At 33.8% G+C, this 115,343-nt stretch carries 128 protein-coding genes and 10 pseudogenes (2 of these 138 running past the window's edge); 33 read left to right on the top strand and 105 right to left on the bottom strand.

Annotated elements, in window-relative coordinates; translation table 11 throughout:
• On the bottom strand, nucleotides 1-1,113 hold the 5' portion of the coding sequence (locus DN389_RS14945) for a bifunctional metallophosphatase/5'-nucleotidase (protein ID WP_098190815.1). 834 nt of this gene lie to the left of the window's left edge; only the first 1,113 of its 1,947 coding nucleotides appear in the window; the start codon lies at nucleotides 1,111-1,113; its stop codon lies off the left edge, out of view.
• 553 nt (nucleotides 1,114-1,666) lie between these two features.
• The gene (locus tag DN389_RS14940) at nucleotides 1,667-2,182 is read right to left on the bottom strand and encodes a DinB family protein (protein WP_060486760.1); all 516 of its coding nucleotides are present in this window, start codon (nucleotides 2,180-2,182) and stop codon (nucleotides 1,667-1,669) included.
• A gap of 505 nt (nucleotides 2,183-2,687) precedes the next feature.
• Between DN389_RS14940 and secY the strand changes: the two genes are divergently transcribed.
• Nucleotides 2,688-3,992 carry a preprotein translocase subunit SecY gene (gene secY / locus DN389_RS14935; protein ID WP_048547274.1) on the top strand — a complete coding sequence of 435 codons (1,305 nt, stop codon included), beginning with the start codon at nucleotides 2,688-2,690 and terminating at the stop codon, nucleotides 3,990-3,992.
• Between the two features lie 17 nt (nucleotides 3,993-4,009).
• On the opposite strand, the gene DN389_RS14930 is transcribed toward secY, so the two are convergent.
• Both DN389_RS14930 and DN389_RS14925 read right to left on the bottom strand, forming a co-directional pair.
• The gene (locus DN389_RS14930; RefSeq protein ID WP_098190814.1) at nucleotides 4,010-5,047 is read right to left on the bottom strand and encodes a DnaA N-terminal domain-containing protein; all 1,038 of its coding nucleotides are present in this window, start codon (nucleotides 5,045-5,047) and stop codon (nucleotides 4,010-4,012) included.
• Nucleotides 5,048-5,181: 134 nt separating this feature from the next.
• The gene (locus tag DN389_RS14925; protein ID WP_098190813.1) at nucleotides 5,182-6,099 is read right to left on the bottom strand and encodes a DMT family transporter; all 918 of its coding nucleotides are present in this window, start codon (nucleotides 6,097-6,099) and stop codon (nucleotides 5,182-5,184) included.
• Between the two features lie 146 nt (nucleotides 6,100-6,245).
• Between DN389_RS14925 and pdxR the strand changes: the two genes are divergently transcribed.
• Nucleotides 6,246-7,679, top strand: a complete 1,434-nt coding sequence (gene pdxR, locus DN389_RS14920; RefSeq protein ID WP_098190812.1) for a MocR-like pyridoxine biosynthesis transcription factor PdxR — start codon at nucleotides 6,246-6,248, stop codon at nucleotides 7,677-7,679.
• Between the two features lie 121 nt (nucleotides 7,680-7,800).
• On the opposite strand, the gene DN389_RS14910 is transcribed toward pdxR, so the two are convergent.
• On the bottom strand, nucleotides 7,801-8,730 hold the full coding sequence (locus DN389_RS14910; protein ID WP_098190811.1) for an NADP-dependent oxidoreductase: 930 nt from the start codon (nucleotides 8,728-8,730) through the stop codon (nucleotides 7,801-7,803).
• 194 nt (nucleotides 8,731-8,924) lie between these two features.
• Between DN389_RS14910 and mle the strand changes: the two genes are divergently transcribed.
• Nucleotides 8,925-9,779 carry a BCA family alpha/beta fold macrolide esterase gene (gene mle / locus DN389_RS14905; RefSeq protein WP_149237315.1) on the top strand — a complete coding sequence of 285 codons (855 nt, stop codon included), beginning with the start codon at nucleotides 8,925-8,927 and terminating at the stop codon, nucleotides 9,777-9,779.
• A gap of 118 nt (nucleotides 9,780-9,897) precedes the next feature.
• On the opposite strand, the gene DN389_RS14900 is transcribed toward mle, so the two are convergent.
• Complete coding sequence (locus tag DN389_RS14900; RefSeq protein ID WP_001257747.1) at nucleotides 9,898-10,233, bottom strand: hypothetical protein; 336 nt, start codon at nucleotides 10,231-10,233, stop codon at nucleotides 9,898-9,900.
• A gap of 11 nt (nucleotides 10,234-10,244) precedes the next feature.
• A complete protein-coding gene (locus DN389_RS14895; RefSeq protein WP_046954076.1) occupies nucleotides 10,245-11,414 on the bottom strand; it encodes a ParM/StbA family protein in 1,170 nt (389 codons plus the stop codon).
• A gap of 210 nt (nucleotides 11,415-11,624) precedes the next feature.
• Between DN389_RS14895 and DN389_RS14890 the strand changes: the two genes are divergently transcribed.
• Nucleotides 11,625-12,026 (top strand): hypothetical protein, encoded by a 402-nt coding sequence (locus tag DN389_RS14890; RefSeq protein WP_001080451.1) that lies wholly within the window; start codon nucleotides 11,625-11,627, stop codon nucleotides 12,024-12,026.
• Between the two features lie 139 nt (nucleotides 12,027-12,165).
• Here DN389_RS14890 and DN389_RS14885 read toward each other — a convergent pair whose 3' ends face one another.
• The 9 genes from DN389_RS14885 to sleB form a co-directional block, all read right to left on the bottom strand.
• A complete protein-coding gene (locus tag DN389_RS14885; protein WP_088122300.1) occupies nucleotides 12,166-12,750 on the bottom strand; it encodes an SMI1/KNR4 family protein in 585 nt (194 codons plus the stop codon).
• Nucleotides 12,751-12,841: 91 nt separating this feature from the next.
• The gene (locus tag DN389_RS14880) at nucleotides 12,842-13,270 is read right to left on the bottom strand and encodes a hypothetical protein (RefSeq protein ID WP_097916915.1); all 429 of its coding nucleotides are present in this window, start codon (nucleotides 13,268-13,270) and stop codon (nucleotides 12,842-12,844) included.
• Nucleotides 13,271-13,359: 89 nt separating this feature from the next.
• Entirely contained in the window at nucleotides 13,360-13,896 is a 537-nt protein-coding gene (locus DN389_RS14875; protein ID WP_149237314.1) for a DUF1697 domain-containing protein, read from the bottom strand.
• A gap of 1 nt (nucleotide 13,897) precedes the next feature.
• Nucleotides 13,898-14,980: an aromatic acid exporter family protein gene (locus tag DN389_RS14870; RefSeq protein ID WP_149237313.1), complete on the bottom strand. Its 1,083-nt coding sequence runs from the start codon at nucleotides 14,978-14,980 to the stop codon at nucleotides 13,898-13,900.
• Nucleotides 14,981-15,089: 109 nt separating this feature from the next.
• Entirely contained in the window at nucleotides 15,090-15,587 is a 498-nt protein-coding gene (locus DN389_RS14865; RefSeq protein WP_088608806.1) for a GNAT family N-acetyltransferase, read from the bottom strand.
• A 26-nt stretch (nucleotides 15,588-15,613) separates the two neighbouring features.
• A complete protein-coding gene (locus DN389_RS14860; protein WP_098190809.1) occupies nucleotides 15,614-15,970 on the bottom strand; it encodes a hypothetical protein in 357 nt (118 codons plus the stop codon).
• Between the two features lie 107 nt (nucleotides 15,971-16,077).
• Nucleotides 16,078-16,674: a YhcN/YlaJ family sporulation lipoprotein gene (locus tag DN389_RS14855; protein ID WP_098190808.1), complete on the bottom strand. Its 597-nt coding sequence runs from the start codon at nucleotides 16,672-16,674 to the stop codon at nucleotides 16,078-16,080.
• Between the two features lie 26 nt (nucleotides 16,675-16,700).
• Entirely contained in the window at nucleotides 16,701-18,041 is a 1,341-nt protein-coding gene (ypeB, locus tag DN389_RS14850; protein ID WP_149237312.1) for a germination protein YpeB, read from the bottom strand.
• A 15-nt stretch (nucleotides 18,042-18,056) separates the two neighbouring features.
• Nucleotides 18,057-18,836, bottom strand: a complete 780-nt coding sequence (gene sleB, locus DN389_RS14845) for a spore cortex-lytic enzyme (RefSeq protein ID WP_046954084.1) — start codon at nucleotides 18,834-18,836, stop codon at nucleotides 18,057-18,059.
• 144 nt (nucleotides 18,837-18,980) lie between these two features.
• On the opposite strand from sleB, the gene DN389_RS14840 reads away from it, so the two are divergent.
• A complete protein-coding gene (locus DN389_RS14840; protein ID WP_048547304.1) occupies nucleotides 18,981-19,313 on the top strand; it encodes a DUF3889 domain-containing protein in 333 nt (110 codons plus the stop codon).
• 191 nt (nucleotides 19,314-19,504) lie between these two features.
• Here the strand turns inward: DN389_RS14840 and DN389_RS14835 are convergent, their stop codons facing one another.
• The 4 genes from DN389_RS14835 to kynU form a co-directional block, all read right to left on the bottom strand.
• Nucleotides 19,505-20,422 (bottom strand): serine hydrolase domain-containing protein, encoded by a 918-nt coding sequence (locus DN389_RS14835; protein WP_088063661.1) that lies wholly within the window; start codon nucleotides 20,420-20,422, stop codon nucleotides 19,505-19,507.
• 118 nt (nucleotides 20,423-20,540) lie between these two features.
• Entirely contained in the window at nucleotides 20,541-21,380 is an 840-nt protein-coding gene (kynA, locus tag DN389_RS14830; RefSeq protein WP_087983895.1) for a tryptophan 2,3-dioxygenase, read from the bottom strand.
• Between the two features lie 32 nt (nucleotides 21,381-21,412).
• Nucleotides 21,413-22,042, bottom strand: coding sequence for an arylformamidase (gene kynB, locus DN389_RS14825; protein WP_098190806.1), 630 nt, complete (start codon nucleotides 22,040-22,042; stop codon nucleotides 21,413-21,415).
• Between the two features lie 2 nt (nucleotides 22,043-22,044).
• Complete coding sequence (gene kynU / locus DN389_RS14820; RefSeq protein ID WP_149237311.1) at nucleotides 22,045-23,331, bottom strand: kynureninase; 1,287 nt, start codon at nucleotides 23,329-23,331, stop codon at nucleotides 22,045-22,047.
• A 159-nt stretch (nucleotides 23,332-23,490) separates the two neighbouring features.
• Here kynU and DN389_RS14815 point away from each other — a divergent pair, with 159 nt between their 5' ends.
• Nucleotides 23,491-24,102 carry a TetR/AcrR family transcriptional regulator gene (locus tag DN389_RS14815; protein ID WP_088608812.1) on the top strand — a complete coding sequence of 204 codons (612 nt, stop codon included), beginning with the start codon at nucleotides 23,491-23,493 and terminating at the stop codon, nucleotides 24,100-24,102.
• 271 nt (nucleotides 24,103-24,373) lie between these two features.
• Here the strand turns inward: DN389_RS14815 and DN389_RS14810 are convergent, their stop codons facing one another.
• The 6 genes from DN389_RS14810 to DN389_RS14785 form a co-directional block, all read right to left on the bottom strand.
• On the bottom strand, nucleotides 24,374-24,613 hold the full coding sequence (locus DN389_RS14810; RefSeq protein WP_098190804.1) for a DUF3953 domain-containing protein: 240 nt from the start codon (nucleotides 24,611-24,613) through the stop codon (nucleotides 24,374-24,376).
• A gap of 21 nt (nucleotides 24,614-24,634) precedes the next feature.
• Nucleotides 24,635-24,880: a DUF3977 family protein gene (locus DN389_RS14805; RefSeq protein ID WP_088063667.1), complete on the bottom strand. Its 246-nt coding sequence runs from the start codon at nucleotides 24,878-24,880 to the stop codon at nucleotides 24,635-24,637.
• A gap of 112 nt (nucleotides 24,881-24,992) precedes the next feature.
• Nucleotides 24,993-26,843 carry a sigma-54-dependent Fis family transcriptional regulator gene (locus DN389_RS14800; RefSeq protein WP_098190803.1) on the bottom strand — a complete coding sequence of 617 codons (1,851 nt, stop codon included), beginning with the start codon at nucleotides 26,841-26,843 and terminating at the stop codon, nucleotides 24,993-24,995.
• A 314-nt stretch (nucleotides 26,844-27,157) separates the two neighbouring features.
• Entirely contained in the window at nucleotides 27,158-27,496 is a 339-nt protein-coding gene (locus DN389_RS14795; RefSeq protein ID WP_088063669.1) for an NIPSNAP family protein, read from the bottom strand.
• Between the two features lie 4 nt (nucleotides 27,497-27,500).
• Nucleotides 27,501-28,052 (bottom strand): GNAT family N-acetyltransferase, encoded by a 552-nt coding sequence (locus DN389_RS14790; protein ID WP_088063670.1) that lies wholly within the window; start codon nucleotides 28,050-28,052, stop codon nucleotides 27,501-27,503.
• A 12-nt stretch (nucleotides 28,053-28,064) separates the two neighbouring features.
• Nucleotides 28,065-28,835: a DeoR/GlpR family DNA-binding transcription regulator gene (locus DN389_RS14785; RefSeq protein WP_149237310.1), complete on the bottom strand. Its 771-nt coding sequence runs from the start codon at nucleotides 28,833-28,835 to the stop codon at nucleotides 28,065-28,067.
• Nucleotides 28,836-29,085: 250 nt separating this feature from the next.
• On the opposite strand from DN389_RS14785, the pseudogene DN389_RS14780 reads away from it, so the two are divergent.
• A pseudogene (locus DN389_RS14780) lies at nucleotides 29,086-29,577 on the top strand (hypothetical protein).
• A gap of 49 nt (nucleotides 29,578-29,626) precedes the next feature.
• Here DN389_RS14780 and DN389_RS14775 read toward each other — a convergent pair.
• Entirely contained in the window at nucleotides 29,627-30,253 is a 627-nt protein-coding gene (locus DN389_RS14775; protein ID WP_098190800.1) for a DUF4085 family protein, read from the bottom strand.
• Nucleotides 30,254-30,473: 220 nt separating this feature from the next.
• On the opposite strand from DN389_RS14775, the gene DN389_RS14770 reads away from it, so the two are divergent.
• Nucleotides 30,474-31,067 carry a hypothetical protein gene (locus tag DN389_RS14770; protein WP_088107288.1) on the top strand — a complete coding sequence of 198 codons (594 nt, stop codon included), beginning with the start codon at nucleotides 30,474-30,476 and terminating at the stop codon, nucleotides 31,065-31,067.
• A gap of 82 nt (nucleotides 31,068-31,149) precedes the next feature.
• Here DN389_RS14770 and lpdA read toward each other — a convergent pair whose 3' ends face one another.
• From lpdA to DN389_RS14745, 5 genes are all read right to left on the bottom strand, one after another.
• Complete coding sequence (gene lpdA, locus DN389_RS14765; protein WP_098190799.1) at nucleotides 31,150-32,529, bottom strand: dihydrolipoyl dehydrogenase; 1,380 nt, start codon at nucleotides 32,527-32,529, stop codon at nucleotides 31,150-31,152.
• A gap of 15 nt (nucleotides 32,530-32,544) precedes the next feature.
• Nucleotides 32,545-33,744 carry a dihydrolipoamide acetyltransferase family protein gene (locus tag DN389_RS14760; protein WP_098190798.1) on the bottom strand — a complete coding sequence of 400 codons (1,200 nt, stop codon included), beginning with the start codon at nucleotides 33,742-33,744 and terminating at the stop codon, nucleotides 32,545-32,547.
• 27 nt (nucleotides 33,745-33,771) lie between these two features.
• Nucleotides 33,772-34,806 (bottom strand): acetoin:2,6-dichlorophenolindophenol oxidoreductase subunit beta, encoded by a 1,035-nt coding sequence (gene acoB, locus DN389_RS14755; protein WP_149237309.1) that lies wholly within the window; start codon nucleotides 34,804-34,806, stop codon nucleotides 33,772-33,774.
• 17 nt (nucleotides 34,807-34,823) lie between these two features.
• Nucleotides 34,824-35,822: an acetoin:2,6-dichlorophenolindophenol oxidoreductase subunit alpha gene (gene acoA / locus DN389_RS14750; RefSeq protein ID WP_149237308.1), complete on the bottom strand. Its 999-nt coding sequence runs from the start codon at nucleotides 35,820-35,822 to the stop codon at nucleotides 34,824-34,826.
• Between the two features lie 169 nt (nucleotides 35,823-35,991).
• On the bottom strand, nucleotides 35,992-36,471 hold the full coding sequence (locus tag DN389_RS14745) for a DinB family protein (RefSeq protein ID WP_149237307.1): 480 nt from the start codon (nucleotides 36,469-36,471) through the stop codon (nucleotides 35,992-35,994).
• Nucleotides 36,472-36,658: 187 nt separating this feature from the next.
• Here DN389_RS14745 and DN389_RS14740 point away from each other — a divergent pair, with 187 nt between their 5' ends.
• Together DN389_RS14740 and DN389_RS14735 are read left to right on the top strand one after the other, a co-directional pair.
• Entirely contained in the window at nucleotides 36,659-37,504 is an 846-nt protein-coding gene (locus tag DN389_RS14740) for an oxidoreductase (protein ID WP_218943858.1), read from the top strand.
• Between the two features lie 41 nt (nucleotides 37,505-37,545).
• The gene (locus tag DN389_RS14735; RefSeq protein WP_149237306.1) at nucleotides 37,546-38,064 is read left to right on the top strand and encodes a GrpB family protein; all 519 of its coding nucleotides are present in this window, start codon (nucleotides 37,546-37,548) and stop codon (nucleotides 38,062-38,064) included.
• 72 nt (nucleotides 38,065-38,136) lie between these two features.
• On the opposite strand, the gene DN389_RS14730 is transcribed toward DN389_RS14735, so the two are convergent.
• The 6 genes and pseudogenes from DN389_RS14730 to DN389_RS14705 form a co-directional block, all read right to left on the bottom strand.
• Entirely contained in the window at nucleotides 38,137-38,517 is a 381-nt protein-coding gene (locus tag DN389_RS14730; RefSeq protein WP_060486726.1) for a DUF4181 domain-containing protein, read from the bottom strand.
• Nucleotides 38,518-38,540: 23 nt separating this feature from the next.
• Nucleotides 38,541-38,981: pseudogene (locus tag DN389_RS14725) on the bottom strand (NUDIX domain-containing protein).
• Between the two features lie 61 nt (nucleotides 38,982-39,042).
• A complete protein-coding gene (locus DN389_RS14720) occupies nucleotides 39,043-39,405 on the bottom strand; it encodes a DUF4181 domain-containing protein (protein ID WP_000558206.1) in 363 nt (120 codons plus the stop codon).
• A gap of 17 nt (nucleotides 39,406-39,422) precedes the next feature.
• Entirely contained in the window at nucleotides 39,423-40,265 is an 843-nt protein-coding gene (locus tag DN389_RS14715) for a PP2C family serine/threonine-protein phosphatase (protein ID WP_149237305.1), read from the bottom strand.
• Nucleotides 40,243-40,722, bottom strand: coding sequence for an HIT family protein (locus DN389_RS14710; protein WP_149237304.1), 480 nt, complete (start codon nucleotides 40,720-40,722; stop codon nucleotides 40,243-40,245). The genes DN389_RS14715 and DN389_RS14710 overlap by 23 nt, the downstream gene beginning before the upstream one ends.
• A gap of 112 nt (nucleotides 40,723-40,834) precedes the next feature.
• Complete coding sequence (locus tag DN389_RS14705) at nucleotides 40,835-41,002, bottom strand: glycine zipper domain-containing protein (protein ID WP_000509286.1); 168 nt, start codon at nucleotides 41,000-41,002, stop codon at nucleotides 40,835-40,837.
• 217 nt (nucleotides 41,003-41,219) lie between these two features.
• Between DN389_RS14705 and DN389_RS14700 the strand changes: the two genes are divergently transcribed.
• Nucleotides 41,220-41,456, top strand: coding sequence for a hypothetical protein (locus DN389_RS14700; RefSeq protein WP_000553814.1), 237 nt, complete (start codon nucleotides 41,220-41,222; stop codon nucleotides 41,454-41,456).
• Between the two features lie 48 nt (nucleotides 41,457-41,504).
• On the opposite strand, the gene DN389_RS14695 is transcribed toward DN389_RS14700, so the two are convergent.
• Nucleotides 41,505-42,341 (bottom strand): ABC transporter permease, encoded by an 837-nt coding sequence (locus DN389_RS14695; protein WP_000095064.1) that lies wholly within the window; start codon nucleotides 42,339-42,341, stop codon nucleotides 41,505-41,507.
• The gene (locus DN389_RS14690; protein WP_000370614.1) at nucleotides 42,334-43,539 is read right to left on the bottom strand and encodes a quaternary amine ABC transporter ATP-binding protein; all 1,206 of its coding nucleotides are present in this window, start codon (nucleotides 43,537-43,539) and stop codon (nucleotides 42,334-42,336) included. The genes DN389_RS14695 and DN389_RS14690 overlap by 8 nt, the downstream gene beginning before the upstream one ends.
• A gap of 171 nt (nucleotides 43,540-43,710) precedes the next feature.
• Here DN389_RS14690 and DN389_RS14685 point away from each other — a divergent pair, with 171 nt between their 5' ends.
• Nucleotides 43,711-44,568: a glycine betaine ABC transporter substrate-binding protein gene (locus tag DN389_RS14685; protein WP_048547352.1), complete on the top strand. Its 858-nt coding sequence runs from the start codon at nucleotides 43,711-43,713 to the stop codon at nucleotides 44,566-44,568.
• Nucleotides 44,569-44,612: 44 nt separating this feature from the next.
• Here the strand turns inward: DN389_RS14685 and clpP are convergent, their stop codons facing one another.
• Nucleotides 44,613-45,194 (bottom strand): ATP-dependent Clp endopeptidase proteolytic subunit ClpP, encoded by a 582-nt coding sequence (gene clpP, locus DN389_RS14680; RefSeq protein WP_000991621.1) that lies wholly within the window; start codon nucleotides 45,192-45,194, stop codon nucleotides 44,613-44,615.
• Between the two features lie 21 nt (nucleotides 45,195-45,215).
• The gene (locus tag DN389_RS14675; protein WP_060486724.1) at nucleotides 45,216-45,902 is read right to left on the bottom strand and encodes an RNA polymerase subunit sigma-70; all 687 of its coding nucleotides are present in this window, start codon (nucleotides 45,900-45,902) and stop codon (nucleotides 45,216-45,218) included.
• Nucleotides 45,903-46,045: 143 nt separating this feature from the next.
• On the opposite strand from DN389_RS14675, the gene DN389_RS14670 reads away from it, so the two are divergent.
• The 3 genes from DN389_RS14670 (at nucleotide 46,046) to DN389_RS14660 (ending at nucleotide 47,574) form a co-directional block, all read left to right on the top strand.
• A complete protein-coding gene (locus tag DN389_RS14670) occupies nucleotides 46,046-46,366 on the top strand; it encodes a 2Fe-2S iron-sulfur cluster-binding protein (RefSeq protein ID WP_001125375.1) in 321 nt (106 codons plus the stop codon).
• 4 nt (nucleotides 46,367-46,370) lie between these two features.
• A complete protein-coding gene (rpiA, locus tag DN389_RS14665) occupies nucleotides 46,371-47,033 on the top strand; it encodes a ribose 5-phosphate isomerase A (RefSeq protein WP_046959936.1) in 663 nt (220 codons plus the stop codon).
• A gap of 106 nt (nucleotides 47,034-47,139) precedes the next feature.
• Nucleotides 47,140-47,574 (top strand): GNAT family N-acetyltransferase, encoded by a 435-nt coding sequence (locus DN389_RS14660; RefSeq protein ID WP_060486723.1) that lies wholly within the window; start codon nucleotides 47,140-47,142, stop codon nucleotides 47,572-47,574.
• A gap of 117 nt (nucleotides 47,575-47,691) precedes the next feature.
• Here DN389_RS14660 and DN389_RS14655 read toward each other — a convergent pair whose 3' ends face one another.
• The 21 genes and pseudogenes from DN389_RS14655 to recQ form a co-directional block, all read right to left on the bottom strand.
• Nucleotides 47,692-49,059, bottom strand: coding sequence for a lytic polysaccharide monooxygenase (locus DN389_RS14655; RefSeq protein ID WP_098190789.1), 1,368 nt, complete (start codon nucleotides 49,057-49,059; stop codon nucleotides 47,692-47,694).
• Between the two features lie 357 nt (nucleotides 49,060-49,416).
• Nucleotides 49,417-50,611: pseudogene (locus DN389_RS14650) on the bottom strand (macrolide family glycosyltransferase).
• 69 nt (nucleotides 50,612-50,680) lie between these two features.
• Nucleotides 50,681-51,358, bottom strand: a complete 678-nt coding sequence (locus DN389_RS14645; RefSeq protein ID WP_179874322.1) for a formylglycine-generating enzyme family protein — start codon at nucleotides 51,356-51,358, stop codon at nucleotides 50,681-50,683.
• A 32-nt stretch (nucleotides 51,359-51,390) separates the two neighbouring features.
• Nucleotides 51,391-51,909, bottom strand: a complete 519-nt coding sequence (locus DN389_RS14640) for a DNA topology modulation protein (protein WP_088081340.1) — start codon at nucleotides 51,907-51,909, stop codon at nucleotides 51,391-51,393.
• 21 nt (nucleotides 51,910-51,930) lie between these two features.
• Nucleotides 51,931-52,317 (bottom strand): ribosomal maturation YjgA family protein, encoded by a 387-nt coding sequence (locus DN389_RS14635; RefSeq protein ID WP_097857672.1) that lies wholly within the window; start codon nucleotides 52,315-52,317, stop codon nucleotides 51,931-51,933.
• Between the two features lie 65 nt (nucleotides 52,318-52,382).
• Entirely contained in the window at nucleotides 52,383-53,090 is a 708-nt protein-coding gene (locus DN389_RS14630; RefSeq protein ID WP_060486720.1) for a class I SAM-dependent methyltransferase, read from the bottom strand.
• A gap of 21 nt (nucleotides 53,091-53,111) precedes the next feature.
• Nucleotides 53,112-53,465 carry an MmcQ/YjbR family DNA-binding protein gene (locus DN389_RS14625; protein WP_033658841.1) on the bottom strand — a complete coding sequence of 118 codons (354 nt, stop codon included), beginning with the start codon at nucleotides 53,463-53,465 and terminating at the stop codon, nucleotides 53,112-53,114.
• Nucleotides 53,466-53,480: 15 nt separating this feature from the next.
• The gene (locus tag DN389_RS14620; RefSeq protein WP_060486719.1) at nucleotides 53,481-53,885 is read right to left on the bottom strand and encodes a GNAT family N-acetyltransferase; all 405 of its coding nucleotides are present in this window, start codon (nucleotides 53,883-53,885) and stop codon (nucleotides 53,481-53,483) included.
• Between the two features lie 242 nt (nucleotides 53,886-54,127).
• Nucleotides 54,128-54,934, bottom strand: a pseudogene (locus DN389_RS14615) (GH25 family lysozyme).
• 115 nt (nucleotides 54,935-55,049) lie between these two features.
• A pseudogene (locus DN389_RS29180) lies at nucleotides 55,050-55,154 on the bottom strand (phage holin family protein); the annotation flags it as partial.
• A gap of 28 nt (nucleotides 55,155-55,182) precedes the next feature.
• Nucleotides 55,183-55,599, bottom strand: a complete 417-nt coding sequence (locus tag DN389_RS14610) for a GNAT family N-acetyltransferase (protein ID WP_149237303.1) — start codon at nucleotides 55,597-55,599, stop codon at nucleotides 55,183-55,185.
• Between the two features lie 32 nt (nucleotides 55,600-55,631).
• Nucleotides 55,632-56,003 (bottom strand): hypothetical protein, encoded by a 372-nt coding sequence (locus tag DN389_RS14605; RefSeq protein WP_088081345.1) that lies wholly within the window; start codon nucleotides 56,001-56,003, stop codon nucleotides 55,632-55,634.
• Nucleotides 56,004-56,777 carry a serine hydrolase gene (locus DN389_RS14600; protein ID WP_088092500.1) on the bottom strand — a complete coding sequence of 258 codons (774 nt, stop codon included), beginning with the start codon at nucleotides 56,775-56,777 and terminating at the stop codon, nucleotides 56,004-56,006.
• Between the two features lie 162 nt (nucleotides 56,778-56,939).
• Nucleotides 56,940-57,451: pseudogene (locus DN389_RS14595) on the bottom strand (GNAT family N-acetyltransferase).
• A 43-nt stretch (nucleotides 57,452-57,494) separates the two neighbouring features.
• Nucleotides 57,495-58,496, bottom strand: a complete 1,002-nt coding sequence (locus DN389_RS14590) for an HAAS signaling domain-containing protein (RefSeq protein ID WP_098190785.1) — start codon at nucleotides 58,494-58,496, stop codon at nucleotides 57,495-57,497.
• Nucleotides 58,483-58,830, bottom strand: coding sequence for a PadR family transcriptional regulator (locus DN389_RS14585; RefSeq protein ID WP_060486712.1), 348 nt, complete (start codon nucleotides 58,828-58,830; stop codon nucleotides 58,483-58,485). Before DN389_RS14585 ends, DN389_RS14590 begins: the two co-directional genes overlap by 14 nt.
• A gap of 169 nt (nucleotides 58,831-58,999) precedes the next feature.
• A complete protein-coding gene (locus tag DN389_RS14580) occupies nucleotides 59,000-59,332 on the bottom strand; it encodes a DUF952 domain-containing protein (RefSeq protein WP_149237302.1) in 333 nt (110 codons plus the stop codon).
• Nucleotides 59,333-59,414: 82 nt separating this feature from the next.
• Nucleotides 59,415-61,490, bottom strand: coding sequence for a HelD family protein (locus DN389_RS14575; protein WP_098190784.1), 2,076 nt, complete (start codon nucleotides 61,488-61,490; stop codon nucleotides 59,415-59,417).
• A gap of 116 nt (nucleotides 61,491-61,606) precedes the next feature.
• The gene (locus DN389_RS14570; RefSeq protein WP_098190783.1) at nucleotides 61,607-62,350 is read right to left on the bottom strand and encodes a class I SAM-dependent methyltransferase; all 744 of its coding nucleotides are present in this window, start codon (nucleotides 62,348-62,350) and stop codon (nucleotides 61,607-61,609) included.
• Between the two features lie 179 nt (nucleotides 62,351-62,529).
• On the bottom strand, nucleotides 62,530-62,913 hold the full coding sequence (locus DN389_RS14565; RefSeq protein ID WP_149237301.1) for a gamma-glutamylcyclotransferase family protein: 384 nt from the start codon (nucleotides 62,911-62,913) through the stop codon (nucleotides 62,530-62,532).
• Between the two features lie 26 nt (nucleotides 62,914-62,939).
• Nucleotides 62,940-65,057, bottom strand: coding sequence for a DNA helicase RecQ (recQ, locus tag DN389_RS14560; protein WP_098190781.1), 2,118 nt, complete (start codon nucleotides 65,055-65,057; stop codon nucleotides 62,940-62,942).
• A gap of 284 nt (nucleotides 65,058-65,341) precedes the next feature.
• Between recQ and DN389_RS28455 the strand changes: the two genes are divergently transcribed.
• The 4 genes from DN389_RS28455 (at nucleotide 65,342) to DN389_RS14545 (ending at nucleotide 67,887) form a co-directional block, all read left to right on the top strand.
• Complete coding sequence (locus DN389_RS28455) at nucleotides 65,342-65,503, top strand: hypothetical protein (RefSeq protein ID WP_179955896.1); 162 nt, start codon at nucleotides 65,342-65,344, stop codon at nucleotides 65,501-65,503.
• Nucleotides 65,504-66,185: 682 nt separating this feature from the next.
• Nucleotides 66,186-66,809, top strand: coding sequence for an acetylglutamate kinase (locus DN389_RS14555; protein WP_142343600.1), 624 nt, complete (start codon nucleotides 66,186-66,188; stop codon nucleotides 66,807-66,809).
• A 129-nt stretch (nucleotides 66,810-66,938) separates the two neighbouring features.
• A complete protein-coding gene (locus tag DN389_RS14550; RefSeq protein ID WP_000606238.1) occupies nucleotides 66,939-67,295 on the top strand; it encodes a hypothetical protein in 357 nt (118 codons plus the stop codon).
• Between the two features lie 139 nt (nucleotides 67,296-67,434).
• On the top strand, nucleotides 67,435-67,887 hold the full coding sequence (locus DN389_RS14545) for a hypothetical protein (protein WP_046959662.1): 453 nt from the start codon (nucleotides 67,435-67,437) through the stop codon (nucleotides 67,885-67,887).
• Nucleotides 67,888-68,007: 120 nt separating this feature from the next.
• On the opposite strand, the gene DN389_RS14540 is transcribed toward DN389_RS14545, so the two are convergent.
• The 4 genes from DN389_RS14540 to DN389_RS14530 are packed head-to-tail and all read right to left on the bottom strand — an operon-like array spanning nucleotide 68,008 to nucleotide 70,131.
• On the bottom strand, nucleotides 68,008-68,952 hold the full coding sequence (locus DN389_RS14540; protein WP_254981048.1) for a GH25 family lysozyme: 945 nt from the start codon (nucleotides 68,950-68,952) through the stop codon (nucleotides 68,008-68,010).
• Nucleotides 68,952-69,392: a phage holin family protein gene (locus DN389_RS14535; RefSeq protein WP_088122339.1), complete on the bottom strand. Its 441-nt coding sequence runs from the start codon at nucleotides 69,390-69,392 to the stop codon at nucleotides 68,952-68,954. The genes DN389_RS14540 and DN389_RS14535 overlap by 1 nt, the downstream gene beginning before the upstream one ends.
• A gap of 34 nt (nucleotides 69,393-69,426) precedes the next feature.
• Nucleotides 69,427-69,576, bottom strand: coding sequence for a hypothetical protein (locus tag DN389_RS28450; RefSeq protein WP_176359477.1), 150 nt, complete (start codon nucleotides 69,574-69,576; stop codon nucleotides 69,427-69,429).
• Nucleotides 69,577-69,582: 6 nt separating this feature from the next.
• Nucleotides 69,583-70,131: a hypothetical protein gene (locus DN389_RS14530; RefSeq protein ID WP_223266022.1), complete on the bottom strand. Its 549-nt coding sequence runs from the start codon at nucleotides 70,129-70,131 to the stop codon at nucleotides 69,583-69,585.
• On the opposite strand from DN389_RS14530, the pseudogene DN389_RS14525 reads away from it, so the two are divergent.
• A pseudogene (locus tag DN389_RS14525) lies at nucleotides 70,081-70,317 on the top strand (tyrosine-type recombinase/integrase); the annotation flags it as partial. The gene DN389_RS14530 and the pseudogene DN389_RS14525 sit on opposite strands and share 51 nt — an antisense overlap.
• 37 nt (nucleotides 70,318-70,354) lie before the next feature.
• Here DN389_RS14525 and DN389_RS14520 read toward each other — a convergent pair.
• The gene (locus tag DN389_RS14520; protein WP_088122341.1) at nucleotides 70,355-70,804 is read right to left on the bottom strand and encodes a DUF6884 domain-containing protein; all 450 of its coding nucleotides are present in this window, start codon (nucleotides 70,802-70,804) and stop codon (nucleotides 70,355-70,357) included.
• Nucleotides 70,805-70,818: 14 nt separating this feature from the next.
• Nucleotides 70,819-72,030 (bottom strand): peptide ABC transporter permease, encoded by a 1,212-nt coding sequence (locus DN389_RS14515; RefSeq protein ID WP_088122342.1) that lies wholly within the window; start codon nucleotides 72,028-72,030, stop codon nucleotides 70,819-70,821.
• 161 nt (nucleotides 72,031-72,191) lie between these two features.
• Here DN389_RS14515 and DN389_RS14510 point away from each other — a divergent pair, with 161 nt between their 5' ends.
• Nucleotides 72,192-72,389 (top strand): DUF4017 family protein, encoded by a 198-nt coding sequence (locus tag DN389_RS14510; protein ID WP_088122343.1) that lies wholly within the window; start codon nucleotides 72,192-72,194, stop codon nucleotides 72,387-72,389.
• Between the two features lie 18 nt (nucleotides 72,390-72,407).
• On the opposite strand, the gene DN389_RS14505 is transcribed toward DN389_RS14510, so the two are convergent.
• From DN389_RS14505 to DN389_RS14480, 5 genes are all read right to left on the bottom strand, one after another.
• Nucleotides 72,408-74,054, bottom strand: coding sequence for a M3 family oligoendopeptidase (locus tag DN389_RS14505; protein WP_098190776.1), 1,647 nt, complete (start codon nucleotides 74,052-74,054; stop codon nucleotides 72,408-72,410).
• Nucleotides 74,055-74,162: 108 nt separating this feature from the next.
• Complete coding sequence (gene ppaC, locus DN389_RS14495; RefSeq protein ID WP_000416841.1) at nucleotides 74,163-75,092, bottom strand: manganese-dependent inorganic pyrophosphatase; 930 nt, start codon at nucleotides 75,090-75,092, stop codon at nucleotides 74,163-74,165.
• Between the two features lie 162 nt (nucleotides 75,093-75,254).
• On the bottom strand, nucleotides 75,255-75,920 hold the full coding sequence (locus DN389_RS14490; protein ID WP_088122345.1) for a lytic polysaccharide monooxygenase: 666 nt from the start codon (nucleotides 75,918-75,920) through the stop codon (nucleotides 75,255-75,257).
• 247 nt (nucleotides 75,921-76,167) lie between these two features.
• Nucleotides 76,168-76,683 (bottom strand): DinB family protein, encoded by a 516-nt coding sequence (locus DN389_RS14485; RefSeq protein ID WP_149237300.1) that lies wholly within the window; start codon nucleotides 76,681-76,683, stop codon nucleotides 76,168-76,170.
• A 255-nt stretch (nucleotides 76,684-76,938) separates the two neighbouring features.
• Entirely contained in the window at nucleotides 76,939-77,442 is a 504-nt protein-coding gene (locus tag DN389_RS14480; protein ID WP_060487070.1) for a GNAT family N-acetyltransferase, read from the bottom strand.
• 107 nt (nucleotides 77,443-77,549) lie between these two features.
• Here DN389_RS14480 and DN389_RS28810 point away from each other — a divergent pair, with 107 nt between their 5' ends.
• Nucleotides 77,550-77,846, top strand: a complete 297-nt coding sequence (locus tag DN389_RS28810) for a hypothetical protein (protein WP_088080602.1) — start codon at nucleotides 77,550-77,552, stop codon at nucleotides 77,844-77,846.
• 146 nt (nucleotides 77,847-77,992) lie between these two features.
• On the opposite strand, the gene DN389_RS14470 is transcribed toward DN389_RS28810, so the two are convergent.
• The 7 genes from DN389_RS14470 to DN389_RS14440 all read right to left on the bottom strand — a co-directional run bounded on the left by DN389_RS14470 (nucleotide 77,993) and on the right by DN389_RS14440 (nucleotide 85,651).
• Nucleotides 77,993-78,358 carry a carboxymuconolactone decarboxylase family protein gene (locus DN389_RS14470; protein ID WP_016087526.1) on the bottom strand — a complete coding sequence of 122 codons (366 nt, stop codon included), beginning with the start codon at nucleotides 78,356-78,358 and terminating at the stop codon, nucleotides 77,993-77,995.
• A 102-nt stretch (nucleotides 78,359-78,460) separates the two neighbouring features.
• A complete protein-coding gene (locus DN389_RS14465; protein ID WP_098201506.1) occupies nucleotides 78,461-79,951 on the bottom strand; it encodes an alanine/glycine:cation symporter family protein in 1,491 nt (496 codons plus the stop codon).
• 130 nt (nucleotides 79,952-80,081) lie between these two features.
• Nucleotides 80,082-81,566, bottom strand: a complete 1,485-nt coding sequence (locus DN389_RS14460) for an aldehyde dehydrogenase family protein (protein ID WP_098189808.1) — start codon at nucleotides 81,564-81,566, stop codon at nucleotides 80,082-80,084.
• A gap of 18 nt (nucleotides 81,567-81,584) precedes the next feature.
• The gene (gene dapA / locus DN389_RS14455) at nucleotides 81,585-82,481 is read right to left on the bottom strand and encodes a 4-hydroxy-tetrahydrodipicolinate synthase (RefSeq protein ID WP_149237299.1); all 897 of its coding nucleotides are present in this window, start codon (nucleotides 82,479-82,481) and stop codon (nucleotides 81,585-81,587) included.
• A 22-nt stretch (nucleotides 82,482-82,503) separates the two neighbouring features.
• Nucleotides 82,504-83,445 carry a proline racemase family protein gene (locus DN389_RS14450; RefSeq protein WP_098815260.1) on the bottom strand — a complete coding sequence of 314 codons (942 nt, stop codon included), beginning with the start codon at nucleotides 83,443-83,445 and terminating at the stop codon, nucleotides 82,504-82,506.
• Nucleotides 83,442-84,479 (bottom strand): proline racemase family protein, encoded by a 1,038-nt coding sequence (locus DN389_RS14445; protein ID WP_060487075.1) that lies wholly within the window; start codon nucleotides 84,477-84,479, stop codon nucleotides 83,442-83,444. The genes DN389_RS14450 and DN389_RS14445 overlap by 4 nt, the downstream gene beginning before the upstream one ends.
• The gene (locus DN389_RS14440) at nucleotides 84,476-85,651 is read right to left on the bottom strand and encodes an NAD(P)/FAD-dependent oxidoreductase (protein WP_098189805.1); all 1,176 of its coding nucleotides are present in this window, start codon (nucleotides 85,649-85,651) and stop codon (nucleotides 84,476-84,478) included. The genes DN389_RS14445 and DN389_RS14440 overlap by 4 nt, the downstream gene beginning before the upstream one ends.
• 181 nt (nucleotides 85,652-85,832) lie before the next feature.
• Here DN389_RS14440 and DN389_RS14435 point away from each other — a divergent pair, with 181 nt between their 5' ends.
• From DN389_RS14435 to DN389_RS14420, 4 genes are all read left to right on the top strand, one after another.
• Nucleotides 85,833-87,494, top strand: coding sequence for a sigma-54 interaction domain-containing protein (locus tag DN389_RS14435; RefSeq protein ID WP_088122355.1), 1,662 nt, complete (start codon nucleotides 85,833-85,835; stop codon nucleotides 87,492-87,494).
• A 75-nt stretch (nucleotides 87,495-87,569) separates the two neighbouring features.
• Nucleotides 87,570-87,842, top strand: coding sequence for a (2Fe-2S)-binding protein (locus tag DN389_RS14430; RefSeq protein WP_088063714.1), 273 nt, complete (start codon nucleotides 87,570-87,572; stop codon nucleotides 87,840-87,842).
• A complete protein-coding gene (locus DN389_RS14425; protein ID WP_060487079.1) occupies nucleotides 87,839-88,171 on the top strand; it encodes a (2Fe-2S)-binding protein in 333 nt (110 codons plus the stop codon). Before DN389_RS14430 ends, DN389_RS14425 begins: the two co-directional genes overlap by 4 nt.
• The gene (locus DN389_RS14420) at nucleotides 88,168-89,403 is read left to right on the top strand and encodes an NAD(P)/FAD-dependent oxidoreductase (protein ID WP_149237298.1); all 1,236 of its coding nucleotides are present in this window, start codon (nucleotides 88,168-88,170) and stop codon (nucleotides 89,401-89,403) included. Before DN389_RS14425 ends, DN389_RS14420 begins: the two co-directional genes overlap by 4 nt.
• Nucleotides 89,404-89,427: 24 nt before the next feature.
• Here the strand turns inward: DN389_RS14420 and DN389_RS14415 are convergent, their stop codons facing one another.
• Nucleotides 89,428-89,736, bottom strand: coding sequence for a YxcD family protein (locus tag DN389_RS14415; protein ID WP_000447759.1), 309 nt, complete (start codon nucleotides 89,734-89,736; stop codon nucleotides 89,428-89,430).
• Nucleotides 89,724-90,173, bottom strand: coding sequence for a hypothetical protein (locus DN389_RS14410; protein ID WP_000914471.1), 450 nt, complete (start codon nucleotides 90,171-90,173; stop codon nucleotides 89,724-89,726). The genes DN389_RS14415 and DN389_RS14410 overlap by 13 nt, the downstream gene beginning before the upstream one ends.
• Nucleotides 90,174-90,432: 259 nt before the next feature.
• Between DN389_RS14410 and DN389_RS14405 the strand changes: the two genes are divergently transcribed.
• The 3 genes from DN389_RS14405 to DN389_RS14395 all read left to right on the top strand — a co-directional run bounded on the left by DN389_RS14405 (nucleotide 90,433) and on the right by DN389_RS14395 (nucleotide 92,434).
• Nucleotides 90,433-91,197: a DUF1836 domain-containing protein gene (locus DN389_RS14405; RefSeq protein WP_098189802.1), complete on the top strand. Its 765-nt coding sequence runs from the start codon at nucleotides 90,433-90,435 to the stop codon at nucleotides 91,195-91,197.
• 235 nt (nucleotides 91,198-91,432) lie between these two features.
• Nucleotides 91,433-92,038 carry an undecaprenyl phosphate transporter UptA gene (uptA, locus tag DN389_RS14400; protein WP_060487083.1) on the top strand — a complete coding sequence of 202 codons (606 nt, stop codon included), beginning with the start codon at nucleotides 91,433-91,435 and terminating at the stop codon, nucleotides 92,036-92,038.
• 171 nt (nucleotides 92,039-92,209) lie between these two features.
• On the top strand, nucleotides 92,210-92,434 hold the full coding sequence (locus DN389_RS14395; protein ID WP_000558704.1) for a hypothetical protein: 225 nt from the start codon (nucleotides 92,210-92,212) through the stop codon (nucleotides 92,432-92,434).
• A gap of 38 nt (nucleotides 92,435-92,472) precedes the next feature.
• On the opposite strand, the gene dltD is transcribed toward DN389_RS14395, so the two are convergent.
• The 7 genes from dltD to DN389_RS14360 all read right to left on the bottom strand — a co-directional run bounded on the left by dltD (nucleotide 92,473) and on the right by DN389_RS14360 (nucleotide 99,412).
• Nucleotides 92,473-93,654, bottom strand: a complete 1,182-nt coding sequence (gene dltD, locus DN389_RS14390) for a D-alanyl-lipoteichoic acid biosynthesis protein DltD (RefSeq protein WP_098802867.1) — start codon at nucleotides 93,652-93,654, stop codon at nucleotides 92,473-92,475.
• Nucleotides 93,655-93,922: 268 nt separating this feature from the next.
• Nucleotides 93,923-94,450: a GNAT family N-acetyltransferase gene (locus tag DN389_RS14385; RefSeq protein WP_048547882.1), complete on the bottom strand. Its 528-nt coding sequence runs from the start codon at nucleotides 94,448-94,450 to the stop codon at nucleotides 93,923-93,925.
• 119 nt (nucleotides 94,451-94,569) lie between these two features.
• Nucleotides 94,570-96,192, bottom strand: a complete 1,623-nt coding sequence (locus DN389_RS14380; RefSeq protein ID WP_098189800.1) for a peptide ABC transporter substrate-binding protein — start codon at nucleotides 96,190-96,192, stop codon at nucleotides 94,570-94,572.
• A 20-nt stretch (nucleotides 96,193-96,212) separates the two neighbouring features.
• Entirely contained in the window at nucleotides 96,213-97,214 is a 1,002-nt protein-coding gene (locus tag DN389_RS14375; protein WP_088122360.1) for a C40 family peptidase, read from the bottom strand.
• A gap of 39 nt (nucleotides 97,215-97,253) precedes the next feature.
• On the bottom strand, nucleotides 97,254-98,315 hold the full coding sequence (locus DN389_RS14370; protein ID WP_141555007.1) for a dipeptide epimerase: 1,062 nt from the start codon (nucleotides 98,313-98,315) through the stop codon (nucleotides 97,254-97,256).
• A 154-nt stretch (nucleotides 98,316-98,469) separates the two neighbouring features.
• Nucleotides 98,470-98,796, bottom strand: coding sequence for a DUF3870 domain-containing protein (locus DN389_RS14365; protein ID WP_048547447.1), 327 nt, complete (start codon nucleotides 98,794-98,796; stop codon nucleotides 98,470-98,472).
• A 259-nt stretch (nucleotides 98,797-99,055) separates the two neighbouring features.
• Entirely contained in the window at nucleotides 99,056-99,412 is a 357-nt protein-coding gene (locus tag DN389_RS14360) for an FtsB family cell division protein (RefSeq protein ID WP_001228711.1), read from the bottom strand.
• Between the two features lie 287 nt (nucleotides 99,413-99,699).
• Here DN389_RS14360 and DN389_RS14355 point away from each other — a divergent pair, with 287 nt between their 5' ends.
• The gene (locus tag DN389_RS14355) at nucleotides 99,700-100,626 is read left to right on the top strand and encodes an aldo/keto reductase (RefSeq protein WP_098189797.1); all 927 of its coding nucleotides are present in this window, start codon (nucleotides 99,700-99,702) and stop codon (nucleotides 100,624-100,626) included.
• 20 nt (nucleotides 100,627-100,646) lie between these two features.
• Here DN389_RS14355 and DN389_RS14350 read toward each other — a convergent pair whose 3' ends face one another.
• Nucleotides 100,647-101,243 (bottom strand): DJ-1/PfpI family protein, encoded by a 597-nt coding sequence (locus DN389_RS14350; RefSeq protein WP_097907898.1) that lies wholly within the window; start codon nucleotides 101,241-101,243, stop codon nucleotides 100,647-100,649.
• Nucleotides 101,240-101,323 (bottom strand): annotated as a pseudogene (locus DN389_RS14345) (ankyrin repeat domain-containing protein); the annotation flags it as partial. The pseudogene DN389_RS14345 and the gene DN389_RS14350, both read right to left, overlap by 4 nt.
• A 173-nt stretch (nucleotides 101,324-101,496) precedes the next feature.
• On the opposite strand from DN389_RS14345, the pseudogene DN389_RS14340 reads away from it, so the two are divergent.
• Nucleotides 101,497-101,915, top strand: a pseudogene (locus tag DN389_RS14340) (cytidine deaminase).
• A gap of 260 nt (nucleotides 101,916-102,175) precedes the next feature.
• Here DN389_RS14340 and DN389_RS14335 read toward each other — a convergent pair.
• The 3 genes from DN389_RS14335 to DN389_RS14325 form a co-directional block, all read right to left on the bottom strand.
• Nucleotides 102,176-102,406 (bottom strand): hypothetical protein, encoded by a 231-nt coding sequence (locus tag DN389_RS14335; RefSeq protein WP_000789031.1) that lies wholly within the window; start codon nucleotides 102,404-102,406, stop codon nucleotides 102,176-102,178.
• A gap of 372 nt (nucleotides 102,407-102,778) precedes the next feature.
• The gene (locus DN389_RS14330) at nucleotides 102,779-103,042 is read right to left on the bottom strand and encodes a hypothetical protein (RefSeq protein WP_000432423.1); all 264 of its coding nucleotides are present in this window, start codon (nucleotides 103,040-103,042) and stop codon (nucleotides 102,779-102,781) included.
• Between the two features lie 201 nt (nucleotides 103,043-103,243).
• A complete protein-coding gene (locus DN389_RS14325; RefSeq protein WP_149237297.1) occupies nucleotides 103,244-104,008 on the bottom strand; it encodes a class I SAM-dependent methyltransferase in 765 nt (254 codons plus the stop codon).
• A gap of 197 nt (nucleotides 104,009-104,205) precedes the next feature.
• On the opposite strand from DN389_RS14325, the pseudogene DN389_RS14320 reads away from it, so the two are divergent.
• A pseudogene (locus tag DN389_RS14320) lies at nucleotides 104,206-104,471 on the top strand (hypothetical protein).
• A 59-nt stretch (nucleotides 104,472-104,530) separates the two neighbouring features.
• Here the strand turns inward: DN389_RS14320 and DN389_RS14315 are convergent.
• The 3 genes from DN389_RS14315 to DN389_RS14305 form a co-directional block, all read right to left on the bottom strand.
• A complete protein-coding gene (locus tag DN389_RS14315; RefSeq protein WP_098189796.1) occupies nucleotides 104,531-106,327 on the bottom strand; it encodes a Xaa-Pro dipeptidyl-peptidase in 1,797 nt (598 codons plus the stop codon).
• A gap of 199 nt (nucleotides 106,328-106,526) precedes the next feature.
• Entirely contained in the window at nucleotides 106,527-107,903 is a 1,377-nt protein-coding gene (locus tag DN389_RS14310; RefSeq protein WP_098802871.1) for a sensor histidine kinase, read from the bottom strand.
• Nucleotides 107,896-108,543, bottom strand: a complete 648-nt coding sequence (locus DN389_RS14305) for a response regulator transcription factor (RefSeq protein ID WP_046959692.1) — start codon at nucleotides 108,541-108,543, stop codon at nucleotides 107,896-107,898. Before DN389_RS14305 ends, DN389_RS14310 begins: the two co-directional genes overlap by 8 nt.
• A 121-nt stretch (nucleotides 108,544-108,664) precedes the next feature.
• On the opposite strand from DN389_RS14305, the gene DN389_RS14300 reads away from it, so the two are divergent.
• On the top strand, nucleotides 108,665-109,081 hold the full coding sequence (locus tag DN389_RS14300) for a hypothetical protein (RefSeq protein WP_046954155.1): 417 nt from the start codon (nucleotides 108,665-108,667) through the stop codon (nucleotides 109,079-109,081).
• A gap of 45 nt (nucleotides 109,082-109,126) precedes the next feature.
• Here the strand turns inward: DN389_RS14300 and DN389_RS14295 are convergent, their stop codons facing one another.
• The 7 genes from DN389_RS14295 to DN389_RS14265 all read right to left on the bottom strand — a co-directional run.
• Entirely contained in the window at nucleotides 109,127-109,624 is a 498-nt protein-coding gene (locus DN389_RS14295; RefSeq protein WP_149237296.1) for a DinB family protein, read from the bottom strand.
• Nucleotides 109,625-109,723: 99 nt separating this feature from the next.
• Nucleotides 109,724-110,182, bottom strand: a complete 459-nt coding sequence (locus DN389_RS14290; protein WP_098189793.1) for a GNAT family N-acetyltransferase — start codon at nucleotides 110,180-110,182, stop codon at nucleotides 109,724-109,726.
• Between the two features lie 389 nt (nucleotides 110,183-110,571).
• Complete coding sequence (locus DN389_RS14285; protein WP_179955895.1) at nucleotides 110,572-111,276, bottom strand: alpha/beta hydrolase; 705 nt, start codon at nucleotides 111,274-111,276, stop codon at nucleotides 110,572-110,574.
• A 169-nt stretch (nucleotides 111,277-111,445) separates the two neighbouring features.
• Entirely contained in the window at nucleotides 111,446-112,825 is a 1,380-nt protein-coding gene (locus tag DN389_RS14280) for a 5'-methylthioadenosine/adenosylhomocysteine nucleosidase (RefSeq protein WP_060487097.1), read from the bottom strand.
• Nucleotides 112,826-112,842: 17 nt separating this feature from the next.
• The gene (locus tag DN389_RS14275; RefSeq protein WP_060487098.1) at nucleotides 112,843-113,592 is read right to left on the bottom strand and encodes a WecB/TagA/CpsF family glycosyltransferase; all 750 of its coding nucleotides are present in this window, start codon (nucleotides 113,590-113,592) and stop codon (nucleotides 112,843-112,845) included.
• Between the two features lie 12 nt (nucleotides 113,593-113,604).
• Nucleotides 113,605-115,194: a M3 family metallopeptidase gene (locus tag DN389_RS14270; RefSeq protein ID WP_098189791.1), complete on the bottom strand. Its 1,590-nt coding sequence runs from the start codon at nucleotides 115,192-115,194 to the stop codon at nucleotides 113,605-113,607.
• A gap of 114 nt (nucleotides 115,195-115,308) precedes the next feature.
• Nucleotides 115,309-115,343 carry the 3' end of an APC family permease gene (locus DN389_RS14265; protein ID WP_098802876.1) on the bottom strand. The gene runs 1,234 nt beyond the window's last position, so the window shows 35 of its 1,269 coding nt (coding positions 1,235-1,269); its start codon lies off the right edge, out of view — the gene reads right to left on this strand; the stop codon is at nucleotides 115,309-115,311.

Genomic DNA, 115,343 nt, shown 5'->3' with positions numbered 1-115,343 from the left:
ATGAAAGAAATCTGATAAAGGTGTCTCTTGAATCTGCACACTTGGAATACCCTTTATTTCATTTTCAGGAACAAGGTTTCTACCCTTTAATTGAGCGACAACAACATTTGCATCTCCTCTCGCATACTCGTGAAAAGGTGTCAGTGTGTCTTCAAGTGTAGGATCAGATACTATTGTTGTTCCATCAGTATTTTTTACAGGTATAGCTGTAGCAGTTTTATCTTTTAAAACCAGCTTTCCATCTTGCTTTGTAAAAGTAAGGTCAATACGTGAGATATGTGTTCCATATTTATCTGGTTCTGTAATAATAACGCCATTTACAACTTCTTTTTTAACAAGTTTATGCATATGAGCTGCAAAAATAGCACTTAGTTCCGGACAAGCATTCGCAATATCTTGAACACCAGTACCAGGGATTCCATTCTCATTTTCTAGTCCCATATGCATAACGCCTACCATTACATCTACTTTACCTTCTAATTCTTTAATTGCCTTTTTTGTCTCTTCTACTGGATTTTTCACAACTAAACCATCCAAATGATCTGTCCCTTTTTCAAAATCACTAATCATTGGTGTATTCATACCAATAATCCCGACTTTAATTCCACCTTTTTCAACAATTGTATATGCAGGAAGAAAACGCTCTCCATTTTCCTTATAAATATTTCCTGCTAGTGTCTTGCCCTTATATTGCTCACTAACTTTTTTCAATGTATCTAATCCAAAGTTAAATTCATGATTTCCAAATGCCCAGGCGTCATATTCCATTGCATTCATCGCTACCATCATTGGCGATTGTGGCTGATCATTGAATAACTCTACTGAATTTCCTTGAATTGTATCCCCAGCATCTACTAATATGGTATTGGGATTTTCTTGACGCACCTTCTTTATAACCGTATAAAGCTGCGTTAAACTTCCACTCGTATTTGCACCATCAAGCGCATAATCCCAAGGCATAAATCTACCATGAATATCGGCAGTACCTAACAGTGTAATATTAACATCAGATTCCTCAGCTTTTGAGATAGATGGTTTGACTGTTACTGCTGTTCCAAGAAGTATAAAAATAACAAAATAACATAAATAGTTCTTCCATTTCATTTTTTGCATAATAACAATATTTCTCCCCTTTTTGTACTTTCATAAAGTTGCTTGAACTTTAAAAATGTAACTTATTATTCGGAAAACTTCAACTGCAAAAGAAAATTTTGGAGGTGGTTCTGCTGTGAAAATATAGAGAATAAAATGCATATACCCCCTAGCAGAATAGTATTTACTTCTTCCTCCAACGTGTGAAGAGCGCTAAACCAACGGTAGATGTATATGTACTGTCAAAATTATGGACATATAACTCATTTCCGGAAATCATTATAACTTAAAGATATAGTGTGTAATGCTGATTACATTTTCGGATTTCATTGCTAATTTATTTCCTTCTAAATGAAAATGCTGAGATCACTTCCAAAAATAATAACCCCGTTCTTCATTTAAGACGGGGTTCCACTTATACAACAATTCGGATTCAGTTTTTTTTCGAATATTCGTTTCCTATTCAAGAGTAAGATCTGCTAGTTTCGTATTTTCTTCTGCTTATCAGGACTTATATTTTATCACTCGAACCCTTGATGCTTTCCTAAATCGCTCAATAAATAGATAATAATTTTTACTTTTCAACTTCACAAAGCAATTTTACCTCTTTGATTTGTTCTATATGACGTTGTTCATGCAAATAGATTAATTCTATCCACTGATCAAGAAGTAATTCTCCAAGAGCTGGATGCATCACTGATTTTTTTGCCAATTTAGATTCATCTTCTATTGTACTCAGAAAACGCATCAATGCTTTTCTAGAGTCGGTTAACAAATCAACCATTTGCAGCACTTCAAATGGTTCTATACTTGGTTCAATCATTTCTGGTGCTATAAATTTTATTGATCTATCTAATACAATAGTATGAATTTCTTTACGCTCATTTTGGAAACTATCCATCTTTTTTAATCCTGACAAAATAACCGTTATAACTCTCTCATCTAATAAAACTAAGTGATGACAAACTTGTGCTATACTCCATTTATCCTTATCTGGTTTTCTATTAAATTGAGTATCACTTAACAAAGTAATTTCCTCAAATAATTGATTTCTCGTTTCATAAAACTTGTCCTTTACAAATGTATTCATGTGAATTCTCCTTTCATTAGAACCTATATACTTAGATTCCTGCGTTAGAAATATTCTCTATAGAAGAAAGATTTTCCTTCACTACTGTTTCTCTAATTCACGACTAAATATATGAGTTTTCTCAACATCCTTGAAGATTTCCTTGAGGTTATCATGTGCTGCAGCTACACCATAATACTTTCCACCGAATCCTTTCAATACAACTACATAAAACGTTCCTAATTATCAATCTAGCATTAAATAAATGTAAAAAATGCCCCTATTCATTCATTTTTCATGCGTATGTATGTACATTTGTTAATTTATTCGATATATTATGTGTATTGAATGATTACGAAAAGCTTATTGGTCGCTAAAAAACACCTTATATTTTTATATCCGAGAAAACTACAAAGTGTATAAAATTCCATTTGTCAAATGAATTTAATGCGGAAGGAGGTTTGTGGTTACTTCATCGGGATATAACCATCAGTTTTGAACTGATAAAAATATAGGAGGCGACATAATGTTTCGTACGATTTCAAATTTCATGAGAGTAGCTGAGATAAGAAACAAAATTCTTTTTACACTAGCGATGCTAATTGTTTTTCGAATTGGCACGTTTATTCCAGTTCCTCATACTAACGCAGAGGTATTAAAAGTACAAGATCAAGCTAACGTTTTAGGTATGCTAAACGTATTTGGCGGAGGAGCACTGCAACACTTCTCAATCTTTGCTGTAGGTATTACACCATATATTACAGCTTCCATCATAGTACAATTACTACAAATGGACGTTATACCTAAATTTTCGGAATGGGCAAAGCAAGGAGAAATGGGCCGAAAGAAATCAGCTCAATTCACTCGATACTTTACAATCATTCTCGCATTCATACAAGCCATTGGGATGTCTTATGGTTTTAATAATATAGCAGGTGGACAATTAATTACAGATCAAAGCTGGACTACATACTTATTTATTGCGACAGTTTTAACTGCAGGTACTGCATTTTTACTTTGGTTAGGTGAACAAATTACCGCTAATGGCGTTGGTAACGGTATTTCGATGATTATCTTCGCAGGACTTGTTGCGGCGATTCCAAATGTTGCGAATCAAATTTATTTGCAACAATTTCAAAATGCAGGCGATCAATTATTCATGCACATCATAAAGATGGTCTTAATTGGTCTCGTAATTTTAGCGATAGTTGTTGGTGTTATTTACATTCAACAAGCTGTGCGTAAAATACCGATTCAATATGCAAAAGCTGTTTCAGGAAACAATCAATATCAAGGAGCAAAAAACACTCATTTACCTCTTAAAGTAAATAGTGCTGGTGTAATTCCAGTTATCTTTGCTTCCGCATTTTTAATGACGCCGCGTACAATTGCGCAGCTCTTCCCTGATTCAAGCGTATCGCAATGGTTAGTTGCAAATCTTGATTTCGCACATCCACTCGGAATGACGCTTTATGTCGGTCTGATCGTTGCTTTCACATACTTCTACGCATTTATTCAAGTAAACCCTGAACAAATGGCTGAGAATTTGAAAAAACAAAATGGCTATGTGCCTGGTATTCGTCCTGGTAAATCAACAGAACAATATGTAACGAAAATTTTATACCGTTTAACATTTATCGGTGCAATTTTCTTAGGTGCCATTTCAATTTTACCGCTCGTATTCACAAAAATTGCTACATTACCACCTTCTGCACAAATTGGTGGTACAAGCTTACTTATCATCGTCGGTGTAGCACTTGAAACAATGAAGACGTTAGAAAGTCAGCTTGTGAAACGTCATTATAAAGGGTTTATAAAAAAAGTAAATTAAGTAAAAAACACAGTTGGTTATTTTTCCAACTGTGTTTTTGATTCTACTACCTCTAATTTTCCCACTAATGTATCAATCACTTTTTCTAAGTTTACAATTTTTTCTTCTAATGCTTGGATGCGTTTTTCGCTATCCTCTACATTATTATATTTTAACTCATCATTGGAAGATTTGAACTGCTCCCATAATTCAAAAATAGTATTTTCAGTAGGTGATTTTGATTTTTCACCACTACTGGTTGCATCTTTATTTGATTCTAATTCAAATTGAAGTTCATATGTATTTCCAGTTAACTCTTTAGCTATTTCCGCAATTAAATCTTTATAAGACTTTTCAACCCATCCTTGTTGGAATTCGTTTTCAAAATAAATGATTAATGAATTTTCATTTATTCTGGCTGTCGTTTCTTTAACCCATGTTTCATATGAAGGTCTTGAAATTATTAATTGCATTTTACCTTTTATTTCATTCCAAATTGTATTGGGTTCTTCTTGTCCGGAAGTGAGTGGATTATTTTGCATATGATGAATATGTGTGATAGGAGTGGTTTTTGATTCTATTTCGAACCAAATTTGATATACTTCATTAGTAAGTTTCTGTACGGTACTTGAAATTATATTTTTATACTCACCTTCAAGCAAATCACGATGAAACGCATCCTCACAAAAGATTATTAATGTATTATCTTCTATAGTAGCATTTGTATTTCTAACCCAGGTTATAAATGTTTTCTCTGCTAATTTTGGCCTTAACGCTTTCTTTACTTCATCCCAGCTATTTAGCCTTTCTTTTGGAACATCTTTCAACTTTGATGGTTCGTCATTACATAAATCAAACTGAATTTCAAACGTCGTATTAAACATTTCTCTTAATGTATGAAATACTAATTCTTTGTAGTGAGATTCTAACCAGTCACGAGCAAATTCATTTGGACAATAAATTGTTAATATATCATCCTCTAAATAAACAGTAGTATTAGTAAACCAAGTTTCATATGATGGTTTTGAAATTTGCGGTCGAATTTTTTCCTTTACTTCAGTCCAATTCATTTTCATAATAACTCCCCTCTTTTTATAGTTCTCTTTCATATAGCTTAATAAGCTTACGCCTTTCCAATAAATAAAGTCAATCCGTATCATGAATAAAATTCAAGCAGCCCTGTTATATACAGGGCTGCTTCTTTATACAACTACATTTCCTTCTCAAATAATTTCCCTTGTTTGAAATAGCTCCGGAGTGTGGATCGATTAGCTAAAAATACACCAACCAAAATAAAACAAGCACCTATTCCCATTGTAGGGTTTAAAGGTTCTCCTAATATGATATATCCTACAATAATAGCAATTAACGGTGATACATATAACCACGTTGACGGGAATACAGGATTTGTTTTTGATAAGAGCCAATAATATAATCCGTGCCCACCAATTGATCCGATAAAGATAAGATATAAAATAGGCCACTGTACACTCCATGAAGCTAATACAGATACATTCGGTTGTTCTACTATGACGGATACGATTAGTAATAAAACCCCTCCGTAAAACATTTGAATACCATTAATGAGAAATGGTGATACACTTTGTAAATCCGAAAGTATTTCTTTTGAGCGAATAGAGCCTATTCCGTAAAATAACTCTCCTATTATTAAAACAAAACAAGCAATACCCCATATGAGACTTACTTCTTGGTGCGTTCCTGGTAAAGAAACAAAAACAACACCTATTAGTGCGATAATTAATGCTACGAGTTGCTCCTTTTGCAATTTTGTCTTATTTCTCATTGCTTGTAATAACAAAATCATCATCGGCCCCGTAGCAGAAAGTACAGCAGCTAACCCTGAAGAAATATATTGTTCCGCCCAGTACAATGTAGCAAATGTCATAAATGTTAAGCAAAAACCAGCATATATAATACGTTTTGAAAATACATGTGGCATAATTTCTTTTCGCCTTAACTTAAATATAATCATCAGAATTACGCCTGCTAACAAGAAACGAATTCCTGCTGAAAATAATGGTGGCGCTCCTGCTTCAATACCGATTTTTATCGTTAAAAATGTTGTTCCGAAAATAATACATACTAAAATATAATTGAAAATGACCATTTTTCTTCCTCCTTTTTACTCTTAACATGAGTATAGAAGGTATGGTGTATAACAGTGTATCTATGTATATAACAGTTACTTAAAATTGTAGTTGATTCTCTTTATATTTTTCGCTTTAATAAAATAAAAACGAAAAAGGTGAAAGCATGAAGATTGTCCTTCGTAAAGAATCCAACATACCATATTACCAACAAATATATATGCAAATCGTTGAAAGAGTACAAAGTGGCATGCTTGCGCATGGTGACTCCCTTCCATCTTTACGCTCTATGGCCGAAGATTTGCAGATTAGCCTATTAACTGTTCGTAAGGCATATAAGCAATTAGAAAAAAAAGAATATATACGCATTGAGCAAGGAAAAGGTGCTTATATACATAAACATGTAAAGAAAGATTTCAAACCAATTCCGTACAAATGGCAACAAACGAAAACGATTAATGTTATACGATCTCAATATGCAATGAATCAGCACCGAAAATATTACGATTTTTCACAAGCGATTTTGTATCCTCGTTTATTGCCAAATCCATTCTTAGCAGACGAAATGCATAAAATACTTCATAAAGACCAGATGATCCTAGCAACTTATGGGCCAGTACAGGGTGATTATGAACTGCGAGTTGAAATAGCAAATTACTTAAGTGAACACCAAAATTTAGTGACCGATCCATCTAAATTATTAATTACAAGCGGAGCACAACAAGGAATTGATTTAATTGCTCAAACATTATTAAAACCTGGTGATATTGTATTAGTGGAAAGTCCTTGTTACAGTGCTGCACTTGATATTTTCATCAATAAAGGTGCTAAAATTATACCAGTTTCTCTTGATAATCATGGAGTTCGCTCCGACTTAATCGATGATATTTGTCAAAGTAAAAATCCCGTATTATTGTATACGAATCCAACTTTCCAGAACCCGACAGGTACAGTAATGAGTAATGAACGGCGAATGGAACTTATAGAACTAGCAGAGCTATATGAGTTTTTTATAATTGAAGATGATTCTTTCGGAGAAATATATTTTGAGGGTGCTACTATTTCCTCTCCTATCAAAAATTTTGATACGAATGGTCATGTAATATATATAAAAGGATTTAGTAAAACGTTAGCACCAGGATTGCGTATCGCATCTCTTATTGCCGATGGGCCTATTTTTGAATGGTTATATGCTGTAAAAGGTTCAATGGATATCGGTAGTCCTTTATTAACGCAAAAAGCACTCCTTCCTTTTTTACGTGCAGAACGTATGAAAAACCATTTAGAAAAATTACGTACGGCTTTACAAATTAGACGTGATATAACTATTGATATGTTATCACCACTTAAAGAATTACGATTTGAAATACCAAATGGTGGCTTTAATTTATGGATTACACTTCCGGATTCGATAGATCCCTTTACCTTATTACAAAAAGCAAATGAAGTAGATGTCTCTTTTTTACCAGGAACAGCTTGTCTATTAAATACCGATATAAATAATAACAATTTACGGATTAGCTATTCAATGTTAAATGAAAAAGATATGTTGATTGGTTTAGAGAAATTACATGATACAATACGAAAATGTATATTATAGAGATAACATTACATGTCTAATAAGAAATACTATCCAAAATGAAAATGTGACTTTTGGGATAGTATTTCTTTCTGCGTTTTTTGTGGTTCAACTTCACTTTCTCTACAAGCCACTATCTTCATTATCCTCTGACTTTCATTACAATTTTACCTCTAACATGTTGACCTTCACTCAAAATATGAGCTTCTCTAATCCCCTCTTCATTAAAAGGTACAACTTTACTTATAATTGGTTTTATTTTTCCGTGTACAATTAATTTTGATAATGCTTCTAATTGCTTTCCGTTTGGTTTTAGCCATAAAAAACCTGATTTTATCCCTTTTATTTTTTGAATTGGCTCATGAACAATCGAAACTAACACACCACCAGATTTTATAATTTGAAAGCTTTTCTCTTGTACTTCGCCACCTATTGTATCTAATACAATATCGAAATCTGATAGTAATTCTTCAAATTTATCTTTTTTATAATCAATAACGAGATCTGCTCCTAAAGACTTTAAAAACTCTTCATTCTTACTACTTGCAGTTGCCGCAACAAAAGCTCCAAATGATTTTGCGATTTGGATTGCCAAACTTCCAACTCCACCAGCTCCAGCATGAATGAGTACTCGGTCATGTTCTTTTATTTTTGCGTAATCTACAAGACTTTGCCACGCTGTAAGTCCTGCAAGAGGAATAGAAGCTGCCTCTTCGAAACTTAGATTTGTAGGCATATAAGATACTAAATCCGATTTTACTGTAATGAATTCAGCATAAGAGCCCTTCCTTATATTTTCAGGTTTCGTATATACTTTATCTCCTACTTTGAAGCACTCTACCTCTTCCCCAACTTCTTCAATAACCCCAGCTACATCCAATCCTAAAATAATTGGAAATGAAAATCGCAACTGTTCTTGTAAGTCTCCTTTTCTTATTTTCCAATCAACAGGATTAACAGATGTCGCGAGAATACGTATCAATACCTCGTTACCTTTAACAATTGGTTTTATAACTTCTCTTTCTTTTAATTCTTCAACATTACCATATTGATCTATAACAATTATTTTCATTTCCATTCCTCCTTGCTATTTATTTTAATAACATACAAATATTTCTCAAATTTTTTTGCCTTGAATTATCATAAACTTATTTTTGGGGGTAATTACGTAAGAAGCGTTATGAATTCCATAAAAAACGTACACTCACCTTAGAATCACTCAAAACTGTATTTTCAATTACATTCAAAAGAAATGGGGAGAACTCTATGACTGAAAAGATATTTAAAATAAACGGGATTGATATATGTACAGAAAGCTTTGGGAACCCTAAAAACCCAGCTATTTTATTAATTATGGGCGCTACGTGTTCAATGGTTTATTGGGATGAAGAGTTTTGTGAACAGTTAGCTAACACGGGGAAATTTGTTATTCGTTTTGATAACCGTGATGTGGGATGCTCTGTTACATATGAGCCTGGAACTTCCAATTATACAGTTACAGATATGGCTGAAGATGCAATTGGGGTACTCGATGCTTATCATATTGATAAAGCTCATCTATTTGGTATGTCATTAGGTGGTATGATCGCTCAAATTGCTGCTGTAAAACATCCCGAAAGAATTTTAACGTTAACATTACTGGCTACAAGTGTGATAGGCTCTGACGATAACACGCGCGATTTACCTCCGATGGACGAAAGAATTTTAACACATCACGCAAATGGCACGCATTTAGATTGGACAAATGAAAATGTTGTAGCAGAATATTTAGTTTCCGGATCTCGCCTATTATGTGGATCCAAACGAACATTTGATGAAAAAAGAGTCTATAATCAAGTAAAACAAGAAATAGCACGCGCAAACAATCTATTAAGTATGTTTAATCACGCTTTACTTCAAGGTGATGATGCTTACGAAGGTGTGCTTCACTCCATACAAGCACCTACACTAGTTATTCACGGAACAGACGATACTGCACTCCCTTTTGAACATGGTCTCGCACTTATTGATGAAATTCCTAACTCAGTCCTACTAACCCTTGAAGGCGCAGGACATGAAAATCATCCTGATGACTGGGCAGACATCATTCATGCTGTTGCTGAACATATATCTAAAATATAGATAAATAACGAATAAAAGGGGCACACCACAATTTGTGCTCCTTCTATTCGTTACATGTAAAACAGCCCATCACTGTATCCGTATGTATAGTGATGGGCAATACTTATTTTTTCTATGTTTAAAAAAACGGACAATCTAATTGATCAACAGATTCCCATGATTTTTTTTTTATATTATCGGTGGATTTATTAGCTTCTAGTGGCACGTTTTTAAAGGGATTTACTTCGACCTTTAATAAAGATGATGGCTCCACGTATAATGAGAAAACATGGCTACTTGGTATAGCTTTTGACACATCAATATCTCCTACTTGTTTAAAGAGTTGCTGCGCTGCAAAGAAAAAGAAATTGGTTGGGTTTGATTGTTTATTCAGCCATGCAATCATTTCAGGTGATACTGATTTATGAATATTGATTTTTACTCGATCACCACGTTTATATCGCCTAGATCGCATACTTCCACCAACTAACTTATCGTTAAGTTTGTAAATCCTAACTCTTTTTGCTTATGCTCTCTATATTTTGGCGAACAAGTGTAGACTAATAATCCACGTGCATTTGTAAATAATGGATTATCTACAAAGATTACATTTGTTAGTCGTCCTTTTTGTTTTAAAATCATTTTTAAACTGTTTTTAATAATTACTGCGCCCCCGCCATAAATAAATACGTATGGATCGTCTTTCATGTCATCAATTTTGTTTATGATATCTGTTGCGACACGCGCTGCTAAACCTAATAATGCTGGTTGTGATTCTTCAACTAGTAACGCATTTCTTGGGTGCTTTTCATGTAAATAAATTTGGTTAAACTCTGTAATACTATCAATCGTCTTTGTTGGATACTTCCGATTCCATCTTGTAATAATTTGTAGTAACGTTTCTTTCACACCGTATGATAAGCCCTTACTTAGTTGTGGTCTAAAGTTCACACCTAGTGAAACTACTTCTTCTGTCGTCCCTGCACCAATATCAAAAGACAATAAAGTTTTATCAACAAAATCAATTTCTGAAACTTGATTTTGTTCACATTCTATTTTATGTTTCACTACATTTCCTTCTTCATCATATACAATGCCCCACGTACCAGAAGCGCCCTCAGGTAGGCATTTACAATATTCGATTGAAATATTAATTGTCACATCACGTCCGTTTGGATAATGGAACACAACCTTATGATTGCCCATATAACGTTTCGCATTTTCCGCAGCTATTTCTTGTGTAATAAGCTGCATAGGAAGAGCAACAGATAAATCATAACGAATATTAATATGACTTGAAGTTGGACTTTGACGCATAGCACTTACTGCTAAACCAGATAGAATTGTAATAACCATTAACTCATCAGTTGACTTATTTGATTTCTTCTCAACCTCAGTGCCTTTTAATTGATCTTGAATGACTTTTTCCCCAACGATATACCGCACGTTATTTAACATTAGTGATGGAGAACTAATGGTCACGTCAATGTGATTTTCTAATTCGGATAATGAAACATCACTCTCATCTAACAATCCTGTAGGCTCTCCTATATATAAAGAATATATACTCGGAATAAAAATAGGGTCTTGCCCTTTCACCATTAACTTCAAACCGTTATTTCCTGCATCAGCACCAGCTTTTAATAGAATAGACATAACTACCCCCTAAATTAATCTGACATCCCTTCCAAATATATGCGAGCCCATTCTTTTACATTCAAATGTAATGTAATTTTTTATTAATCATAAAAACAAAATATCATGTTCTTGCACCATTTATGTAAAAAGTATTTGACATAAAACTTTTCCAATTTTATACTATGGATGTAAAGAGTTTTTTACAACTATGGAGGTGTTATTTCTAATATGAATCGCAAAAATTTCATTTTACTAACAATCGTTTTATCGTTACTTGGAGTACTTATACATGGAGTCTATAAATACATCTCTGAAGGTGCGATTTTAGGTGGAACAATCTTCGCAAGTGCAATAATAATTAGCTACCTCATCAATCATATTACGTGGGGAGATCCAAACGGAGTATCAGAAGAAAGCAAAGATGAAATGGGACAACAAATTAAATATAAAAGCTTTAAAATTTCTTATTTTGCACTTATATGCCTTATGTTTTTTATTTTAATATTATCAGAAGGATTTGCATTCCTATTACTCGATGAAATAAAGAATCTTCCTCTTTTTATCGCACTTTGTTCTTCATTCTTTATTTATCCTATCGTCGAACTTATAGTCGCAAAACAATATAAATAAAAAAGTGAGATTTTGTAAAGTGATAATAATGTTATTTAATTTTGATTTAAAAATATAAGAGCCTTGCTACAAATTATATTGTAGTAAGGCTCTTTAAAGTTGTTTAATTTCTAACCTTTTAAATGAGTTTGTAGACAAATTATTGAGATTCTTCTTCTAGAAAATTAAAATCACCATCAATAAGATTCTGTAAATACTTATCAAAGCTGTTTGCAATCACTTCATATTCATCAGGGTCGTGCAAAAAACGGATTATTTGACCACATACACCTTCATCAGAAGGGTTAAAATCAATATAGAGTCTTGATGTTCCACCATTGTTCATACAGTCTGAAAAATGAATATAAGTGCCAGGGAGAAGTCCTTGTGGATTTATCTTAGAATCAACAGCATCCTCGTCATCTTGGTATTCTAAAAGATAGGATACGTCTTCTTCTTCTTTTGAACTTTCGAGCATCTGCTGTGTAGAAAGCAAATAATATGGATACTCTTCAACATCTGAGCCTAAAATACATACTGCAACTTTGTTTTCTCCATATTTCCGCCAATATGTACCATCGATATTTTCAAGTAAAGAGATTAATGATTCTGGACACTTCGGATATTTCAACCTTAATATATCAATATCCTCTTTTGTAGCACCGCACGCTTTATTTAGTGCTTCGAGATCATCTGTTGATAATGCTGCTCTCAAGCCGTTTAAAAATTTGTTTACCAAATCCATTATTTTATCCTCCCAATAATCAAATATAAATTTTTTAGTCTATATACCTAACATAAATAAGATTTGGCCTTTACCTGTTTTCACATCTAATTTAATTAGTACCATTACGCTCTAGCTCTTCTCGATTAAAGTATTGTTCTAGTAACTCTTTACCTGTTTTGATTGTAGTATAGTACTCTCCACCATACAGTTTCCCTTCTGATGGATTGTGAAAATCTTCGTATTTCTTGAAGTCTTCATTTTCTTCAAATGATTTCTTTGCAAGGTCCATGTCTGTTGTTTCAATTGCACAAAATACCCTACCTATATCATAAACGTCCTCTTCATCAAAACTCTCTTCTAAAAGATAGTGTTTATCTTCTTCTATAGACGTTATCTTACCTTTTGTAAGTGAGTATAGGTGCTTCGTTTCTTCTACTTGTACCATGATAAAAATCCAACCAACTCTTACAACCGTACATGGTGCTAAACCCTCTAATGTAAGTGCAACTACCTTTTGGTCTTTCACAAATTTCCCCATCTTACCTACCCCTTAATTCGTTTATTTTATACTATAACCATAGTCTCTTAAACATTTATCTGCTCTAAGTGAATCTCATCTTTTAATATTTACATTCCTTCAACTATCGTTTTTAATTTATTCACAGTCCGCCAATTCCTAACTGTAGCTGGTGTATGTAACTTCTGAAACAGACTCATTAATTTAGAATTTCGAATGCTATTTTTGAAAAATAAATACACAACTTTTTCATGTATAAAACAATCTTCAGTCTCATTTTTTTGCTTAAGTAGATGATCTTTTTCTTTTTCAGAAAGTTCATTCGCTAAGAAGGCAACATGTATACTTTCCCCTTCTAACAATGAATCGGCTTCATAGGGGCATCTTTTTATCATATTTATAAATTCCTCATGTGTTCTTAACATGACTGGAACATCAAAACCAAAAACGTTTTTAATTTCCGATTGTATTTGTTTATTTAAAAAATCAATATCTTTTTCAGATTCGAACACGATATTACCGCTTTGAATATATGTTTTTACTTGTTTTAACTCTATTGATTCAAACATTTGTTTTAAATCAGCCATTTTGATTACCTTATGCCCGCCTACATTGATTCCTCTTAGTAATGTAATATAAATTGTCATATCAATCCTCCATATTTAAATGAGCCGAACAATTGAGTTGATTTTCACTCTCATATTTCTCGGATATTTGTTTTAATTCCTCTAACATATCATGTATAGATAATAACTCAAACAAAATGATAGATTCGCTTGAAAAGTGATGATGATATTGATTTGGTTTACAATGTCCTAAATCATTTTTATAATCCCAAAATTTTTTGTCTAATTCATCAATCAGTTTAAAATGTTCTTCATCTATTTCATTACAATTATTTCTTAATATGGAGATTATAGAATGAACCGTTCGCTGTAATATCTCTTTTTTATTTTGTGACCAGTCCCATGTTTCAATTGGTGCTCGAGCTAAATTATCTATATGGTAAATAATTTGCTGCAATATATGGAGTTGCTTCTGCATGGCTAAAAAGCTTCTCATTTCCTTCTTTGTATGTCGATGATATTTCCAATCTTTTTGCTCATATTGAACAAATTGTACCGCTTTATGTAATGATAAATTCAAATTAGATAGATTATAAGTTGTCTCTTTCGTTATAACTTTCCCTTCAATTAATGCATTAAGCCATTCCTCCATAATATTTGCAGTTTTAACAAATAGCTCCTCTGTACATCCCGAAATGGTTTGAAGGTAGTGTGGTGGCAAAATGAAAAAATTCACTAAAGTAGATACTATAATACCAGTAGATGTAGTAGCTAATCGAATTAAAAATGCAGTGAAATAATGATCTGCCGTAATAGGGATCATTGCAACAGCAGTTAATGTTGCGACTAACGTTCCCGCATGTAACTTTAGTTTTTGACATGTAACGATTGTAAACATCGCTGCTAACGCATAAGAAAGAGCCTGATGACCTAGGGAAAATGTGAAAGTCATTGCATACGCCGATCCAATTGTTGAAGCTGGAAAACGAATTAGCCCTTTTTTTATAGAATCCGTTGCAGTTTGCTCAATCGTTACAATAGCCGTGATGACAGCAAAAATAGTGGGTATATTGAAAAATTCACAAACTAGAACTGTAAGAAAAACTGCTATTCCGGTTTTTATCACCCTTCTTCCAACAATATTCCATTTTCTAACTTGATTCATTTTGTATTTCCTTCATTTCTATTTCATTTATATATATAATCTACATTATATATCGTACTAAATAAAAAAACTTACTACTTTGTTATGCAAGAGTAAGTTTTTCTTCTCGTTATTTCATGATAGGTAAATGCATTATAATTTGTTGACCGATTGGTCCCATTCTTCTAAAGCCTTTATCTTGGAAGCCGACTTTTTCATATAAATTTTGTGCAGGAATATTTTTTTCATTCACAGCAAGTACAACCTCATTTTTTATCGGGAAATAACGTTTTACAAACTCTTGTAATAATGCCAATGATTTTTTAGCATATCCCTTTCTTTGTCTATTGTGATTTATAGAAAACGAAGTTAAAAGTAAAGCATCTTGATTGTCTGTGAACTCCTGTACTCTATCCCCTGTTTGCAATGCGAAAAGACCAACAGGTACCCCATTGTAATCTAAAATAACAATCACATTTTTTGTTCGATCACTTTTTGCTTTCTCCAATAATTCACCTGGATCTGATGTGAATTGAACTTGTTCACTTGGTAAAGTAAATGTTTGTATAACTTCTTTATACTTCTCCTTATACGGAACTAATTGAATTTCCCCTGTATGTATGTTCATGCGAAACTCTCCCATTTTTCAACTTATTAACTTAAACCTTGCTGCACTTTTGAATGCACTTTTCCATCTAAAAAGGTAATTTCAACTAATGAAGTTGGATCGCTTCCCTTCCATGAAAAAATTTGTTTAATTTGTGTAGAATCTTCTACACCTTCCTCTATAAGTAGATTACCATCAAAACCAATTACATCTTTCACTTCAATATAAGTCATTCCTTCATTTATATTCGAGAAATGTTTTATATTGATAGACTCTTTCTTCTCACTTTCCAACACAGTAGAAGAAGTCGCTGTTTGTTTTTTCATTTCTTTCTTTTGTTCACACGCTGTCATACTGAAACCTAAGCATAAACTACATACTATTAATGCGCTTTTTTTCATCATAACAGTTGTCCCTCCCATCATAATTAAACCATATATTCCCTTAAAAATAAACTGAATATTAAATATTATGTTAAAAAATCCCCGTACAATTAAGTACGGGGTTAACTTTATTTATTCAAATGATTATTTGATTGGTCATTCTGTTCTTTTCTTAGTTCTTGTTCTTCATCTTTTGGTAATTGTTTATCATTATCTTTAATTGGATTCGTTTCTCGATTTTCAATCATGTCATTTGGAACTTGTGGCATTACTCGGCCAACAATTGCTGCTAACTCATCAAGTATACCTTCACCTGTTTTTCCTTTTTTTATTTGCTTTCCAATTTGTTTGAGTCGTTCATACGTATCAACATCCGCTACAACGACTGCATTAGCACCATCCGGATCGTTTTTTAAACTTTCTGCCACAGAGTATTTAATGGACTCAACACGAGTTCGATCGAGTTTCGCTTTTACATCAATACCTACAATAGCATATTTGCCGACTACTACGGCTGTTGCATCATTTACACCTGGCACACTTGCGGCTAAAGATGCTAAATGATCCGCTGCTTTTTCATTTGGCTTATTTGATTTGTTTGTATAATTAACATTTTTCGTCGAAACATTTTTTTGCTCCGGTTTTTCGTTTGGATTGTCCTTTTTTCCAATACTGCATCCAGTTATAAACAAGCAAAGCATCAACATATATATTAGGATCTTCATTATTCTCACCACTTTACTATTAAAGTTTAATCATAAATTTTTTCAACAGCTTGCATTTTCTTCACTTTTTCCTCTGCTCCGCTATTTGCATTAATGAAAATTTGGTACGTATCTTTCCCTAAAGTACCTACAAATTCATAACAAAGTACTTCATTATGCAAATCATTTACTACGACTGCTTTACGTTCTTCCATAACTTTAACATCTGGATTAATTTTCTTTCTTGCTTCTGCTGCAGTTAGCTTTGCTGAGGGAACTGTTCGTTTTTGGTGTGATGCTAAATATTCTTTTGCGGAAAAACCAACGATAGAACCATCATCTAAAGCAATTTTCATTTGAATTGCTTCTGGATAAATTCGTACGCCATTCTCATTTACTACATACGTAAATACACCAACATTATCATATTGTGAGCTATCAAAAAGCTCCATATTATTAAACTTGTGTTCCTTTAAAAATTTCAAACCTTTACTTCCTGCATCGTTTAAACTAATTTTCTGTTCTTTAATTTCTCGGTTATTCATAACCCAAATTGGATATCCGCCTTTTCCGGTAATATCCATATAAAACTCATTATTCGTTGCTGGATCTTTAATTTTCACACTATAGAAAGATTCTTTCGCACCTTTTCCGCTTTTCTCAACATCTACTTTTTCATTTCCTTTTAAATTCAAAAATGATTTTGCGATTTTCGCCGCTTCATCTTTAGAAATTGCTTTTCCTTCTGCTTCAAATCCACCTTTTTTATTTTTTTGTGCACTAGTAAAGGTCGGTCCGAAGTTTGTAGATGAATACGATGTTACGTTTTTCTCTACTGTTTTTAATCCGTCAATAATTGTATTGTCTGCAGGATCACGATTTGATGCGAGTGCCATCTCAACATCCATCCAGCGTAAATTATTTTTCAAAACAAGATGTTGCACTTTTCGTAACTCATCTTGTATATTTCCTGCATTTGAATATAAAGTTTCCAACGTTTTGTATTCTTGATTATTTAACGGTTCTTTTTCTAAATCACGAATGGCTGCACGGTAACTAAAATCACCGATATTTGCTAAAAATTCTTCCGTTTTATTAAAAGGCATTAACGTTAAAGGCAGTTGTCCTACATCCGAACGAGCTACAGATGTTATTCTCCATACGTCTGCTAATGCAGGTGATAAAGATGCACGTGAATTCATCGCAAGCGTTGTTCCAATTTTGTCGTGCAATAAATCAACCTCATACGCTAAATCATGAAACGCACGTTGATAGCTATTTTCTGCTCGAATTAATACTGCATTCTTCTCTTGGTGCTCTTTATAGCCCCAGTATCCAGTTCCAACTACACCGATTGTTAATAATACGATTACAATACCTCGTAACACAATTCCACCTCCGCTCTATTTACAGAAAATATGTTTCCCGATCTTTTTAATTTGTGGACGAGTCCAAATCCATTTACTTGTTGCGGTATCTGGATTGAAATAGTACAATGCATTTCCTGTTGGATCCCATCCATTAACTGCATCTAATACAGCTTTTTTCGCTGTTTCATTTGGCGTTAAATATATTTGTCCGTCTGCTACCGCTGTAAATGCTCTTGGCTCAAAGATTACACCCGAAACGGTATTTGGGAATGATGCACTTGTAACTCGATTTAAAATAACCGCAGCTACTGCAACTTGCCCTAAGTACGGTTCACCACGAGATTCTCCATATACTGCGTTTGCCATAAGCTGAATGTCATTTTGAGAATAACCATTTGGAACATTTGTCCCTTTATTTTGAGATGGTTTATTTTCTTTTGCAGTACCACCACTATTTCCTTTATTCGTTGTCGTTCCTTTATTAGCTGTTGACTTGTCATACTTCGTTGCTTTTACTAGCATTTGCTTCGTTTTAGCTCCAGCTAAACCATCAACAGGTAGTCCAAATTTCTCTTGAAAATTTCGAAGTGCCCAGTATGTACCCCATCCGAAAACACCATCCACTTTTCCCGTATAAAATCCGTTATATTTCAAACGAGATTGCAGTTCAATGACATCTTCGCCAGATGCTCCTCTTTGAATGACTTGATTAGAAAAAGCTTCAACATTTTTTAGTTGTATACTACTGACCATCAAAGATAGTCCTATGAACGCAAGTAAAACTGCTATTTTAAAAATAGCTTTTTGGCGCATGATTTTCCCTCCTTAATTATGTAAATGATTTCTTGGTTATGTTTTGTAAAAGCCTCGCTTTTATGTAAAGAAGACAAAAAAATCCAAACTCATATCGTTGAAAAAATATGTAAACAATATAAAAAAAGATAAAAGGAGTTCATCATGAAAAAATTGTTAAAGCGTATCGCACTCGTCATTTTGTTCATAACTACATGTTCAAATATATATACTGTTCCATCAATTGTTCATGCGCAGCCGCCATATGCCAAATGGGGGAAACTTGCTGTAGAAAAGACGAAAGAACAATACCCAAAAGCGGAGATTATTGATTACCTTCATATAGGTAGAAAACCGAAAACCGTTCAAATAACGGTTGAAAAATTTAAATTGTGGCTACGTGAAGATGGAAAAGAATATGGTGTTTTTGTTGATGTAGAATTTGAAACGAAGACAGATAAATTTATAAAGATGACATTTCAGAAGACGAGTAGATAAAATGAAAGAACCCGCACTGTTTATATTTTAAACAGTGCGGGTTCTTTCATTTCTATAATCCATCCCTAAATTTACACCTTTCAAACATTCTCTCTTCTTATAAAGAAAGAACCCGCACTGTTTATACAGTGCGGGTTCTTTCATTTCTATAATCCATCCCTAAATTTACACCTTTCAAACATTCTCTCTTCTTATATAAACTTATAATGCTCCTGTACATGCTCAATAAACAATTTCAATGGAACAAGTCCACGTTTTGGCATATGACTACTTATTACAGCAACAAGTTCTAACTGTGGAATGATAACGATGTATTGTCCGCCATATCCCATAGCAAAATACATACAATACGGTATGTGAAATCTTTCGTTATTCAAAACCCACCAGTGATATCCATAAGCCCCCACATGTTCATACGTTTCAAATAGAGCTTTACTAGATTCTTCTAACCATTTCGATGATACAATTTCATTCCCTTGCCAATATCCATTCTGCAAACATAATATTCCGAGCTTTAATAAATCTTTAGATTTCATTTTCATACCGAAACCGCCGACATGTATGCCTTGCGGATCTTGTTGCCACTCATATTCGGTAATTTCTAATGGATCAAATAAATATCTTTTCGCAAACTGCTCTGTCGACATTCCGGTAACTTCTTGAACAATATAGCTAAGCAAGTGAGAAGACCCTGAGTTATAATTCATTTTTGTAGCTGGTTCTTCCATTATTGGTTTTTCTAATATATACTGCACCCAGTTTTCCGATTCTACAAAATCATTTGGGAACACTACTCCATTTCCGAACTCTTTCCAATCCTCACCTGTAGTCATCGTTAATAAATGATAAAGAGTCAAATCCCGCTTTTCATTAGATACATTTTCAATCCACTCTATAATCGGTGTATGTATATCATTTATATATCCTTTATCAATTGCAATACCAATTAATATAGATACAATGCTTTTTGTAATTGAGTTTATTTTATATAAATTACTTGCACATTCTATCGTTTTATAATATTCATTGGTTAGCTCACCTTTTTGATAAACGAGAAATGTATTTACTTTTTTCTTTTCAAATTTATTTTCTAGTTGCTTGAAATCCAAAACTTTACCTCCAATTAAATCATTACCTAATTTATTATATCTTGTAGCTTTAATTAAAACATAAATGTGTTCAAATAAAAAAACAAACCTGCCAGTAATAAACTGACAGGTTTGTTTTTTATAATTTCGTACGAACATTCCAAAGCTCTGGGAAGAAACATTGATCAAGTACTCGTTTTAAATACGATACACCAGAAGATCCGCCTGTTCCCATTTTATGACCAATAATACGTTCTACCGTTTTCATATGACGGAAACGCCATTGTTGTAGCCAATCTTCGATATCAATTAATTTTTCAGCAAGCTGATATAAGTTCCAATATTTTTTCACATCGGCATACACTTCTATCCATGCTGCTTCTACTGTTGCGTCTTCTTCATAAGGCTGCGTAATATCACGATTTAACACATCTTTATGAATAGGGAATCCTTCTTTTACAAGTGCTTGAATTGCCACATCATACAAACTTGGTGCGTGTAGCGCTGTATGAAGTCGAGCGTGTAATTCTGGATCTTTTTCATAAATTTTTAATGCGTGCGGCGTTTTATAGCCAAGCGCATACTCAATCATACGATATTGATACGATTGAAAACCTGAAGCTTGACCGAGTGAGTCACGAAACTCAATGTACTCTGATGGTGTTAATGTCGCAAGAATATCCCAAGATTGAATAATTTGCGACTGAATTTTTGATACACGTGCTAACATTTTAAAAGCTGGTTGTAATTTATCTTGTTTAATAGATTCAATCGCTGCGTTTAACTCATGTAAAATAAGCTTCATCCAAAGTTCACTTGCTTGGTGAATCACGATGAATAACATTTCATCATGATGATCTGATAATCTCTTTTGAGAAGATAGTAAACTATCTAATTGTAAATACTCCCCGTACGTCATATTCTCTTTAAAGTCCGTATGAATTCCTTTTTCCATAATTACCTTTTCGTTTTCTTTCATATTAGCCAAACGCCCCTTTTATATAATTCTACTTATATTGGTCTAATAACTGCTCGAACTGGACTTCCATCTGCATCTGTTAAGGCAAGTGGTAATGCGATTAATTCATAATCGCCGTCTGCTACATGTTCTAGTACGACATTTTCTAAAATGTGTATACCATGTTTAAACAATTGGTAATGCGCTGCTAATTCTTTATCGTCTAATGGATCTACTGATGGTACATCTACCCCAATTAAACGAATTCCCTTTTCAGAAAGAAATGGTGCGATATCAGCACGTAAATGCGGAATTACATCCGGGAATTCATTCGCTTTACCATGTGAAGATGTGCGTAACAACAAGCGTTCTACGCCTTCTAAATGAAAGGTTTCTAATTCCTTTTTCCCAATGCTTACAAGATTAGAAACATCAATGATCCGCGCTGGACCGACATAAACTTGAACATCTAAATCTATTACTTTCTTTCCATCATTATCAAAATGAAACGGTGCGTCAATATGAGTACCTGTATGAATACTCATCGTTAACTTTCCGACATTTACTGAGCCACTCTCTTCTTTTGACCATGAAACTTCATACGAGAACGGTGTATCACCTGGCCAAGTAGCAATATCATTATTTAGCGGTTGTGAAATATCAATCCACTCTGAAGCTTTCATACTTATGCCACAACCTCTCGCTTATTTTCAAACTGCTTATACTCTTCATCTTTCATAATTTTCTTTAATATTTGTACAGATTTCCACACTTCTTCGTATGTGTTATATAAAGCGACCGGCGCAAGTCTTACTCCATTAGGTGCACGGAAATCAGGAATCACTCCATTTGCTTTTAACGCTTTACATATGCGCGCTGCTTCTGCATGTTCTAAATAAATGTGCCCGCCTCGTTTTTCATCTTCTAATGGATTTCCAATTGTAAATCCGTAATCTTTTAATTCATAATCAATTAAATCCAGCATGTATCTTGTAATATGTAGCGATTTTTCACGTAAACGTTCTATACCAGCATCTTTAAATATTTCAAGAGAACCAATTAAAGGTGCAATACTTAATACGTGCGGTGTACCAATTTGATAAGCACCTGCATGATCAGCAGCTGTTAATGTATGTTCCATATCAAACTGCTTATCTTTTCTAGAACTAAACCAACCTGATAATCCTGGAAGTCTATTAAAATGCTTTTTATTTACATAAAGCCCCGCAACTCCACCAGGTCCTGCATTTAAATATTTGTAATTACACCAAATGGCGAAATCAACATCCCATTCTTTGAAATGATGCGGAATAGAACCGATTGAATGACATAAATCAAATCCAATATGAATACCACGCTCATGAGCTTCCGCTGTTAAACGTTTCATATCAAGAATTTGTCCACTTCTATATAGTACAGAAGGCAATAAAATTAACGCGATATCATCTGTCATTGCTTGAATAATATCATCTTCAGAAAGTGTTCTACCGTCTCGGCTCTTCACTCGTACTAAATGCTCATCTGGATCTAGACCCTTTAAACGAATTTGACTTTGAAGTGCATATATATCTGACGGAAATGTTAATTCATCAGCAAGAATTTTTGTACGTATTCCTTTCGGCTCATAAAACGTCGCAATTACTTGGTGAATATTCGTCGTTGTGGAACCGGTTACAATTGTTTCTTCCGGTAAAGCTCCAATAAGAGGCGCAGTCAATTCACCTAATTTCTCCGAAAGGAAAAACCACGGATGCTCTCCTTCAGTCCAGCCGTCAATTCCATACTCCTTCCATGAATCGAGCAACGTAAGTAATGATTTCTCTGCTCTTTTTGAAAGTAGCCCTAATGAGTTTCCATCTAAATATATCGTTCCTTCTTTTTTATAGAATTCAGTTTGAAAATCTTTCAGTTCATCATGTTTATCACATTCAAGCGCATATTCATAATTCGGTTGAAATGGTTCTTTATACATGGTGTCACCTTCTTTTAATTTTCTTTTTATTCTAACTAATTGAAATATATCACCTTAGTTGATATAACGTCAATGATATTATGTCAGTTGACTTTATATATGAATTCCTTTTACAATACAGTTATATTTTCAGATATTTCAGTATAAAGAGGTGGTTCTTTGAAAAACAATACTCTTTCATCAAGAAAACACCGCTCCTTAGAAACAAAGAAGAAACTATTACACGCTGGTTACACTATTTTTATACATAACGGATTTCAAAAAACGACTATTACACAAATTATTAAACATGCAGAAACTGGTTATGGAACGGCATATGTATACTTTAAAAACAAAGATGATCTCCTTATCGTTTTAATGGAAGATGTCATGAATCAATTTTATGATATTGCCGAGCGCTCCTTTTCCCCTCAAACGAAAGAAGAAGCACATAAAATGATTCAAAATCAAGTTAGAGCATTCCTACAACTAGCAGAAAAAGAACGAGCTATATTACAAGTTGTGCAGGAAGCAATTGGATTATCAAAAGAGATACGTCAAAAATGGGACGAGATACGGGAACGCTTTATAAACAGTATTACGCAGGATATTACATACTCTCAAGAAGGTGGATTAGCACAGCCTGAATTAAATAAAGAAATTGTAGCACGTGCTTGGTTCGCAATGAATGAGATGTTTCTTTGGGCAATTGTGAAAAATGATAAAGAATTAGAGTTAGGAGAAATTGTGCATACATTGACGGAAATGTATACGACTGGGCTATATAAATAGCACACTCATTTATATAGGTGTGCTATTGTATGGTCTATAAAAATATTTTATCTGGTTATGGTGATGCTAAAAGTGTTTTTTTTAATAACGGGAATGTCTTAGCAATATTTCCAAGGTAAGAAAAGAGAACATAACCTTACCTCTTCTGAACTTACTTATTGGATAACAGAAAGATTTTGTATTGATAAAGAGATGTACCAAACAGCTATTAAAATTTTTAATGAGCAAACTTCAAAAAAATAACCTGTTACTCAACAAATTAAGTACCAGGTTATTTTAAATATTTTATTACCGATACAATAATACAAATTAGCGATGTAAGTAAAAGCAACAGTCCCATATTCTTATTCTCTTTTTCATCCTTCTTAACATTTTGTATCCCCATTCCAGCAAGCATAAAACTTAACAATAATTGCAAAATAAGCATACTTTGCTTCGAATCATCATTCCAACTGTAAATAGAATAGCCCATTACAATAATAGCGAGTATAAATGTGGTAATTCTAATCATAAAAACACCCCCTATTTGATTCTATTGTGTTAACCTACTCACAATTCCAACAATAAACTTATACTCAGCTCTACTTTTTCTTACTTTCTTAAACCCTTCTTTCGTATCAAAAATAAAACACGTTTTCCGAAACCAAATCCGTACATATAAAGACTCAAAGTAAATAGGTTTTATAATTCCTCTTTCCTCAAATTCAGTTCCATCTTTATTTTCAGTTTCTGTTCGAACGAACCACCTATTTCCGATGCCAATTTCAATATACTTCACATAAGTTCCCCTTTCGGAAATTAATTTTCAACTATTCAATTATTTCCCCGGTAAGCGCACATTCCGACAGAACATGAGCTCACAAAGAAAAAGTAGATTACAAAAATCTACTTTATAGCTTATATTTTTGCATTCGCTTATAGAATGTACTTCGAGGTACATCTAAAAGTTTTGCAGCTAATGAAACATTTCCATTCGTCTTTTCTAGCGCTTCAATCATACTATCACGCTGTATTTTTTCACGAAAATTTAATGTATGTTCTGTTTTATTTTCTGTTTGCAATGCAAGTTGATGTTGATTTCCCATCATTGTTTGTAATAAAAAAGAGATTTGTTTTTCGCATATTTCCCGTCCTTGCGACAAAATGTAAATCCGTTCTAATACATTTAATAATTCCCGAATATTTCCGGGCCATGTATGCTGTGAAAATTGATTACAAATACTCTTTGGGAATACAACATTCCAATTCTTTCGTTCACAAAAATCTTGTATGAAGTACGGAATATCCTCTTTTCTTTCTATTAACGATGGAACATATAGCGGATAAACATGTAACCGATAATATAAATCTTGACGGAATTTCCCTTCTTCTACTAATCGCAGTAAATCTTTATGTGTCGCTGTAATAATACGAATATTTACTGGTACTTCTTTTGAACTGCCAATCGGGGTTACTGTTCGTTCTTGTAAAACACGCAATAATGCTACTTGCATCTCTGGCGGCACTTCACCAATTTCATCTAAAAATATTGTTCCACCGTCTGCTTGTTCGAATTTCCCTTTATATCCTTGGCGCCGCGCACCTGTAAACGCACCTTCAGCATAACCGAATAATTCACTTTCCATTAATTCTTTCGGCAATGAACCGCAGTTAACAGCTATAAAAGGACCATTTTTTCTTGGACTATTTTCATGAATCGCTCTCGCTACATATTCTTTCCCTACACCTGTTTCACCACAAACATATACACTAGCGTCAGTTGGAGATACAAGCTTAATTTCTTCTAAAGTATGTTGAAATGCATTGCTTGTCCCAATAACTCTAGGGAAAGTAATTCCGTTTACAAATGGGGAAGTAGAAAATAAATTCTCTCGCTTATTTTCTTTTACATAAATACATTTCCCGATCATTCTTTCATTACTATATACTGGTACTTCTAATTTAGGTTTCAATCCATTTCGCATTAAATCTTCAAGTTTCATCCGTGACCAATTAGAAACTCGTTCTCGAACCTTCTTGCTTGCAGAAACGATAACATCACGATGATTACAAATAATAACTTGTTCATCACTGTCAATTACATCTAAAAAACGATGGATTAAATGTAATTCATTTTGATGCACTCGAATACTACATTCACGTTCAATCGCATGTGCAATCGAAGTTACCATCCCGAGCATATACGGATGTGAAAATTCAATTGGACAGGAGAAATCTAGAACTCCAATTAATTTCCCGTCATCATTATGAATCGGAGCGGCCGCACAGCTCCAGCTATGAGATGCGACAGAATAATGCTCTGTACCACTTATCATAATAGCCTCTTCAATCAGTAACGCGGTTCCTATCGCATTTGTACCAACAGCTGCTTCCGTCCATTTCACACCCTCAATGAAGTTAATATGTTTTGCTCGTTTTAACGTTTGTTGATTTCCGCTTAACGATAGAACGTAACCGTCTGGATCAATTAATAATGCCATCATTTGCAGTTCATCAATGGTTTTCCTCATATTTTGTAATTGAGGTATTGCTATATCAAGGAAGATTTCACTCTTTTTCTTTTGATCTTGAAAAATATTAGAAGACAAAATTTTCTGACCTTTATTCATATGAGGATTCACATTTGCTTGTTTACATCGATGCCATGACTCTGAAATTCTTTCGTTCATACGGTTCGAATCAAGGACTCCTTCATCAATAAACTTTTTCCATGTATGTAAGTAAAACGGTGAAGCTAACATTGTATCATCTCCCTATTCATTATTTTGGAGATCTGTAAAAACATACTTTTATTATAAAACCGAATAAAAGCGTTTTCAATAAAACTAGAAAGACGACACAAATATGTTAATAATTTGAATATCTTAATGCGCTTCTTTATTCTTTTTTAGTAAAACTATATTTTGTATAATAGACGCAAAGAAAATACATAACCAAAACCACTTTTGTGGATTGCCGTTTATAAAGAAAACTATCAACGCTATTGCAAATAAAGTAGTGGATGCTAAACTAAAATATAATTTTGTTTTAATTCCCACTATCCCTCACTCCTCTATCACTTTACAGTACATATTAACTCTTCATGTTTTAACTCTAATATGTACTTTTGTAAAACATATTCTCTTCCACCATGTTTTTCATACCAATCCTGTATTCTTTTAACATGCATCTCGTCACTTCTAATTTTTGATTCAATGTCTTTATACTGTTCATAACTGTCATATTCCCATATGGCGAATATTTCTGTTGTACCATCATTATTATCTTTCATCCAGCGTCCTATTAGCCTGGAACCATGCTTTAACTGGTTAGGTAAGTTTGTGTTAGTAAAATGCTCATTAAATATTTCTACAAATTCATTTTTTACTATATAGTACTTTCTTCTGTAAAACATCCCACTACACCTCTTTTATGAATCTTCCCATTACAACCGTATTATAATACTTCCCATCCGACAGCTTTTTGTCATTTTTCAAAATACCTTCTACTTCAAAACCTAATTTTTTATAAAGTTGAATAGCTTTTTCATTTGTCTCTAGCACTTGTAATGATATCTTTTTCACTTCATTTTCATCAGCCCACTGAATAGATTGTTGCAAGAGACTCTTACCGATTCTATATCCCCAAAACTCTCTTAAAATACAAACACCAAATTCTACCTTATGGGATAATCTCTTCAAATTTGATCCTTCACATCTTGAAAATCCTACGATTTGGTTGTGCACTTCTGCAACTAAAAACAGATTCTTTATCTCTTCACTATCTGTTTTTATTATTTTTTGAAACCCTATCTTATTTATAAATCCCTCTCCAGCTTCTCTATCCATATTTTCAGTTTCGCCATCGATCTGAACTCTAATTTCTGATAACTGCTCAGCATCCGTTTCAGATGCAGAACGAATTGTATAAGTTAATCCATTTATATGAAACTCTTGTCCTTTTATAATCATTACAAACTCCTTTTAAATGCAGTCTATTGATGCGATTATAATTTCTTTACCCTGTTTCTCAAATTGTTGAATCGTTTTTTTACTAGCTTCTTCATCTGTTATTATAAGGTCAATTTCTATCAGTGACTCTCCTTTTATAAAGCAGTCTCTTCCAAGTTTCTTATGAGGAGCTAAACAAATATTTCTTCTAGCAATTTTACTTACCCTTTTTCCAAAATAAGCAACTTCCGGAGTTGCAGTACTTATACCGTTCAATGAAATGCCACCACCTGTAGAGAAATAAAGATCAATAGATAATCTACTTATCATTTCAGAGGCAAGTGTATCTGTCATATTCCCTGATGGTTTCACCTTTCCACCAATTAAGTATGTATCAATGTTCTTATATTCCCGTAAGGTACTAGCAATTTCTAAAGCATTCGTAATCACTGTAAATGACATTTCAGGTAAGTATTTTAACATGGCATAATGAATAGAAGCCCCGCCAATAAAAACGGAATCACCTTCTTGTATGTAGGATACAGCAACTTTCGCAATCGCATCTTCCTCTATTGAAATATCACGATAACGTTTCGTTGGTTCGGCAGCTAAGTTTCTCACTCGCGTCAGTTCGATTGCACCTCCGTGCGTTCTTTTTAACAAGCCATCCTTCTCCATAATAGATAAATCTCTTCTTATCGAATCAATAGACATATCGAAACTTTCCGCAAGATCTTTAGCAATTACCCTTCCATCTTTCTTAAGTAACTCCAAAATTTTCTCTCTACGCTCTTCAGTAAACATATACCCACCGCCGTTATTGAAGATTCTGAAATCTCATCCTTATTTTAATTATATGCATGTCTCTTCCGTTTTACAATATTTTCAATTCTTATTCACTCCGTTTTATTCAGCTTTTCCCCTCTTTCTATTCCGTTAACTTCAGAACGAAATAAATGTATATTTGCATATTCCACAAACATACTTCCATTTAACTTCCTATTGATGTAAAATTATTCCTATGTTTTACTTTTTAACACAGAAAGGAATTATTATGAAATCTATAATTAAAGTAACTTGTACAGCATTATTATTTACAGGACTAATGGCAGGATGTAATGGGAATACTGCACCGAAACAAGAAAAGAGCGCTCTTGAAAAGGATGCAATGCACTATGGGGAAATATATAAAAATGAATAATATAGAGCAACTGTTGAAAATGCTAAATTCGAAAAAATAGACCAAGAGTGGCGTCTCACAGCTCGAGTTACTATAAATAATGCTCGTACTGACGGACAAACGATAGATCTTTCAGAAATAAAATATTTCATAAAAGATGAAAAAACGGGTGAAAAATACGAAGGTGAAGTTATACAAAATGAAAATGCTAAAAAGGTTCCTTCTGAGTTTTCTTTAACTACCGACATTGTATTTAATATGAAATCTTCTCCAAAAGATTTAAATACCATGTATTTATACATAGATAGCAAAGCTCCGCCGTTAGCAGATACTTATTGGAAGCTTGATAATTTAGCATCTAAATAAAAAACAGTCTTATAAGACTGTTTTTTTGTTTGTAAAGTTATAAAGTTTACTAGTTACCTATCTCAAGCAATACGTTTTTTGCACAAATTGTCACTTCTTCAAATGGGCCATCAAATAAAACACCCAATTCGAACCCTTCATTAGTAAGATCTATTTCATGACATAACCACCAAGCACCTTCAACATCTTCCGGAATAGAACATTTCGTTACCCCTATAAAAGTTACTTGCAGTTTATCAAATTCACTGAAAGTACCACTGCAATCTAATATAATAATTAGCGTATCTTTTGATATTCTCTCTACTGATTTGACTACACTGTCATGTAGTGAGTAATCATGTAACTGAATAACATTTGTTGGGAGTTTTTTCTTAATCGAATGGAATTGCTCTAAGTAGAATCGATCTAAATGAGCCCTTCTTTTCTCACAATCCTCTATCCATTCTTTCATAAGTTTTTTCAATTCACTAGAAGGATATTCTGAATTAATTATGGTGTTATGAATAAATGGGTGTATGGATTCAGGAAGGAATTTTAATAAATCTGTTTTCCTTTCCTTTATTTCCTCTATTAAACTTTGTATATCCATTTCTGACCATTCTTTTATAGACTCTATAAAACTTACAAATTCTATAATTTGCATTTCTTTATACCAATCTCCAGTGAAATTCTTCAATCGCACCACCCCTAAAACATTTTAACATCCCACAAAAGCAATACATCTATTTATTATATCATTCCAATAACTATTTTTTCTAAAGAAAAAATGCAAAACTATAAATATTCCGCCTTTTATTTCTAAAACTTCAGAATATTTACAAAAATAAAAAATTAGAATACATTTTAGTTGTACAAGATTCACCTGTACAAAAATCTAAACAAAAAGGGATGGTTATATGTTGAAGAAATTAGTAGCAGGGACATTAGTAGCAGGTTTTGCATTAACTGGCGGACTAGGCGTAGCAAGTGCTGAGGAAAAAGGGAATACAATTAAATCATTTGATTATTTAAAAGTTGATGAAAAAAATGTTAATTCATTCACAAAATTAAGCGATCAATCAAAAAAAGACATCCAAATTACTATGGTACTACCTAAGCAAAATGAAAATGGAGATTGGTTAGCTTATGGCTTTACTAGCAGAGAAACATTGAATGCTTTTATTGAAAAGGATAAAAAGGCACTTAAAAATCAAATTAACCCTTTAGGTAGTGGTGCTGGTAGTACCGATTTTTATGAGCATCAAAATAAAGGTGGACAGTATATTTATTGGAGCAGCGGCTTTAAAAACTTACCTTCTAGCTGGAACGACAGAATTTCTTCTGTAAGTACAGCATCGCCTTCAGCAAGTTATTCAACAACGCTATGGGAACATTCTTCAACTCAAGGATATGGAAAAGGTGTCTCCTTTAGACACTCTGATTGGTATGGTCAAACTGCAAATTTAGCTGCTGATTGGAACGACATTACTTCAGCTATTGAAATAAAATAATAATTGTATATTTACTAATTGAAAAAATCCAACCCACTATTTTCTTATTAATGTAGAGAATAGTGGGTTATTATATTTCTATTTAAGCATGCACAGCATGCCCTACAGCTTGTAATAACGCTTCATGAATCGCTTCAGATAAAGTTGGATGCGCTGCAATATAATCTCTCATAATATCAGCGGTAACTTCTGTATGAATCATTACAGTTCCTTGTCCAATAAGTTCGGTTGCACGAGGACCGATAATTGAAATCCCTATAATTTCTTGATATTTAGGTTCAACAATAACTTTTACTTTCCCCGTTTGTTCTCCAATAATAAGCGCTTTTCCGTTCGCTGTAAAAGGAAATTCTCCGATAAGAATATCACCATATTGCTCTCTTGCTAATTTTTCATTTAAACCGACGCTAGCAATTTCTGGTGCTGTATAAATACAGCGAGGTACAGCATGATAGTTTACTTTTACATCTTCTCCGCTCGCGTGTAATGCTGCCGTAGTACCTTCATGGAAGGCAACGTGAGCAAGTTGTATTCCGCCAATTACATCACCTGCTGCGTAAATATGTGATACATTGGTTTGCATATGTTCATTCACAGAAATTCCTTTATTTGAATATTGAATGCCTGCTTTTTCTAAATCTAATTGTTGTACACGTGGTTTTCGGCCGACGGAAACTAGAACAAATTCTGGATTGGCTTCTTGTATACGTCCTTCATATTCAAATGAAGCTTGCTTCTTATAATTATTTAATCCTTTTAAAGCAGCTCCTGTAAATATTTCTACGCCATCATTTTCTAGTTTATCTCTTAAAATATGTGCGATATCTTCATCTTCACCAGGTAATAATTGCGGTGCCATTTCAACAATCGTAACTTTTGTTCCAAGACGACTATAAATACTTGCAAACTCGCAACCTATTACACCACCGCCAACGATTAATAATGATTTCGGTATATTTTCTAGGGACATTGCATGGCTACTATTTAAAATCCACTTCCCATCAAATGGAGCAAAAGGTAATTCAGTCGGTACTGAACCTGTTGCTATAATGAACTGGTCTCCATCTACTACATCTACTTTATCACCGTGTGTAACTCGTACACGGTGATCCGTTTCAAATTTCGCTTTACCTTGTATAACTTTTATTTTATTTTTCTTCATTAAATATTGAATTCCTTGGACGAGCTGCGTTACGATCTGTGATTTCCTCGCCTGTATTTGCTTCCAATCAATTGATATACTTCCTTTGTTAAGCGTAACTCCGTAATTATTCGCTTTTCTCACAATGTCATGCACTTCCGTACTTTCTAACAATGATTTTGTAGGCATGCAACCAACATTTAAACAAGTCCCGCCAAGATCAGCTTCATCAATAAGAGTGACATCTTTCCCATTTTGAGCCGCGGTAATTGCCGCTACATAGCCAGCAGGTCCGCCTCCAATAACGACTAATTTACTCATTCTCTCACCTTCTCTTTATAAAAGAATTGTTACAGGTTCTTCTAAATAACGTTTAATTGTGCGTAAAAATGCAGCTGCTGGTGCGCCGTCTAGTACACGATGATCGAAAGTTAAACTTAAAGGTAATATACTTCCTTTTTTAAATTTTTTCCCTTTATATACTGGAACATGTTCCATTGCACCAACACCTAAAATACCAGTCTCAGGTGTATTTAATACTGGTGTGAAATACTCAATCCCAAAGCTACCTAAATTACTAATTGTAAAGGTTGTTCCTTGCATATCGTCACTACTTAAACTACCATCTCTTGCTTTTTGTGCAACGTTTTTAATCTCTTTAGATAACTCTACTAAAGAGAGTTTATTAGCAAAACGAATAGCTGGAACGACTAATCCTTTTTCTAACGCGACTGCCATGCCTAAATGAACATGTTCAAATTGATGAATGGCATCATTTATATACGCGCTGTTCATTTCTTTATGCTCTCTAAGCGCTAATACAACAGCACGAGAAACGAAATCAGTAATAGTTAGTTTGTTATCATAGCGTTTTTGTACAACTTCCGCTATTTCTTTATGTAAAGCTACTAAATCTGTAATATCTACTTTCATCGTTAATGTTAATTGCGCACTATTTTGTAGGCTTGCATGCATACGGTTTGCGATTGCTTTCCTCATACCAGTCACAGGAATGACTTTACTTTCTTCTTGTTCAAGTACTTCTGGAATTGCAACTCTTTCCTCAAGTGTCTTTAAAACATCTACCTTTGTAATCCTTCCTCCAGGTCCTGTACCAATTAATGATCTAATATCAAGATTTTCAGTTTTTGCAATCTTTTTCGCAACCGGAGATATTTTGATTCTTTGCTTCGCTACTTCTTTCGCATATGGTTCTGGATGTTGTATATTTTTAGGTTCTGCATTAGGTGTTTTTTCTTCTACAACATTTGTATTTTCATAGACTTCTACTTTTTCGTTCGGCTTACCAATATAGCAAATTACAGTACCCGGTGGAACTCCCTCATCTTCACTTACAGCTATATCAAGAACAGTTCCATCAGCCGGTGCTTCTATTTCAGTTTCGATTTTTTCCGAGTTAATGCTAGCAATTAGTTCACCTTTTTCTACATTATCACCTGCTTTAATATTCCAGCTCGTAATAATACCTTCTTTCATCGCCATACCTAACTTTGGCATTACAACTTCAACAGCCATGTTTCTCTCTCCCTTCTCATCGTTTCATTACACATGTAATAAAGATTGGTCTCCGATCATTTCTGATACAGTTTCAATTACTTTTTCCGGCGTTGGTAAATATAACTTTTCAAGTGGTGGAGAGAACGGAACTGGTGTATGTGGTGCTGTAATTCGTTTAATAGGTGCATCTAACAAATCGAATCCTTTATCCGCTACAATTGCTGCAATATCCGTTGCGATACTACATCTTGGATTTGCTTCGTCAATAACAATTAGGCGATTCGTTTTTTCAACAGATGCTAAAATCGTATCTTCATCCAGTGGTGATAAAGAACGTGGATCAATTACTTCTACTTCAAGTCCCTTTTTCGATAATTGCTTTGCAGCTGCAAGTGCTGTATGAACTTGTTTTCCAATTGCGACGATTGTTACATCAGAACCTGCACGTTTAATATCTGCTTTCCCTAATGGGATTGTATAGTATTCTTCTGGTACTTCGCCTTTCATATTGTAAAGTGTTTTATCTTCAAAGAAGATAACTGGATCGTCATCTTCAATTGCTGCTAATAATAAGCCTTTTGCGTCATACGGAGTAGAAGGAACGACAACTTTTATACCTGGAATGCTCGTAAATAACGCATATAAACTTTGTGAATGCTGTGCCGCTGCGCTAAAACCAGCACCATGCATCGTACGTACTGTAACTGGTACTTTCGCTTTACCACCGAACATGTAGCGGAACTTTGCGCCTTGGTTTAATACTTGATCAAGGCAACTACCTATAAAGTCATTAAACATTAATTCAGCAATCGGACGTAATCCTGTTGCAGCAGCTGCCATCGCCGCCCCCATATAACCCGCTTCTGAAATAGGTGTATCTAAAATACGATTTCGGCCAAATTCTTGTACAAGGCCTTTCGTAACACCGAGTACACCGCCCCATGCTTCATCGTCTTGCAAGTGATCAACTTGTGCACCGCCTGCAACATCTTCTCCGATTAAAATTACATTTTCATCACGACGCATTGATATTTTCATTGCTTCATTAATTGCAGTTGACATACTTACTGTTCTAATCATTATTTTTCACCCTCCTCTTATTTGTAAGAAACGTATACATCTTTTAATAATTCTTCATCCTCTGGATATGGACTATTTTCACTAAATTCAATTGATCTTTGCACTGCTTCATCTACTGCCTTTTCCATATCGACAAGTTCAGATTCAGTTAATAGCGCTTCATGAATTAAATGCTTACGGAAATTCACAATCGCATCTTTTTCATTTAAATGTTCTTCTTTTTCTTCTGAAGTTTTATACGTTTGTGCTTCACCTTCGAAATGACCGTAATTGCGATATGTCATACATTCAATTATTGTTGGACCACCACCATTACGCGCACGTTCTACTGCTTCTTCCGCGGCTTTATATACTGCAAGTAAATCTTTTCCATCCACTTGAATACCTGGAATATTATAAGCTTTTGCTCGATTTGCAATGGAATCACAACTTGACGCATATTCAAATGTCGTTGCTTCACCGTAACCGTTATTTTCGGCGATAAAAATAACTGGTAACTTCCAAATCGCTGCTAAGTTAACCCCTTCGTGAAATGTCCCTTCATTATTTGCTCCGTCACCGAAGAAGCAAACACTTACATCTTTCGTTCCTTTATATTTAGCTGTTAATGCTGAGCCGCAAGCAAGTGGAAAACCTCCGCCTACAATCCCATTTGCACCAAGCATTCCTTTATTTAAATCGGCAATATGCATGGAACCACCTTTACCTTTACATAACCCTGTCACTTTCCCGAAAAGTTCAGCCATCATCCCGTTTAAATCACAGCCTTTTGCGATACAATGTCCATGTCCTCTATGCGTACTTGTAATACTGTCACGATCCGTTAAGTGGGCACATACACCAACTGCTACCGCTTCTTCACCTGCGTATAAATGAACGAAACCTGGCAGAACGCCTTGGGCGAATAATTCATGCACCTTATCTTCAAACTTACGAATCTCTAACATTTTTTCATACATCCAACGAGCTTGTTCTTTCGTAATTTCATTCCCTTTACTTTCAGTTGTTTTTAACATGTCCAGCCCTCCTATTTTCTTGTTCATCTTTTATATTGCAAGTACTGTGCCAAATTCTAATCATTGATTTCATCGGTTTTCTCTTTCCTTTAGAAATAAAAAAGTGGACAAAATGAGACATATGTCTCGTTTTGTCCACTTTTGTTCACTTAATGTTAGAATGATTATCTTATTCATTCTCAAAACTCTTCTGTAACTTCCGGATGTAAATAATTTGACCAATATGATAAGCGTTATGAGTTGTTACATTCGCTAATATTTCCCACCATTTTGCGGAAACAGGAAATCCAACGACATCACTTTCAACCTTCTGTTCATTTATAAGCTTTTGCCATTGTAACAGTTTCTCTAGTAGTTTTTCTCTCAACTCATCGAAGGTTTGATTATTTGAAAGCATAAAACTTTTGTTATTATCACCAATAGCGGGCACGGCATTCACATTCGATTCTTTGTATCTAGTTTGCCACGTTGAGTTCCAATACAGTAAATGTTGTACAATTTCAGCTATACTATTACTCTCTTCATTCGGTTTCCAGAAAGCTTCTCTCTCAGATAGATCTTTCACTGCATCCGAAAATGGAATATACCAACTAGGATCGTTCGCATTCGCCAATAATTGATCTGCTAATACATCTTTTACATGGGCCATTTTTTTCCCTCATTTCATTAACATATTCATACTCACTTCTCTATATACGCTGAGTCTTTATAATTCCCTTTTTTAAAAATCTCATAGAATATAGAATTAACGGGTATTGCTCTCAAAACGAATGTAAGAATAATAGATTTTCTTATCATAACTCGTTATGATAAAAGAAAAAGAAAGCTGGCGGAAAATGGATAAAAAAATCGCAGTTATAACCGGGGCTTCAAGTGGTTTCGGTCTTTTAACAACACTTGAGCTTGCGAAAAAAGACTATTTAGTCATAGCTACAATGCGAAACCTTAATAAACAAGAAGATTTAATATCTCAAGCTACTAAACTGAACTTACAACAAAACATCAAAATTCAACCATTAGATGTAACCGATCAAAACTCTATACATAACTTTCAATTATTTTTAAAAGAAATAAATAGAGTAGATCTTCTCATTAATAATGCAGGATATGCACATGGGGGCTTTGTAGAAGAAATTCCAGTAGAGGAATACCGTAAACAATTTGAAACGAACCTTTTTGGAGCTATATCAATTACTCAACTTGTATTACCTTATATGAGAGAACAAAAAAGTGGAAAAATCATAAATATAAGCAGCATTAGTGGTCAAGTTGGATTCCCTGGTCTATCTCCTTACGTTTCTTCAAAATATGCGTTAGAAGGCTGGAGTGAATCACTTCATTTAGAAGTAAAACCGTTCGGAATAGATGTTATATTAGTGGAACCAGGTTCTTATAACACGAATATATGGGAAGTGGGTAAACAACTAGCTACAAACCAATCTGAAACTACTTCTCCTTACAAAGAATATATGGATAAAATACAAAAACATATTAATAGCGGCAGCGATACATTTGGTAATCCGATAGATGTTTCTAATAAAATTGTAGAAATTGCTGAATCTAAGCGTACGAATTTACGATATCCAATTGGAAAAGGTGTAAAATTTATGATCTTTGCGAAGAGGATTCTTCCTTGGAGATTGTGGGAATACCTTGTATTGAGAACCTTTAAGAAAATGTAGTTAACTTTTTTGATAAACATTGTGAAAGAGGTGCTAATTAAATGTTAGGTTTACCGTATGGAAAAGTGTTTTTAGTTCCGTGGACTGAACAATGGGAAATTGAATTTATGAAAGAGAAACAATTCATTGAGGAACAAATTGGCGAACATATTTTAGCAATACACCATATTGGTAGTACCTCTATTCCACATTTAAGTGCAAAGCCAATTATTGATATTGCAATCGAATTAGAAGATTATACGGACGGTTTAACATGTATTAAAAAGTTAGAACTGCTAAACTATAAATACAGAAAAGATGTACTACCTGAACGATATTATTTTAATAAAGGAGAACCACGAACTCATCAAATTCATATGTATGAACAAGGAAATACATATTTAATAGAACAATTACAATTCAGAGATTACTTAATTGACAACAAAACTTCTCGTATACAGTATGAACAGTTAAAGATTCAACTTTCACAAGCTAATCCTAATGATAAACATAAATATGCTGAGGATAAAACAAATTTCGTTACATCTATTATAGCTAAAATAAATGATAAATTTAAATAAGAAACCATTTACTACTCAATGGTTTCTTATTTATTAGTTAACTCTTGATTTGTACCATCAATAATCACCTTATTATGCAGCAGGTGGAACGAAATAAACTAGTATTGAGAGCATCAATATAAATGCAACCATTCCCGTTATCGAGAGTATATATTCTTTTGATTCTCTATCATACTTCCATTCCATCCATGCTCTTAAAGTCGATGATATCCCTAAATAAATGAACATGACATAAGCCATTTTAGAGTTTTCAAATTTAAACATATAATAACAACTACCTATTATATAAATAATAATAAGTCCTATTTCTATTTTTACATGTAAACTATTCACATGTTTATATCCGAAGAAGCCTCTTTTCTCCATATTTAATTTTATTCTTAAACACTGTTCTAAAAAGTAACCACCTATAGCCAGTCCAATAATAATAATCAAGATTGTAGAAATACCCATTGTTATCCCCCCCTCTTATTACTTTATTTATTTTTAGAAATAGAGTGGACTATATTACGTTTATTCTCTTCTAAATAACTTACAATTCCTTCAGGATATGTGGACCTCTCCTTTAATTCATTTATATTTTTCCAAATTAATATAATATCCTCATATTCTTTATGTCTAATTTCATTTATTCCCCGGTCTTTAACAATTCCCCTATGTATCAATGTACAATGATGTCCTTTTTCGTTGTCCCACTCGAAAATATGTTCATTTACTACGGCCAATTCTTGAACATCAATCTTCAAATTGTATTCTTCTATTAATTCTCTTACTATTGCTTCTTTTGCTGTTTAACCAAATTCAATGTAACCTCCTGGAAAACGATAAAATGTTTCTCTTAAATCACATTGTACAAGTACGTTAGAATGATCTTCATTTAAAATCATTACTTCAGCACGTAATCGAGGACTTTTCATTTCTTCTCTCCTTATAATTGCTCATTTTGTGATATTGCCATAGTGTCTTAATCAATACGTATTAAATAAGGAAATATAGAATTATCCCCGTTATCAATAGTGATACAACTCCGCCTAAGGACATCAAAAACTCCCTTGATTCTCTATCATATTTCCATTCCATATATGATTCGAAACTATACAACGTAATTAAAAACAGAAAGGGTAGGAAGCCCATGTATAGAGGGTTCGAAAGAGAAGAACATATAATTATAACTACTATATATGAAAAAATAATAATCCTGTTTCCCCATTTATGCAGCTTATTTACATATTTATTATTCCATCCTTTTTGTTTCGGTATATTTAGCCTTTTTCTCACTATATTTTCTAAAACAAATAAGAATATGATCCATAAAACTAATACAATTACTTTCACATGCATTAGAGAGATCACCTCCTTTATCTTATCGTCTGGATTTTCTCCGGCTGATCACTCGGATACGTAGTACTCATTTTGTTCTCTACGTCCCAACTAATAATAGTCGCACTATCTCTCCCTAATTGCTGATGAACGTGTTCTAAAACATTATGAACATTTTCTTTTAGTTCTACATTACTTTCGTTCATATCATTATACAGATTCAATGGTGTTTCATAATGACGTTCCCCGCATTCTAATACCCCATCTGTGACTATTACAATTCGATTCTTTCCAGCACGTAATTCACGAATTCCTGTTGAATAGCAAGGGACTGGTAAATTAAATGTGTTTATATTTCCAATCCATTCGTAAAAATGACGTTGATTTAATGCATATTGTCCTAACTTATGTAACTCTTCATGAAATACATAAACTAAACAATCACCAATAGATAACCACCATATGTAGTTTTCTTTTCTTACACATATTAAGCACGCTGTTTCCCCTTTTACTCTTTTGCACTTTTCTTTAAATGAGAGGGATTGAAAGATTGTAAGTAGATGATTTTCAACAGATCGAAATACTGTATCAATCGATTCATTCATCATTACTTTTATATTTTCATATTCTTTTTGGATTGTATTTACTACTAAATCAACACTTTCCGCACTATTATGTCCATCTAAAATAGCTGCTAATTCCCAATCACCATTTGACCAAACTAACGCACCATCTTCGTTCTTTTTTGCTCCGGCGCTTATATTCCCGCCGTATTTTCCAAGTACAATGTCACCATATTGTTTAACTGAAATTTCTCCTAAACACATTTCTGTATTTCCAACCCATGAATATTGTCTATTATTTGTTGTATGCATACTCATTTACCATATACTTTCGTATTCTTTCACATATTTTTTTAATTTTCTCTTCGTCACCATATGGCGCATCAGTCCATTTCGCTACTTCAGTTGGTGACCAAAACTCTTTTGGTGTATTCGGATAACGCGGAATAATGTGCATGTGCATATGTGGTACACCATTTCCTGAAACAAAAGTGTAAATATGCTCTGCACCTTCGCTTTCTTTTAACGCTTTACTTACTCTACTTGTTATAAGTCCGAACGTTTTCGCTTCCTCATCTGTTAGTTCAGCAAGACCAGGTATATGTCTTTTTATATCTATCATTACATAACCAAGGTATGTTTCTTCACTATCCCAGAGGACATGTCCAACGTAAACGAGTTCATCTTCGTAAATAGCTCCACCTGGAACTATAATATTTCCTTTATGTTTTTCGCAAATGAAGCAGTTTTGTTCTACTTGATTGTTTGTTGACATATCCATCACCATCCTTTTTATATATAATATCACAAAAAAAGGAAAAACAGGTTTGATATTCCGAATTTTCATTCTTTTGATACAGCAATTTTTGAAATGAATTTACACCTCATTATTTCTTCAAAAACGCAATCCCAATTATAATCCCAATCACAATTCCGATTACTAAATTATTTGTAAAGTGCCCTTGAAATACACCAATTACAACCCCTATACCGACACCTATTGCCAAAGCATCATTTCTTTTTTTATTTTTAGCCAAAATTGCATTTCCTCCCATCATTTCTCCCTAAATAACATACATTTACTTGAATGTATTAATATATGCACTATCTCGTTTCAATATTTCCAAAAAATGCACTATAACTTCACATATAATATTTTCCATTTTATGTACATACTCCTTTTATCATAAAAAAATTTCATGTAACCATTAATTATACATAGGCATTTACTATAAGAAAGATCCGTAATTTATTTAAGGAGGAACGATTTAAATGCATCCTTATTGGAATCCAAATATGAATCAACAATATGTTTATTCCCCCCATCCCGTAAGGAATACATTACATCATGATTCACAATATATGATGCAGCGTATTGCAAGTCTTGAAAGTCAATTAGCGAAACTAATCTCATTAATCGACGAAAATAATCAATTAATTAAATCAATGGAACAACAACAAAACCAAGTTTGCACACCAGCTGGCGGTTCTGTTATCGTTCGTATGTAATTTTTTGAACAAAAAAACACACTTTGTATAATAAAGTGTGTTTTCCTTTTATCTTCTTTTTTGATGAAATCCTTGTGTAATGCGGTCTAATATAATCGCAATGACAACAATAGCTAGTCCGGCTTCAAATCCCATTCCAATATTAACTTGTGTTACAGAGCGGTATACATCAACTCCAAGACCTGGTGCTCCTACAAGAGATGCTGTTACTACCATCGATAAAGAAAGCATTATACTTTGGTTCACACCAGCCATGATTGTTCCAGTTGCGAGTGGTAATTGTACTTTAAATAATTTTTGTGATGCGGTAGAGCCAAACGCATTCGCTGCTTCAATTAAATCTTCTGGAACTTGTCTAATTCCTAAGTCAGTAAAACGAATTGTCGGTGGCATTGCAAAGATTACGGATGCGATAATCCCAGGCACTACACCTACTCCGAAAAATGTAATTGCAGGAATAAGATATACGAAAGCCGGCATTGTTTGCATAAAGTCTAATGTCGGTTTTAAAAATTTTGAGAATCGTTCATTTTGAGAAGCTAAAATTCCGATTGGGATTCCTACAATAATTGAAATAATAACAGACGTAAGTACAAGTGCTAATGTTTGCATCGTCTGTGCCCAGTAGTTAATATTTAAAATAAATAATAAACCGATCAGTGTAAAAATAATTAAAGATACCTTTCTCGTTGTGTACCAAATGAGGAAACAAAGGATAATAATCATCAATATGGCCGGTATTATTGTTAAAAAATTAGTGAGTAAATCAACGAATCCACCGATAATATAAGAGAATCCTCGGAATAAGCCTTCAAGGTGCTCATATAAACTTGCAACAAATGAATCGACCCATTCCCCTAATGGAATACGTGGTATACTACTCATCGTCTTTCACCTCTTCCTCAATATTACCTGCAAGAGCTTGAATGACACTTTCGCGTTTAATAATTCCTCTAAGCCTTTTCTTCTCATCAATTACTGGTAACGGATATTTCATCTCCGCCATTTTCGCATACGTTTCTTCAAGTAAAGTATCTAAATACACATGCGGGATATCGGTAAGTAATAAATCAGCAATTGGCCACTGTTTTTGAACGGCTTTACTCGCATCATCTGCCGTTAATATCCCTAAAAACTCATACTTTTTGTTAACAACATACACAGTAGAAACGCCAGCGTTCCTCATAATTTGAAGTGCTACACGCGGTCCACGATCAATTAATAAAGTCTCCGGTCGTTTTAATATAGATTCCGCCGTGATTACTTTTCCTAAATTTACATCCGCTACGAATTTCTCTACAAATTCATTGGCAGGACTCATCATAATTTCTTCCGGTGTTCCAATTTGGACAATCTCTCCATCTTTCATTAATGCGATACGATCTCCAATTCGAAGAGCTTCATCTAAATCATGTGTAATAAAAATAATTGTTTTCTCCATTTTATCTTGTAATTCTAACAGCTCATCTTGCATTTCTTTTCGAATCAGTGGGTCTAATGCACTAAATGACTCATCCATTAACAATACATCTGGATTATTTGTTAATGCCCTTGCGATTCCAACACGTTGCTGCATACCGCCACTAAGTTGACTTGGATAATTATCTTTATGATGATCAAGTCCTACTAACTGTAGCGATTCTAACGCTTTATTCTCTCGTTCCTCTACTGGAACTCCTTGAATTTCTAACCCGTACGCAACATTTTGTATCACTGTACGATGTGGAAATAAAGCGAACTTTTGAAACACCATACTCATCTTCGTTCTTCTCACTCTTCGCAACTCTTCTTTTCCCATCGTTGCGATATCTTCACCATCTATGTATATATGCCCCGCTGTTGGTTTAATTAATTGGTTTAACATCCGAACTAACGTAGATTTCCCGCTACCAGACAAACCCATAATAACGAAAATCTCTCCAGTATATACTTCAAAGGTTGCCTTTTTTACACCAACGTTCATTCCTGTCTCTTTCAAAATTTCCGATTTGCTTTTTCCTTCTTTTAATAAAGACAGCGCTCTTTGCGGGTGTTTCCCAAATACTTTTGTTACGTTTTCAACACGCACCTTTGTATTATCCATGTCACTACTCCTTTTCTACCCATCTATTCATATAGTGTTGCGATTTTACAAAGAAATATTACATAAAAATGACATTCATAAGATTTCTTTAAAATTCGCGTTTCCGTTCATAATAAGAATGCTTACTTATACATTTATTTAAAAAGGCAAACATTTCTTAGGAGGGTTTCGATGAAAAAGAAAATATGGCTTATATGCCTTGCATTATTTATTACTATGATATTCTCTTCATGTAATGCAACAAATGCAAATTCGAAAGGAAAAATTAAACTTGGTGTAACAAGTTGGAAAGAAAACATTGCAACGGCAAACATGTGGAAAGTTTTATTAGAACAAAAAGGTTACAAAGTTGAGCTCATGTACTTAGAAAAAGCTGCAATTTGGACTGGCGTTGCTCGCGGTGATGTTGATGCTAATTTAGAAGTATGGCTACCTGTTACGGATAAACCGCTAAATGCTCGTTATAAAGATGATATAGTCTTAAAATCAAAATGGTATGAAGGTACTGGACTTGGCCTTGTCGTCCCTTCTTATATGAAAAACATTAACAGTATTGAGGATTTAAATGCTCATAAAGATGAACTAGATAACAAAATTGTCGGTATCGAACCCGGTAGTAGTCTTATGAATTTAACAAATAAAGCGATGAAGGAATATGATATTAAACTAAAACTTGTCCAATCTTCTGAAGCTGCGATGATGAGTGAATTAAAGAAAGCATATACGAAAAAGAAACCAATCGCTGTTACGCTTTGGAATCCGCATTGGGGCTTTTCAGAATTTGACTTAAAATATTTAAAAGACCCTAAGAAAGTATATGGTGAAAAAGATGATATTTATTACTCTGTTCGTAAAGGTTTCGAAAAAGATTATCCAGATATCGTGAAATACTTTGACAAATGGAAAATGAACGATGAACAACTTGGTACATTAATGGTCATGTTAAATAAAACGAAAGACCCTGAAGAAGCGGCGCGCAAATGGATTGAAAAGAATCAAGCGCTAGTTGATGAATGGGTAAAAGATTAATAAAACAGGCTAGAGGATATGCTATTCCTCTAGCCTGTTTTATCTTATTTTTTCGTAACAACATCATCTACAATCCCATATTCTTTCGCTTCTTCAGCAGTCATAAAATAATCTCTTTCTGTATCATGTGCTACTCTTTCAATCGATTGCCCCGTTTTTTCTGCAATCATTTTATTAATATCACGCTTTAACTTTAGTATTCTTTTCGCTGTTATTTCAATTTCTGTTGCCTGGCCTTGCGCACCACCAAGTGGCTGATGAATCATAATTTCACTGTTAGGGAGCGCAAACCGTTTTCCTTTTGCACCTGATAATAATAACAATGCACCAAATGATGCTGCAAATCCCATGCATAGCGTTTGTACATCTGGTTTAATGAGATTCATCGTATCTAATATGGCAAAACCCGCTGTTGTTGAACCACCTGGGCTATTGATGTATAAATATATATCTTTCTCTGCATCTTCCGCTTCTAAAAATAATAATTGAGCTACGACACTACTCGCTACTTGATCATTTATTTCTGAACCGATAATAATAATACGATCTTTTAATAACCTTGAATATATATCATAGGAACGTTCTCCTAATTTCGTTTGTTCTACTACATATGGAATTGCATTCATTTTAAATCCCTCCAATAATTGTTATGCAACGCAAAGCATACAACTGTAGGAAGAAGGGTTTTTCGCATAAAACAATAAGACTGGCTGTATAGATGGTAACTTAGTAAAATCTATTGTCGGAAGGAGTTTCGTTAATAATTCTGGTCTCTCCTCACGAATAGACGTTACTACAACTTCAATATCATCTGTGAATTCGACAATCTCTATCCCTTCTTCGCTTACAGTTTTCAGCCTATTTCTACTCCGAAATAAAGAGGCTTTTACTGCACCTTCTGATACGGAACATACTTTAGCAATATCAGCGATACTATATTGAAAAACATCTTTTAATAATAAAATTGTGGATTGTTGTACATTTAATGACGATAATACTTTCCCTACCATTTCATGCAAATCTGCAATGTTCTCTTGTGGGGCATCAAAAATAATTTGTTCCTTTATTTTTTCATGGACTGATTTTGATTTCATCTGGTCTATCCAGCGATTTCTAGCTATTTTATATACAAGCGTCATACAAATATCTTTATTACTATATTTTTGAAGAACTTTACAAACTGTTTCTTGAGCAAGATCTTCGCCGTCCCATTTGTTTTTCGTTAAAAATGTACAGTACCTTTTCAATTCTCCATATTGCTCAATTAAAAAGTTTATATTTGAATGATTCATATCGATATGATTCTTTAAAATATGAGTTACTTTTGTGCACAAAATAACCACTCCTTTTCAGCGCTTACTTAATTAACGATTAAACAAATAAAAAAGTTACGGGGCATATAAAAAAATTATGTTTATGTTCAATAATTCGCGGTCATAAATATGTTATGTACAATTTTACGTGAGGAGGAACAAATTTGCCAAAATTAACAATTGAAGGTGCGGGAACTTTTGATGTAAAAGAAGGCACAAAGTTAGTATTAGCGATCGAAGATAACGGTGTACACATTCTCCATCGCTGCGGTGGGAAAGCACGCTGCACAACTTGTAGAGTAGAAATTATAGCAGGTGAGTTTTGTGAAGCAAGTTCTAATGAAAAAAATGCAATTACGGAAAAAGGAATTGAAGATCACTTACGTTTATCATGCCAAATGCACGTACATAAAGATATAGTCGTTCGTCCTATACTTACAGTGGAAAATTCAGGTCTAGATGCAGGCCCACGTCCAGCAGAATAATATGCTGAATTTAAAACAGCTCGCTGGTGAATATGCTGCTAACCTTGTAAAAGATGGGATGAAAGTTGGACTTGGTACAGGTTCTACTGTATATTGGACGATACAAAAATTAGGTGAGCGTGTAAAAGAAGGCTTATCATTTCAAGCTGTACCAACGTCAAAAGAAACGGAAGTATTAGCTAAACAACTAAATATCTCTCTAATTTCGTTAAACGACATACAAAGTCTTGATCTTACAATTGATGGAGCGGATGAAATTGATGCTAATTTACAGCTTATAAAAGGTGGTGGTGGCGCATTACTTCGCGAGAAAATTGTTGCCACTTCCTCCAAAGAACTAATTATTATTGCTGATGAATCGAAACTTGTAACACATTTAGGTACTTTCCCATTACCTGTTGAAATTATACCTTTTTCATGGAAACAAACCGAAAGGAAAATTCAATCTTTAGGTTGTCAAACAACGTTACGTTTAAAAAATAATGAAACATTTATTACCGATAACAATAACATGATTATTGATTGTATATTCCCTCATAACATAACTAATCCTACCAATTTACACACTCAATTAAAAATGATTACAGGTGTAGTTGAAACAGGGTTGTTTGTTAATATGACTAGTAAGGCAATTATTGGAACAAAAAACGGGATAAAGGAACTATAATGAAAGCTGACTCTTACAGTCAGCTTTTTATATTTTCTCTGTATTGTGTATCATTATGATATACTATGAAAACAAAAGCACATCACACTAGAAAGGGCTGAACAATTTGCACTCCAAAATCATAACAGAACTTACAGATTTAGAAACTGCCTTTCATATTCGAAAAGAAGTATTTGTAAAAGAACAAAATGTCCCTCTTGAAGATGAATTCGATACATTCGATAAAATTGGTGAGAAATGCAAACATATTTTAGTTTATTATAACGATCTTCCTGTAGGTACAGGTCGTATACGATTTGTTGACGGTGCAGGAAAATTAGAACGCATCTGTATTTTAAAAGACTATCGTAAATACGGATTAGGAAAAGTAATAATCAAAGCGCTAGAAGAAATTGCTCGTGACAAAGAAGCTACAAAAGTAAAACTACACGGTCAAACACAAGCTGAAGGATTTTATAAAAAATTAGATTATCAAACTTCTTCTGATGTATTTATTGAAGATGGTATTCCGCACGTTATTATGACGAAAGTACTATCATAATAAAAAGGGTAGTATATGAATTTATATACTACCCTTTTTTATAAATAGAAAAGTGAATTCTCAAGATTTTCTTTTGCATCAAAGCCCATCATCTCTTAGTTCATATCTAGGTAAAGCTTACACTGTTTTCCATAATGATAAGGCATAAATCCAGTTTGGATCCCCATTTCCTTGATAACTCTGGACAGCTTCATATACTTTTCCCTCGTGTAGAACTCTATCTCCCTTTTCATATGCTTTCTTTGCATTCCACTCTTTATATGAAGCGCTTTCAGTTTTTGTAGTAATTGTGAATATATCACTCTGTACAGATTCATTTCCAGCTACATCAACAGCTTTCACTACATATTTATAAGTAGTATTAGGAAGTAAATTTTTATCCATATAAGAAGTCGTATTGGATGTTGCAATTTTTTTCAATGATCCTTCTGTTTCTCTATAAATATCGTAATGGTCTACACCAATATTATCGTCAGAGGGACTCCACATTAGATCTACACTTGACGCTGTCGTTCCCATACTATGTAATCCTTTTGGTTGTGTTGGTACTTCTGTATCAGGCGCCTCAACTGTTGTTTTTACTGTAAGCGCTGCACTTTCTTTCGAGACATTTCCAGCTGCGTCAATAGCTTTTACAGTATAAGAGTATTTTGTACTTGGTTGTAATTTTTTATCAATAAAATGAGTTCCTGGTACTGTATCAATCATCTCTCCGTTACGGAAGATTTGATACCCTTTTACCCCTACATTATCCGTAGAAGCGTTCCACCTTAGTTCTATACTATTCGCTGTTACTTTTTGTGTCTGAATTCCATTTGGAGTACTTGGAGCTTCTATATCTGGTTTCACATCATTGATAAGATTAACATCAATTACATTATAGAATGCATTTGCTGTATCAGCTACATCCCATACTGCTAAAATCACATGATATCCACTTCGATCAGTAGGTACATTGATTTTGTGAGTTAAATGATTTGAGGCTGCAGAACCATCATGTAGTACAGTTCCAATTGTTTCAAAATCTGCTCTTGTGAGCGCTTTATTTGGATTCCATCCTTTTTTTGTAATATAGTAATGCCATTTGCTCGTTAAGTGCGGCGCTGTATATTTCCAAGTAAAAGTATTTTCCCCGCCTGTGATTATATTTTTAAACCAACGATCAGCTGTTTGTTGATCTAAAACACCACCAAATTTACCACCTGCAGAAGCGATTTGGCCATCAACTGGGCCAGCTTGCGGGAACCCTTTTGGAGCTTCCAAACTTTGTGGTTCATACATAACACTTCCACAGTTTGCATTTAGTGCACCATAGGTTGGACTACATAAAGCAGATCGGCTGCTAGGCTTTTCAACAAAACCGTGCGCATATGCGTTTTGAGGAATAAGTGTCGTGCCAATAATTCCAGCTGTTAATGCAACAGCTCCTAGACTTTTTTTGTTCATTTTCATGTTTTGTAGTTGTTTTAATAATCGATTATTCATGTTCCTGTCCCCTTCTTGTTATACTTTGTAGTGTAATGTGGGCTTCGATGTAAAAGAATAACAAGAGACAATTTTGTATCGATGTATGTGTTAATTATGCATACACCGCAGTGAAAATATATTTCATTTCTTGTGAAATATTTCACTTGATGAATATATCATGACATAGAAATCATCAAAGTATGTGCAGAAGTTGTGCAGAAATGATGAAAGCATTAGTAACACGTAAAACTATGGTCCGAATTTATAAAACAGAATATTTAACCTTTCAAAACAACGAATTCTCCGCTTCATATAAAAGAAGAGTGTCTATACCATTTCATATAGACACTTTTCTCATGTATAATCTTCCATTTATTACTGATCTATAAATGTAAAAATCTCATCAGCAGCTTCCTTATAGCCACCAGATTTTCGGAAAGATTCCTTAAAATTCAAATGCAGCTTCTTTATATGATGGATTATTTAATACAAATTCTACACTTTCACGTAGTTGTTCCACAGTTAATTCATTTATAGATAACTTAATCCCAGCTCCTAGATTCTCTACTTGCTTTGCGATTACTGGTTGATCTGCACTTTGCGGAATTACAATGAGTGGAATCCCGTTATTTAATCCTTCATGTGTACTGTTCATTCCGCCATGTGTAATAAATAGCTTTGCATATGCGAGTAGTTTCGTTTGTGGTACATAGTTTTTCACAATGAAGTTTTTAGGAATATTACCTAAATCACTTATTTTTGTTTTATTACCGATAGACATAACAATAGTATAATCACTATTCTCGAACGCTTCCATACAAAGTTTATAAAAATCAAGCGCTTCATTGAAAACAGTACCTAATGAAATGTAAATTGGGCTTTTTTCTTCAAGTGTAGTAATATCAAACTCTTTATTTTTTACTTGTGTAGAGATGGATGGACCTACAAATTTAAATGTTTCATCAAACATATCTCCAAAAGGTTGGAATTCCTTTATTGTATACACAATAGTAAGTGGCGCTGGATTACAGAAAACTTCATACTGTGAGTTTATTTCAACACTATATTTTTCTGCAATTCCCTTCGTTAAGCTTTCAAAATCATTATGTATCTTATCCTGAACTTCCACGGGGATATTTTTAGACAAGTGGTCTAACATTTTTTCAAATGATTTTTCATCCTGTGCAAACGATGTACAAGAATTTATTGCTGGAAGCTTTAGAATTTGAGCAATTATATGTCCACAACCAAACATTGAATCATGAATGATGTAATCAAAATGTTCCCCTTCAATTTGTTCAAGAACATTTGGTATAATAACATCTGCCGTATGTAAAAGACCATTTATTCTCTCTGATAAATAATTTCGACCACCAGAAAGAAAAGCTTTTAAAAACTTTTGCTCGTCAATTGTTCGTACAGTAGCACCCGTTCTCTCAATACGATCTCTAAAAGATTCAATTGAAAAATAAACTACCTCTTCCCCACGTGAAACTAATTCTTCTACAACTTGCAATGTTGGATTTATATGTCCTTCTGATCCAGTATTAATGAATAAAACACGTGCCACTTTAAACACTCCTTAATTTAAATCTTGTCTATGTTGCCATTAGTATTATAGGTATTTTGTCTTATTCTTCTAAATGGACCTAGCAAGCCTAAACCCAAGGTCATCTATATGAAATGTAGGATGACTACGGCGACGACAAGTCGCACCGCAACCTCTAGCTGCTTCAGCCCAGCTACCGCCGCGGAAAATTCGGTATGATCCGTACACTTGTTCATCATATAAATCATAGCACCATTCCCAAACGTTTCCTAACATATCGTAAAGTCCCCATGCATTCGGTTCTTTTTTTCCGACCTCATGAATATGTCCACTTGAATTTTCATTGTACCAAGCAATCTCTTTCAGTTCTCCATATATGTATCCCGTAGTTCCTGCCTTACACGCATATTGCCACTCTGCTTCAAAAGGTAATCGGTAGCCATTTGAATCTAAATTACAACTAACATTTAGACCATCTTCACTAATAGAATAATATTCTTTTAATCCCGCTTTTTTGGAAAGTAAATTACAAAATATAGTAGCATCATTCCATGAAATATTTACAACTGGTTTATTACTATTTTCATTACCATTTAGTGCAAGATTCATAATAGCATAATATAATTCCGCTGTTACAACATACTTTGCAAGAAGAAACGGTTTAACTTGAACTTGCCATTGTTTTTTTATTCGATCATCTCTTAATTCTACTTTTCCTGCTGGAATTTTCACCATATTAGAATCAACCGGGCCAATGAATCTATTCAATTCTATCCCCCCATGTTATTTCTTTTTATAATCTAACTATTTATAGTATCGTACTTCTCTAAAAATAGTCTTACTTCATTTGAAGACTTTAAAATAATAACATCTTTATCTTTACTCAATTGATTTAGCCTCTTTAAAATTGAAGGTCGTTTTGTTTTAGGATATTGCCATATCCATTTAAAAAATTGCAAATCAAACCTTTCTTCACATCCAGCACCCATATCCGGTCTTGTTTTATTCCGATATTGTACAACCCTTTTAAAAGCACGATAAACACATATTGTTCTATGAATATCAAGAAAGATAATTGTATCAGCAGCGTTAATTCTTATGTCCATTGTCCCGCCATAATTCCCATCAATAATCCACTCATCTTCTTTAACTAATTCATTTTGAACCTTTCTTTGCTCCTCTTTCGGTACACCTTTCCAATTCGGTTTCCAAAATAACGCATCAAGATGATGTACTTTAATATTTAATTTATTCCCTAACTGCCTTGCTAATGTAGATTTTCCTGAACCACCAGAACCTATTAATATTATTTTTTTCATACATACCCCTTTTTACATCTTTTATTTCTTCCTTAACATAAACTCACAAAACATTCCAATCCCAACACCAATTGTATAAGCAGCTAAATCACTCCACAAAAATCCGTAACCTAATACGAGTCCTCCTAAGGTTGTTGCACGAATGCTATCTATCCATTCGGCATGGTACAATTGGCTCAATTCAATCCCGTAGCAAAATAACAAACTAATAAAAGCCACTTTCTTCGTGTCTATTTTAGGAAATAAAAATCCGAATCCAGTAAAAATCATCAATGCCCATAAAGCATCACCTAAGTACGCGTTTAATAGATGAGGTAACGCAAAAGCTAACTTTCTTGAGCTAAGACCTAAAATAATTATAACTATAGTAAATAGCGCATATAATAATCTATTTCGTTTCTTATTCATCTCAAAATCTCCTAATATGTAATTAAAAACTGTAAATAGGTAGTAAAATATAATTATTTTACTACCTATTTTTTAATGGCTTTCATAATAAGAAAATGTGGATTTGTATTTAGATAATGATATGATGTTTCATTTACTTCTCTCATTTTTTCAACCGGCCTCGGTTCCACCATTTTATCTAACACAAAATAATTTGTTGTTTCATTAATTATGTCTTGGAGTGATCTTCTAAAAAAGCTAACTTCTATTGTAATATTTGGTTTAACCCAAGTATCTACTAATAATTGTTTTTCGAAATAATTTTCACTAGTAAACTTTGTAAAATCCATAAAAGGATGATGAATGGAGTATATAAATTCGCCACCTGGCTTCAATACTCGATGAAACTCCTGAAATACTTTATTCCAATTTTCTAAGTAATGAAGCGTTAACGAACTTACAATAACATCAAAAGTATTATCTTCAAATGGTAATACTTCTTGCAAGTCATGACAAAGAAATGTTGCTTTATTGCCCGTACTTTCCTTTGCAGCTTTTACCATTTCAGAACTTACGTCAATTGCAGTAACGTTTGCTCCTCTTTCTACAAATTGAGTAGTATACCACCCAGCTGCACATCCAGCATCTAATATACTCTTCCCTTCTAAATTCTTTGGAATCATCTCCATCATCGCTGGTCTTTCATAATAACTGTTATATGGATTTGCCAAGTCTAGATTTTCTTTATATGTACTCGCTAATTTATCATATGTATCTTTGATCGTGTCTTTCATTACTTCCACCCCTTATACATATTAATCTAATAACTCTTGCTGCTTTTTCTTTGAAAATGATTGTAGAACTAAATCATATGACCAATCAATCATCTTATTAGTTTGCTCTTGCTCTACATCTTTATGTATATACACTGTATTCCAATGCTTTTTATTCATATGATACCCCGGAATGATTGCTTCTGGATACTCTTCTCTTAATCTTAATGCAAGTTCTGGATCACATTTTAAAGTAATCGCAGCTTTTTCTCCTTCTTCGTGGTTTATTATCGCAAATATTTTATTATTAAGCCTCATACATGTTGCATTCCAACCATCAGGAGAATCTTCAGTCGCTTTTCTTTTTGATAAACAATATGTTCTTGTTGCATTCATTTTCATTGGCACCTCTTATTCTTTCACTATTTGATTACGATGCATTACAATTTGTTTCGTCGCTTGAAATTGGTGTTCACCATAAAACTTTAATAATTTCTCTCCACAAAATAGACTAACAATATGAACATGAGAAATCTCTTGAAGTAACATTGTAAGCATCTTCTCTCCAATCCCTTTATTTCTTACAATCTCATGCACAACAACATCTTCTATGTACGCTCGAAAAACACCATCAGAAACAACTCTAGCAAATCCGATTAATTCATTTTCTTCCCATACCCCAATTGCTATACTATGCTTTAACATTTTTTGAATATCGATTTCTTTTCTTTCTGGCCACCAACCGACAGAGTCATAAAGTTTTTTTATTTTGCCTACGCAGATTGGTTGTTCATGTTGCAATTTATACGTGTACATTTTCTTTCTCCCATCAAATTACTCATTATATTTGTTTTGTCTTACTTTACTCCCTTCAATATAAGCTATTGAATCCAGCCGGTTATTAAACCCATTGTAAAATTAATTTATAATATAGATATTACAATTGCAATATAAACAGTCTCTCTCTCATCCTTTCCTATTTCTTCTATATTAAAAATAGCACATAATATATTAAGTTGGCTAAAGATAAAAACCGCCCAATAGGACGGCTTTTATCTTTATTTAATTTCATACCACCAACCTTTTCGACCAAGCCAGCCTTTCATACCGTTTAATTGCGCATCACTAGTTGGATCCGAAATAAAATACGTTAAGCCATCCGATTGTAAAATGAAGGTAGCAGTCATTTTAACTGATGTTAAAGCTTTCATAGCTTCAGGAGCCTCATATGGTGAGAAAGCACCTGATTGAATGATGTTTTGTTTAGAAACTTGTGCTTGTACATTCTCTTATTTTGGTACTGATTCAGTAAACCAGGAAAGTGGTTTATTTCCTATTAATTGATTTAAATCACATTTGCCGATACCTGGTACATTACCTGTCTCGGTGTATTGCCAAATATCACAAGGATATGCTGGTTTATTACCGCCATACCTAGGAATCCATAAAAAATCACTTTTTACGTTCGCCATACCGAAAGGCTCATATACATGATGCCCAACATATAAGCCAACTTTCTTAGCACCTAATCGGCGTAACTCGTCGATAAAAGCTTGTGTACCAGCTCTCATATCATCCATTGTTTTCACTTCTACGTCAGCAGCCCAAACTGTAGCACTCTTATCACCGCGATTCCAAAAATCTTGCGCTTCCTTCTTCGCATCAGCAATTGAAATAAAGCGACAGAATCCATAGTTACTAAATGGAATATTTCTAGTTCTCATTGCTTGGACATAATTTTTATATAAAGGATCTACATAATTTGATCCATCTTGTACCCTAGCAATTACGAAATCTAGTTGTGGAGCGGCTACATCCCAGTTAATGTTACCGTTCCATTTTGAAATATCTACAATGTAACCCATTGCTTAACACCTCCTTTATTAGTATTATATTCAGAGCTCATCTTATTGCTCTGCCTCTCCTAAAAATTCAATAGTATTTGCTAGTACATATAGTAAATACGACAAGTGTATTCTACAAAGACAGTAACTCATTTCCATTAAAAAAGAAAATCATAGCTATACGAATCGTACTATTTGTCCCCATAATTACATCAGCTTGAGTAGTTGCTTTTAAAATCAATTTTTCTTCTAGAGCACGAATACTATTACTATAACCGCTTCTCTAAAAAGTGTTGACTATGTCCTTTAGGATGATCTTCAACAACACCATATTCTCGGTAGCCGTACTTTTTATAAAAATCTGGTGCTTGAAAACTAAATGAATCTAATAATATTAATCTACACCCTTTTTCCTTCGCGATGTCTTCGATTTTATGTAACAGTTGACTGCCATAACCATCATGACGAACTGTTTCATCAACCCATAAAAAATCTATATGAAGATGATAAAAATACATCGTACCTGTTACCCCACCAAAGATTTTTCCATCCTCATCTTTTACTACGAAACTTACTTGCTCCATCGGCTGTTTTGCTTCATCTCTTAAAATCGACATGTTATATTGAATTACTTTATTTTTTATGTATTCTCCTTCAGTGCGAGTACCATTCTCTATGTGTTTCATATATTTCTTCCTTTCAACTTAGTAAGCTATCTTTAATTTTTACTTTTTCTCTTTAAAATAGTAATAAACACGAATCCACCATAAGTAACAAAGCATGAAAAGCCAATTATCCCTGGTACAGAGACATAGCCTATTCTTATATAACTTATAACAGCAAAACTAACGATAGACAATAAAATAGATGGCCAAAATATAAGTGCTGTTTTTCTTCGTCTCTGTTTCGATGTACTTGCTTTCTCTTCAGAAGCACGTGTGCCAAAAAGCAATACAATACAAATGAGGATTGCTGCAAAGTAAATCGTATCTAATGACAGATTATGATCGTAAATCGCGATTCCAACTTCCATAGCGATAATCGTTAAAATTAATATGATGATTGTTGAAGTTTTTAAGTTTCTTTTCAATTACTTGCCCCCTAGAATGCTTTCACTATATATGTCGTATATGTACTTCAAAGCTGATGCAATAGTTTCATCGGCTTCTTTATTTTCAAATCGATTAGGCAAATCTTTTCCTCCAATAACATAAAGAAGTGGAAATTCATTAAACACTCCTAGTATACCAATATTTATTATAGCTTTTGGCAATCCACCTGTCATATGTGCTAAATGATTATGCGGTATCCCCTCATATTCTCCTTGCTGCCTTACCATTCCATTTATTATTGGTTCCCATAATTCCGGCTCAGTTTTATACCCTCGAAAAATTTGCACTAAAAGTGAATGTATTTCATTTAACTCTCCTACATTTTGTTCATCTCTAGGGTTTTCTTTAACGTGTATGTTAGGGAAGTACGTTGAAACATACTTTCTAACAGTATCCCATCCTCCGCAGTGCAATACAATCGCCTTTGCAATATAACTGTCATGACACGCTATCATCACTTCAACAGCTTTACTGAGTGATATTGTATCTCTTCCTTGCAAATGTGGATATAATTGTGCACTATCTTCTTTTGGATTAAATTTAATTTGGTGAAGCATATCATTCCAACTAATTTGTTTGTTTTTTACCATGTTTGCTACTGCAAATCCAATTGCCACTTTTGCTGCTGATGCTAAAGGAACATATAGTTCATTATTATAGGAGGCAATTATATCTTCAGATTTTGTAGAAGACACAATCACTCCAACTTGACCAGATTGTATTTCTTTCATTCTTTCAATAACAGTTTGCATATTCGCACCTCTTTTTATATTGTTTTATTACATTCTTAAATTTCGATATAGAATGTATAAAACCTTTTTTGTTACTTGATATGTATGCATACAATAAAAAAGATAGCATGTAATTTCTCCATGCTACCTTTCTAAAATAAATACTAAGCAAAACGCAAATATCTATTCTTCCGTAGGCATTTTAGGACCATTAAGCTCCAATTGATAAAAAGCTAAATCTAACCACCTATTAAACTTATAGCCAGCCTTCTTAATTGTCCCCGCATGAACAAATCCATAGTTTTCATGTAAGGCAATGCTTTTCTCATTTTCTGCATCAATTCCAGCAATTAAGGTCATATATTCCCTTTCTTTTGCAACTGTGATCAATGCTTTCATTAAAGAAGTTCCTATCCCATTTTTTCTATATTCCTTATGAACATACACAGAATGCTCAATTGAATATTTATAGGCAGGCCAAGCTCTAAACGGGCCAAATGTCGCAAATCCTACTATTTTATTATCTAATTCACATACTAAAATCGGATAGCCGTTAGCTTTTTTTGTTCATACCAATCTATTCTATTTTCAAGGGTTACCGGTTTATACGTATAGATGGCTGTTGTATTCAATATAGCATCATTATAAATATCTAACATGTATGTTACATCTTGTTTCCTTGCTTCCCTTATCATCGCGTTCTTCCTTTCATAAAGTATATCTTCTTTCATTTCACTCCTACATACGAATACGAGCTTTTCGGAAACCATCAAATATATTTAATGCAGCGGATAAAATGTAAATGATAATACCTCCACCAATTAACCACGTTTTAAATTCCTCTGGAGAAGTAGTAAACACATTTGCTACATACGTAATAAATCCTTCATTAAATAAATGCGGATTTACTACAATTACAATGAATACTATTGTTCCAACTATTTGAAGAATAGCATTCCCAAGTGCCAGCTTTTTCGTCCATTGTCCTTGTACTAACTTATAAAGAGATATACCTATTTCAAACACAATCACAATTACAACGATTGGCCAATACTGAAGTAACACATCTTGATTAAAAGTTGCCGCGACAAACTTCAATCCGCTTTCTGTACCATGATATACACCTACAAGATGGTACGCATAAAAGTAAAGTGTGGCCCATATTGCAGTCCACATCAAACCTCCAAACACTTCAAACTTTGAGATCGCCTTTTTCTTCGGGATATACGAAATATTTTTCAAATCATCTGGCGTCCATTTTTTTAAACTTGTTGTTAATGGTTGTGGGTCCTTTTCTTTATCCGTTCTTTCTATAACAGCAAATACAAGTGTCAACCAGAAAAATACATGGAGGCCTACTTCGATAATTTCCCCAATTCCTTTACCTATCAGATTTAAAATAACATTTAATACCGCTTGCTCACCATCATATCCTACAAAATTTTCTGCAACCATTGCAATGAGTGCGATTACAGCTGCAATTGGTATAATCATTTTTAATAACGTCGTATATACATCAAAATAACGTGGTCCAATTAAATGCATCGGTCTATCCAGATACCCATTAGCCAATGAAACTGGGCTTCCCAATTTTTCAAGGACACTCTTTACATCTTCCTCATTATACTCATCAGGTAACATATCCTCGATAGTTGACCGTAGTTCAAGAATAATATCTTCACGATTTTTTTCAGGTAATCTCTTCGCTACTTCCTCGACGTAAATATCAATCAAGTTCATTTTTGTCCTCCTCCTTTAATAGGTTATAAAGTTCTTTCGAATCCTTTATCCATTCCTTTTTTAACTGCAAAAATATCTCTAATCCGTATTCACTTAAAACGTAATACTTACGAGGTCTACTCTCCGTTTTATCCCAACTACTCGTCACTAGCTCTTGCTTTTCTAATCGGCGAAGTAGTGGATATAAAGTACTTTGATCGATTGTGATCCCTGATTGTTCCAATAATTGGACAAGTGAATACCCATACTGCGGTGTTCTTAACTGGCTTAAAACCGCTAATGTTAATGTACCTCTTCTTAGTTCAGTAATTAACGAATTTAATAAAGCATCCATTCACTCACCTCATTTCCATTACTATATGTCATACAGTATATGTTTTATACTATGTATCGTACAGTATTAATGTGATAAAAACAATGCGTATTTACAAAAAATAGATAATAAATAAGCACAAACTATATAATTTGTGCTTTTCTTGTTAATTTAAACGGCTATTACAACCTTAATTTTGTACCTCTTGTAATATAAACTCTTCTTTTTCTTTAGTAAATGGGGTAACACCTACAATTGCCTCAATATGAATTACTCCATATACATGCGGATATTCTTGACCGTTAGAAGCAAGTTCGTATTTTATTTCTGCTTTTATTAAGGATGGATCGATTGTCAGTAATAAAACATCTTCTTCATGATTAAAATATTTTTCAGCAACTTTTAAAGCTTGCTGTAAAAATGAACAATGAATAAATCCCTCTTCTTTAAGTGAAGCTTCATTAACTTCTCCATCTACCTTTGCGATCTCCCAATTTCTTTTTGTTATTACTTTTGTTATCATAGTTATCCTCTCTCCATGTCTTTATATAGAAAAACAAGAGGTTCTTCTTTTTGTTACTAGAAAATCCTCTTGTATGTAATATTTATTTTAATCCATTAATTAAAGGCGATACTTCTCCACTATGGAAAATCCATAAATCATGAAGTGACCTTGTACATCCGACATATAGTAACTTCGCATCATGTTTCGTATTTTTATAATGTTCTTCATCAACATCGATTAATAGAACAGCATCAAATTCTAGCCCTTTTGCCAAGTATACAGGTACTACTGAAATACCACCTTCATATTTACTTTGATCTGCTTCAATGACGTTTACGGCCAATCCTGCTTTTGTTAATTTCTCATATATATCGCGGCATTCATCGTCTGTTCTTCCTATTACCGCAATGGTTTTCACATCTTCGTTTTGTAGATGTTTTAACGCCTTCATAATCTCATTAAATTGATCTTCTGCATGGATTACCTTAACATCTTCACCACTGCGAAAAACTGGTGTTGCGAGCCCAACTGGAATCTCTGCATTTTTAATTATTTCGTTCGCAAATTCTATAATTTCTTTTGTAGAACGATAACTTCTCGTCAGTTCATAATAACCTGTTTCTTGGAATACTTCCTTAAAAGCACCCCAATCTTCAATCCCTTGGTAATCATAAATTGCTTGAGATAAATCACCTAATATAGTGAAAGAATTACCTAGTGTAATTTCTTTTAATACATACACTTGGAATGGTGAGAAATCTTGCGCTTCATCAATAACGACGTGATGGAATTTCTGTCCGATTTCAATACCTGTTATGCGGTGATGTATGTAAATTAAAGCTGGTAAATCTTCTACATACACTTCTTTTTTACGACAACTCTTTTCAGTTTCTTTCACAAGTTCTTCAGGCAATACTTCGAGTATTTCTTTACTTTTCAATATTGAACTATAGAGTGAAAGTGGGCTCATTTTCGGCCAAAACTTCATATAAGTGTTCAATCTCTTTGTCGCTTCTTTTTTTAATAATTTCTTCTCGTTTGTTTCTCCATACTTTTTCAGTTCAATTTCAATCCAGCGCTTCATTCGGCCGACTAATCTTTCTCTTCTTTTCTTTAATGGATAATTTTTATATTCCACTTGCATCCATTTTTTTATGTCTTCTACTGGAATAATTGCTTTGTCCCATGCCTCAAAATCACTTGTTGGTACTAATTCATTTTCAAATTGAATCATTCTCTCTTCAATAAACGACTTAAATTCCAGTGTTCCTTTCAATTTACCGAGCATAACCTTTTCTTCATCACGATTAATTGAAAAGGCTTCTTTCAACTTTTCTTCTGTCTGCTTTAGTTTCACAGAATCATCTAACGTACGTAATGCCCAATCCGGAAATGTTGTTTGACTAATATTCCCTACACCTAATTCAGGAAGCACACTCGAAATATAGTCTAAAAAAAGACTATTCGGAGCGAATACAATCATTCTCTCAGCTTCTAATTGTTCACGATATTCATAAATTAAAAAAGCAAGGCGATGTAAAGCGATCGTTGTTTTTCCGCTTCCCGCAACCCCTTGAATTAATAATGGTAAGTTTCTTTCCGCACGAATAATATCGTTTTGCTCCGATTGTATTGTCGAAACAATATCCTTTAGTTTATTATCTTTATTCTCACCTAATCGATATAGAAGAAAATCATCGGCATGTGAGACATCTTCATTTCCTTTTACATATGTATCAACAACACGTTCTAGTTCTCTTTTTCGGATCGAGATGTTTCGCTTTAAATACACATCACCTTCAACTAATCCGTCTGGTGATTGATAAAACGCTAATTCATCTCCGCCGGTAAATGAATAAAACATACTTGCGACAGGTGCCCGCCAATCAATTACAATTGGTTTCATTGTGTCTTTATGTGAAACACCTACTTTACCGATGTAGATCGGCATAACTTCTTCCTTGCCATCCTCTTGAAAGTCTAGTCTCCCAAAGTATGGCTCATGCACACCAATACGTAAGTTTTGTCTATTAGACTCCCTCATACTTTCTAGAATTTGTTCTTTAAAATCATCGCCATAATAAACCGGAATGTTTTCGAGCTGTTCTAATTGATCATCCATCGTACGTAATGTATCTTTCATCCTTTGTAACTCTTCTTCAAAAATGTTATTCATTTGATGATTCCCTCCTGTCCGTTCTAATTTTTCAGTCGAAATACAATTGTATTAAAAATCCATTTATAAAGTCAATAGTTTTAGTAAGAATTTTCTAAAATAAAGAAGAGTAGAGATTAATCTCTACTCTTCTTTATTTTAATTCGATACGCCAAACATTCATTTAAAGTTGCTAATTCTTTATATTTTCGTTTTTCAAAATCATATGCTCCTCCTGGGAAGAATCCTACAATACTTAAACCAGCTTCAGCACATAGATTGCTAATCTCATCTACCGTATAACAACGTAAAGACTGTGTAACTATATCATTTGAATTATTAGGATGCCACCAATGATCTAACATTCTTTCATTTATACTATCATATTCATATTTTCGCATAGCTGAACTTAAGGCCATTTCTTGTCCACTTACCTTTTTCCAATACAATGGTTGATAAATATCAATAAGTGCACATCCATCATCCCTCATCCAATTTTTAATCCGTTTTAATAGAATTAATTGTTCATCATCTGTTCCTACACCAAATCCATCTAAATAACTAACAACATCAAACTTTTCTTCAAAATTAATTTTATAAAAATCAGCGCAATGAATAGCAATATCATTAGTAGAATGCTCTTTTGCAAACATAACTAACTCTGGTACAAGCTCAACCGTAGTCATCTTTACATGTAACTTAGACATCGCCCTTGCAAATCCGCCATTTCCTGCACCTAGTTCTAACATCGACTGAAATGGATGTCCAATTTGCTCTTTAACTTCTTTAGCAACTTGCTCTAACCAGCTTTCTGTATTGATATTGTAATTGGATAGTTCGAATTGTTTTTCGTAAAATTCTCTCACATCTAATTCGTTCATTATTATTCTCCTCCTGCAATAGATTTTTCTTCTACAGGTGAAAAACTAAATTTCTGACACCCATGAAAAAATCATTATTATTCCCTATATTTAAAATTTATCAAAATAATAAGAAATTTTAAAGTACCAATATAAAAAGCAGATAATGGATGCTACCACTATCTGCTCTATGACTGCTATTATTTTTCTTGTTGATACTCTACCCAATCACCAGAAATGATAACTTTCTTTAGCATCTCTTTATCTTGAGCGACATACACAAATGCACGTATTTCTCTATCGCCTAAATAAATCGTTTCGGTGATTCGGTCATATAAATCACTTTCTGCATTACCTGTATATTCTTCAAGTTCATCTAATTTTTGCAGAACAACCTCATTTACTTCATAAACTTCTCCATATACTTTGTCCCCATTTGAACAAATCATTGCCGGATACCCCTCGTTTGTATCAAATAATTTACCATACGTCCATGCTCCGTCTGCGATGCATTTTCCACCTTGTATAAAATGAGCATTCGTTTGCTCTTTTCTTAATGTGCCATACACGAAAACGTGATGCATATATCCCCTATCCCCTTTATATATCTCTACTTTCTAAATTGTAAATATGCACGAATCATAAAGTAACTCACTTCATTTGGAAGTTGTTCCTTAATTGATTTCAGACCACCTTCTGCATTTTGCACGGCAGTTTCAATCAGTGATTCATATTCTGCGGGAACAAAACTGTTCCAGTCTATTTCCATTCCATCTTCAAAAGAGCGAATTAAATGATTTTCAATTGTTTGTCTTGATAAGCCACGTTCTTTCGCAATTCCATCTAGATCAATGCCTTGTTTATACATTTCATACGTTTCTAAATGAGAATTTGCTGAAGCTTTCCCTGACTTTTTCCGCTCTGTCACCACTTCTGTTTTAACTGTTTCAGCATAGTTTGGATTGTCCTTAATAAAGTGCTGAACTGCTTGTAAGAAGTGAGAACCATACTTCACAAGTTTATGTTCGCCGATCCCTTTCACAGTTAAAAGTTCAGAGTCACTTTGTGGCATTTTTGCACACATATCTTTCAACGTTTGATCAGAGAAAATAACGAATGGAGGTACACCTTCTCCTTGCGCAATTTCTTTACGTACTTCGCGAAGTACTTCAAATAAAGGATGATCTTGAACAATTTGTCTTGTCTCTACTCGTTCTTTACGTAAAACATTCTCTTTACCTAATAATACTTCTTTCCCTTTTTCCGTAACTTTTAATGTTGGATACGTACCATGTTCTACTGCAATTAACTCATCTGAAATTAGAAACTCAATAAATTCACTTACTTCTTTTACACTACGATTTGATAGTAACCCGTATGTTGGTAAAGTATGAAAATTGAATTCAATAACTTTCTTATTTTTCGAACCAGTTAAAACTTGTGCAATCATTTGTTTTCCAAATCGTTGGTTCGTTCTAATCATACAAGATAGAACCATTTGTGATTCTCTCGTCACATCGATACTTTCCCGGTCGTCCGTACAATTTCCGCAGCGGCCACAATCTTCTTTCGGTTCTTCTCCAAAGTATTGCAAAATAAATGATTGTAAACATTGTTCTGTATGACAATAATCAGTCATATTTTGCAGTTTTTCAAGTTCATTTGAAAATCGAGATTCACCTGTCGATTGATCAATTAAAAAGCGCTGTACTTGCACATCCTGAGAAGAATATAGCAATATACATGCACTATCTAAACCGTCACGCCCTGCACGTCCTGCCTCTTGGTAATAACTTTCCATATTTTTTGGCAGTTGATAATGGATAACGTAACGAATATTCGATTTATCAATCCCCATCCCGAATGCAGATGTTGCCACCATTACACTTACTTCATCACGTAAAAAGAGTTCTTGCTGCTCATTTCGATCGGTATCACTCATACCAGCATGGTATTTTGATACCGAAACTCCCGCTTTCATTAAATCCTCATACAATTGATCAACTACTTTTCTAGTAGCAGCATATATAATCCCAGATTCTTTTTGATTTTGACGAATATAATCCGCTAAATATGCATTACGATCTTGTCCTTTAATAACAGTAAATGATAAGTTCTCGCGTTCAAACGTTGTCATAATCGTGTTTTCTTGATTAATTCCAAGCGTGTTACAAATATCTTCACGAACTTGTGGTGTAGCCGTAGCAGTTAATGCTAATACGAGCGGCTTTTCTGGAAGATAATCTAATATGCGATGTATATGTAAATAACTTGGACGGAAATCATGTCCCCACTGCGAAATACAGTGTGCCTCATCAATTGCAATCATCGGGATTTTCATATCGATAAGTTGATCAACAAACTCCATTGAATCAAGTCGCTCCGGCGCCACATAAAGTAACTTATAATGTCCTTGTTTCGCTAATTGAATTCGTTGATTCGCTTCTGTAATAGAAATAGAACTATTAATATAAGTAGCTGAAATACCGTTTTGTATTAATGTATCTACTTGGTCTTTCATAAGTGAAATCAAAGGTGAAATAACTAATGTCGTACCTTCAAATACTAATGCGGGAATTTGATAACAAATTGATTTACCACCACCCGTAGGCATAATACAAACCGTATCTTTCCCATCTAATACATTTTTAATTGTTTCATCTTGTCCTCTTCGGAATGACGAATAACCGAAATAAGACGCTAAAAGTTCTTGTGCTTTTGTAAACAAAAAAGAGTCACCTGCTTTTCTTTATCTTTCATCTATTTCTATTATATCATCACTTATGCGTGATGAAAGTGATGAATACATGACAAACAGCTTGCTTTTTCATTTTTTATGCTTCTCTACATTTTAAAGGTTGTTTAGCAACGGTGTTTTAATGGCTATTTATGTTTATAAATTTTAAAACATAAATAAAGCACATATAAAATGAATTACAAAATAAATATACATTTTATTACTCTTCCTTGAATACTACTAATCTTATACATATGAATTCAGGAGGTTACTATATGAAGCAGCAGAATATTAGTTCCATCAAGCAGAAAACAGTACCGAACCAACTCCAATTCTCGAATCATGATGCGTGGATATATGAATCGTATTATAAATACCAGCCATTATTTTCTTATAGCAAACTTTTTCATTTTCTTTCTCAACTTTTTAAACGTTAATGAGTGTGGGATATATCATTCATAATAATTTTCTCAATATATACCTTATAGACTTACTATAATACAGCTGTTATCATATGAAATATTCTGTTGGATAAACCCCTTTAGTTGACCTGCTTATAAAAGCAGGTCTTTTTTGATTATTATATATTTCAGTACACTTTTAGATACACTTGTAAATCTTTTCTCTATTTTATAACCATACTCCACTCACAACAAATGATGATAATAACGAGATGTAAAATATAAGTTCTTAACATTTATTGAAGTAATTCTTTTTTTCTCAATACACAAAACGAATTTCACTTATTACTATAAAAGTACTCCAGATGAGTTTTTGCTCATCAACATTATCTAGTTAATGGGATCTGCTGCGGGAAGCTGATCCCTTTGACTTTATTAAAGATCCACTTCCATTTGGACACATTTACCAGGTTTTTTCAAGCGAATTTTATGATAATATTACGTAGTCGAGTCCGACATCTCGGCAATACCCTTTTGAGGCTCTGCAACTTCCCTTGCAGAGCCTTGTTTATTTTTATATTCATTTTATTTATATATACCACAATAAAATTCTTCATCTTTTTCCATATCAATTTCTGAAATTAATTTAGGACACGTAACTAAAAATAAATTCCCATCATACTTTGAGTTATACATGTTCAAAGGAGTGTTACCGTTTATGTATTCTTATTGGCAATCGTATTACTCCCCCTATCATAACCCTTATGTACACTTTGATACATCTGTACGTAATTACCGAATTAGTAAAAACGAGAACTTTTTAAAAGGTTATATGCGTTCTTTATGGGAACAACATGTCGCTTGGACGAGATTAGCTATTATTAGCATTGTCTTTAATTTACCAGACGTAAACGTTACAGTTGGGCGGCTTCTTCAAAATGCAACACATATGGGATTGTCACTTGAACCATTCTATGGTGAAGATGCTGTAAAAAAATATAGTGCATTAATTAAAGACCACTTAGTCATTGCAGCGGATCTAGTTAAAGCCGCAAAAGCTGGTGATCAAAATGCAGCTGCCGCTATAGAGAAAAAATGGTACGCTAATGGTGATGAAATTGTGGCGTTTCTTACTAGCATCAATCCATATATAGAAAAAGAAGGATTCAGAAAAATGTTTTATGAACATTTAGCACTTACGAAAGCAGAAGCGCTTGCCTTCCTAAATAAAGATTTTGAAGCAAGCGTAAAACTATACGATAAAATTGAAAAAGAAGCATTAAAAATGGCTGATATGATAACAAATGCAATCGTAAAACAATTCCCACAAGTGTTTCAATAATAATAAGCCGATTTGAAAAAACAAATCGGCTTATAAAACTTTCTATCAATGAAATTTCACCTCTCCTCTTTACATTTAACGTATATCGATATATTTTATTAATATCCGTTTTTTATAGGAGGAAATCTTTTGATTAACGCCATTGGTCTCGTATTTATCCTCACAAATAAACACGAGAAAAAGAAGAAAGTTTATCTAAATGAAAAATTCGCATTAATAGACATTATTGATTCTAAAGAAGTAATTGATGATGAAGGGAACTCACTAGTAGAACTAACATGTAAATACAGTATTTATCTAGATGAAAAATATTACTGTAAATCTCTCGATGATTATACTGGACAAGTATTTCCGTTCTTGAGCGCTAAAATAGGAAAAGGTCTTCTCAGAAACTTAAATTACTATTTCTCTTACGTTGATGCCTATGATAAAAAACCACCCGTTAAAGAAATTAGGCCACTTATGAAACAAGTAACGAACAGATAGCGAAAAATACTCAAAAAAGAAAGCATCTAACTTCGGATGCTTTCTTTTTTTGATTCAAGGACTCGTTAACTTCTATCTCTCTTCTAAAAATATGTATCTAGGCATAGTTTAAATTAAAAACATTGGAGGATTAAACTGAATGAAATACTCAGAAACAATTGTTAGCAAACGGCTTCGAACACTTAAAATATTTAGTATGTTTATTATGCTAGTTTTAATTGGATGGCTTGGATATACAAAATTACTTTATGAAAACGGATTTCTTCAAGAAAAGAAAAATTCAGTTGAAGTAATGAATACTAGTATTACAGGTGAAATTGAACAAAGTTTCCATGTAAACTTACAAGGTTACCGTAAAACAGATGTTAATACTATTATAGATGCAAGTAAAACCGATCCGAGCGAACTATCTTTAATTGAGATTATCAATACATCTTGTTTACGAGATTGCATAGGTGAACCATTGGCATATGTAAACTCAAACGATGGATATATCTTTTATAAGGAGTCTACCGGAACTAATGTAGCTTTAAAAATCAAAAAACAAGACTCGTGGGAAATCGTAAAAAAATCTGTTCAAGATGGAATATAACATTAGAAAATTAAAGAGTACTTAACGTACTCTTTTTATTATTTTTTGCTTTTGATTTCTGGCAAAACTCTAAATATAATTTCCGTGGTGCAGAAAACGCAACAAGTAGCGCTACTCAAGCTAATGAGCGCCAAATGGATAAAGCTTTAAACAAAATAAATAAATAATTTTTTGAATAGGAGAAATAAAAAAGCCGCCCAACAGGACGGCTCTTATTATTTTATTTAAATGAACCCAACTACTAACACGTTTTCCGTTACTAGTCTCACCACTTGCAATATAACCATAACCATCCGAACGTTTTTGACGTAACCAAACATATCCATCTTTTTCATAACCGAATGCATCATACTTCACTTCATCACCTGTATTCAGTGTAGCAATAACAGGAGCATCAGTTAATGGTGCGGTACGAAGTTTAATAGATGTATTTAACTTAAATACACCGTCTTGTTTTGTAAACCAACTAGAATCATATTGACTATTTGCAATTGTTTCATCTACTCCAGTAAACCATGAAAGAGGTTTATCTCCTATAAGTGAGTTAAGATCACACTTACCAATGCCAGGTACATTTCCAGTTTCAGTGTACTGCCAAATATCACAAGGATACGCTGGCTTATTATCACCATATCGCGGAATCCATACAAAATCAGCTTGTATATTACGCGCTCCAAACGAATCATACGTATGATGCCCTACATATAACCCTATCTTTTTAGCTCCTAGTCGGCGTAGTTCATCGATAAACGCCTGTGTCCCACCTTGCATATCACTCATTGTTTGCACTTCAACATCAGCTACCCAAAACTTAGCTGATTTGTCACCACGAGCCCAAAAGTCTTGCGCTTCTTTCTTGGCATCGTTGATAGATACAAAACGACAAAATGCATAATTTCCAAAAGGAATATTCCTTGATTTCATCGCTTGTACATATCCATTATACAAAGGGTCTACATAATTCGAACCATCTTGCACACGTGCAATTACTAAATCTAATTGCGGTCCTGCTACATCCCAATTAATGTCTCCATTCCACTTAGAAATATCTGCAATATAACCCATTATTCAACGTCTCCTTTTTTATTATCATATTCAGAGCTTGTTTTTTTGCTCCTACCACCTAAAACTTCAACTGCGTTTGTTAACGCTGAAGGTAACGGGATTCCCATACGCCCAGCATTTTCTAAAAGTGAAAGTAATTCATTTCCGATAAAGAAAAAGATTGTAGCTTCACGAAGTGCGCTATTTGTTCCTACAATTGCATCTGCTTGAGCTGCTGCTGCGACCAAAAGAAAAAGCACCACCTTTTTGGCGATGCCTTTAAATCCAACTTTACTTTTCAACTCTCCATTAAATCCTGCTGCGATTACTCCTGTTAAATAGTCGATAGCTGCCATGATAACCAGAACTTTCAATGTCGTATCCCATCCTCCCAAGAAATACCCACAGAAGCCACCGAATGTAACTACAAATGTTTTCATTAATACATCAATACGATCCATCTTTCCACTCCTTTTTCGCAAAATAAAAAGCCCACTATTGCGCGCTTGTAATTAAATCTTCTCTTCCTTCTTTAGTTAAGTAAGCATCGACACGTTCCTTGTACTTCAACATAGGCCCGTCAATTACTACTTGTTGATACGTGTAATGCCTTTGAATGATCATCATCGCCATGAATTCAGCCATTTACATTCACATTCCTTTCAATGTTTGTTGCATGATGAATTCAGCCATTGCCGCCTTAGTTACTTCTAGTTCTGTTTTTAGTTTATCCATTTCAGATGGCTCGGGTTCTGGTTGTGGTGGTAATTCCGGTTTTAATTTAATCCACTTCCCATCCTTGAAAACAGGATCATAAATTAAATCTGGACAAATCTCTAAAGTACAGTTTTTAGGAATATCAGGCTCAAAACCTATAACAACATCTTCTTCGTATGGTACTTTAATAGTTTCATAATCTACTTGTCTCATCACGCAATCATGACAATCGTATTTACTAATTGGTTCATCGGTATTATATTCACTATTATTTCCGTCTTCGTCAGTGATTATAATTTTAGGAGGTTCTTTATAGGTCCCATCCTCAATCGATTGATGAAGCTTACATAATTTCTCTTCCGTGACAACTTCTTTCGTTTCTTCTCTGTAGAATGTTTGTTTCTCTGTGATCGCCTTTTCTTCTAAGGGAGTAATTTTCGTTATTTTTTCAAACAAACGACTATACGTGTTGGTTTGCCACAAATTAGAGTACATGATTTAAGACATACACATGCGACGATGTTAATTGAACAAAACGTGAATGTGAAACTAATCTCATCACGCTTAGGGCATGCATCAATTAAAACAACGCTCGATATCTATTCTCATGTATTACCTAGTATGGACAAATCAATATCTGATGAATTAGAAAAGATTATAAAAATGTGACCGGTCTTGTGACCAATCACATCTATAATACCATTCCTTATAATTCCTTCCCATCCGCCACAGCCCCTTTCAACCTCTGCAACATATACCCAATTCCTTTACATCCTGCTAACGGATACGTAATAATTTCTTCTGCATATAATTGTGTCACTACTTTCTTATGCTTCTTGCCTGCAAGTAAAACGATTTCATCAAACTGAAGCAAGTCTTTTTCAATCATCTGTTGTTTTAATTGTTCCACGCTAATAATCTCATCGCTTTTTGAATCAAATGCAAGGTCATAGTTTTCTAGAACAATATCATTTGGTCTTAAAAATCCATGCTTCGCCGATAAGATAACCCAATTCTCGAAAAACATAGTTGCATACGCCTGACATGCTTTTCCGAACGGGCTAATATATACATCCTTTGCCTCCATCGGTCCGTAATCTGGATACTTATCCCAAATTTTCTTTTTCCCGCATGGAATTATGCATAACCTCTTCATCGTTATTTCTTACCTCACTTCTGTTTTTTTAAATATAAAAATATAGAATTCTTTTCTTCTTCATATTCAGCTTCTATATCACCAATACCCACTACGTTCCATCCATTATTTGTTTCTATCGGTTTTTCATTCATTATAATATGAACTTGTGTCATATTTTTAAAATCTTCTTCAAAAGATGCTAAAACAGGTTGATCTATCATATATGTTTTATTATGTATACTCACGCTTAAAAAGGTTTTATGTAATGCTTTATTTCCGTTTAAATTTACATTCATTGGATTAAACATGTTTAATTTCATATTACCTACAATATACAGATGATACCCTTCTTCTTTATAAAATTGCATAAAATCCTTGTCCCTTTCGTTTTGTACAAAATGAAGGATTTGCTTCGTTTCTTTACTTATTGCAATTTCATTATTAAAACTCAAATCCACATTTAGATTTTGTTTTAAAAAAGCATATAACGATTTATCACTATTAAAGAAGCTCGTTTTCCAGTTAGGAAGGATTTCATCTAATAATAAACATAAAAGCATTCCTGAGCTATAGCAGCTCTTCCTAATGTTATAATTAGCTTCATATGCATCTAAAATAAATCCGCTATATTTTCGTAATGTTTCGCTTTCATCCTTTTCACATATTGCATTGTAAGCGTTCATTTCTACATACCAAGCAGGCCCCTCTATACTTTCAACCATACACTCATATGTTATAAACTCTTCTTTCATAAAACTAGTTCTTTGCTCTCTTAGTTCAATAAATTGCTTAATATAATTATATTTCTCAGCTTGTGACTTACAATGCACAGCATCATATAAACACATTCGTTCTTTATTTCGCAATTCTATATTTTCTTCTATTATAGGATATTGAAATCCTAGAGATTCATTTGGAAATCTACTTTCTTTATTCAAATATTGATAGCAATGAAAAAGTTCATGCACCACAATCGCAAGTAAACTTTCATAATCTTTATGCCTATTCATATTCACGATGGCAGTTGGATAATCTTTTAATAAGATACATGTATCAGCCTTAAATTGGTCATCTCGCTTTAAAACGGCATACTCACCATCATCTTTCAAATATAATGGATGATGAAATACATACACATGCTCATCATTATATAATGCAAATGCAGCCCTCTTAAAACCAGGCCATAGCCCATTCAATAATTCTATATTTACATCTTTCTTTATTCGATTTAATATATTGTTCATTATATATAACACCCCTATATCATTCTACATACACCTATTCTATTCTACTTAAAAACAACCCTTTTATTTACATAAATATTAGATAAACCTATATCTTATCTCAATTTATAATGTATTATACAAATATACATGTGATGATTTTATGAAAAGGGGGTGAACAAATGAAAAATATAATCCCTGCACTAGTACTCTATATTATCGTTTGCGTAATCGCTATGATTGCTCCAACATCTCAAGGCTATAATCATGTTGGCTGGAAATTGTTTGTTGGGCAAGCGTATGCTATACCTATTTTCCTCATTGCTGCTATTATTACATTTTATATAAACAAGAAAAAATTTACGAACAAACAGTTATAAGGATAGCAAATGCTATCCTTATTTTAATTCATTAATTAAATCCAAAATTACACTTGCAGTACTTTCTATCCTTTCTTCCGAAAAATCAAACGTGATACCTGTTTTTTCATATATTTCTTGTATAGGTAAATTCCAATCTGAACTAGCTCCCTCTTTAAAGAAAGCAATCGCTTTTTTTGGATCCTCTCGATAAATTTGAAACAATTGTATTGCTCCTATTTGCGCAATTGCGTATTCAATTTTATAGAAAGGAAACTGAACATAATGAAATGACTCTAACCAGCTTGCACCGATGTCATCTTCTAATCCTGCAATATTGACTGATGAATATTGATATCTTTTACATAGTTCAGCGTATTTCTTATCACGTTCTTCTGATGTATGGTTTGGATTTGAATAGAGCCAGTGCTGGAATACATCTCCTGCAACTGACGACATTAATAAAGACAAAGCGCGGTATAATTGGATGCGCTGCACTTCTTTATATTCATCCTCTTGCTTATAAAAGATATTAAGCTTATCCATTACTAGTAACTCAAGACTGAGGGAATAAAGCTCAGCCACCTCTTCACGAAGAAATCTTTCTTGCATGCTACTATCATTGTTAAATTGTTTATAAAAATGAAATGCATGCCCCACTTCATGTATTAGCGCGTTAATTGCATAAAATGATGGACTAAAATTAGAATACACAAAAACCTCTTTACTATGAGGAAAGGTAAAACAAGCAGCTCCCGGTGCTTTATTTTCACGTTCTTCTACGTCAATTAATCCCGCTTTTCGTATATGAATAAATTTCTCATAAAAATATAAATCTGTCTTCCGAAATATTTCTTCCACCCCATTCAATAAATCAATAGCATTTTGGAATGGAGCTTTTGGTACTTTACATGGAGTAAGGTCCCAAGGGCGATATTTTTTTACACCAAGATTCTTTTTAGAAAGAACCCCCAACTGTTCCCATATTGGTACAACATATTTTTCTATAGATTCATGAAGCTTATAACACTCTTCAATACTATAATCTCTATTTTTTTGTTTAAAAGCATACTCACTATAATTATTAAATCCTGCATGTAAAGCTATCTCATTCCGCAATTGTATGAGTTCATTCATAATACAATATATTTCTATTTTCACTATACTTCTTGCTTCACATAAAGTGTACCAAGCTTTTTCGCGAATAGCTCTATTGGGGTTATCTAGTTTTGCTTTTACGTATGCATACGTCTTTTGCTCTCCTTCCCAATTAATAGATATGTTAGACATTATTTCTCTATATTTCGTAATAAGCTTTTGCTCTTTAATGGAAAGAGCAATGTTCTTTTCATTAAACATTTTACTTTTTACCAATCTTGCTTTTTTCATAAAACTGTATTTCTGCTCATTTAATAAGTCGGAAAACGGAGACTCTCTAAATTTCTGGTCAAATTTTGCATTGTATCTTTTTAAAAGTGGTTGAATTGTATTTTGATTATACATATGTAAATTACGTTTATTTCTGTCATTTGTATCTCTATACATGGCAATTAAACTACTTGTTATCTCCTCTTCTATTTCAGCGGTTACACGCAGTTCATCCAAAAGCCAACTCTCTAATTCTGAAACAGAAGTAATATTTCGCTCTAAAAGTGACTGTAATTTACTCTCCAAATCATTAAGCATACACAATCCTCCTTTTTAAAAATTTTAATTTTCTGTTTTTTAGAGATAGAAAAGGACAAGTAGCCAATCCGACTACTTGTCCTTGCTGTGTATCTGTACTCAATAAAATTAAGCTTGGAATGCTTCTGTTAATACTGGTACGATTTGTTTTTTACGAGATACAACACCTTTTAAAGTAGCAGTGTTGTTTTCTAGAGATACGTTGTATGCTTTCTCAACAACGTTTGCTGCTTTACCGATCGCAAGACCGACAGAATCGTTAGTTAAGATATCAGTTACAACGAATAAGAATAGGTCTAAACCTTTTTCTTCTACTACTGCAGAGATAACTTTTTCAAGTTCCGCTTGGTGTACAAGAACGTCGTTTGTATCAACAGCGTTTACTTGTGCGATTTCAACTTTCGCATTACCCATTTGGAATTCTTTAGCGTCAAGAGAGATTAATTGCTCCATTGTTTTTCCGCTTAAGTCAGCACCAGCTTTTAACATTTCTAAGCCGTAGCTATCAGCATCTACACCAGCGATTTCCGCTAATTCACGAGCTGCTGCTACGTCTTGCTCTGTGCAAGTTGGAGATTTGAATAGTAAAGAATCTGAAATGATTGCAGATAACATTAAACCTGCAACTTCTTTACGAATTGTAACGCCATTTTCTTTGTACATTTTGTTTAAGATTGTAGCTGTACAACCAACTGGCTCACAACGGTAGTAAATAGGATCGCTTGTTTCAAAGTTAGCAATACGGTGATGGTCAATAACTTCTAACACACGAACAGATTCGATATCGTTAGCACTTTGTTGACGCTCGTTATGATCAACTAAAATAACGTTGTCCACTTCGCTTGCAACTGTCTCAACAAAACGCGGTCCTTCTACTTTAAAATGGTCTAACGCAAATTGAGTTTCACCGCTGATTTCGCCTAAACGTACAGGCTCAGCATTCATTCCTAATTCTTTTTTCAATTCTGCATAAGCAATTGCAGAACAAATTGCATCTGTATCTGGGTTTTTATGCCCGAAAACTAGTACTTTTTCCATGTTTTCCACCTCTTCATGAAAAGGATATCTTAAAGAAGCAAATATGACAATATTTAAAGCTGAATTTTTTATAAATAATTGTACTTTCTTCTATATTTTTCATCTTTTTTCGTAAAAAAAGATCATCTAAAATGAATTAGATGATCGAAATGTATATTTTATTTAAAATAAGCTAGGAGCCTGCACTACATGATTTAGCGCGAAATTTGATGCTAAACCGTTATTTACAAGGTTAACATCTATAACTTGATAAAATGCATTCCCAGTATCTGCAATTTCCCAAACAGCTAAAATAAGGTGATATCCATTTCTATCAGTAGGTACATTTGCTTCATGAGTTACTGAATTTCCTGGTCTAGTTCCTCCATCATTTTTCACATAGAATGGCACTAAATCTAAATCAGATCTTGTTAACGGCTTATTTGGATTCCAATCTTTTTTCGTAATATAGTATTTCCATTCTTTCGTACTATGAGGTGCAGTTAGTTTCCACTTGAATGTATTCGTCCCGCCGTTTAACGTAACTTTCTTCCACCTATCAACTGTTTGAACATCTAAAGCAGGAAAATGGCCTGCTCCTGCGATTTGTCCATCAGAAGGTCCTAATTGCGGGAATCCACCTATTCCTTCTACACTTTGTGGCTCATATTGAATCGGTCCGCAATTTACATTTACCCCTTGCTTACATAAATAAGATCGGCTCGCTGGTGATTCTACATATCCATGAGCTGAAGCTTTTTCTGAAAAACCGAAAGTTAACAATCCCGTAAGTAATATACCACCACTTAATATAACTTTCTTCACCTTCTGTAAACCTTTCGTTCTCATCCCATCATCCCCTCTCCCATAATAAAGCGAAAATAACTATAGTCGGCTAGTCATCTTCTCTACATCCATTATAAGTCGAAGAACATACCTAAAAGAACCCTCTAAAAACTTTCTCAAATTCATTTAGTACATTAAATAAATTTTATTGATACATTCAAATAACACCGCTAGAGAAATATAGACGGTGTTAAATATACTCAATTAAACTATTCGTTTATAAATAAATTACGAAATTGGCAAAGTTAGTCTAGTTATCAAATAGCCCTCTCCCTCTCAGATTTGCGGAAACTGGCTCCTTTCCGATTTCACGTGCCCATATAGATAACTGGCCGATATGATGGATTTCGTGGACAATGACATGACGTATTAACTCTCCGTGTGTACATTCAATGACTCGGCGCCTAATTGGTGCGTCTCTTGAGCTAATCGGCTCTTCATTGAAGTCAGCTTTTGAAAGTTTCCGAGAATCCATTTCATTTGTCCAAGAGGTCACAAATGGCTTCACTTTCCCGTGGTATTGAGCTGAAAGATTTTTCACTTTTTGTAAGCTGGCATACTCTTCAAACAATGGCTCCTCAGGCACTGATTCACCACGCAACCCTAAGATCCACATACATTCCACATCTACAATATGAAATAGAGTATGTAGTATACTGCCGAACCCACCGACCCGTTTCTTTACGAGTTCTTCGGCCGACATGTCTTCGCACCACGTAAACCAATCATCACGAACTTGCCAGTTATATTGAAACAGTTTCAACATCACAGCAACCTCCATCTTTTAGATTAACATTTAATATTCACCAAAAGACTTCAAAATTCCTATTTAAGTAATACCTCTTATACAACTGTTAAAACCTTATACAAATTGGCCCTCAAATTGAACATTCAATATGAAGTTAATGAATGAAAAGAACCCCCCTATTATACAGGGGTTTATCAATCTTTTTACAAATCAATACTCAGACCTAATAACAAATTTGTCATTTGAAAATATCCCTCTTTTTAAATAAAAATACTAAATCATTTTATAATAAATAACCGTTGCATCTAAATTACCATTTGGGGATATTGCGTATTCTGGTATTTTTCCAACTTCTTTATAATCTAATGATTTATACAATCTATTAGAAGGGTCTCCTTCTCTCGTATCTAGCACTATAAGAGACCTATTTTCTTGCTTTGCCCTTTCCTCTGCTTTTTGCATAAGCAAACGTCCAATGCCATTACGTCTGAAGTTTGGATGAGTCATTAACTTACAAATTTCAGCTCTATGAATCCCATTAGGCTTTGTAACTAAATGTAATTGAATACTCCCTGCCACTTCATTATTTATTTTAGCAACATACAAGATCACTTCTGGTGCTAAAACAGTTTCCCAATACTTTGTTGATTCTATTTGTTCCAGTGGAGGTAAAAAACCAATTGACGCCCCATCATCTACAACCGTTTTCAAAAGTTTAGAAAGCTCTTCCATATCATCATTTATTTGCTTAATCTCTTCAATTACTAAATTTTGCATTACTAATCCCCCTTTTGTTTCATTGTACCAAGTTTTAAGGAAGGAATAACAGGTTACTAAAAGGAAATATATATTTAGCTAAAACATACTTATATAATGTATGGCAAGTGGAGGGATTAACCATTAGTAAAACAGGTTTTAACTTAATAAAACATGAGGACAACTTTAATCTTGGCTATGAAGATATCGAAGAGATAGCTATGAGCTGTAAATTCTCTAACTGCACTCATACAAATGAACCACATTGCGCAATTAAAAAAGCTATTTCCGATGGATTTCTTACAGAAGAAATAATGAATTGTTATTATCGAGATAAGAATGAATTCGAATATGTATGTAAACAAAAGAACAAAACAAAAGCTATTGATTATATGAAACAATTGAAACTTTTTAGAAAATCTTAATACTAAATAAATAGTTGTTATTTCTCATTCCGACTAAATTTAAAATTCTTACTTTAATACATCACATACCAAATAATTTTTATACTCAAATTTAATCTCACGTAAAAGAACGTTTTAAACATAAAGTTTAAAACGTTCTTTTACATTCAATGCTTCTGATTTTTCAGTTCACTTAAACACTCTTGTACTAATGTTACCGCTTGACTCATTGCAGCTCCGCCAGCAAATGCTGCTGATACACCACATGCTTCCAGAATCTCTTTATCTGAACATCCTTGATCAAGACAACCTTTTGTATGATAAATGGTACAATATTCATCTTGCGTTGCTAGACTAATTCCTAATGCGATAAGTTGTTTTTCCCTTTTTGTTAAAGCGCCCTCTTGAAAACAAGCTTGCGTGAATGCATTATATGTTTCTGCAATTTCAGGAATTTGGTTTGTAAAACTACCGATACCTTCTTTATAATGATGTAGAACGTCATTTACTGAACTATGTTGTTCGTGTTCCATCTTATTATTACCCCCATTCAAATTATGTGTACCTATTGTAGTATGTGATGAAAAGAAGGTAATATACCTCGTTTAATAGAATGAATATTCAGTTTATTATAACTAAAATTTCAGACTATCATCCTCTACCGTTTGTTCTTTATAGTTTTTCCTTTCAATTTCTTTACTTCTTTCTTCCCAAAACGTTAAACCTTCAATTCCCACATTTTTAGGATCAAATACTGGATCTTTCCCTTCCTTTTTCTGTGCTTCATAATCTTTTAACACTTTTAATGCGATTTTACTTAATAGTAGAATCGCAATTAAGTTTAACCATGCCATGCTACCGATTCCTAAATCTCCAAGATTCCATAAAAGCGACGCTGATTCTACGCTACCGATGTAAACCATAATTAAAAATCCAATTTTTAAAACTGGTTTTAACCAGCTATGTTTAAGCTCACGATCTAAATAAGTAAGTGTCGTTTCAGCGATATAGTAGTATGCGAGTAAAGTTGTAAATGCGAAGAAAAATATTGCGATTGAAATAAATAATGGACCAAACCCTGTCATAACAGTTTCAACTGCTTGTTGTGTATAGATTGGACCTGCATCAACATTCCCTATATTCTTTACTATAGCGCTTTTCCCTTCAGGTATAACATTATACATACCTGTTATTAAAATCATAAGAGCTGTCGCTGTACATACAACAATTGTATCGATATATACAGAAAACGCTTGAACTAACCCTTGTTTTGCAGGATGGGATACTTCAGCAGCAGCGGAGCTATACGTCGCTTCTCCAACACCAGCAACATTTGAAAATACAGCACGCTTTACGCCCCATGCGATTGCTGCACCAACGATTCCGCCAAACATTTCATTTACACCAAAAGCACTAGAGAAAATTAAAGCGAACATACTTGGAATTTCTGTTACATTCGCAATTAATACGATACATGTAACAATTACATAACCTATTGCCATAAATGGAACAAGCATTTGCGAAACGCCCGCAATTCTCTTTACGCCACCAAAAATGATTGATGCTAATAATATAACTAATAATATTCCAGTTATATATTTGCTAATGCCATTAGAGTTTTCAAATCCAACTGCGATACTACTAGACTGAATACCTGGTAATAAAACGCCATATGAAAGTGTTACAACAACCGCTACAATGACTGCAAACCATTTCATTTTCAGGCCTTTTTCAATGAAATATGGTGTACCACCTCGGTATTCATTCCCAACTTTACTTTTATACACTTGTGATAATGTTGATTCAACAAATGCACTCGCCGCTCCTAAAAGAGCCATTACCCACATCCAAAACACAGCTCCTGGTCCACCAAAAGCGATAGCTGTCGCGACCCCTGCGATATTACCTATTCCAACCCTACCTGATAAGGCTAAACAAAATGCTTGAAAGGATGAAATTCCCGTCTCCGAGCTCTTCCCTTCAAATAATAGTTTTATCATCTCTTTAAAATAACGAATTTGCAGAAAACGAGTGGCAATTGTAAAATACACACCTGCCCCTAATGCAAAAACAACTAACCCAATACTCCATACTTGCCCTACTAACCACTCTACTAATTGCTCCATCCAAATCCCCCTTAACATTCTTTTGAAAACTATTTTATATATAAGAAAACGGACAACTATTATTAAACCTTACAGTTGTCCGCATCTCTTATTATTCCATCCCTCTATTTATTAACAGTTAGATTCTCTATTACTTTATATTTACCCAAACACTTTTCACTTCTGTGTAATTATCAAGCGCGTATGAACCTAACTCACGACCGATACCAGATTGTTTAAACCCACCAAATGGTGCAGCTGCATTTTCTAAGTTATAATCATTAATCCATACTGTTCCTGCCTTTAATTTATTGGCAACTTGATGTCCTGTTTTAATATTTTGTGTCCATACGCCCGCAGCGAGTCCGTATGAAGAGCGATTTGCTCTTTCGATAACCTCTTCTGTTGAATCAAATGGAAGTACAACGACAACGGGTCCAAAAATTTCTTCCTTCACAATTGTCATATCATCAGTAACATTTGTGAAAACTGTTGGCTGTACAAAATATCCTTTTTCAAATGCCCGTTCACCACCAACAGCAACAGTAGCACCTTCTGCTTTTCCTTGTTCAATGTAATGTAGCACACGTTCTTGTTGCTTTTTAGATACGAGTGGCCCCATTTCCGTTTCCTTCTCCATACCTGCTCCAAGTTTTACGTTGTTCGCCATTTTTACTAATTCAGCTACGACTGTTTCGTAATGTTTTCGGTGAACGAATACGCGAGATCCAGCACTACAATTTTGGCCGTGATTATACATAATACCTTGGAATGCGCCGTTAATCGCTTCTTCTAAATCAGCGTCTTCTAAAATGATATTTGGTGATTTACCACCAAGTTCTAACGTTACATGTTTAATTGTTTCTGCAGATTGACGCATAATATATTTCCCTGTAACTGTTGAACCTGTGAAGGCTACTTTATCAATATCATGATGGTTTACGATTGCAGCTCCTGCTTCAGGGCCAAAACCTGGAACAAAGTTTACAACACCGTTTGGAAAACCTGCTTCTTTAAAGAGCTTCGCTGTATATAATAACGATAAAGGCGTTTGCTCTGCTGGTTTTAATACGATTGTACAACCTGTTGCTAGTGCAGCTCCCATTTTCCAAGAAGACATAACGAGTGGAAAATTCCAAGGAATAATTTGACCTACAACGCCAACAGGTTCATGGCGTGTGTAATTTAAGTAATCTTTTGAAATCGGAATTGTTTGCCCGATAATTTTCGTAGCCCATCCCGCATAATAACGATAATTTTCTACAGTCGCTGCAATATCATCATCCAGTGCTACTTGATATGGTTTTCCATTATCTAAAGCTTCTAACTGCGCTAATTCTTCTCCATGCTCTTCAATTAAGTCTGCTAATTTATAAATTAGGTGCGCTCTTTCAGCGGTAGTCATTTCTGCCCAAGGTCCTGATTCAAATGCAGATCTTGCAGCTTTTACCGCTACATCAATATCCTCTTCTCGCGCTTCGCATACGACAGCTAAAACATCTTCTGTTGCTGGATTGTATGTCTCAAATGTCTTCCCGCTAATGGAAGGTACAAATTCACCATTAATAAACATTTTAATTTCTTCATTTAAAAACGCTTTCACTTTTGGTCTCAGCTCAATGTTTGTCGTTAACATATATGCTCTCCTCCTTATTTAAACAGCTGCATGAGCTGCAATTTTTGAAATAATCGTTTGAAGTTTTTGATCTTCTTCTTCAGTTAATCCGAGTCTCGGATAACGAGAAGGTCCCCCAGCTTGCCCGTATAATTCCATTGAGCGTTTAACGATTTGTACATATTTTCCTGATCCTTCAAGAAACTCGCAAAGAGGTAAAATAGCATCGTTTATTTCCCAAGCTTTTTCTAATTCACCATTTTGGAAATGCTCATACATTTTCGTAACAAGTCCCGGTACGATATTTCCTGCTACTGAAACCCATCCCGTTGCACCTACTAAATAAGACTCCATAACTAAATCTTCAGATCCACAGAAGACTTGAAAAGCACCTTCGCTTTGTCGTACTAAATCTCTTGCTTTACGAATATCTCCGCTAGATTCTTTAATATGTGTAACATTTTCACATTCTTTTCCAATACGTAGCATGAGCTCTGTACTCATATCAACACCAGATGTAAACGGATTATTGTATAACATAATTGGTATATTTACAGCATTTGAGATTTCTTTAAAATGAAAATAGATTTCCTCTTCTTTCGGCTTACAATAGTACGAGTTAATAATTAATGCGCAATCCGCTCCGTGTGCTTCTGCATATTTCGTATATTCAATCGTTTCTTTCGTCGTTTCTGCTGCAGTTCCTACAATAACTAGAATACGACCATCAACTTCTTTTAATACTGTTTCTACCATTTTAAATCGTTCTTCTTTTGATAAACTAACAAACTCACCTGTGCTTCCATTAATAATAATGCCAGCTACCTTTTGATCGATAAAATAGTTTACGTTTTGTTTTACACCGTTCCAATTAATTTCTTGAAACTCATCCATTGGTGTAATTAATACTGGAAATGCCCCTTTAATGTTTTTCATATTTATCTCTCCCTTTACTATTTTATTTTAATAAAAATCCTGTCGGAAACGGATCTGTAGAGTCTAATAGAAACGTCTGCATCCCTGTAATAAATCCTCTACTTTCAAAACGGAAAATGTAACCCGTTTCTTCCTTCTTCACTTTTTCAACTGTTATAAAGCTATTAAATATACTTTCATTTATAAAAGGTTTATCCGCCATATAATCATTTTTAAATAACGCATGAACATAAGATACAATAGTAGAAATAAAACCTGGCGAACGTACGATAAAGTTATCTTCATGAAATGTAATCGACTTTATATGGTTCTTATCTTTCTGCGAAGAATCTACTAAAATAAGCCTTTTTATTAACCACTGTTTTTGTATAGCTTGTAGTGTAGATTCTCCCCATTTTTTCAATTCAGAAATGTTTTCAATACGAATGTCTGGTGAATACGTATCTTTTTCTACAACTGCATATACTTTATCTGCTTGAATGAGAGAGTAACTTATATTATCAACCTGTAAATTTTTCTCAATCATATAACATAGTTTACTTTCAAATGAAACAGAAACAACTTCATCATTCTCAACATACGCATGGACTGAAAATATACCAGATAGCGTTTCGATTTTGTATTGGTTCGTCTCTCTCTTTTTTAAATACCCGCTTTCTAGTAACATCGTTATGACTGCGACAATGCCTCCATAATGAAGCGGAATGGATCCTTCTTGATTAAAAAATAATACAGCTGCATCGACTTCCGTATGAATAGAAGGGACGACAATACACCCATTTAATCCGATAAAACCACGTGGCTCGTTTAATAAAAGCTGCATTTCTTCTGCTAATTCACCCGAAAATTGTTCGTTTAATTGCTCTAAACTGTAGTAGTATTTGCATGGTACATCTTTCATTACACGAAATGCTTCACCATTTACATGTACGTCTACTGCTGTATACATTTTTTGAATGTTCATTTTACATCCTCCGTTTCATGTTCCATCGGCGGAATTAGCAAAAAGCCTTCTTTAAGTGGGTCCTTTTCATTATAAAAAAATCTATGCATCCCCATAAGCCAAGCTGAACCTGTAATTTTCGTTACGACAGCTTCAATATTTTCTACAGATGTTGTATTTATGACGCACCCTTTAAATAAAGAGCCAACGATACTCTCATGAATAAACTCTTCATCCACTTCAATTTTTTGATTTGCGTATAATACAGCTAACTTCGCTGATGTTCCTGTACCACATGGAGAACGATCAATTCCTCCTGGCGGAACGACAACTGTATTTTTCACATGAGCACTTTCATGAGTAGGATCTGTATAAAATTCAATATGGGTTAACCCTCTAATAAATGAATACTGCGGATGAATGATTTCAAATTCCTCATTAATGATATTTCTAATATGAATTGCCTTATCGATGATTGTAGATGCATGTTCCGGTACTAACTCTAAACCTACTGACTTCGCATCAATAATGGCATAGAAATTTCCTCCATACGCAATATCTGCTTCTACAGTTCCAATCCCTTCAACTTGTACAGTAATATGTTTCAATAAAAAAGCTGGTATGTTACAGAAAGAGACTTCTTTCGCTTTTCCATCTTGAACAAAGATATCCACTTCAACTAAGCCGGCTGGCGTGTCTAACTTTAACGAAGTAATCGGTTCAACTACAGGAATTAAACCTGATTCAATTAAAGCTGTACATACACCAATTGTATCGTGACCACACATCGGTAAATATCCACCTGTCTCTATGTATATAACACCAATATCTGCTTCAGGATGACACGGATCTGTTAATAGTGCTCCTGACATTACATCATGACCACGCGGTTCATTCATTAACAATTTGCGAATCCAGTCATACTCCTTTTTCATATGTAACATCTTCTCTGCCATCGTCTCTCCAATTAACTTTGGAAGTCCGCTTATCAATGTCCTCGTCGGATTCCCGCCCGTATGTGTATCAATCGTCGTAAAGACTCTTTGTGACCTCATCCGTTTAACACCCTTTCTGTAAAACGACTCAAACGAAGTGGTTCAATAGGAATGATTGTTTCTTTTTCATTTAATAACTCTTCAATTACTTTTCCAGTAACCGCTGCAAGGCTAATGCCATCCCCTTCATGCCCCGCTGCGATAAAGTAGTTCGGGATATGTTGCACGCGTGAAATGATTGGCAAATGATCTTCTGTCCACGGGCGTAATCCAGCATATGAACGAATCACCATCATATCCGCCATTTTCGGATAAAAACGAATTGCTCTGTTTGCAATACATTTAATAACCTCGTTGTTTATCTTCGTATGAAAACCTACAAACTCTCTACTACTACCAATTAAAAAATTTTGGCTTTCTGTCGGCTCAAACACAAGAGCTACCCCATATTTCTCAGTTAAAGCATCCACTTTTCGTTTTCCGCCAAATTTAGAAATTAAATAGCCAAATTCCATTACTTTACGGCAACCAACGTGTTGTTGCCTTGAAGCTACAATAATATGTCCTTTTCTCGGTTCAATTGGGATATTTACATCCAACATTTCTCCGATTTTCGGAGCCCACACACCGGCTGCGTTTACCACTTGTTTCGCAGTAAACGTCCCGTTAGTCGTTTCTACAATAAAGGAACCGTCTATATCTCTTTTCATTTCTTTTACTTCCGTATGATTAAAAGCTTTCGTACCAAATTTCTTCGATTCTGTAAGAAGTGAAAAAGCAAGGAGATATGGATTTACAGTCGAATCCGTTGCGCATTCTAACCCGCCTAATAAATCTTCTGCAAAAAATGGCGATTCTTCTCTTATATCTTGTCTATCAAGCATTCGAAACGGTAAACCAGCTTCCTTTTGACGATTCACCCATTGCTGGGCTGCTTCCATTTCTTCGTCCGACTCACATACGAGAATACTTCCTGGTGCTCTATATTCAAATGAGTGCTCTAACTCTTCACTTAAATCAGTTACTAACTTTTGACTTACTAACGACATTTGACTATCAAACCCTGGGTCTTTATCAATAGCCAAAATATTCCCGTCACACCGTGAAGACGTCCCACTGACAAATTCTCCTTTTTCAATGATTGTTACGTCTCTTCCGTATTTTGAAGTGTAATAAGCGATTGAACATCCTATAATTCCACCACCTATTATTAAAACGTCACAGTGCCTCACGTAGCACCCCTCCCTTCTTTTTAATCCCTCACTTTCTTTTATGCAATTGACGTGCCAACTCTACATATATACACTTTTTACAAATAATATTTTTATTTGTAAAAATATTTTGAATTTATCATAAATAGGTGTATTATTTTTTTATCACTGTCAAAATTTTTATACATAATAGGAGGACAATATGGCATTCTCATTTCCCACAATACAAGAATTTCTAAAAACTTTATTAATTGATCACACAAACAATTTGCAACATATTGAGCAAGTTAACGAAAAGTTTTATTACAGCCCTTCTACTACAGAAAAATACAACTGTGCAGTTATAGATGAAGATGATTCATTCAACACTTTAATTGACGCGTTTTCTCATGAAATGACCGTTATCGTAATAAACGAAAATAAAGAGCCTATATGCTGTATAACGGCTCAACAAATCATTCCGTTTCTTGTTAAGTCTTACAATGAACTACAATCTTTCTATAACACCGTAATACAAACAACTGATTCTTCTGTTACAGTTATCGATGATAAAGAATGTGTTCGTACTTGGACAGATGGCGCCGAAAAGATTTTTTCAGTCAACCATACTGAAATTATTGGACAACCTATCACTCGCTTTTTTGACTATAAAGATTTGGAAATTTTACAATCATTACATGACGGAAAAAGCATAATTGCTCAGTTCCATCAGCCTCGTCCAGATTTATTTGTATTAATTAACTCAAACCCAGTGTATTGTAACGATGAAATTATTGGAGCAGTCGTTTCAGAAACTGATGTTACGAATCAAGTTGCTTTAAATGAAAAACTATTTAATATGTCACATGAAATGCACCGATTAGAACAAGAGGTCGCAAAATATAAAGATGAATTAGACCCTTTCCTTGCGATGAATGGAAAGAGCCCTGTTATACAAAGAACGATACAATTAGCTAGAAAGGTGTGTTCGGTGAAATCAACAGTTTTAATACTCGGAGAAAGTGGTGTTGGAAAAGAAGTATTTGCGAAAGCAATCCATGAAGCAAGTGAAGCAACTAAAGCACCTTTCATTTCAATTAACTGCGGCGCCATTCCAGAAGCGTTATTTGAAAGTGAATTATTCGGGTATGAGCGCGGGGCGTTTTCTGGTGCAAATAGTAAAGGGAAAAAGGGTAAAATAGAGCTCGCGCAAGGCGGTACATTATTCCTAGATGAAATAGGAGAAATGCCGCTCGATATGCAAGTAAAGCTTTTACGTGTACTACAAGAACGAAAATATTACCGAGTTGGTGGAGAAAAAGAGATTCATATTAATTTCCGCATTATCGCTGCTACAAATCGTGATTTACAAGAGGAAATGAGAAAAGGCACGTTCCGAGAAGATTTATACTATCGCCTAAATGTAGTTAGCTTGCATATTCCACCGCTGCGCGAAAGACGCGAGGATATTATTGAATTAACCTATTCTTTTTTAAACGATTTTTCAATCAACTATAACAGACCAATTCGTGACTTACCTTCCAGCATTATGCATGAGTTACTTCATTACAATTGGCCAGGTAATATTCGCGAACTTCGTAACGTTGTTGAAAGACTTGTCGTATTTGCGACTGACGGTATTATAAAACAAGAATATTTACCATTTCATACAACTGAAACGTTAGAGAATCATACGGCTCATTCCCTATTACTCAGCAACAATCATACAATCCTTTCTTTACAAGAAGAAATGGATGAACATGAGAAGAAAGTTATTGAGAGGGCTTTACGCATTTTAAATGGGAATAAATTAGAGTGCGCGAAACAACTCGGTGTTACGAGAGCCACTTTATATAACCGTTTAAAAAAACTTGGTTTACAATAACCGTTTCCCTCCTCTATATTGGCATAGTTTTTGCATTATATAATTTGTGCAAACCGAACTAGAGGAGGAATACATATGACGAATAAAGATCATGTAATTGTTTGTCGATGTGAAGAAGTTACATACGGTCAACTTCAATCGACAATTGCTGAATATAATTGCTCGGCGAGAGAATTAAAACTAAGAACACGTGCTGGCATGGGATTTTGCGGTGGCCGCACATGTAGAATGATGATAGATCGAATGATTGAAAGTGCAAATCCTGAAGTAACTACTAATGAAATTCCATTAAAATATCAACCACCAGTGCGCGCAGTTACCTTTGGAGCGGTAGGTGAAAATAAATGAATAGAATTACCCATCATCCTGTTTTAGGGAGTTTAAATAGTAGTAATCGCATCACTTTCCAATTTAACGGGCAACAATATGAAGCATATGAACATGAAACCATTGCGGCCGCTTTACTTGCAAACGGAATAAGGACTTTAAGAGTGCATGAAGATAGCGGGACGCCGCGAGGTATTTACTGTAATATCGGGCATTGTTCTGAATGCCGCGTGACAGTAAACAATCAAACGAACGTACGAGCATGCTTAACTGTTGTTGAAAAAGATATGGTAGTTGATAGCGGCAAACAGCATCCAAATATCGTGAGAGAGATGGTGAAAAAGCGATGAATGATGTCATTATTATCGGAGCTGGACCAGCAGGTTTGTCAGCCTCCATCTCTTGTGCTCGTTTTGGACTAAATGTACTTGTTATTGATGAATTTATGAAGCCTGGCGGAAGGTTGCTCGGACAATTACATCAAGAACCTACTGGAGAATGGTGGAACGGAATAGAAGAATCAAAACGCCTTCACGAAGAAGCAAAATCACTTTCAGTTGATATTCGATGCGGCATTTCCGTCTATAATTTAGATAAAGATGAAAGTTCTTGGTTCGTACATACGAATATCGGTACGTTAGAAGCGCCGTTCGTTTTACTTGCTACTGGCGCTGCTGAGTACTCCATCCCCCTTCCTGGTTGGACACTTCCAGGAGTCATGTCGATTGGTGCAGCCCAAGTAATGACAAATGTACATCGCGTTCAAGTTGGGCGAAAAGGAGTAATTATTGGCGCTAACATTTTGTCATTCGCTATTTTAAATGAATTACAATTAGCGGGAATTAAAGTGGAACATATCGTACTTCCTGAAAAAAATGAATTAAGTCAAAAGGCTGGTGAACCAGAAGAAGTATTAAACTCACTCTTACACGCTGCCCACCTTGCCCCGTCACCTTTATTACGTATAGGTAGTCGATTGATGAAATATAATTGGGCGAAACAAGTTGGATTAAACTTCTATCCTAATAAAGGTATGAAAATAAATGGAACACCACTTCACCTTCGAAAAGCAGCTCTTGAAATTATCGGTACAGATCAAGTTGAAGGTGTACGCGTTGCTAATATTGATACGAAAGGAAACATCATAACTGGGTCGGAACAAATATATGAGGCAGACTTCGTTTGTATTGCCGGTGGCTTATACCCTCTTGCTGAGCTTGCTGCTGTAGCTGGTTGTCCTTTCCGTTACATTCCGGAATTAGGCGGCCATGTTCCACTGCATTCCGAAACGCTGGAAACCCCTCTTCCCGGTTTATTTGTAGCTGGCAATATAACAGGTATTGAAAGCGGGAAAATTGCAATGGCACAAGGGACTGTTGCTGGATATTCTATCGTAAAACAGGCAAATAAAAAATCTCATTCGGTTGAACAACACTTACAACAAGCAATTCAACATGTACGTGCTGTACGTCATCAAGCTGCCATACAATTTAACCCAATGATTGATGTTGGTAGACGGAAAATGAATGAAATTTGGCGTGATTATTCCCTGGCATATGCACATACTAAAAAGAGCCGCTGAGATTACTCTCAACAGCTCTTTTTTCTACTCATCTGAGTTATTAAACTTTGCTAATGCGTAAATGCCTTCTTCATCATCTAATTCAAGTTGTAATCTTGCTGCAAATGAATTGACATTATATTCTCTGTCAAGTAATAAGCGTAATGCTTCAATTAAGTTCGCTTGAATTAAAATTTGCTGGCGACCATTTACCTCTACTTCAGCAGAGAAACCGTAGTCATCATCATACATTAGTTCAACTAAAACTTCTTCTGGACCAACTTGTCTTTTTTCAGCGATATATACACAAAGCGCATTGATAAGTTCTTGTTCAGAAATTTTTATTGTTTCCATGCTACTTCATCTTCCTTTTTCTTACGTTGATCTTTGAAGTATTTAAATGCACGAACTGCTAACATTACGATACCAGCCATTACTAACATATTTACCATAAACGCTAATACAGAACCAAGAGCTCCCATATTTGCAAATAGGCTACCCATTAGTAAACCACCAAGACCACCTAGTAATAAACCTTTCATAAAGCTTCCTTTATTACTCTTTGGTGCTGTGTTTGTTGCCTTTGTTTTTGAATCTGTTGTTGTTTTTTGTGAATTCACGTTATTATCTTTTTTGTTCAAATCAACTTTTGACTTTTGACCAGAACTTGGTGTGTATGATTTTTTACCAGATTTGTAACCCTTCGCTGCTGCGTGATCTACAAACATGAAGCTACTAGCTCCAAAAATAACCATGAATGCTGTCATGACTGCTACAAGTTTTTTCAACATATTATATCCATTCTCCTTTTATATAGATATATGTGAAATCTACCTTTCTAGTAAATTCAGAATGATAGATTTGTTTTTAAAAACATTTTAAAGGTTCTTATGAACTCATTATATGAACTTTTGTCGAAATATGCAAGCATTATTTACCTACGACAGTTTGGTGACAAAGGAAAAATTAAGCAAAACAGAATTGACTTTAAATGAAACAAAACATATTATAGGTTCATAAGAACTTTTTATTATTTTTGGAGGTGAAAAGATGGAAACATTTCATCTCACACGAAACGAAATGGCTACCCTTCTTCTATCTTTAAGAGGATGGAATACGAAAAAGCCTCTCGGTATTTTACAAGAAGCGTGGGCAAAGTCACATAAAAAAGATATTGAAAGCGGACAAAGCGTAACTGCTTTTATTACTACCGCACTTTCACCTATTTTTGAAAAACTGATTAAAATTGATGATACAGACGTCGGTTTTTCATTAAATGAAATAGTTGCGCTTGGAAATCAGATTGAAAATACAAGTTTCTCAGTAACGGCCATGCAAAACTGGGTAAAACGAGATATTAAAGAAATGATTGGCTCCCCTCAAAAAGGGAAAAAATATTCAATTGAACAAGCAGCCTTACTATTCATTGTCGAAGATTTAAAAACAGCACTTGATTTTGAATCCATCCGTAAGCTATTACGCCTTATTGTAAATGACCCCGCCGATCGAAGTGATGACTTAATCAATCCTGTTCATTTATATGGGGCATACTCTTCTCTATTTGAAGAACTCAATCAAGGGAACTGCTTACAACTAAATGCAACAGATACAGTTCATACAATTGAAAACATCGTAAAAGAAAAAGCTGATAAAATCGCAAGCAAGTTCGATCAAATTAATAACGAGCAACGTGAAGCGATTCGTAATGCGATTATTATTGCCACATTATCTGTGCATACCGCTTATGTACAAATGTTAGCAAAACGTTACGTAACAGCAACTTTATTTTTACAAAATTTAGAAGTGAAACAGTAAAAAAATAGAAGCAGAAATGCTTCTATTTTTTTATGAGAAATTTTTAATCATCTTTTCATTATCTCTTCATGAAAACTGTGCTTATATCCTTTACTAAACTACTTATGCAAGACATAAAAGAATTGAAATAGCAATCCCCTATACAAATAAGGTATAATCTACATATAGTGAACCTTTTATGTTATTAAGTAAAATGTTCACCTATTCAAAAATACATAAACTAGAAGGTGCAACAATGGTAAGTAGTTTTATTCACTCAGTATTAACGTTTTTTGAAGGGTTAGGTTATTGGGGCATTATGCTTGGTCTTATGATTGAGATTATTCCAAGTGAAATCGTCCTTGCTTATGCGGGATTCTTAGTATTCAATGGTAGTATCTCATTTGTAGGCGCCGTTGTATTCGGTACAATTGGCGGCGTTATTGCCCAAATCTTTATTTATTGGATTGGACGATACGGTGGACGACCTATATTAGAACGATACGGAAAATATATTTTCATTCATAAAAAACATATAGATGCAGCTGAAGATTGGTTTAACCGTTATGGGACTGGTGTAATTTTCACTGCACGCTTTATTCCAGTAGTACGTCATGCGATTTCAATTCCTGCTGGTATTACAAAAATGCCATTATTACGTTTCACTACATTAACAGCACTTGCAATCATCCCTTGGTCTATCATTTTCATTTATTTAGGTGAAAAACTAGGTCAAAATTGGGAGAATATTAATGATATTGCTGGGCCATATGTGAAATCATTCGCAATTGGCGGTGTCATACTCGTTCTTTTATACTTCATCATTAAAAAATGGACAAAAAAACGTAAAAATCTTGCTTAAGATAATAAATAAAAACCGCTATACATTCATTACGAACGATAGCGGTTTTTTATGTTTAAATTGACTAATCTGTAGAAATTACAAGAAAACCCCTCAGTTTAACATTTACATGGATAAGCAACAATTCACTCGTCCATTTCGTATATTATCTCAAAAAGGAGTGATTTCCCTATGCATTGGCAACAAAAAATACAATACTTAATCGGACGCCCTATCGGTATTTCCTTCATAAATGGGCAGGGAACTTCTGGTGTATTATGTTCAGCACATGATGGTCAATTATATGTGTATGAATACCTTTATCAAGCGCAGTTCGCAATGAAGCATTATGATTTTAGACAAATTCAAGATATACATGCCTTTCCGAATTGCCCACATCAAAATACTCTATACTAAAAAAGGAACAGCTTATAGCCGTTCCTTCTTCTCCACTCTTATTTTTCAGTATAAAAGTTTTGTACTGCTTCATCAAAGTAAATCCAGCCTTTCCAACCTAAATGAATTGTATCTTTTAAGAAATACTTATCATATTCATGGCCAGAAAAATCAACTACTGGGTATCCTGCTTTCTCAACTTGTTCCCGAACTTTTTTATAATACACTTCACGGCGTTCTTTAGGGAAACCAGCGTAATCATACCACGGTCCGTTTACAGGTACAGAAATGAATAGTGGCTTAACATTTTTCTCTTTAAATATATTTAAAACAATTTGTAAGTCATCATATTCTGGTGATTCTTCATATGATTCATTTGCTCTAAAGTTTTTTAAACCTTTTAATTTTTTCTTTAAATTATGTTTATAGTAATACGGATTTTCAATTCCGAATGTGTTTGTAGTAGATTCCGTTTTTCCTTCTTCCTCCGCATGTTTACGTGCATCTACCCAAGAAATTGAACGTAGTCCCATATTTGTTTTTTCTTTCATCGGTTCAATCTTAAATAAGGAGTTAAATACATCTCTATGATCTAAAATATTTCGATGCATATAAGCAAGTGGTTTAACTAAACCTGCTTTTATGTTATGTTTCGTATCATTATATACAATACCTTCTAATGAATTTTTTAATATATCATCTTTTTGAACAACTTTATAGTCTAATAATCGTTTCGCAATTTGCTTCTTCATTTCAACATTTATTGTATCATTAAAAATAAAATAATATGCTTGTTGTTTGGAGAAATTGTTAGTAAAATCCCCTTGTGATACACCCGTTTTAGTAAACCATTGTGGTGATAGAATAAAGACTACTTTTTTACCTTCTAATTCATCCATCGTAGACGTCATATTTAATATATGAGCTAAACTTTGTGTACCGCCAATCCCCATTAAATATGGCGTAAAACCTGCAGGATTTACTTTAAAGTAATTAGACGGATGATATGCATCCATTCGTAAAAATTCAGATGAACCATACATCGGTAAATACTGCGAATTCTCTAACATTTTTTGCTGTAAGAAAACACTTTGTAGTTTTTCTTTTTGTAAGGAAGTTGCCGCATCTTCTACCTTCTTATCACTAATAAGTGATACTAAACTTTTCGATGGGATTAATATGATAATGAAAAAAAGCACACACGCTAAAATTATGGGACCAAAAGCATGCTTCATTTTCATCGTCTCTTCCTCTTTCTATCGCTATTAAATTGTAACCCTTGTTTTTGACACGCCATCATTTCTCTCCTTTTTCTCTATACATGCCCCATTCTATTTATCTATTATATACATGTATGTATTTTTTTCCTTGTTCTATTAAGTTCTATACAAATATCGCAAGAAAATGTTTCCATAGAAACACGTTAATTATACAAGATTCTACATAAATTTCACACTTGAATTTTACTAATAATTTTATTTTTAAGACATGAAAAAATATATAAAATGTCTATAATTCATCAGGAGCTATATTAAATTCAAAATAAGATAAGATACGTCCACTATAATCAATATCATGAGTATATGTAAAACCTAACTTTCGTAAAAGATTTTTCGAATTGTCATTTGCTATTTTCACCCTAGCAATTATTCTTTTTACACCCATCGTCTCTTTTGCATATTGAATAGAAGCCCCTGCTGCTTCTGATGCATATCCATTTCCCCAATAGTCTGGATCAAGTAGATACATAATCTCTATTTCATCAGTTTCATCCACTTTTCTTAAACCACAATGTCCTAAAAGCTTTCCTGTTTCACTATTAAATAACAACCATACACCAAAATTATACTGTTCCCAATGTAATATAAGATTCCTGATATAATCATTTGCTTCTTCTTTTGACATTCCTCTTGATTTAGCAAGCCATTTGCCAACAGCTTCTTTCTTTAATATGTTATAAAATTGATCAACATATTCTATACTTGGTTTCCTCATGAACAATCTTTTTGTACATATTACTTCCTTTTCTTCAAACATAAACATCATTCCCATCCAAACATTTTATACAGACCAGTAAATTATACCACGGACTATTTCTCTAACTTTAAATAAGAAAAACAGACTATCACACATGTGAAGTCTGTTTCTCCATAATTTTATTTCTGCACATCTGCCCATTTTAAACTTGTAGCTGGACCGAATTGATGTACATATAAATCTTTCACATGCGGCTTTTGTAAGTATGATAATCCGCGCTGGAATACTGGTGCAATTACTGCATCATCCAGTAACATTTTCTCAGCATCTTGCATTGCTTTCCAACGAGCTTTTTCATCATTACCTAATTCTGTTTTAATCTTCTTAATTAACGCATCATATTCTGGGTTTGCATATTCTGTATTGTTCACACTGCTTCCAGAAAGGAATACTTCTAAGTACGTCATTGGATCTGGATAATCCGGTAACCAGCGTGATAATGACATTTCATATTCTTTCTTCTTCTCTAACGCTAGTTTTTGCGTGTGTGGTTGTAATTTTACATTTACCTTTAAGCCTGGTAAGTTTTTCTCTAGCTCTTCTTTAATGTATTCTCCTACTTTTTTGAAGTTTTCTAAGTCATAGTTTAATAATTCAAGCGTCACTTCATTTGTACCGGTCTCTTGCTTCGCCTTTTCCCAATATTCTTTCGCCTGTTTTACATCAGTTTTATTAAACTCACCTGCTGTACTTCGAAAATCTTTTTTATCTGGACCTTTTAAAAATCCTTTTGGTACGTAATAGTTAGCAGCAACCGAACCATCATTTAAAAATGAAGTCGCAAGTCCTTTCTTATCAAACACTGTACTTAGCGCAAGCCTTGCGTTTTTATTTTTAAGAATCGGTACATTTTCATTGAATCGGAAGAAGTACATAACCGGATCTGTATATTGTTTTAGCTCTTTATTACTTTTATATTTATCGACGAATTCTGTAGAAATGACAGCTCTATCAACTTTATCTGTTTCATATAAATTTACCGCAGTTGAAATTTCTTTAACAATTTGATAGTTTACTTCATCTAGCTTCACTTCTTTCTTATCCCAATACTTATCGTTTTTTTTCAGTGTAAAACTAGCTTCATGCTTCCACTCTGATAATGTAAATGGCCCGTTATACACCGCTTTATTTGCTTCTAATCCGTACTTATCGCCCTGCTCTTTCGCATATTTTTCGTTAATTGGATAGAAGGACGGTAAAATAAGTAATTTCGTAAAATACGGCACTGGATGTTCTAGTTCTACAACGAATGTTTTATCATCCGTCGCTTTTACTCCTAATTCATCTAAACCTAATTGTTTCTTATTTATTTTCTCCGCATTTTTCACATCGTAAGCAATGTATGCATATTGAGAAGCAGTATCCGGATTAATCAGCTGCTTCCAAGCGTATACGTAATCTTGTGCTGTTACTGGATCTCCGTTAGACCATTTCGCTTCACGCAAGTGGAATGTATATGTTTTTCCATCTTTACTTACTTCATATTTTTGTGCTCCAGCCTCAATCACTTCATCATTTTTCGATAAACGGAATAATCCTTCCATTACGTTATTTAAAACGTTAAACGATACCGCATCTGTTACTTTCCCTGAATTTAATGACGGAATTTCACCCGTTTCTAGTAACTGTAATACTTTCTTCTCATCTTTCGGCTTTATCGTTGTTTTTTCTTTTGCGCATCCTACTAAAAATGAAGAAACTAATAGAGTACTAACTAATGAGTAACGAACAACTTTTTTCATTTGAAAACCCCCTCTATTTTTTAAGGTAAGTAACGACGAGCACCAGCGTATTCTTCTATATATCCTGGTGTATTTAGCGGTATAATCTCTACTGATCTTTCAGCTCTTGGTGAGTGAATCATATTTCCGTCACCAATATACATAGCAACATGATGAACACTACCTTTTCCTTGATCATGTGCAAAGAAGATTAAATCTCCTTTTTGTAAATGTTCTTTATCAACCGCAACTCCATTTCTCGATTGCGGACCAGAATCGCGCGGAATTGTAATACCGTGCGATTTATAAATCGTATGTGTAAATCCAGAGCAATCAAATCCGAAACCACTTGTTCCAGCCCATATATACGGTAATCCTAAAAACATTTTTCCAGTGTTTATTAAATCATCAGCTGTCGGAGTTAGAATATCATTTTGCGAACGGTAAACTGTCCCATCATTTTTTCGTAGCCAAGCTTTCTGTCCGTTTGGTAACAACACGCGGTACGAAATCGTATCTTCACTAAGTAGTGGCAGTCGCGTATTATAGCTCACTTCAAGTGATTTATGTTGTTCAGAAGGATTTATATATAAAATGGCTGTCGGTTTCGTTACTAATACGAAAGGTTCATTTGTTTTATCAGCAAATTCTTGATTATATGTTAACTGTTTTTCGGGCATCCACCCTGGGTAGCCCTCTTCATTTCGAGGTGTTGGCTGACCATGGACTAACACTTTAACCCAGTCCCCTTTTTTATCAACAACCGTTACTTCTTGACCTAATAACGCTTGCGTTTCTAATTTATTTGCATTTGTTAACCAAAGTTTCTCATCAAGCGTCATTGATTTCGTCCACTTCCACAAATCAACTGGGTTTGTAGCGCTCGGTGCATCAATTGGCCGTAATGAATCAGGCGCAGTCCAAAGTGTTGCGGCAGATACATCGATAAACGCTTTACTATCTTTCTTCTCTTCAGCATTTGCTGATGTAAACGATGAAAATATAAATAAAGTTGTTAAAAATGCAGTTCCTACTTTTTTCATAAATATCCCCCTTAAAAGATAGTTTACTAGTCTCTTCTCCTAAGATTTACTATTCACTGTCGTTTGAAGGTTTACCTTTGATCCAGAATAAGTCATTCCTTCCGGTTCTTCCATTAACCAAAGCGGTGCATCCAAATCGAAGTAATGAATATTAGGATGTGCAGCAGCTAAATGGGCTACAGCGCTAACAGAAAGTGAAGATTCCATCATACTTCCGACCATACATTTTACACCAGCTGTTTCGGCAATATCGGCAATACGCCACGCTTCACGTATGCCGCCACATTTCATTAATTTAATATTAATTAAGTCTGCATATCCTCCTTGAACAATTTTCAATGCATCACTCGCTGAAAATATGCTTTCATCTGCCATAATGGGCGTTTGTACATGATCTTTGACATACTTTAACCCATCCCAATCTTTCGCATGAACAGGTTGTTCAATAAACTCGATATTTAAATTACGATTTTCCATCTCTTTAATGATCGTAACCGCTTCTTTTGGATTCCACCCTTGATTTGCATCTAATCGTAACGTCGTATTTTTTGGTACACTATTTCGAATTGCTTCAATACGTTCTAAATCTAAATGAGCAGATTTTCCCACTTTAATTTTTAAAGTTTGAAATCCTTTTTCTACATGTTGCTTTGCCTCTTTCGCCATAATAAAAGGCTCATCTACACTTACCGTAATATCTGTATGAATTTCTTTCTTCCCGCCTAATAATGCGTAAAGTGGAACGTTTTGGTGTTGACAATACACATCATATAAAGCAATATCTACCGCGGCTTTCGCACTTGGGTTTCCAATACAACTCATTTGAATGTGCTGCAGTAACTGCTGAAATTGAATGATATCTTGACCAATTAAACAGGAACGCATCGGTCCTAAAATTGCTTCTTCAATCCCGTTAGCGAAATCACCCGTAATAACTGGTGTTGCGGCTGCAGCCCCCTTGCCAATAACTCCTTCGTCTGTATGAATATATACATCTATACTTTCTATTTCAGTTACGGTACGAAGCGCCGTTTTAAACGGTGTATGAAGATTTACACGTCTACGCTTTACTTTTACATCCGTAATTTTCATATTGTTCATCCTTTCATTGTCTGACAAAGTGGAACCTTAATCCACAAAATAAATTAGTTTTTTACGGACAATTAATCTCCTCTTTCGCTTACTTTTCATATAGGAGATTAATGTGAAATAAAAAAAATCCAGCCATAAGAAGATTCTTATGGCTGGATTTTGTCTAGGAATAGGTAGACAAAGCAGCAATTTGATTATATTTTTTCTGCGCATCTTTTAATGCTACAAGTAGTGCTTTTTGAGACGAACCAAAGTATCTATTTTTTATTTCTGTTACCAATAGTGGATCATTAATATTTTTATGTAGAAACAAATATTTAACGAATTGAGATGTTAATGCAATTGTCGCTGAGCAATCTGCATCTACAATTTCCCCTGTCTCCTTAACAAGTACAAACGCTACAAAATAACTTTTGAACTTTTCGGTAATAGGATTATTTTGAGGTGCTTTCGCATCCCCTACGATATAAATTGTATTTGAAGCGTACACAGCTATCTTCCTTTCTAATACGGGATAACGGTTTTCTTAATAGTCGTATGAGTGATAAACTCAACGTTGATTAAGAAATGTATCCGCTTACCTTGTATTATAATACAATTGACAGAATTTTAACAACATTTATTCCGGTGTATATTCCATAATTATAAAAACAGCTTAAACTCTTCATTTTTACAATATGTGATTGTTACTTGTACCATGCCATTCAGACATAAAAAAACAGCTAGCAATCGCTAACTGTTCTATTACACTACTTCGGCAACACAAATATAGTTTCATTTGACTTAGAAAATTGATATTCTTTTCTCGCAAACTTCAAAATTTCTTCCTCATCGTCTGTTAAATTTTCTATGTTAGTCTTTAAAAAATCCTGATCTTTCTTTAAAGAGACCAATTGTTTTTTTTGATTCGTTATAGTATCTTTTTTTTCTACGATTATTTCTTGTTGTTTCGTTAAAATAAATTGAAGGTACAAAGTAGCCGCCGCAATAAATATAAACATGAATATAAATCGTCTTAGTTTTTTCTTATTAATTGCTCGCTTCTCATTAGGCTGTGATAGTTGCTCTTCTATATTAGGAACATTTATTCGCTTGAGTTTCCTCATTATGAAATCCCCCTAACACATATATTTTCACTACCCTCGGCATAATCCCTTACTAACTATAATTCTATTCTTATAAAATAAGCTCCTTCACAAAAATATCTTACAAATTAACCAATTAAAGATAGCATTCGACGACATTTCCATATTTACATTGCATTTTTTTATGTATGCTGCCATAAAATAGTAGTTTCTGTTATTCTTTTTCTACTATTGTAGAAGAGTTTTTTTACACACAAAATACCTTACCTACATATCGATGTTATAACATGCTTACAAGGGGGAAAAATATGCATTACCGTACATTAGGTAAAACTGGAATAACTGTCTCTGAAATAGGTTTTGGGGCATGGGCAATCGGTGGTGATGAATGGGGACCTGTTAACGATAAACAATCTATAACCGCTATAAAAAAAGCAATTGAGTGTGGTGTGAATTTTATTGATACTGCAGATGTGTATGGTTTAGGACATAGTGAAAAGTTAGTGTCTACCGCAATTAAAGGACATCGTAATGATATTATCCTATCAACGAAAGGCGGTTTAATCGGACATCACTACGATCCGAATGGAGAACCTGTATATGATACTCCCGAAAAAATCATCGCCGTATTTGAAACAAGTTTACAACATCTTCAAACAGATTACATTGATCTTTATTTTTGTCATATTTGGTGGCATAATCGTAGAGAAACAGAAGCATTTTTACGTGCATTTGAAGTATTAAAACGTGATGGAAAAGTAAGAGCAGTCGGTGTTTCGACACATGATTTACAATACATTCGTCATTTCAATAAAAACAATGAAATTGACATCGTACAACTTGATTACAATATATTGAATCGAAAACCAGAAAATGATATTTTGCCATTCTTACAAGAAAAAAATCTAGGAGCTGTTATTCGTGGGCCGTTAAAAATGGGTATTTTAACTGGAAAATTCACAAATAAAACAACTTTTCCAAATGGAGATTTACGCAAAGATTGGCCAAATGAAAATTGGTTTCAAGAAGACTTACAAAAGGTAGAGAAACTTCGGTTGCTCTCAAATAAAAATCAGACCTTAGGGCAACTTGCACTTCGCTATATACTCACTCATCCAGCAGTGAGTGTTGTAATCCCAGGTGCAAAAACAGAAAAACAAGCACAAGAAAATGCAAATGCGTCTGTTCGCCCTATTTTGAGTGATGAGGAGATTAGCTATATTCAATCAATATAAAAAAGCCCGGCCTGGGCTTTTTAATTTTGTAAATCAATATCATATTCCATACTTTTAGCTGTTTCCTCAGCAATCTCCACACCTAACAAATTTTTCACAATATGAAATGACATGTTAATACCAGCTGAAATACCTGCAGATGTAATAATGTGTCCTTCATCTACAAATTTCACATTCTCCATTACTTCTACATTCGGATAATCTTTTTTGAAAGTTTGAATACTAGCCCAATGCGTTGTTGCTTTTAAGCCTTCTAGTAAACCGGCTTTCGCAAGTAATAACGCACCCGTACAAACTGAAGTCATTAGCTTTACTTCTTTCATTTGCTGACAAACCCAATTTATTATAATATCATTTTTCACTTCATTTTCCCGAACGCCTTTACCACCGGGAATGATTAAAATATCAACTGGTGGGAAATCTTCAATACTATAATCCGGTTTTACCTTTAATCCGTTTCTTGCTGTAATCATTTCTCCATTTTGGCTAACTGTATACACAGTAAATGGTTTTTCTTCATCCGCTTCGGTTACAGAAAAAACTTCAAATGGCCCAGCAAAGTCTAACACTTCTACCTCGTTAAATAAAAATATGCCCACACTCCATTTATTTATCATACGTTCACTTCCTGTTTTAAATGATGTAAAAGGTGATCATGTTCTTTTTCTAATGCAATATAATATGCTGTTCTCCCATCTTTCAAAATATTTAAGTTCCCCCTTCTTCTATATGTTCTATTGATTATGATATTTTCCTGTTAAAACTACAGTTTACATAATAATATTATCTCTCCAATAATTATCTGTTATTTTAAATATTAAATTTTTTTGTTAAAATAACACTAATCATGTTTAATACGGAGGAGAAATTATGTTAAAAGTAATGCCTTTAAATAGTGAAGACTATGATTTAATTACAGCTGCTGAAAAAGTAATCGAAAAAAACTATAAATATGGTCGTCATCATATCGGATCAGCTGTAAGAACTAAAGCAGGTAATATTTATGCAGCAGTGCATGTTGAAGCGAATGTCGGAAGAATAACAGTATGCGGTGAAGCTATGGCGATTGGAAAATCTGTTTCAGAAGGCGATCATGAATTTGATACCATTGTAGCAGTTGCTCACCCACACCCGAAAAATGTTGGGTTGTTGCTCCATGTGGTATGTGTCGAGAATTAATAAGTGATTACGGAAAAAATACGAACGTTATACTTTCTTATAATGGTGAACTTGTAAAATGTAACGTAATGGAATTATTACCTGAAAAGTACACAAGTGAAGTAGAATAATCATTCCTGTTTTCCATTCATCAAATAATATTATTCCAATAAAAAACAATCCATTTTAAAAACGGATTGTTTTTTTATTTCTTTTTTATGCAGTTTATTTTATTTTTCTATTTTCGATAATTATAAAATTATCATTAACAAAAATGAAATTCAAATATTCAAGCACGTATTGCGGTTCGTTTTTCATTTGAAAATTAAAATTCTATTTCTCCTTACATTCGAAAAATATCAATATAAATTCTCTAAAATAAGCAGTCTTATCATACTAATCTATAACAATTCTGTCTTCTTCCCTTACCTGTTTCCTTTAACACATATGATTTTAAAACAAGCGCTGTTAATGAATCTGTTAATGTTTTATATGATAAATTAGATAACGCTAATAGATCGTTCGTATATAACATTCTATGCTTCTCTAATAATAATAGTACTAATCGTTCCGACGGTTTTAATGCCTCATCACTTTCTAGTATAAAGTCTATATTTTTCATTTCTCTAATTGTTACTCCTTATATAAAAAAATACTTGCACAACTAATTTAATATAAAAATAATACACAACAAGATTTGAAGTATATTAAAATAACATCGTTTCGAAACACTATTATACTATAACATAGAAAAAGCATTTCCCGAAATAGGAAATACTTTTTAAAATTGCTTATATGTTTCTTCCAAACTTACATTATATTTCGAATTCTTATCCGTACAATTTCCTCCTAATTTTTGCTGGTCATACCGATGTATTTGTAATCAATCGAGTTCTTCTAAAATAATATAAACAAATAAAAACGGTTAGTCTATCATACTCTAAACATGAATGAATAACCGTTTTCCAGCTTCTTCTCAAATACATGTACTACCTTAAATATTTCTTGCAATATGCGGCTTACTGTAATGACTTGTACCACCACCGCCTACTACTACTTTACCGCCTTTTTCAAAAATTAATAGTTTACTTGAACCATCTGCAAGAAGTACTATTACTTCAGCATTATTACTTGTTGCTACATAAATTACATAGCCACTTTTTGATATACATGTTTCCCAATTCGCATCAAATTCTGATCTTACTACACGATTGGAATACACTTGATTTTCAATTCTGTCTTGTTCTACGTTTTCCAAATTTATCCCCTACTTCTCTAAAATATCATTTATAGAAAAATAACATTTCTATTTGAAATAGTAACTGCCTTTAATATAAGTAGTATATGTAGTTAGTAGAAGAATGCTTGGACAACCGGAACGTAATACCATGTAAGTAATATACAATTGAAATAAGGCAGCCGATATTATATCGATTGCCTTATTTTCATACATAGTTCTTTATTTTTCGTTTCGCACAGCTTCAAAAGTAAACATTTGACTTGCATTTGACGGTTCTTTTTCATAAACATAGTCAGCGGAGTAAGTAATGTTAGAGAAACCTATACTTTCTAGCAGAAGTTTAAACTCTTCTATTCCATACCAGCGTATCGCAAAGCGTTGTAGTTCTGTTTGTACTAACTGCCCTTTACTCCATTTTTCATATTTTAAATATGATAGAGTAACTTGGTTCAGCCAATCTATTTCAATTGATTTATTTTCTAATGTAATTCCGTCTCCACTCGGCAAAGAAAAAGTCGATGTATGAATCTCTCCTGTTTTCCAGTCATGCGGAGGCATAATATCTACGATTAATCGCCCGCCTGGATTAAGATGTTCATAAAAACATTTCAATGCGTTTATAGAATCTGTACGATTTTCAATTAAACAAAAAGATCCAGTTGGAATGATAATTGCCTCGTATTTATGTGGCAGTGAAAATTGTTGTAAGCTTCCCTCATATAAATTAGGATGTAAGTTTCTCTCTTTACATCGCACGCGGCACGATTCTAGCATTTCAGGTGAATAATCTATCCCATCTACTGTAAAACCAGCTTCAAGAAGCGGGATAATGACACGCCCTGATCCTACCGCTGCTTCGAGAATTCTTCCCCTACAATTTTTTAAACGTTCCTCGTAATACTCAATATCACCATTTAAAGAATAACCGACAGGCTTAGTGAAATCATAAAGTTCCGTGCAAAGTGTACTATAAAAACTAAACATTTATTTTCTCCTCCGTTTTATACGTACGGAAGATTTTCATTCAATTAATCTTCCTGTACCTTTATTTTTAATAAAAATTCGAAAGAGCTGACTGTCATAATATATCACTCGCTTTCCATACAATATAATTATATTGTATAATATTCCATTCAAAATGAACATATGAAAATTCAGAATTATATTGAAAGGAGGATATGATGAATTCATTAATTGGATTTATTTTTCTTCTTATCACTTTTAATACACTCATTTTCTTTATAGCAAAGAAATATCAACGAATATGGAAAATAGCCAGTGGTATTTTCATACTTTCTTCGCCACCTTGCACGTAATTGGTGAAAAAGTAGGAGATGGATTCGCTGGAGGTTTTGCTGGGCTTACCTTTAGTGGTCTATTGATCATGAATGCTATTTTTTTATTTGTTGTAAGCATTTTTGTATCTACTAATAAACATTCACATTAAACTCCCCATTTCAAAGTTTAAAGAGCTTACTATGCAGTAAGCTCTTTATTCATAACTATTTATTTCACAATCGGCAATGTTACTTCACTTAATTTTACTGTAAGCTTCGTGCCCGCTTTCGGTCTAATCGTATAATCATAGTCACTAGCGATTAAAATGACCCCTATTTGATGCCCCGCTTTAAATACATAATCATCAGGCTGCATATCCCATGTGAATGTATAATCTTTGCCCGGTTGAATCGCTGTTGAATTTTCTATACTCTTTAAGTTTTGTGGATCCATCCAGCCTCTCGTTACAATTTCCGGCTTTGCTCCACCATAGTCAACAAGTAAAGCAGTTAAATTTGATACAGATCGATCAATATTTCCTGTAATTGAAATCTTTGGTGTACCGCTTATACGCGTATCTTTTTGAAGTGCAGGCATTGTATACACTAATCGATTGGCTACTTCTAATTCTGGGTTTGCTATTAATTGATTTGATTTCATTTTTGCATCATCCACGAATGAGAAAACTTTATTTGCAGAGCCCATACTTAATGGCAAATTAACTGCTTTGTTACTTAAATACATACGAACTTTTGACGGTACAGCTGCTGGATCCGGCCAATTTTTTATTTTATCCCAAGTTTTATTTTCACGTTGTACATCCACCATTGGTTCATTCATAATCCCATTTTCAATTCCATACAACCAGTAATCGAACCATTTATTTTGTGTTCTTTGCCAATCATTTGTTGATGTTCCACCGTGTCCACCTTGATGTAACCACATTTTACGAGGGACATCATTTTCTCCAAGTGCTTCCCACCACTGCGCAAACTGCTTCGTCTTTACATTCCAATCATTTAAACCATGAACAACAAATACACTCGCTTTTACGTTTTTAGCATCTTTTACATAATTACGTTTATCCCAAAAATCATTATAATTACCAGTTTTCCGGTCCTGTCCAGCTGTTAGCTCTTTTATTACTTGTCCGCAAACTTCAGGATTTTCTCTTGTTAGAACTGCTTCTGCCATGTTATCTGTATCTTCTCCTTGGTATCCACCAGGCGCAATGACTGCACCGTTTGCACGATAATAATCATACCAACTACTAATCGCTGCGATTGGAATAATTGTTTTTAACCCTTCCACGCCAGTCGTCGCAACTGCATTTGGTAACGTACCATTATAAGAAACACCTGTCATACCTACATTTCCTGTTGACCAATCAGCCTTAACTTCCTCACCATTTTCTGTATATGCTTTCGCACGCCCATTTACCCAATCAATGACAGATTTCGTCCCTAATATTTCTTGCTCATCCCCAGTAGTTGGACATCCATCTGATTTTCCAGTTCCTATACTTTCACCTAAAATGACTGCATAGCCTCTTGGCACATAATAATTTCCGTATGAACCAAGATTAACAGCTCCATACGGTTTCCCTTCATACGCATACAATTCTTCATCTACATTATATACAGGAACATCTTTTAAGCCAGATCGATATGGACTCATTTCATATATAACGGGAACTTTCACATTTGAATCAGTTTTTGGACGCATAACTTTTACTGATACACGATCCTTTTTTCCATCTCGATCACTATCAACTTCCGTCTCTACAAATAAATTTTCGATAATTGCTTCATCAAGCGAGTAGATCGGCTTTGTCATCCCATTTTCTAATTCAATCTTCGTATTTGATTGTAGTCCTTCTGCACCTTTCCCATTTAACTTCACGTCATTCTCATTTATGTAGTTTGTTTCTTTCTTGTCTGCATACGCAGTCATACTAGAAACTCCTGATGTGACTGATAAAGATAAGATTGTTGATAATGTAATTGCTATTTTCTTTTTCCCCATACTTTTTCCTCCCCATATATGTCTCCTTTTACTATACAACAAAATAACAGAAAATTCAGTTTGTATTTCATGCAACAACTTGAAAAATTTGTAGAACACTCTTCAAACGAGCTTTCGAGGTTATACATTCTGATTTACTACTCTCATATAATCAAAAAAACATCGCCTAATAATAGACGATGCTTTTTATAGTTTCGAATTAGTCATTCTTCATATTAATATAAAATCTTATATCTCCCTCTATTGTAGAGACTCCATAATCAAAACCATGTCTTTCTAAAATACTTTTCACTATCGCTAAACCTAGTCCTGTACCAGAATGGTCTTTACTACGAGAAGATTCTAAGACGTAAAAAGGTTCCCAAATTTTATCGATATCTTTCATTTGTTCAGCATTCATACCATTTTGAATTTGAAAATATATATTTTCATTTCGATCTTCTAAAGTAATTTTTATATTTTGATTTGCTGTATATTTTATTGAATTAGATATTAAATTTTGAAACACCATTTTCATTTTATTTACATCAGCATAAACAACTGCATCGCCAACATTATAGTTCACTTGCAAATCGATTTCCTTCGACTCCAGTTCAATTTTATGCTTATCTAATATACTTTGGACTAGTGATTTAATATCGAATTCTTCTTTTTCTAAAACATCTCTTTCTAGTTTAGAAAATCGTAATAACTCTTCAATTAGGTTTGAAATGTGATCAGTTTGTTTAATGATTGTATCTATGTATGTACCATCATCTAAACCATCTTTTATTCCCATAGAATATGCTTTCACTAATGCGATTGGAGTTTTTAATTCATGCGTCACATCACCCATAAATCGTTTTAAATGTTCATTTCGATCTGTTAAATCTTCATGCGCTTCATTTAGTTTTTCACTCATGATATTAATACTATTAGCTAAGTCCCCTATTTCATCATTTGTTTTCACTTTCGCTCGTTCAAATTTCAGATTTGAAATATCTTCTGCAACATTACTTAATTCTTTCAATGGTCTGGTGATTGTTGTTGAAAGTATCCATACAAGTACGATAATGAGAAAAATCGTAATGCCAAAAATGTAAAAATAAAATGAATTTAACGTTTTTATTACTTCATTAGAATGTGCGATCGAAACTCCTACTAAAATTAACATATCGTCTTTCGCAATGTATTTCACAAAAAAACTAGATTTAATCTTTTCTTGATCATATATTTTATTCGATTGCCCGAAGTTCTTCACTTTCATTACTTCTTCTTTTGTAATCCAAAGTTTATTAAGGGCAACTCTTTTCCTTGTAAGTTGCATACGTAACTCATCATTAATTCGATCTTCCGAATTGTTAATTAATGTATACGCAATCGTAACATTTCCTTTATTTTCAATGCTAGTAATTGCTTCATCCAGTTGTTCGCTCGGTATGGACTGTATTTGTGCTGTAATACCTTCTAAACTTTCTCGCGTTTTGTAAATATTATATTTCGGTAAAAGATAGTTAATTAATAATAAAGAGATTGTAAAAATAAGAATAACAGTTAAAGAAATGCTGAGAAATAGCTTTTTTCCAAGTTTATTCACTCTGCTCCTCCAAACTATATCCTAAACCACGATGCGTCTTTATAATATTTTCTCCTACTTTTTTACGTAATCTTCTTACATGTGTATCAACAGTTCGCTCTTCTCCAAAATAGTCAAATCCCCATACGATATCTAACAATTTTTTACGAGTTAAAATCATGCCTTTATGATTTAAAAAACACTTTATTAATTCTAGCTCTGTTTTTGTAATATCTAACTCTTTGTCATTTTTATAAACTTTATTTTTAGTGAAATCTATTTTCAAATCTTGAACTTGAATGACATCATCATGCTGTATAAGCTTTTTCGCCCTAGTTATTAATACGCCTGGATGAAATGGTTTTTTTACGTACTCATCTGCACCACTTTGAAGCGCCGCTAATTCGTCTTCGCTTTCACTTTTCGCTGTAAGCATTAATACTTTAACGCTTGAATTCTTTTTTATTTCCTGACAGACAGTAATACCACTATGTTTCGGCATCATCCAATCTAAAACAGCTAAATCAACTTTTTCATCATAAAATATTTGAAGTGCTTCTTCTCCATCTTTTGCTAATAAAACTTCGAAGCCTTCTTTCTCGAAATAAGCCTTTAAAATCCTTAACATATCTTGTTCATCATCTGCTATTAATACTCTCATACATTATCCTCCATTGCTATTAAACAAAAACCAATTGTATTATACAACTTCTTTGTTACATCAATGTGACAGAAAAATATTTGAACGTTTTAAGGGTATAGTAAAAACGAGGTGTTGTATTATGATTAAAAAAATCGGGGTTATTACTCTTCTTTGTTTCTTATTATCAACAAATGTGTTCGCAAATACAAATCAACAAATTGAAGTGTTTGATTGTCAAAAAGAAATGGTCGTTCAAAAACAATCTTTAGATCCAGCTATTCAAAAAGAAGCTGTTCAATACGCTAAATCCATTACTGGCCCGTTCAAAAACTTAAACGTCGTTCCAAAAGATGGTCACATGATAAAAATCCCATTATCTAAACCAATTTCTATTACAAATCAATGGTTACATACAACAATTGATGAAGTACTTATTCTCCTCCCGCTTAATCAAAAACCTTATATTATGCTTTACGATGATGAAAACAATCCGCATTTTTATTATGTGAAAGGTGATCCGAAGGGATTATTGAAACAAATGAATGTTAAATTATAATGTAAGAAAGATCCCACAAATATCATTTGCGGGATCTTTTATTTATCAGTTAGCAACTACATTTTCATTTGAAAAATGAATAACCTGTCTTTTATGATGATTATCATGATCTATAAATTCTTTAATAATATATATAAGAGAATACGGCGTTCCAGTATGAGGACAGTGTGATACCCCATTGGCTGTTAAAGGTGTCTTTAGATTTTCATCTGGTAGTAATCTAAGTTCTTTTACGAGTAATTCTCTTTTAGCTTTTGCTTCTTCAAGAAGTTTCACCTTAGATATACCTGATTTAGCATAATTAGATGCTAGTTTATTATATGTATCAAAATCAGGGAACTCCATTCCCTGTCCATTTCTCACTGATGATAATGTCTCACATAAAAGATAGTCATCCCAGTTCATAATATGTGATATGATCTCGCCAATAGTCCATTTCCCCTCTGATATTGGAGCCACCCACAATTCCTCTTTCATACCTTTCAATGTATTTAACCAAATTGAATATTCATTAAAATCATTAATAATTTTATTCTCTCCCATTATCTAATTCCCCATTCTAATAATAGATTCTAATAAATTATACCATCAATCTATACAAAAACGAACAAAAGTTCTGTTAGAGAGATAAATATTAATTCACTACATCCTTTTATGTAAGTTCAAATAATGGCTTGCTCCCACATATTTTATCCCTTTCACAAATCCACTCGAAGTATAAAATTTGTCACCCTGTTCTGTATCTGTATGTAAGACAACAATATTAAAATATTTTTTCGCTTCGCCTAAAATTCGCACTAACAGTAACCTCCCTAATCCTTTCCTTCGGTATTCTTTTGCAATATAAAATCTCCTTATCCTACCAATCCTATTGTTTTCTGTATATGGGTCCTCATTTAACCCTCCTATTCCAATTAACTTTTCCCCTTGAAAAATACCATATAAACATTCTCCAGTTTTATTAAATATGTTTATTTTATTTTCATATTCACTTATTAGTTTTATTAAGAAATTAAATCCTTCTTCTTTGCTTTCTTGAACAAGATAATCGTGCTCGTATTTCATTAAATCTTCAATTTGTTGAATATGTATATCTTTCAAGTAAATTCCCCCTTAATATAAAAATACGTAAAAATGCTCAAGAATTATTTATTCTGAGCATTTTTATGGTTGTTATTTTATTTAATTCGTAGTGTGCGTATTCTTCACTTCAGATGTAAATCGATAATATAGTTGCTTTATTTTATTATGAAAATATAAGAGCCTTGCTACACTCTAGTGTGTGGTAAAGCTCTTTAAAGTTGTTTAATTTCTATACATATGAAGATATTTGTACTCAAAAATCATTAATAAAGTTGTTTAATTCTTATTGAACTAAGGCAATTGTTTGTTTAAGTGAATACTTTTACATTTATAATGTCTCTCAAATATAATATTAGTTTATATATTCACTATTCTTCTCTAACAGGTTCAAGATAAATTATAATTTGTTAATCGATATGTTTGTGTAACCACTGTTCAAATATCTTGAACTGTTCTTCAGTATGAAAATAATGTTCACCTGTCTCCATGACTTCTAATTTACAACAATGTTTTTTTGTAAAATAGTTAATAGTTTCAAATTCGCACAGTTCATCCTTGGATCCGTACATAATATATGTATCTGTATTCCATGTATTAATAGGATGTTCTTTTACATAACATAAATAATCCCAATATAACTTTTGACCAATTGGTGTCTCTATAGTCATTTCTTTTTGCAAAAGCTCTGGTGTTACATTAAACCATTTCATCATATTTTCGATAATTCGTTCCATATTAACTACTGGTGATAAAAATAAAGTCTTTTCTATCACATCATTTTGATAAGCTAAAAGGCTAAAATAAGCTCCTATACTACATGCAAACACGCTTACTTCTTTCCAATGTTCTTTTGCGTAATTCATAATTATAGATAATTCACTAACACAAAACTGTACTTTGCAAGGAATATTATCATTTTTTCTGTCTCCATGCTCAGGTAAATCAAAGCTTAATACTTGATAACCTTTTTGATTAGCTTCTTCAGCTAATATTTGAACAACTGTATCTTCCTTATTTGACATATTTCCATGTACTGCAATAAAAACTTTTTCACTTTTATCTCCCCACAAAATCGCGGGAATATTACTAATGTTAAAATTATCTTTAAGCATATTTCCTCCGTAGAATAATATATATAGGAATTGGCAAAAAACTGCACACACTTTATAATCCTCTACTCATTTTTTGAAAAATTAAACTATTGATAATTTATCACAAATAAATTATACTCCGTTCGTGGAAGAAGGATTTTTAAAATATTATATGATTTTTTAAATGAATTTATAATCTCTGCACAGTAGGCAATATTCCCTTCAACTCAAGTAAATCATCTATTACTAAATCCGCCTGAGCAAGTTCATCTTCTTGCGCAAAATCAAAATTACATCCAATCGCAATCAAGTCATTATCTTTAGCTGCGTTTATATCAGATAACCGGTCCCCAACTACAGCTGCTTCTTTTATATCATATTTGTTTAAAATACTTTTTACTAAGTCGCTTTTATTAAGTGAGTTTATTTGCTCAATACTAAATGTTTCAGTAACCCATTGTTCTAAATCATAATAAGATACGATTGCTCGTAAATATTCAGTTAAACCATTACTAGCAATATATATTGAACAATTATTTTCTTTTATGTATGTAAAAACTTCTTTTACGTTCGGGTATAAAGCACCTTTTCCGCTCTTAATGTTTTCAATTAATCTTTCTAAAAAATATACATCTGTTTGTTCTCTTACTTCAATAGAATGATTCGGTAATAAAGCTTCCCAAACTTTCGGCAAAGGCACACCCATAATTTCACGGTATTTTTCAATAGGTGTTACCGCATCCCATAATTGTAGTGATCTTAAGTAATCAAAAGTATCATCTAACGATAATTCTAAAATTTTATCAGTTTGAAATAACGTTCCGTCCATATCAAAAATTAATGCTTGTAACATGTCATTCTCCCCTTTTGAACTATAAGTTTTACTCGATATATTTTTCAGCATCTCAACGATAATTTCTGAACAATAATTTGCGGCAGTTTTCGCGAAGTCGTCATAAGAAATTTGCGCTTCATCATCTGCACTGTCAGAAATACATCTTATAACGAGAAATGGTACTTCATTTATGTAAGCAACATGGCCAATTGCTGCACCTTCCATTTCTGTACAATGTGGTGCATATTCGTCTATTAATTTCGCTTTTAGTCTTGAATCCTCAACAAAACATTCACCGCTGACGATTCTTCCTTCATGAACCCCTATATGTAAACTACTACTATTGCATGCTGTACGTGCTAACTCAACTAATTCCATACTTGCGACAAATTCTTCTTGGAACGGGAATAAGTTTTTCATTTGAGTTTTACTTACATCATGGTGGGTAACATTCGTTGAAATAACGATATCACCAACTTTTACATCTCGGTGTAACCCTCCAGCAATACCCGTATTGATAATAGCATCTACATGAAATTTATAAATTAATGTTTGTGTACATGCGGCTGCATTTACTTTCCCTACACCAGAACGTGTAATAATTACTTTTGTTCCCATGAATTCGCCAATGTAAAAAGGCATTCCCGCAATCGTCTGTTCTTCTTGTATAGCTAGTTTTTCTAAAAGTAAGTCTATTTCGATTTGCATTGCTCCGATAATGCCGATTCTGTTCATGAATGTAGTCTCCTTTATTAATTAATCCCTTTAATTCTTTCAGACATAACCGACAATAAAAATTTCGGAAGTACGAGTTGTCTCTTTAACCGTTTCGGCTGCGAAAGTAACCTATACAGCCATTCAGTTCCTGTATCCCTCATAATTTTGGGTGCTCTTTTTACAGTACCAGATATTATATCAATCATGCCTCCTATACCAATAGATAGCGGCACGTTTAATGTTTGTATGTTTTCATAGATGAATTCTTCTTGTTTTGGTGAACCTAGTCCTACTAGTAATAAGTGCGGCTTGAATTGCTTAATTTTCATTTTTACTTCTTCTATTTCTTCGCCATTTACAAATCCATGCTGTCCTTTAAACTGTGCTCCTGGGAACTGCTCATTTAATTTTTTTAGTGCCTTTTTATTACTTTCTGGCGCAGCTCCAAAAAGAAAGACACGATATTCATTGTCATTACAATATTTTATTAAATCGTGAGTGATATCTGCCCCAGTAACACGTTCTTTCAAAGTTCCTTTTAATATTTTCGAGCCTATTATGACGCCAATCCCATCCGCTGTTATTAAATCTGCAGAAAGTAACATCTTTTTAAACTGCTTTGATTTAGCCGTGCTTTCCTTTGCAGACATAACAATTTCAGGATTTGCAGTTACTACAAACCTTGGTTTCTCTTGTTGTTCATGTAGCCAACCTTTTAATAAACTTATAGCTTTTTCATATTCTAAAGTTGAAAAAGGTATTCCCTTTATAAGTTGGGGATCCACTATACTCTCTCCTTACATAAGCCTCAAATATTCATCAACATCTTTAGAAATTTGTCTAAAAGCTTTATCCCAGAATGCATAACTTGTTATATCGATTTCAAAATGTTTTTTCATCAGTTCTTCCACCGGAGCTTTTCCTGTTTCTCGTAAAAATTTTTTATATTTCAAATGAAAAGCACTTTTACTTTCATTAGCTATTTCTAATAAACTAAAACTAGCTAAATACCCAAATGTGTATGGATAATTATAAAAAGGAACATCTGCTATATAAAACTGAACATATTTCATCCAAACAAACGGCTGATATTCTGATAATGCATTCCCGTATACTGTTTCTTGCGCTACTATAGATAATTTCTCAATTTCATCAGCACTTAAAGGACCTTCTTTACAATTTTCATAAAAATTTTTTTCAAATTCAAACGATGCTCGTATTGCCATTACATAATTAAAACAGTTTCTTATTTTCCAACTAAGTAATGACTTTTTCATATCTAAACTATCTGTTGTTTGAATTAGATAGTTTAAAAGTACTGTTTCAAAGAAAATAGACGCTGATTCAGCTGTACTCATTGGCAAATAATCATCTAAAAAAGAAGTAGATTGTTCAAAACTCATATTATAAAAATGCCAAGCATGTCCTAGTTCGTGCGCAAGTACTCTTACACTATCGATACTTCCGTCATAACGCATAGAGATTCGTGATTCTTTTTCACTGAAAAAAGGAGCACAAAACCCACCTGGTGGTTTATTATCTCTCGGTTCCGCATCTACCCATCCATTCTCTATTGCATTCCGTGCAAATTCTGCTAATTCTTCATCTATATTTTTTAATGCATCATATATATTTTGTACTGCTACTGAAAAAGGAATAATAACCTCATTATTTTCCTTTACTGTCATAAGTTCATGCCATGTAATCGAAGCTCTACCTTTCTTATACACATTTAAAGCACTAACTAATTTATCTAGATTTTCTTCTGTCGCATTCCACATTTGTAATAATACAGTTTCAGTAATACCATTCGCATGTAGAGATTGCGTTAAAATCCGTCTATCTTCTAATTCATTACTCTTTGTATTACGTATTCTCCCTATTTGATTTAATACAGTAGCAAAAATTTCTTTTTCCTTATGTAAGGCATTTGTTAATAACTCGAATACTTCTACTCTTTCCTTTTCATTATCACTATTCATTGCAATATTATTCGCTTGTCCAAATGATATTTGCTTATTATTGTGCTCTATTTCTATCTTATTTCTTAATTGTATGTACATATTTTCCCATGCACCAAGTTCATCTTTTATTAAATTAGTATTAAGATTATTGGAAGTTTCCATTTCACTTTTCTGTATTACTTGCTGTACTTCTTTTTTCAAATCTTTTACTGTCATAGTCGATATAGTAAGGTCAGATGAAATACTTTCTTCAGCAGATCGGCAATACAAATAGTATTCTGCTTTTTCAATAGATTGTATAAGTTTTGAAAGAATCTCTACATCTTTTGTCGCATAATATTGTTCTTTCAACCTCAATATTGGAGTTACAATATCCTCAATTGGATACAATCGATCTAAATCCCACCTAGTAATTTCATGCATTTTTATAGCCGCCTCCTATTTTTACAAATAGTTACAGATATTCACCCTCACAATTATAAACGAAATGTAAAAAATTTAATATCTTTAAATATTTAGATTTCTACAAACGCATTCTTATTTATATTCTTTTCTTCTGCTACTGCAACGTA

This window comes from Bacillus sp. AY3-1, from assembly GCF_008368785.1.
Lineage (GTDB): Bacteria > Bacillota > Bacilli > Bacillales > Bacillaceae_G > Bacillus_A > Bacillus_A wiedmannii.
The sequence above is the reverse complement of the archived record's forward strand: the minus strand, read 5'-3'. Positions and strand labels throughout refer to the sequence as shown.

Excerpts from the sequence above, each read along its gene's own strand:
- DN389_RS14940 (WP_060486760.1), bottom strand. The coding sequence starts at position 2,182 with ATGAATACATTTGTAAAGGACAAGTTTTATGAAACGAGAAATCAATTA.
- secY (WP_048547274.1), top strand. The coding sequence starts at position 2,688 with ATGTTTCGTACGATTTCAAATTTCATGAGAGTAGCTGAGATAAGAAAC.
- DN389_RS14930 (WP_098190814.1), bottom strand. The coding sequence starts at position 5,047 with ATGAAAATGAATTGGACTGAAGTAAAGGAAAAAATTCGACCGCAAATT.
- DN389_RS14925 (WP_098190813.1), bottom strand. The coding sequence starts at position 6,099 with ATGGTCATTTTCAATTATATTTTAGTATGTATTATTTTCGGAACAACA.
- pdxR (WP_098190812.1), top strand. The coding sequence starts at position 6,246 with ATGAAGATTGTCCTTCGTAAAGAATCCAACATACCATATTACCAACAA.
- DN389_RS14910 (WP_098190811.1), bottom strand. The coding sequence starts at position 8,730 with ATGAAAATAATTGTTATAGATCAATATGGTAATGTTGAAGAATTAAAA.
- mle (WP_149237315.1), top strand. The coding sequence starts at position 8,925 with ATGACTGAAAAGATATTTAAAATAAACGGGATTGATATATGTACAGAA.
- DN389_RS14900 (WP_001257747.1), bottom strand. The coding sequence starts at position 10,233 with ATGCGATCTAGGCGATATAAACGTGGTGATCGAGTAAAAATCAATATT.
- DN389_RS14895 (WP_046954076.1), bottom strand. The coding sequence starts at position 11,414 with ATGTCTATTCTATTAAAAGCTGGTGCTGATGCAGGAAATAACGGTTTG.
- DN389_RS14890 (WP_001080451.1), top strand. The coding sequence starts at position 11,625 with ATGAATCGCAAAAATTTCATTTTACTAACAATCGTTTTATCGTTACTT.
- DN389_RS14885 (WP_088122300.1), bottom strand. The coding sequence starts at position 12,750 with ATGGATTTGGTAAACAAATTTTTAAACGGCTTGAGAGCAGCATTATCA.
- DN389_RS14880 (WP_097916915.1), bottom strand. The coding sequence starts at position 13,270 with ATGGGGAAATTTGTGAAAGACCAAAAGGTAGTTGCACTTACATTAGAG.
- DN389_RS14875 (WP_149237314.1), bottom strand. The coding sequence starts at position 13,896 with ATGACAATTTATATTACATTACTAAGAGGAATCAATGTAGGCGGGCAT.
- DN389_RS14870 (WP_149237313.1), bottom strand. The coding sequence starts at position 14,980 with ATGAATCAAGTTAGAAAATGGAATATTGTTGGAAGAAGGGTGATAAAA.
- DN389_RS14865 (WP_088608806.1), bottom strand. The coding sequence starts at position 15,587 with ATGAACATACATACAGGGGAAATTCAATTAGTTCCGTATAAGGAGAAG.
- DN389_RS14860 (WP_098190809.1), bottom strand. The coding sequence starts at position 15,970 with ATGATGAAAAAAAGCGCATTAATAGTATGTAGTTTATGCTTAGGTTTC.
- DN389_RS14855 (WP_098190808.1), bottom strand. The coding sequence starts at position 16,674 with ATGAAGATCCTAATATATATGTTGATGCTTTGCTTGTTTATAACTGGA.
- sleB (WP_046954084.1), bottom strand. The coding sequence starts at position 18,836 with ATGCGCCAAAAAGCTATTTTTAAAATAGCAGTTTTACTTGCGTTCATA.
- DN389_RS14840 (WP_048547304.1), top strand. The coding sequence starts at position 18,981 with ATGAAAAAATTGTTAAAGCGTATCGCACTCGTCATTTTGTTCATAACT.
- kynA (WP_087983895.1), bottom strand. The coding sequence starts at position 21,380 with ATGAAAGAAAACGAAAAGGTAATTATGGAAAAAGGAATTCATACGGAC.
- kynB (WP_098190806.1), bottom strand. The coding sequence starts at position 22,042 with ATGAAAGCTTCAGAGTGGATTGATATTTCACAACCGCTAAATAATGAT.
- kynU (WP_149237311.1), bottom strand. The coding sequence starts at position 23,331 with ATGTATAAAGAACCATTTCAACCGAATTATGAATATGCGCTTGAATGT.
- DN389_RS14810 (WP_098190804.1), bottom strand. The coding sequence starts at position 24,613 with ATGATTAGAATTACCACATTTATACTCGCTATTATTGTAATGGGCTAT.
- DN389_RS14800 (WP_098190803.1), bottom strand. The coding sequence starts at position 26,843 with ATGTTAGCTTCACCGTTTTACTTACATACATGGAAAAAGTTTATTGAT.
- DN389_RS14795 (WP_088063669.1), bottom strand. The coding sequence starts at position 27,496 with ATGTTTTACAGAAGAAAGTACTATATAGTAAAAAATGAATTTGTAGAA.
- DN389_RS14790 (WP_088063670.1), bottom strand. The coding sequence starts at position 28,052 with ATGATTATAAAAGGACAAGAGTTTCATATAAATGGATTAACTTATACA.
- DN389_RS14785 (WP_149237310.1), bottom strand. The coding sequence starts at position 28,835 with ATGTTTACTGAAGAGCGTAGAGAGAAAATTTTGGAGTTACTTAAGAAA.
- DN389_RS14770 (WP_088107288.1), top strand. The coding sequence starts at position 30,474 with ATGTTGAAGAAATTAGTAGCAGGGACATTAGTAGCAGGTTTTGCATTA.
- lpdA (WP_098190799.1), bottom strand. The coding sequence starts at position 32,529 with ATGAGTAAATTAGTCGTTATTGGAGGCGGACCTGCTGGCTATGTAGCG.
- DN389_RS14760 (WP_098190798.1), bottom strand. The coding sequence starts at position 33,744 with ATGGCTGTTGAAGTTGTAATGCCAAAGTTAGGTATGGCGATGAAAGAA.
- acoB (WP_149237309.1), bottom strand. The coding sequence starts at position 34,806 with ATGATTAGAACAGTAAGTATGTCAACTGCAATTAATGAAGCAATGAAA.
- acoA (WP_149237308.1), bottom strand. The coding sequence starts at position 35,822 with ATGTTAAAAACAACTGAAAGTAAAGGGAATGAAATTACGAAAGAACAA.
- DN389_RS14745 (WP_149237307.1), bottom strand. The coding sequence starts at position 36,471 with ATGGCCCATGTAAAAGATGTATTAGCAGATCAATTATTGGCGAATGCG.
- DN389_RS14740 (WP_218943858.1), top strand. The coding sequence starts at position 36,659 with ATGGATAAAAAAATCGCAGTTATAACCGGGGCTTCAAGTGGTTTCGGT.
- DN389_RS14735 (WP_149237306.1), top strand. The coding sequence starts at position 37,546 with ATGTTAGGTTTACCGTATGGAAAAGTGTTTTTAGTTCCGTGGACTGAA.
- DN389_RS14730 (WP_060486726.1), bottom strand. The coding sequence starts at position 38,517 with ATGGGTATTTCTACAATCTTGATTATTATTATTGGACTGGCTATAGGT.
- DN389_RS14720 (WP_000558206.1), bottom strand. The coding sequence starts at position 39,405 with ATGCATGTGAAAGTAATTGTATTAGTTTTATGGATCATATTCTTATTT.
- DN389_RS14715 (WP_149237305.1), bottom strand. The coding sequence starts at position 40,265 with ATGAGTATGCATACAACAAATAATAGACAATATTCATGGGTTGGAAAT.
- DN389_RS14710 (WP_149237304.1), bottom strand. The coding sequence starts at position 40,722 with ATGTCAACAAACAATCAAGTAGAACAAAACTGCTTCATTTGCGAAAAA.
- DN389_RS14705 (WP_000509286.1), bottom strand. The coding sequence starts at position 41,002 with ATGGGAGGAAATGCAATTTTGGCTAAAAATAAAAAAAGAAATGATGCT.
- DN389_RS14700 (WP_000553814.1), top strand. The coding sequence starts at position 41,220 with ATGCATCCTTATTGGAATCCAAATATGAATCAACAATATGTTTATTCC.
- DN389_RS14695 (WP_000095064.1), bottom strand. The coding sequence starts at position 42,341 with ATGAGTAGTATACCACGTATTCCATTAGGGGAATGGGTCGATTCATTT.
- DN389_RS14690 (WP_000370614.1), bottom strand. The coding sequence starts at position 43,539 with ATGGATAATACAAAGGTGCGTGTTGAAAACGTAACAAAAGTATTTGGG.
- DN389_RS14685 (WP_048547352.1), top strand. The coding sequence starts at position 43,711 with ATGAAAAAGAAAATATGGCTTATATGCCTTGCATTATTTATTACTATG.
- clpP (WP_000991621.1), bottom strand. The coding sequence starts at position 45,194 with ATGAATGCAATTCCATATGTAGTAGAACAAACGAAATTAGGAGAACGT.
- DN389_RS14655 (WP_098190789.1), bottom strand. The coding sequence starts at position 49,059 with ATGAATAATCGATTATTAAAACAACTACAAAACATGAAAATGAACAAA.
- DN389_RS14640 (WP_088081340.1), bottom strand. The coding sequence starts at position 51,909 with ATGAAAAAAATAATATTAATAGGTTCTGGTGGTTCAGGAAAATCTACA.
- DN389_RS14635 (WP_097857672.1), bottom strand. The coding sequence starts at position 52,317 with ATGAATAAGAAACGAAATAGATTATTATATGCGCTATTTACTATAGTT.
- DN389_RS14630 (WP_060486720.1), bottom strand. The coding sequence starts at position 53,090 with ATGAAAGACACGATCAAAGATACATATGATAAATTAGCGAGTACATAT.
- DN389_RS14625 (WP_033658841.1), bottom strand. The coding sequence starts at position 53,465 with ATGAATGCAACAAGAACATATTGTTTATCAAAAAGAAAAGCGACTGAA.
- DN389_RS14620 (WP_060486719.1), bottom strand. The coding sequence starts at position 53,885 with ATGTACACGTATAAATTGCAACATGAACAACCAATCTGCGTAGGCAAA.
- DN389_RS14610 (WP_149237303.1), bottom strand. The coding sequence starts at position 55,599 with ATGAAACACATAGAGAATGGTACTCGCACTGAAGGAGAATACATAAAA.
- DN389_RS14600 (WP_088092500.1), bottom strand. The coding sequence starts at position 56,777 with ATGCAAACTGTTATTGAAAGAATGAAAGAAATACAATCTGGTCAAGTT.
- DN389_RS14590 (WP_098190785.1), bottom strand. The coding sequence starts at position 58,496 with ATGAACTTGATTGATATTTACGTCGAGGAAGTAGCGAAGAGATTACCT.
- DN389_RS14585 (WP_060486712.1), bottom strand. The coding sequence starts at position 58,830 with ATGGATGCTTTATTAAATTCGTTAATTACTGAACTAAGAAGAGGTACA.
- DN389_RS14580 (WP_149237302.1), bottom strand. The coding sequence starts at position 59,332 with ATGATAACAAAAGTAATAACAAAAAGAAATTGGGAGATCGCAAAGGTA.
- DN389_RS14575 (WP_098190784.1), bottom strand. The coding sequence starts at position 61,490 with ATGAATAACATTTTTGAAGAAGAGTTACAAAGGATGAAAGATACATTA.
- DN389_RS14570 (WP_098190783.1), bottom strand. The coding sequence starts at position 62,350 with ATGAACGAATTAGATGTGAGAGAATTTTACGAAAAACAATTCGAACTA.
- DN389_RS14565 (WP_149237301.1), bottom strand. The coding sequence starts at position 62,913 with ATGCATCACGTTTTCGTGTATGGCACATTAAGAAAAGAGCAAACGAAT.
- DN389_RS28455 (WP_179955896.1), top strand. The coding sequence starts at position 65,342 with ATGAAGCAGCAGAATATTAGTTCCATCAAGCAGAAAACAGTACCGAAC.
- DN389_RS14555 (WP_142343600.1), top strand. The coding sequence starts at position 66,186 with ATGTATTCTTATTGGCAATCGTATTACTCCCCCTATCATAACCCTTAT.
- DN389_RS14545 (WP_046959662.1), top strand. The coding sequence starts at position 67,435 with ATGAAATACTCAGAAACAATTGTTAGCAAACGGCTTCGAACACTTAAA.
- DN389_RS14540 (WP_254981048.1), bottom strand. The coding sequence starts at position 68,952 with ATGGGTTATATTGCAGATATTTCTAAGTGGAATGGAGACATTAATTGG.
- DN389_RS14535 (WP_088122339.1), bottom strand. The coding sequence starts at position 69,392 with ATGGATCGTATTGATGTATTAATGAAAACATTTGTAGTTACATTCGGT.
- DN389_RS28450 (WP_176359477.1), bottom strand. The coding sequence starts at position 69,576 with ATGGCTGAATTCATGGCGATGATGATCATTCAAAGGCATTACACGTAT.
- DN389_RS14520 (WP_088122341.1), bottom strand. The coding sequence starts at position 70,804 with ATGAAGAGGTTATGCATAATTCCATGCGGGAAAAAGAAAATTTGGGAT.
- DN389_RS14515 (WP_088122342.1), bottom strand. The coding sequence starts at position 72,030 with ATGAACAATATATTAAATCGAATAAAGAAAGATGTAAATATAGAATTA.
- DN389_RS14510 (WP_088122343.1), top strand. The coding sequence starts at position 72,192 with ATGAAAAATATAATCCCTGCACTAGTACTCTATATTATCGTTTGCGTA.
- DN389_RS14505 (WP_098190776.1), bottom strand. The coding sequence starts at position 74,054 with ATGCTTAATGATTTGGAGAGTAAATTACAGTCACTTTTAGAGCGAAAT.
- ppaC (WP_000416841.1), bottom strand. The coding sequence starts at position 75,092 with ATGGAAAAAGTACTAGTTTTCGGGCATAAAAACCCAGATACAGATGCA.
- DN389_RS14490 (WP_088122345.1), bottom strand. The coding sequence starts at position 75,920 with ATGAGAACGAAAGGTTTACAGAAGGTGAAGAAAGTTATATTAAGTGGT.
- DN389_RS14485 (WP_149237300.1), bottom strand. The coding sequence starts at position 76,683 with ATGTTGAAACTGTTTCAATATAACTGGCAAGTTCGTGATGATTGGTTT.
- DN389_RS14480 (WP_060487070.1), bottom strand. The coding sequence starts at position 77,442 with ATGCAAAATTTAGTAATTGAAGAGATTAAGCAAATAAATGATGATATG.
- DN389_RS14470 (WP_016087526.1), bottom strand. The coding sequence starts at position 78,358 with ATGGAACACGAACAACATAGTTCAGTAAATGACGTTCTACATCATTAT.
- DN389_RS14465 (WP_098201506.1), bottom strand. The coding sequence starts at position 79,951 with ATGGAGCAATTAGTAGAGTGGTTAGTAGGGCAAGTATGGAGTATTGGG.
- DN389_RS14460 (WP_098189808.1), bottom strand. The coding sequence starts at position 81,566 with ATGTTAACGACAAACATTGAGCTGAGACCAAAAGTGAAAGCGTTTTTA.
- dapA (WP_149237299.1), bottom strand. The coding sequence starts at position 82,481 with ATGAAAAACATTAAAGGGGCATTTCCAGTATTAATTACACCAATGGAT.
- DN389_RS14450 (WP_098815260.1), bottom strand. The coding sequence starts at position 83,445 with ATGAACATTCAAAAAATGTATACAGCAGTAGACGTACATGTAAATGGT.
- DN389_RS14445 (WP_060487075.1), bottom strand. The coding sequence starts at position 84,479 with ATGAGGTCACAAAGAGTCTTTACGACGATTGATACACATACGGGCGGG.
- DN389_RS14435 (WP_088122355.1), top strand. The coding sequence starts at position 85,833 with ATGGCATTCTCATTTCCCACAATACAAGAATTTCTAAAAACTTTATTA.
- DN389_RS14430 (WP_088063714.1), top strand. The coding sequence starts at position 87,570 with ATGACGAATAAAGATCATGTAATTGTTTGTCGATGTGAAGAAGTTACA.
- DN389_RS14425 (WP_060487079.1), top strand. The coding sequence starts at position 87,839 with ATGAATAGAATTACCCATCATCCTGTTTTAGGGAGTTTAAATAGTAGT.
- DN389_RS14420 (WP_149237298.1), top strand. The coding sequence starts at position 88,168 with ATGAATGATGTCATTATTATCGGAGCTGGACCAGCAGGTTTGTCAGCC.
- DN389_RS14415 (WP_000447759.1), bottom strand. The coding sequence starts at position 89,736 with ATGGAAACAATAAAAATTTCTGAACAAGAACTTATCAATGCGCTTTGT.
- DN389_RS14410 (WP_000914471.1), bottom strand. The coding sequence starts at position 90,173 with ATGTTGAAAAAACTTGTAGCAGTCATGACAGCATTCATGGTTATTTTT.
- DN389_RS14405 (WP_098189802.1), top strand. The coding sequence starts at position 90,433 with ATGGAAACATTTCATCTCACACGAAACGAAATGGCTACCCTTCTTCTA.
- uptA (WP_060487083.1), top strand. The coding sequence starts at position 91,433 with ATGGTAAGTAGTTTTATTCACTCAGTATTAACGTTTTTTGAAGGGTTA.
- DN389_RS14395 (WP_000558704.1), top strand. The coding sequence starts at position 92,210 with ATGCATTGGCAACAAAAAATACAATACTTAATCGGACGCCCTATCGGT.
- dltD (WP_098802867.1), bottom strand. The coding sequence starts at position 93,654 with ATGAAAATGAAGCATGCTTTTGGTCCCATAATTTTAGCGTGTGTGCTT.
- DN389_RS14385 (WP_048547882.1), bottom strand. The coding sequence starts at position 94,450 with ATGTTTGAAGAAAAGGAAGTAATATGTACAAAAAGATTGTTCATGAGG.
- DN389_RS14380 (WP_098189800.1), bottom strand. The coding sequence starts at position 96,192 with ATGAAAAAAGTTGTTCGTTACTCATTAGTTAGTACTCTATTAGTTTCT.
- DN389_RS14375 (WP_088122360.1), bottom strand. The coding sequence starts at position 97,214 with ATGAAAAAAGTAGGAACTGCATTTTTAACAACTTTATTTATATTTTCA.
- DN389_RS14370 (WP_141555007.1), bottom strand. The coding sequence starts at position 98,315 with ATGAACAATATGAAAATTACGGATGTAAAAGTAAAGCGTAGACGTGTA.
- DN389_RS14360 (WP_001228711.1), bottom strand. The coding sequence starts at position 99,412 with ATGAGGAAACTCAAGCGAATAAATGTTCCTAATATAGAAGAGCAACTA.
- DN389_RS14355 (WP_098189797.1), top strand. The coding sequence starts at position 99,700 with ATGCATTACCGTACATTAGGTAAAACTGGAATAACTGTCTCTGAAATA.
- DN389_RS14350 (WP_097907898.1), bottom strand. The coding sequence starts at position 101,243 with ATGATAAATAAATGGAGTGTGGGCATATTTTTATTTAACGAGGTAGAA.
- DN389_RS14335 (WP_000789031.1), bottom strand. The coding sequence starts at position 102,406 with ATGAAAAATATAGACTTTATACTAGAAAGTGATGAGGCATTAAAACCG.
- DN389_RS14325 (WP_149237297.1), bottom strand. The coding sequence starts at position 104,008 with ATGTTTAGTTTTTATAGTACACTTTGCACGGAACTTTATGATTTCACT.
- DN389_RS14315 (WP_098189796.1), bottom strand. The coding sequence starts at position 106,327 with ATGGGGAAAAAGAAAATAGCAATTACATTATCAACAATCTTATCTTTA.
- DN389_RS14305 (WP_046959692.1), bottom strand. The coding sequence starts at position 108,543 with ATGAGAGTATTAATAGCAGATGATGAACAAGATATGTTAAGGATTTTA.
- DN389_RS14300 (WP_046954155.1), top strand. The coding sequence starts at position 108,665 with ATGATTAAAAAAATCGGGGTTATTACTCTTCTTTGTTTCTTATTATCA.
- DN389_RS14295 (WP_149237296.1), bottom strand. The coding sequence starts at position 109,624 with ATGGGAGAGAATAAAATTATTAATGATTTTAATGAATATTCAATTTGG.
- DN389_RS14285 (WP_179955895.1), bottom strand. The coding sequence starts at position 111,276 with ATGCTTAAAGATAATTTTAACATTAGTAATATTCCCGCGATTTTGTGG.
- DN389_RS14280 (WP_060487097.1), bottom strand. The coding sequence starts at position 112,825 with ATGAACAGAATCGGCATTATCGGAGCAATGCAAATCGAAATAGACTTA.
- DN389_RS14270 (WP_098189791.1), bottom strand. The coding sequence starts at position 115,194 with ATGCATGAAATTACTAGGTGGGATTTAGATCGATTGTATCCAATTGAG.